Genomic DNA, 113,152 nt, shown 5'->3' on the forward strand with positions numbered 1-113,152 from the left:
AGCTCCGGCTCCTGCAGCCCCAGCTGCCCCAGCCGCACCTGCGGCGCCTGCAGCTCCGGTCGCGAAGGCAACCCCTGGCGCTCCATTGCCAGGTGCAGCCCCGGCACCGAAGCCAGGTGCCAAGCCAGCTCCGAAGCCAGGCGCTCCACGCCCAGGCAACAGCCCGTTCTCTTCCCAGCAGGGTATGCGCGGCGCTGAGTCCGGCGAACGCCGTGGTGGCGGCAACCGCGAAGGCGGTCGTGCCCCACGTCCAGGCGCACCTCGTCCGGGCGGTCCACGCCCAGGCAACAACCCGTTCTCCTCGCAGCAGGGTATGCGCGGCGAAGGCGGCCAGGGCGGTCCTCGCCCACCACGCGACGGCCAGCGCGGTCCACGCCCAGCAGGTGCCGGCGGTCCACGTCCGGCTCGTGACGGCCAGGGCGGACCACGTCCGGCACGTGACGGCCAGCGCGGTCCACGTCCAGCAGGTGCCGGCGGTCCACGCCCAGCAGGCCAGGGCGCTCCACGCCCAGCCGGCGCAGGTGGCCCACGCCCAGCAGGTGCCGGCGGTCCACGCCCAGGTGCTGGCGCAGGTACCACTGCAACCCCGCGCATGATGCCTAACCGCACCGATCGTCCAGCGCCAGCAGGCGGCGGACGTCCAGGTGCAGGTGCCGGCGGCCGCGGTCGCCCAGGTGGCGGCAGCGGTGGCGGCAGCGGTACCGGTGGCGGCTTCCGCCCAGGTGCACCACGCGGTCGCGGTGGCGTTGGCGGTGCTTTCGGCAAGGGAGGCGCCGGTCGCGGCAAGCAGCGCAAGTCCAAGCGCGCAAAGCGCCAGGAATTGGAGCAGATGAGTGCTCCGTCATTGGGCGGCGTGAATGTTCCACGCGGCAACGGCGACACCGAGATCCGTCTGCGCCGCGGCGCGTCGATCACCGACTTCGCTGACAAGATTGGCGCGAACCCAGCAGCACTGGTGACCGTACTGTTCCACCTCGGTGAAATGGCTACCGCCACCCAGTCGCTGGATGAGGCAACCTTCGAGGTGCTCGGCGAAGAGCTGGGCTACAAGGTGCTTGTCGTCTCCCCTGAGGACGAAGACAAGGAACTGCTCGAAGGCTTCGGCCTGGACCTGGATGCCGAACTTGAGGCTGAAGGCGAAGACGTGCTTGAAGAGCGCGCCCCAGTCATCACCATCATGGGCCACGTCGACCACGGTAAGACCCGACTGCTGGATGCTATCCGCAAGTCGAACGTTATCGAGGGCGAGCATGGCGGCATCACCCAGCACATCGGTGCGTACCAGATCAACCACATCCATGAGGGCCGCGATCGCGCAATGACCTTCATCGATACCCCGGGCCACGAGGCGTTCACCGCCATGCGTGCCCGTGGTGCCGAGGTCACTGACGTGGCCGTGCTGGTTGTCGCCGCGGATGACGGCGTCATGCCGCAGACTGTGGAAGCACTGAACCACGCACAGGCTGCCGGCGTGCCGATCATCGTCGCTGTGAACAAGATCGATAAGGAAGGCGCCAACCCTGACAAGGTCATGGGCCAGCTGACCGAATACGGTTTGGTTCCAGAAGAATACGGTGGCGACACCATGTTCGTGAAGGTTTCGGCACTGCAGAAGCAGGGCATCGACGAGCTGCTGGACGCTGTCCTGCTGACCTCGGACGTGCTTGAGCTCAAGGCCAACCCGGACAAGTCCGCTCGTGGCGTGGCCATTGAAGCGAACCTGGATAAGGGCCGCGGTTCGGTTGTTACCGTCCTGGTCCAGTCCGGTACCCTCTGCGTTGGCGACACCATGGTGGTGGGCACCGCCCACGGCCGCGTGCGTGCAATGTTCAACGAGAACGGCGAAAACCTCGACGTGGCACTGCCATCGCGTCCGGTACAGGTCCTGGGCATGTCCTCGGTCCCGCGTGCTGGCGACGGCTTCCTGATCACCGAAGACGAGCGCACCGCCCGCCAGATCGCTGACAAGCGCGAAACCGCAGAGCGCAACGCAATGCTGGCCAAGCGCCGCAAGCGCATCACCTTGGAAGACTTCGACAAGGCTGTTGCCGATGGCAAGATCGATACCCTGAACCTGATCCTCAAGGGTGACGCTTCCGGTGCTGTTGAAGCACTGGAAGACTCGCTGATGAAGATCGAGGTCGGCGACGATGTGCAGCTGCGCGTGATCCACCGCGGTGTCGGTGCGATCACCCAGAACGACGTCAACTTGGCAACCGTGGACAACGCCATCATCATTGGCTTCAACGTCCGCCCAGCCGAGCGCGTGGCAGAACTGGCCGACAAGGAGGGCGTCGACATGCGCTTCTACTCGGTCATCTACTCCGCTATCGACGACATCGAGAATGCGCTCAAGGGCATGCTCAAGCCGGAGTTCGAAGAAGTGGCCCTCGGCACCGCCGAGATCCGCATGGTCTTCCGCTCCTCGAAGTTCGGCAACATTGCCGGTTCGATCATCCGCTCGGGCACCATCAAGCGCAACACCAAGGCTCGCCTGGTACGCGACGGCAACGTCGTGGGCGACAACCTGAACATCGATTCGCTGCGCCGCGAAAAGGACGATGTCACCGAGGTCCGCGAGGGCTTCGAATGCGGTATCGGCCTGGGGTCGTTCAACGACATCAAGGAAGGCGACATCATCGAGACCTTCGAGATGCGCGAAAAGCCACGCGACTAATTGCCGACAAGCAATTAGCAGTGTGACTCACTGATTCGTGGGCGTTTGACCGATAAGCTTTGGTCAAGCGCCCACGAGTTTTGAACCATTAGGAGAAAACCATGGCTGATTCAGCCCGCGCCGCACGCCTGGCTAAGCGCGTACAGGTCCTCATGGCCCAGTCGCTGCGCAACGTCATCAAGGACGAGCGCATTGACAACGTCACCGTGACCGACGCTCGCGTCACCAACGACCTGCAGCACGCTACGGTGTACTACACCGTCTTTGGCGATGACGAGATGAAGAAGGACATCGCCACCATGCTGGAAAAGCGTGGCGGTGCCCTGCGCAAGGAATTGGGCCGCAATCTGACCATCCGCCTGACCCCAACGCTGGCATTCGTCGCCGACGAAATCCCCGAGGGTGCCTCGCACCTGGAGGAATTGTTGGCCAAGGCCCGCGAGAAGGACGCCGAGGTTGCAGCTCTGCGCGAAGGCAAGGACTTCGCCGGAGACCAGGACCCGTACAAGAAGGACGAGGACGCCGAAGAAGCCTAAGGGCTTCTGGGCTTCATCCTGACTGGACCAACGCCCCGGCCAGCACGCATTGCGTGCTGGCCGGGGCGTTGTGCGTTGGCCTCGATTACCCTCACAGCGAAGCGCGAATCCCTGCCGAAGGCTGGTCGCCGGGAAGGTGGTGGGATAGCGTGATCAGAAACCGCCGGATCCGACCAAAGGTGCAGCACATGCCAGAATTCACCACAACATTGAGCGCAACCGGCGGGAACAACGTGGGCATCGTGGTTCCCGATGGCATCGTGCTCGGATTCGGCCGCGGCAAGCGCGTACCGGTCATCGTGTGCATTGACGGGGACTACACGTACCGGAACAGCATTTCCTCCATGCACGGGCAGTTCCTCATTTCCTTCAGCTCCGAGACCCGTGCTGCCACGGGCAAGGGTGCGGGCGATGAAATCAGCGTGAGACTCGAACTGGACGAGGAACCGCGCACCGTCGAAATCCCCGAACCGCTGGCCGTGCTGCTCTCCGCCGAGCCAGAGCTGCTGGACGCTTGGAACAAGCTGTCCTACAGCAAGCAGCGCGGCCACGTGGACCCCATCGTGGCTGCCCGCGGCGAGGACACCAGGACGCGCCGGGTCGAGAAGGTCATCAAGACGCTGCGCAGCCACTAGCCTGCCGGGGCCATGCCCGCTGAGCCAGCAGGCCAGCCAGCCCCGGTCGCAGTCGGCAGCAGCGTGAGCAACCCACCGGTGCCCCGGAGCTACTGCACGGTGAATTGCAGGCGCTGCCAGCCGCTGGCGCCATTGGGCACCGGGTTGGCTTTCTCGCTGGTCTGCAGCGTGCCCTGTGCATCATAGGCGCGGACGGTTGCCGAGTGCGTTCCGGGTGCTGCGTCCTTCCATACGAAGCGCCACTGCCGCCAGGTATCCAGCGAGGCTTCGGTCGCCAGTTGGGCATCTGCCCACGGTCCGTCGTCGATCTGCACCTGCACACGCGAAATGCCCCGGGTCTGCGCCCATGCAGTTCCGCCCAAGACGACTTCTCCGGCAGGCACCTGGGCGAACGGGCGAGGGGTATCGATGCGGGAAGACATCTTGATTGGACCGCGTTCGGACCAGCCGCGAGTAGTCCAGTAGGCCGCCTTGTCTTGGAACCGCGTCACTTCCAAATCGACCACCCATTTGGTGGCCGACACGTAGCCGTAGAGACCTGGAACCACCATGCGCACCGGGAAACCATGCTCGAAAGGCAGCGGCTCGCCGTTCATGCCGATGGCCAGCAAAGCCATCCGGTCGTCGGTGAGCGCTTGGAGCGGGGTGGAGGCACTGAAACCGTCGTGCGAAGTCGAAAGCACCATATCCGCGCCGGCCTGCGGAACCGCGCGCTCCAGCAGCTTACGCAGCGGGTAGCCCAGCCATTTCGCGTTGCCTACCAGATCGCCACCGACGGGATTCGACACGCAAGTGAGCGTCAGATAGGTTTCCACGAGTTCTTCGCCCAGCAGCTCGTCGAAGTTCACGGTGAATTCCTTCTCCACCATGCCGTGCACGCGCAGCGACCACTGGTTCGGGTCGATCTGCGGCACCGAAAGCGCGGTATCGATGCGGTAGAAATCCTGGTTGGGAGTCACGAAGCGGGGCATGTCCGCTACTTCTACCTGCACACCTTCGGGCAGGGGTTCCGCCTTGGTCCGGGCCGCAGGCAGGCGCAAGGCCTTGCGTGCGGCGGCGGCCATATTCCGCGATGCCGACAGCGAGGTGGAAACACCGGTGGAGACGGCCGCGGCGGCCAGGGACAGGGCTGCGCCTATCAAGAACTTCCTGCGGCTTGGACCCGTCGCGTTGGCGCCCTCGTCCTGCCTTGGGGCCGCGGCCACAGCCAGCCGGGTCAGCCACTGCAGAAGCCCGATACCGGCGATCGCGCCCAGTACCGTCGGGATGATATCCAGCAGGCTGGTGGAAGCACGAGCGGCCACGGCACTGGAGAGCAGTACGGCCAAGCCGATGATGGCCGTGCAGGCCAGCGCAAAACTTCGCTTGGCGATCAGGCCGATCATCGCCGCCAGGACTGCGGCGGCTGCACCGATGGAAATGAATAACGCCAACTTGTCATTGGTCCCGAAGGTCGCGATGGCGAAGTCCTTGAGCCATGGGGGAGTCAGGTCGATAATGGCTGAACCCAGCGCGAAAAACGGCGAGGATGCATTGTTGAAAAATGCCGAGGCGAATTGGGCCACGGCAAACATGATTGCGGCCGAGCAAATTCCAGCCACCGCGTGGAATACGAGTTTACTGCTGCTGCGCTTCTGCCAAATGCCCACTGCCACTCACCTCATGCGTTGCGGTCCATGTTCCCCTGCAGAATGCAGGGGAACAACTTCTCACAGTGTTTTCGGAACGGGCAGCATTGCGGATTGGAACAGGCTACAAGAACTTCCGCACGCTCACAGCGATTGGACCATGATGGGGTCTGTTGTAGGGGCAGGGGAGCCGGTGGCCGGCTCGACCGTGATCCCGAAGTGCGTGATGCCCTTCATTGGATCCGAAACCATGATCATGCCGTTGGCATCACCGCCGGTGAGCATTCCCGCAGGAACCGCCCCTTCTGCCGAGATCAGCCACAGCTCGTAGCCCTTGTCGCTGGACAGGGCTGGCATGCCCGAGGTGGACACCGCCATCAGGCCTTCGTCGGCAGAATAGGACAGCGTGATTCGCGCGCCGTCGTCCAGTGTCTGCGTTTTCGACTTGGCATCCGGGGCAGCCAGGATCCGGCTGAGCTCTTCTTGATGCGAGGCCATGGCGGCCATCTGGCTTTCCAGCTCGCGCTGCTGGGAATTCTGGTTGATGGCCAAGCCGCCCAGGGCCACCGCTGCCAGCAGCAGGACGCCGGCGGCCAAGGCGAAGAAGCGCTGCGGGCCGCGTTCTGCGCCAGGTTGCGGGGCCTGGTGCGTTGCAGTGGTTTCGGTTTCCCGTTCAGCAGGAGCAGCTGGTTCAGCAGGAGCTATTGGGTCCTGTGCCTGGACGCCGTCGTGATCGAGGGCCGTCTCCTGCACAGGTGCCAATTGCTCGGTAGTGCGGATAGCGGCCATGATGTTGTTCTTCAGCCGGGCCGGAGGATTGACCGGTTGCGCTGACAAGCCGAGCAGTCCAGCAGTTTCCTGCAGGGCATCCAGTTCCCGGCGTGCCAGGGCAGAGTCGGGACCCCCATGCTGGAGGGCTTCGCGTTCCTTGTCTTCCAGAGCATCCAGGGCGAAGCTGTCGGTCAGCTCGTTCTCGTGCTTGTCCATTACGCCGCTCCCATCAGTTCTCGAAGTTTGCCCATTCCATCGCGTATTCGCGTTTTCGCGGTTCCCACCGGTATTTTCAGCAGCTCTGCGACTTCCGTGTGGGTGTATCCGCCGAAGTAGGCCAGGTGTATCGCCTCGCGTTGCGGGGCGGTGAGCCGCTGCAGGGCTTGGGCTACGCGCATGGTCTCGTCGTGCAAGATGGCATTCTCTTCCACGTCGTCGTAGCTGTCCTGGAATTCCTTGATTCCAACGCGCAAATCCCGGTCCTGGCTCGCTTGGCTTGCTCGCACCCGGTCGACGGCCCGGCGGTGGGCAATAGTCAGCAGCCATGATGCTGCCGTGCCACGCGTCGGATCAAAGCGCCTTGCCTGTTGCCACGCTTCGACAAACACTTCCTGGGTGACTTCTTCGCTCTGTGCATTATCGCGAAGCACCCGCAGCACGAGTCCGAAGACCCGTGAAGCCATGGCATCATAGAGCGATTCGAAGGCAGATTCATCTCCCAGCGCGACCTGTTGCAGCAGGACGTCTGGCGTTTTCACGGAATCGTCTTCCATGGCATCGAGTCTATTGGAACTCATGAATCCTAGGGTCTCATGCATCTGTGGCTAAGCGGCTATCTGCTGTGGCGTGGCGTTTTGCGAAAAGATCCGTCCAAGGGAACCAGGTTCCCGTTGCACCGGCGAAGGTGATGCCTGGAAGGTATTCCATGCACCACCTTCATGCCAGCGGCCTTGATGATTCTGGCGATACTACTTCTTTGCCGGTGGCATCAGGACGGTGTCCACCAGGTACACGGTTGCGTTGGCGGTCTGCACGCCGCCGCAGATGACCGAAGCCCCGTTGACTTCCAGATCGTCGCCGCTACCGGTGACTTCCACCTCTTCGCCCTGGACCGTTGCGTGGGTTCCGGGAAGATCATCTGGTGCAATCTGGCCGGAAACGACGTGGTAGGTCAGGATGCTGGTCAGGGTGTCGGCATCCTTGGCAACTGCGGACAGGTCATCCTTCGGGATTGCCGCGAAGGCGTCGTCAACCGGTGCGAAGACGGTGAATTCGCCGCCATTGAGGGTATCGACGAGATCGACATCAGGATTCAGCTCACCGGAGACTGCAGAAGTCAGGGTGGTCAGCAGCGGGTTGTTCGAGGCAGCGACGGCCACTGGATCCTGGGCCATTCCGGCTACCGAGCCATCACCGGTCGGGACTGCTTCGGCGTAGGCCGCGCAACCCTTGCCCACAAGATTGCTTGCTGGATCCATTGCCGATTCGCTGGCCATGGGCGAGCTGCTTTCCGAGGCGGACGCCGTGGGCGATTCCATGGTTTCCGAACCGGTCGAGCAGGCGCTCAGTCCCATGGCGGCGACTGCGATGAGCCCGAATGCTCCAGCGACTTTGCTGTATGTGCGCTTCATGATTTTCTCCTTGCTTCGCCGCGACTGATGTCGTCGGTCCTTTTCCTGTCCGTGCGGATCAGGTTGTCAATGAGCATTCGGGGCAGGTTGCCCGACGGATTGGATTCTCTTGGAAATTTTTTTTGCGTCTTGCTGGCAGGCCGTGAAGCTGCCGGATCCGCGGGCTGGCGGGCCCGGTCCCGGAGCATTGCCGGCTCATGGAAATAGGCTGCAAGTGGGATCTGCCACGCTTGGAACCAGCGACAGCCTTATTCTCTGCACAAGCCATATACTGGAAGGCGTGAGTAAAGCCGGGCAGAACACGCAAGAGCAGGCCTCAGGCCTCGTATTAGTCGACAAAGAGCAGGGAATGACCTCCCATGATGTGGTCGGTCGCATCCGCAGACTTGCAGGGACTCGAAAAGTCGGCCACGCCGGCACCCTGGACCCCATGGCCACCGGCGTGCTGGTTATCGGCGTGAACAAGGCAACCCGGCTGCTGACCTACATCGTCGGCCACGACAAGACCTATACCGCCACCATCCGGCTGGGGCAGAACACCGTCACGGACGATGCCGAAGGCGAAATCATTTCCGAGCGCATCGCCGCAGCGGTCAGCGACGAAGACATCGAGCGCGAGATCGCCCAGCTGCGCGGAGACATCGAGCAGATCCCGAGCTCGGTCTCGGCCATCAAGGTCGATGGCAAGCGTTCCTACGCTCGCGTGCGCGCTGGCGAACAGGTAGAACTCAAGGCCCGCCCGGTCACCATTTCGCGGTTCGAGATCCATGAGGTGCGCCGCGAAAACGGCGGCAAGATCCTCGACGTCGACGTCACGGTATCGTGCTCTTCTGGAACCTACATCCGGGCGTTGGCCCGCGACCTGGGCGAAGCATTGAACGTTGGCGGGCACCTGACGGCGCTGCGCCGTACCGAGGTGGGCCCATACAAGATCGAGCTCACCCGCACCCTGGAGCAGCTGGCCGGGGAATTCGAGATTCTCCCAATCGAAAAGGCTGCTGCCGCGCTGTTCCCGAACCGCACGGTCAGCGTCGACGAAGCCGTGGAATTGTCTTTCGGCCGCACCATCCCCGCCTCGCATCTGGGCATGGACATTGCCGAAGGCCAGACCGTTGCGGCTTTCGCTCCCAATGGCGTGCTGGTCGCACTGCTGGAAGACAAGGGCGACAAGGCGCGTACGGCCTTGGTCTTCACCGCTAAGTAATCCCGAAAGGAACTGGCTTGATTGCCGTCAATGGATTCTTCATCGCCGGAGCGGTGGTCTGCGCACTGGCATTGCTGGTGGCAGTTATCGCAACCGCTATCCGCAAGCACCCGGATGACTGGGCGCTGATCGGTGCGTTGGCCACCGAGCTTTTCCTGATTGCCTACGGCATCGCGGCCGCGATCCGCCAGGTCGGGGGAAATGCGGTGCAAGGCGACCCGGTGGAATTCTGGGGCTACTTCATCACAGCGCTGATCATGCCGCCGGTGGCCTTCTTCTGGGCGATCAGCGAGAAGAGCCGTTGGTCCAACGCCGTGCTGGCCGCGTCGGCCGCCGTCACCTTCGTAATGGTGTTCCGCATGGAACAGATCTGGCAGTAGGAGTACTCACATGGGTGAAAAGCCGCGAAATTCGCGAATCATGCAGGCCGCTCAGGCGCGCAGCACCAATAAGGCCCCCAAGCCAAGCCGGTCCACCGGACTGGGCCGGGTGATCATTGCCGTGTACGGCATCCTCGCCCTGGCGGCGAGCGTGCGCGCGGTGTACCAGATCATGAGCAAATTCGACGAAGCGCCGATAGCCTACAGCCTGTCGCTGTTTTCTGGCCTGGTCTATATCCTTGCCACATTCTCGCTGTCTTCAGCCAAGCGTGGTGCCTGGCTGGTTTCGCTCTGGGCGGTAGCCGTTGAATTGGCAGGCGTGATCGTGGTCGGCATCTTGTCGCTGACCCACCCCGAAGACTTCGCCCATCCATCGGTGTGGAGCGGTTTCGGCGAAGGATACGGCTACGTTCCACTGGTGCTGCCGATTGTCGGCTTGTGGTGGCTGTACCGTAACCGTAATGAGCGTCACGCCTAAAGACGTGCAAGAATTACCACGGTGGGTTTTCCATCCACCGCAGCAGAATTTCTGAAGGAGCAAAGTGCACTATTGGAAGGGCTTGGATGCCGTCCCCGCGGATATGGCTCCCACTGTCGTGACCATTGGCAACTTTGATGGTGTCCACCTGGGCCATTGCGAGGTGCTGGATGCAGCTGTCGCGCAGGCCAAAGCACGCTCGGCTCAATCGGTAGCGATCACTTTCGACCCGCACCCGGCGCTGGTGCACCGTCCCGATGATGCTCCTGAATTGATCATGGGTCTGGCTGACCGCGTGGACACCTTGGCCAGCGTTGGCCTGGATGCCACGCTGATGATCCACTACACCCTGGAATTCGCGGACCAGAGCGCTGAAGAGTTCGTTCGCTCCATCATCGTAGAGAAGCTGAATGCCGTGGCCGTTGTGGTCGGGCATGATGTGCGTTTTGGCCGCGGCAATTCCGGGGACTTCAGCTACATGCAGGAACTGGGCACCAAATACGGTTTTGAAGTCATAGGTGTCGAAGACGTAGGGGACAAGCGCCGCTTGTCCTCGACCTGGGTCCGTGAAGAACTAGCCGCCGGCAATGTCGAAGCTGCCGCCGCGATCCTCGGCCGGCCGCATCGCATGCGCGGTGAAGTAGTCCATGGCCATGCCCGTGGGCGCGAGCTGGGATTTCCCACCGCGAATCTGGACACCGAAGCCACTGGCATCATCCCCGCCGATGGGGTCTATGCCGGCTGGGTGATCGACGAGGCCGAGGTGCGTTGGCCAGCAGCAATTTCCGTCGGGTCGAACCCCACCTTCGATGGCGTCTCCCGAGTGGTTGAAGCCCACGTGATTGACCGCCCCGAAGAAGGCGTGGAAGATTTCGATCTGTACGGACAGCAGATTGTCGTTGAGTTCATTTCCCACCTGCGTCCGATGGTTGCCTACCGCGGCATCGAAGCCCTCATTGAGCAGATGACCGAGGACGTTGACCAGGCCCGTGCGGTGCTGGCTATAGAACGCCACTAGGAATCATGGCTGAGATACCATCATTGCCGCAGCGGGCCTTCGTCGTGGGCGCCCAGCGCCGCGACGAATTAGCTTCCGCTTTCCAAGCCGACGCTGAAAGCTATGACAAGATCCGTCCTTCCTATCCGCAGGAAGCCTTGGAATTCACGCTGCAGCACCGACCGGTGAGTGCCATTGACATCGGTTGCGGTTCGGGGATCTTCACCGAACAGCTCATCGGTGCAGGCCTGGAAGTCAGGGCCGTAGACCCATCGGCAGAAATGCTCTCGGTCCTGTCCAAGCGGCTGCCAGCGGTCGAGGTAACCTGCGCCGCAGGTGAAGCGACCGGCTTGGAGGCCGATAGCGCTGGCCTGGTGACCTATGCCCAGGCATGGCACTGGGTGGACCACCCTCAAGCCAGTGCCGAAGCGGCCCGATTGCTCCATGATGGCGGTTGGCTCACCCTGCTGTGGAATCAGCTGGATGTCGCCATTCCCTGGGTTCACCGCTTGGCACGCATCATGCATGCCGGCGATGTGCACCGGCCCGAGCTGGAGCCGCCGTTGGGACCGCAGTTCCAGAAGGCGGAGCATGGCATCTGGCATTGGTCCATGGAACTGGATTTTCACGAGATCGTCGAGCTGACCAAATCCCGCAGCTACTACCGCAAGTCTTCAGAGACTACCCGCGCCAAGGTGGAAGCGAACTTGGCCTGGTATTGGCAGGAGCATCTGGGGCACGAGCAGGACGCAAAGGTGCAGGTGCCCTATCTCACCCATGCCTGGAGGTCCCGCCGGCGCACCCGTCGGTGATATGATTGACGATGGTTCTCGCTGCAGTCCGCGGTTGCGAGTTTCCGCCGTGAGCGTCTCGACGTTCGCACCGACTTATGAACGCGGTCCAACTCTAGGAGTTTGTTATGGCATTGGATGCCACTATCAAGAACGAAATCATCAAGGCTTACGCTACCCACGAGGGTGACACCGGTTCGCCTGAGGTTCAGATTGCCGTCATGTCCCGCCGTATTTCGGACCTGACCGAGCACCTGAAGATGCACAAGCATGATCACCACACCCGCCGTGGCCTGATGGCTCTGGTTGGTCGTCGTCGTCGTATGCTCGGCTACCTGAAGAACACCGACATCGAGCGTTACCGTTCGCTGATCGAGCGTCTGGGCCTGCGCAAGTAGTCCTCTGCTTCAGAGCAAGAAATTCCCCGTCTCCGCTTCAGGAGTCGGGGATTTTTCTTTGCCTCCGGACCTTGGCAACGCCGTTCATGTGTTCGCTATTTGCCGGCACGAATCAAGATCAGTAATCGACAGAGGCAAGAATCGGATGAATTCCTGCTCTCCCAAGCTCATCCCGCAGGCAAGCACATGACGGAACAGGCGTCGGAGCGACCTTGGACGCACTCGCTAAGGTTTCCCCGGATTAAATTCCGCCCCGAATATCTCGGTATCTGACCTTCCTGTGGAGCCACGTACCGTTGGGCTAAGGCTAATGAGCCATCCCGCGACATTTTCCGAAACCTGAAGGTCACTTTGACCTCAGGTTTCTTCTCGTTTCTCCAGTTTTCCATGCCCTTTCCGAGGCGCCGCCGAAGTGGTTGCATGGCTACCAAGCACGGAAAAAGCGCGAAATAGAGGGGAACAGGGATGAATAATTTCAAACGGTTGAACTTTCGTAGCATGGGCACGGCGGCGGGGCTGACGGCAGCAGCGTTCTTTTTAGCCTCATGCACTGCGTCAGCTCACGGCACGGATCTTGAGAACCCTGACGGCACAATAACCGTCCGCTACGAAGGAAGCGCCAATACCGTGATCCTTCCGGAGCTGGCTGAAGACCTGGGCTACCTTGACGGTGTGTCCTTGGAATGGGTTGGCAACAACTCCAGCGGGCCCTCGGCGATCCAGAACACGGCCACCGGTGCCACCGAGATCGGCAGCGCGTTCTCCGGAGCAGTGGTGAAGCTGCAGGAAGCTGGATCGCCTGTCACCGCGGTGGTCTCATCCTATGGTTCCAATGCAGACTACTTTGTCGGGTTCTACACGAGCGAAGACAGCGGCATCGAAGAACCGAGGGACCTCATTGGCAAGACAATTGCAGTCAATACTTTGGGCGCTCATTCTGAAGCGGTCGTTAGCAGCTATCTGAAATCCGAAGGCCTGACGCCGCAAGAGATCGAGCAGGTGCAGCTGGTCGTTTTGCCACCTACCGACACCGCACAAGCTGTTCGCACCCATCAGGTCGACGTTGGCGCTCTTTCCGGGGCTTCCCAAGTGCATGCAGTGAAGCAAGGCGGCTTGCGAGAAGTTTTCAGGGACACGGAAGTCTTCAGCAACTTTGATGCCGGAGAGTACGTCCTTCGGGATGATTTCATCGCTCAATACCCTGAAGCAGCGCATTCCCTGGCCACTGGCATTGCCAAAGCAGCGGACTGGGCTTCGACGCATCCGCGCGAAGAGGTCATCAAGAGATTCACCGCAATCGTTGAATCCAGGGATCGCGGAGACGACGTTGAAGCCCTGCAGTACTTCAACGGCTATGGCTTGGGCGAACACGCAGCCATCGAAGACGAGGACTTCAGCAGATGGGCGCAATGGCTCAACGATGCGGGGATTATCGAAGGAGAAATCACCCCCAGCGAGTACTACACCAACGAATTCAACGACGTCGCAAACGAAGGGCAGTAATCGCGCATGTCTACCATTGAGATCAAGAACTTGGGCAAGAAATTCCTCCGCTCCGGATCGAGTGAAGATACTGCCGTCACGGCCATTGAATCACTGGATCTCCGGATCCAGGACGGAGAATTCTTCACCCTTGTCGGCCCCAGCGGATGCGGCAAATCCACTCTTCTGGATATCTTGGCCGGGTTGGCCGCGCCAACTTCGGGCGAAGTTCTCGTTGATGGCGAGCCGGTTTCCGGTCCCAGCCTGGAACGTTCAGTAGTCTTCCAGCAATACGCGCTCTTCCCATGGCTCACGGCAGTGGCCAATGTCGAGGTGGGGCTGGAGAGCCAGGCCCGTCGCGGTCGGGGACTGGACAAATCGGGAAGGCGGATCCGCGCTAACGAATATCTGCGACTCGTTGGCCTGCAGGGTGTGGAAGACAAGTACCCCCATGAACTATCCGGCGGCATGCGTCAACGCGTGGCCATAGCCCGTGCCTTGGCCCATGAACCCAAGGTGCTGCTGATGGATGAGCCGTTCGCCGCCCTGGATGCCCAAACACGCGAACAACTCCAGGACTTGCTGCTAGATATCTGGAGTCGCACCCGAACCACGATTGTCTTCATTACGCACGGCATCGAAGAAGCCGTGTACCTGGGGCAGCGGGTAGCGGTGATGTCCTCCAAACCCGGACGAATCAAGGAGATCATCAACATTGAACTCGACGGGCGCCACAGTGTTGATGACATCCGCTCGGCTCCCCAATTCAGCGATTACCGCCATCGCATCTGGACGCTGCTTCACGAGTCCGCTCCCAGTGCCGGCAAATCGCCGGTGAGCCACAAGTCGCTCGTTTCTCCAGGAGTACCAGCATGAGCACCTTAGCCGTACCGGACCAGCGCCTGCAGGGCTCCACCGGGGAGTCAAATCGGCCTTCTCCTTTCCTGCGTTTGGCCGGAAGACTGCGGTCAACGCTGTACCGTTCGGGTGCGATCATCGGTTTTCTCCTGGTGTGGGAGCTTGTCCCGCAATTCGTCCTGGAACCATCATCCCGGGTCTTTCTTCCTCCCTTGCATGAAGTACTGCAGGCACTGGGGAAGATGATTGCCTCAGGGGATCTGGGCACGCACATCCTGGCAAGCCTGGGCCGGGCGGCCGTAGGATTCACGCTCGCTGTCCTCATCGGCGTGCCCGTCGGATTGGTCGTCGCGTGGTTCTCGAAAGTCGGCGATTTCCTCAACCCGTTGCTGGAGGTATTCCGAAATACCGCGGCCTTGGCGTTGCTTCCGGTCTTCACGCTCCTTCTCGGTATTGGCGAAGTATCCAAGGTATCGATTGTCGTCTACGCGGCGTTCTTCCCGGTGCTTCTCAACACGATCCTTGGAGCACGCAGCGTAGATCCCTTGCTGATCAGGGCGGCAAAAACCTTGGGGCTCACCAGCTACGAGATCTTCGCGAAAGTTGTCCTGCCCTCGTCCGTACCCATCATCTTTACCGGCGTCCGGATGGCAGGAACGTCGTCCGTGCTGGTGCTCATCGCCGCCGAAATGATCGGCGCCAAGGCTGGACTGGGCTTCCTGATCACCAATTCGCAAGCCAGTTTCCTGATCCCGAAAATGTACGCAGCCATACTCACTGTCGCCATCCTAGGGTTCACGGTCAACGCAGCACTTGTAGCGCTGGAGCGCCACTTCTCGCGCTGGGCTCGCGCCTAGACAATCTTCCTACCGAAGGGACTACAACCATGACACGAACTTTGACTCTCAACGCGTTCTTGATGACTACCGGGCATCATGAATCCTCGTGGCGCCTGCCGCTGAGCGACCCTCTTGCCGGAACGGACATCGGCCACTACATCCGTTTGGCGCAGCTGGCCGAGAAAGCGAAGCTCGACGCGATCTTCTTCGCAGACGGCCCAGTGCTTCAAGGGCCGGTCGCCCAACGACCTGCAGGAATCCTCGACCCTGTGACAGTGCTTTCTGCCATCGCCCCGTTGACCCGGCACATTGGGCTGATAGCGACCGCATCAACCAGCTACAACGACCCCTATAATCTTGCCCGCCGCTTTGCAAGCCTGGATGTGATCAGCAATGGGCGTGCGGGCTGGAACGTCGTCACCACAGCAGGCGATGCAGCGGCGAGGAATTTCTCCCAATCCGCCCAATTAGACAGCTCGCAACGATACCGTCGCGCCGAGGAATTCCTGGAGGTGGTGAAGAAGCTCTGGGACTCCTGGGAGCCGGATGCAGTCGTTGCTGACAAGGGAAGCGGGATCTGGGCGGATCCGGGCAAGATACACTCCGCGGCCCACATCGGGGAGCACTTCCAGGTTGCTGGAGCGCTCAATGTCCCGCGGTCGCCCCAGGGGCATCCGGTGATCGTCCAGGCGGGAGCTTCGGCCGCCGGCAAGGAATTCGCCGGGCGATGGGCTGAAGCCATTTTCACCGCTCACCAATCATTTGAGTCTGCCAGGGACTTCTACCAGGAAATCAAGGACAAGGCAGCAGGTAACGGCCGAGCAGCGCATTCGGTCAAAGTCCTTCCAGGAATTGTTCCCATCCTTGGTTCCACGGAAGCCGAAGCCAATGAATTGGCGGATTCCCTGGATGAGCTCATTCTGCCGGAATACGCCAGGAATACGTTGGCCCAGCAGTTGCATGTGGAGCCGGCAATCCTTGAACTGGACCGAGAACTTCCCGCCGAGCTGGAGAATACCGTGGCCAAGGAGAAATCCACCTCCCGAAGGGATCTCATCTTGGATTTGGGTTACCGAAGGAAGCTCACAGTTCGCCAGATCATCCGGGAGCTAGGTCCTGGCCGGGGACACCAGACGTTCTCGGGTACGCCGGAGCAGCTGGCGGACCGGATCGAGTACTGGTTCAAAGCCGGAGCGGCCGATGGATTTAATATCATGGCTCCGGTCTTGCCGGCAGGTCTCGAAGTATTCACGGAGCAGGTAGTCCCGATTTTGCAGCAGCGCAAGCTTTTCCGTACCGAATACGAGCAGAGTACGCTTCGCGGAAACTACGGGTTGCCAGTACCGGCAAATAATCGCTTGGACTTGGCATTCTAGAGCCTGATAGTCGTGTACCGAAGGACGAGAGCCATTGCTCTCGTCCTTCGGTTGCCGGTGGGATCAGGCCCCGGCGGATACCGGTTGCTGGTTCAGCTGCGTCCTCCGGGAATGCCTTGGGCGATCAGCATGGAGAAACCGCAAGGAAAGTACTGGCGAGGGGAGCCGCACGAAGTTGATTCGACAGGGCTCCCACCACGGGCAGCAGCTGGTGAAAAGCAAATCGAAGTAGCGCGATTACTACCCGGCATCGCGCAAGAGCAATAAGAGCTTCATCAGCGCCAAGACCCTGGCCAAAACCAAGGCTGTCACCCGTGGCAAGAAGGGCAACGGCGTTTGGGCGCTTTCCAGGAACAAAGCAAAATCATTAGCTGCAGCTACTAAGGACGGCAAGGCGCCAGTTGGACCCGAAATCAGTGGAGGAGGCAAGAAGGGTACATGTGGCACTTCCACCCCAACAAGCGGACCCCTGACGTTCATCTCTTCTGCGGAAGCTCGACCTGGGAAAGAACTTGCACGAAGCATTGGTGCCGCAAGCTACTGTTGGCGGTACCAATAGTGCTTGAATTGGGGAACTATGACTGACTACCAAGAACTCTTGCAGGCTGCTCGTGCACACTACGGGGTTGGCGCTGCTCCACGCGTGTCGGAAGCTGCAGCACTTCTCACCTCGTTGGGTGGCAAGACCTTCGACTACTCCAGGTTCGCCGGCAACCTCATCGATGAATATGTAGACTCGGCACGTGTAGTTGCAGCCTACGATATTTCCGACCCAGAGCTCCTTGCTTCCCGGTCCTTGCCGGTTGAACGCGAAATGATGGAATGGCCTCCCGAAGAAGATGAAGACAGCTACGACGTTGTGTTCACTAAGGATGAAGAGCTGTGGAACGTCATTCAGGACGAGCTCGGTGGGATGAGGCGAGCAATTGTCTTGCTTGAGCATGCTGAAGGGGATGCAGGCGCTGTAGGCAACTTCCGTGTAGCTGGATTCGCACAGTGGCTAAGGGAGACGCTCTGGGCTGCTACCGGTGTCGTTCCGCGAGATCCAGGCTGGCCGGATGAGAGCGCCATTCTGTATGAGAAGGCTTTTGCGATGCAGGGACGGCCAGGTTGCGAACCAGACCCAATCGATTGACGAGTATTGTCGGGTCAATCCGAGACACTTTCCAAGCTGCTTGCATCACCAGCCACGCTTTCGGCAAGGGGTGCATGGCGTTGCATGGAGTACGGAATGCGTCATACAAAGTCCAGTAGAAGTCGAAAACGCTTGGATCCGCGAAGCTACACGGATCCAAGCGTTTTTTATGAGATTTCGGGCTGGGTTACGACTTAGCTCATTGTGCCTCGGCCTCGGACTCGGCGGCTGCGGCTTCAGCGGCCTTCTCCTGGTGGATCACTTCGGCCAAGAGCTTTTCCATTTCCTTGGCGACACCTGCGGCGGAAGCTGGGTTCTGTCCGGTGACCAGGCGTTCGGAGACTTGTACATTCTCTTCGAAGTTATCGGCGGCGATATGCGTGGCGCCTTGCTCGGTGAGCTTGTCGGCCAGGAAGAACGGAATGATCTTATCCTTGCCTACGGCCACTTCTTCATCGTTGGTGAATGCTGCAACGGTTTTGCCACTTAAGAGTTTCAAACCATGATGCAGCTCGACATCGAGCAGACCGGCCGGGCCGTGGCAGACTGCACCGACAACGCCGCCCTTGTTGTAGATAGCGCCGACCAGCTTTTGCAGGCCCTCATTATTGGGGAAGTCCCACATGGTGCCGTGGCCTCCCACGAGGTACACGGCGTCGTACTGTTCGGGGTCGACGACTTCAACCCTTGCGGTGTTGTACAAGCCGGCACGGGTCGTTTCGTCCTGGGTGAACTGGACCTGGACCGGGTCGTCCTGGTCCACTGTGTCGCGCGGGGGCTGTCCGCCTTTAATGGAAGCGAAGTCGACGAAGTGCCCGGAATCCCGGAACACCTTCCATGGATGTGCGGCCTCGGCGACGTTGTATCCGGTAGGTTCCTTGTCATTACCGATTTCGGAAACGCTGGTCAGGACCATGAGGATTTTCTTCAAGGTGTGCTCCTTTCGCATTCGTCCTTCCACCCTTGTACAACAGGCAGGCTGTCGCAAGGGCGATGCGCAAGTTGCCAGTTTGCTTTCCGGAATCGTGCTCCGGAGGGAGAACAAGTGGGACGTGGCTCCTGTTTCTAGCCCCGGAGCGAGTTTGGCGTGCGTTGCCAACTAAGCATGCGCTTAAAGCCAACGCCCTTGGGGCGGACTTTGCGAGAATGAATGCACCGGCCGGGATATGCCGTGCATCACTTCTTGAACCTTGGAGAGCCATCCCGGATTGGTATCTTTCGAAAGGATTGCACTCGTGAACACCGCCCCTAGCCTTCTCTTGGTCAACGGCACCATCCATACGCTGGATCCGCATGAACGCATAGTCAATGCGATGGCCGTCCGCGCAGGAAAGATTGTCGCGCTCGGAGAGGATGCGCTGGCGCTGCGTGGGCCGGAAATGGAAATTATCGATCTGGACGGGGCCACGATCATGCCCGGGCTGATGGACGTGCACAATCATCACATGCTTGCCGGGCAGATGGACCTGTTCGAGCTCAACGTTCCGCCAACTCTCAACCTGGACGAGTTCCTGGAGGCAGTCGCGGTCTGGTCGGATAAGCTGGCTGCGGACCAGTGGGTCATCGGTGGCAGCTGGGGTTCGGGCCTGTTGAGCGAGATCAATACGCCCCAGGCACTGGCGCGGCTGGATCAGGCCACCGGCGGCCGGCCGGCCTTGCTCAAGGATGATGCTAAGCACAACCGATGGGTGAACAGCCATGCCTTGGAGCTTGCGGGCATCACCGGCGCGACCCCTCACCCCGAAGGCGGGGAAATCATGCGGGATGCCGAAGGCCGAGCCACCGGCGTGCTGCTGGAAGCCGGCGGGGTCATTGTCGAACAGGTCCGCGAATCACTGAGCCCCACGCCGACTTGGCAGTTGGCCGAAGCGGCATCGCGGGGCATGGAAATACTGCATTCTTACGGCATCACCGGTTTCCAGGATGCTGCCGCCTCCTTGCAACTCATGCAGGCCCTGAAAGAACTCGATGAATCCGGGAATCTGCACGCCTGGGTGGTTTCCAGCATGCAGGCCAATGACTTCATTTTCGGGACCCATCCGCTGGGCGAGGGGATCATTGCCGAGCGCGAGCAAACCAGGTCAACTCATCACCGCCCGGATTTCATCAAGATCTTCCTTGATGGCGTTCCGCCGGCAGGGACCGGAGCCTTCATCGAACCGTATCTGGAGGGTGCGGGATTCCCTGAATGCCATTGCGGCAACACCACAATGCCTCCAGAAGAACTCGAGGGCTGGCTGATGAGCACGGCGCGGCGGGGCATTTCCGCGAAGATCCACTGCACCGGCGATGCTTCGGTGCGCCTGGTCCTGGACACAGTCCAAAAGGTGCGCGATGCAGGTCTGGGCGACCCGAAATACCATATCGCCCACGGCCAGTTCATTCACCCGGATGACCTGCCGCGCTTTGCAGAACTGGGAGTCACCGCGGATATCTCGCCGTCACTGTGGTTCCCCGGGGTGATTACCGAAGCCATGAAACTCGTCCTTCCCGCCGACCGGGCATCCAAGATGCACCCGAACAAGACCTTGCTGGCCATCGGGGCGCTAGTTGCCGGCGGCTCGGACTGGCCGGTGAGCGTTTCCCCGAACGCATGGGAAGGAATCTACGGTCTGGTCACCCGCAAGGATCCTACCGGAGCTTTCCCCGGAACGCTCTGGGAGGAAGAAGCCGTGACCTTGGCGGATGCCTTGCGCATCTACACGATCAATTGCGCCAAAGCGATGGGACTGGATGACCTGACCGGGTCGCTGGAAATCGGTAAGTCCGCTGACTTCATCATGCTCTCGGCAGACCCGTTTGAGGTGCAACTCGAAGAGCTGCCGCAGATCACTGCACAGCAGACCTGGTTCAGCGGGCAAAAGGTCTACGACCGACTCGGATCCTCGAGCGTGCCGGTGCGCTAATCGCCTGCCCAGCACGTTGTTCTCAGCCGGCCAGGGTATCGGCCGGAGCATCATCATTTACCCGCGGCAACTCGCCGCTGTCTCGAAGGAAAGCCATGGACTCGATACTGGCTGGCGCGCGCACAAAAACAGGCGGCGACCGCGGAACCTACATCTACATCGGTGCCTACAGCGCGGTGCTGTACATGGTGCTGCTGACCGCACCGGTGATCGCCTCCAAGCTGGTGGCGCAATTCGGCCTGACGGCTACCCAAGTAGGCGGGCTGCTGTCCATGGAGCTCGGGGCCTTCAGCTTGGCGACTATCCCCGCCTATCTGTGGCTCAAGCGCGTCAACCTCGTGACGGCAACTCGTGTCTTCACGCTGGTTGCCGTGGCCGGAAATGTGGTCTCGGGCTTTGCGGACAACTACGCGCTCTTGGCGGTGTGCCGCATTGTGACGTCCCTGGCTGCTGGCTCGATCACCGTGGTGATCCTGAGCTTGAGCGGCAGGAGCGCGAACCCAGGACGGGCCTATGGGTTATTCGTTGCGGCCCAGCTGGTCATGGGCGCCGTGATTCTGGCGCTCTTCCCGGTGCTCTTCGCGGATTCCGCGGTGTCTGCGATCTACTGGACCATGGCTGGGCTAGCCCTGTGCTGCATGGCGGTTGCGCACCGCATCGATGGCAACGTGCTGTTGGGAAGCACCGCTGACCCGGCTGCCGATAGTGCCAACTACGGGCACCGGCCGGCCCCGAGATCCAAGGCGTTTCTGGCCCTGGCGGCGGTAATGCTTTTCTACGTAGCGTTGAGCGGGGTGTGGTCGTTCATGGGGCAATTCGCGGCGTCCGCGCAGATCAATTTGAGTACGACGAGCCTGATTCTCGCTGTTGCGACAGTCCCGGGAATTGCTTCCTCCTTGCTGGCCACATTCCTGGGCGACCATCCGCGCCGCCCGCTGTTCCTCATTCTCGGTTATCTGGCGATGCTGCTGTCCATCGGCTTGCTGTTCGGGTTGAGCGGAGCCGTGCAGTTCGCGGCCGCGGCGATCATCTTCAAATTCTCCTGGACCTTCATCCTGCCCTACTTGCTGGCCACGGTCTCCGACCTGGACTCCAGCGGCCACCTGATGAATTCCACGAACTTGATGATCGGCACCGGGTTCGCGCTTGGACCAGTTCTGGGCGGCATGCTCATCGAGGCTGCCAGCGGCTTTGGCGTGCTTCTCGTCGCCTGCAGTGTCGGAGTGCTGCTGTCCATGACCTGCGTGGTTCTCGTCCAGGGCCGCCATCAGCACGGCTTGCCCCAGCGCGTCGCTCCAATGGGAATTCCTGAATAGCAGTGCACGGTCCACCACCGGCACATGCCAACCAGTGGAAAACAACGACTTTCCAGGACCTGCGCCGCTGGTAAAGGTGCCGAGGCATGTTCAGGGACCACAACGATTCGCCCAGAGCGCCATGAAGCCCCAGCCGGTGTCCTCGATCCTGTAAGGTTCACGGACACCCGCTGGGGCCCAGGCGCGCTTTTCCGATTGGCGAGGCGCTAGACTGCCAGCTTGCGGCGGATGAATCCGGACGCCTGGTCAACGACGATGATCAGAATCAGCACGATGATGATGTGCGTAAGCATCGTATCGAACTGGAACGACTTGATCGCCTGGTTGATGAGCAAGCCGATGCCGCCAGCACCGACCAGGCCCAGGACCAGTGACGATCGGACGTTGACGTCGAAGCGGTACAAGAGCAAGCCAACGAACTGCGGGATCACCAGCGGCAGTGCGCCATGGGTAAGCTGCTGAACCCGTGATGCGCCGGTGGTGGACAGCGCTTCCTGCGGGCCCTGATCGGTTTCTTCCAGGGACTCGGCCCAGAGCTTTCCCATCACTCCCGTGTTGTGGCAGATCAGCGCCAGCACACCTGCGAAGGGACCCAAGCCCACGGCGGTGACGAAGATGAGCGCAAAGACGATATCCGGTACCGCGCGGAAGAAGGACAAGATGCTGCGTGCTGCTTGGTAGGCCAGCGGATGCGGCGTCGTGGTGCGGCATGCGAGCACAGCGAGCACCAAGGCCGTAGGAATGGAGAAGGTCGTACCCAGCAAGCCGATCCACAAGGTGACCAGCGTTGCCTCCAAGCCAGGAAGTATGACTTTGTCCCAGCTCAGATCCGGCGGGAATGCGTCGCTGATGAATCGTGCCATCCCGCGCCAGCCTTCCACGAGCAGCGCCGGATCAAAATCAGTTCCCGCGATGGCCAGCAGATGAAGGGCGGCAATCACTGCAACTGCGGTAATCCAAAGGGTACGCCGGGCGGCCTTGTGCGGGTCCCTGGGCAGTGCTGGGGCGGATTTTCCAGCGATCATTTGCGAAGTGCTTTCCACTGCCTGCTCCTTGATGCGAGTCCGGGTATGGAGGCTCATGCTGCAATCCTCTCGGGAGAGTAGAGAACGTCCAAGAAGTCGTCGCCGAGATTCTGGACCGGACCGTTGAAGGCGATACGTCCATGCAGCAACCCGATCGCCCGGTCTGCGTAGCGTTGTGCAAGCTCTGGCTGGTGCAGAACCGCGGCGACTGCAAGGTTTTCGTCGTGCGCCAAGGTAGCGAGCAATTCCATGATGTTCTCGGCCGCATGCGGGTCCAGAGCAGAAACCGGCTCATCGGCAAGCAGCACCGACGCGCGCTGGCACAGGGCCCTGGCGACGGCTACGCGCTGCTGCTGTCCGCCAGAAAGGCGCCCGACCTTGTCCAGGGCGCGGTCGGCCATGCCAACCCGGTCCAGGCAGGCCATTGCTTCTTCCCGCAGTTCGCGGGAGAAGAAAGCGGGGGAGAATGAGGCCAAGCCGGTGACACGGGCCAGGGCGCCTGCGCAGACATTGTCCAGTGCTGTGCGGCGGGGCACCAGATGGATCTTCTGGAACACCATGGCTGCCCGGGATCGCGCACGGGCTAGATCGCGGCCATGGAGATCGGCCAGGTGGATGCCATCCAATTCGATGCTTCCCGAATCCGGCGTGGCCAATCCCGCGACGCACTTGAGGGTGGTGGATTTTCCGGAGCCGTTGGCACCCAGAAAGGCCACGAGCTCGCCGCGGTTGACGGTGAAATCGACGTCATCAAGCACGCGGCGCTGGTTGAAGGACTTGGCCAGGGACTTCACCGAGAGGGCCGGACGGGGCAATTGCGTGGTGTCCATGGTTAGATATCGTCCTCGGTGAGGCCCATTTCGGAAGCCAGGTCGAACAGCGGGCCGTAGGTTTCCTTGGTGACTTCCAGCAATGGGCCCGGAGGGGTCACATCCAGGAAAGCTCCTACCTGGGCGATATCTTCCTCCGGCAGGTTCAGCAGCGCGTGCTTAACGGCTTTCTTCAGTTCCGGGTCGGCATCGGCGCTGATGGTGATCGGGTCATTCGGGATGGGTTCCGAGGTCCAGATCTGGCGGTAGTCTTCCGGGTTGAAGGTACCTTCTTCTTCGGCAACCGCCTGGGTCTGCGAGTTGAGCTGGGCGGCGTCGACAGTTCCGTTGGCCAAGGCCAGCAGTGATTCAGGATGCCCTCCTGCGTAGTTCAAGTTGACTTCGGACTCGGCAATGCCGGCAGTCTTCAGCGCGTAGCGCGGCAGGACATCTCCGGAGGTTGAGCCCACGCCGCCAAGTGCGAAGTCCTTTCCGCGCAGGTCTTCGAGGGTCTTGATTTCTGAATCCTTCGCAACCCAGATGCCACCGGTGTAGGTGCTGAGCTCGCCTTGGGCGGTCCCGAAGGACACGAGCGGTTCAGCGCCGGCCTGCTGGCTGGCGAACACGTATCCCACGGGACCGAACTGGCCAAGATCCAGTTTTCCATTGCGCATTGCCAGTACCTCTGCGGCGTAGTCCTCGACAACTTGGACCTCGACTTCGCATCCGAGCTCGCGCTCCAATGCGTCGGCGAGCACGCCGTACGCCGGTTCGAGCTTGGCTGGTGCTTCGTAGGGCTCGATGCCGAAATTGATGGGCCCATCGGCGCAGAACGCGGGGGCAGCGGAGTCGGCCTGCTCATCCGCCTGGGCGGACCCGCAAGCGGTGAGGGCCAGCAGGCCCAGCGAGACGGCAGAGAATTTAAATGCCTGAGAGATCTTCATGGTTTGCTCCAATGCGTGGTGTAGCTAAGCTAGGCGGTGATCGACGAAGCCATGGCCGGCTTGGCGAGGTTTTTGATGTTCTTGTCGGCCAGGCCGAAGGACAGGGTCATTCCGACTCCGGCGGTCACGGAGACGACGGTAATGGCGTCGGCGGCATTGCGGATGAGCAAGGGGCCGATAGCGCTGGAGGCATAGATTCCTTGCCAGCGTTCAATGACTTTCAGCTCGGTGCCACTCATGTAGCCCCCGATGGCCGAGAACAATGTTTGCGAGGTCGCTTCCTTGAGGAAGGGAGCTTGGGTTGCGGCGTAGCTGTGCGAATCTCCCATGAGCAGGGTGCCGTCGGGCCTTTGGGTGAACATGACATTCGCCTGGATATCCAGCAGCTCCGGGTGCTCGGCGAGAACTTCAGCCTGCAGGGCCTTGGCTGCTGGCACTTCGGTGAAGGCCTCGTAGCGCAGCATGGAGGTGGCGGTGAGGACGGCCGGCTTCAATTCCAGGTCTTCGGAAGCTTCTGCGCGGAGCATCTGCAGCGCGCACCGGGTGATCTGGTGCTCCTGCGCGATCTGCGGGAAGAGGTAGTCCACGTCGTGGCCGACGCAAACGAAAACCTGGTCGGCTTCGAAGGCGCCGCGATTAGTTTGCACGCTGGCCCGGCGATGCCGGCCGGCACCGAATCCCAAGGCGCTGGTGCTGAACTGGACGTTGCCAGCAACATGGGCGTTGACCCACTGGGCCAGCTTGGCCACCGTGGTGCGCGGGTCGACGCGCAGGTCATCACGCAGGAACGCGCCGCCGAGGAATCCTTCGGTGCTTTCGCGTCCGAGCTGTTCTGCGATGTCCTGCGCGTTGAGCATCTCGACCTGCCCGGTTTCGCGGCGTGCGGACAGTTCGCGCAGGACCTGCAATTCCGTTTCTGTCGAGGCCACCACGACAGCTCCCGATTCAACGGCCCAGAAGCCAGCGCGTTCAGCGTAGTCAAGCCACAAGGGACGTCCTGACTGCGCCAGGTCGTAGAGTTCGCCGGACTGCGCGGTGATGCAGCAGTGGCCGAAGTTGCGGACCGATGCGCCGATGGCCTCATGGTCACGTTCAATGACGATTACCGAGAGGCCGGCGTCCAGGGCTCGAGCGGCATGGGCCAGGCCGACAATGCCGGCGCCGATCACCAGCACATCTGCGTGGTTGGCGACTGGCCGGGTCTGCGGGAAATTTTTTTCGTTGCTCACGACAGTGATCATCCATGCCCGGGATGAGCGGATTCAACCCAAAATGGCACTTGTTTGAACAAGTTTGCCTAGAGTTCAGAATGGGGTCCGTCTATTCACTTTCCGTTCACTGGAATGTCTTGTGAATCGCTGATTTCACAATAAAACCACTTGTATGATCAAGAGGTGATGGAGAACAAGAAGCAACCCAAGTACCAAGCCCTCACCACCTGGTTGCGGCAGGAAATAGCGGCTGGCACATGGCACGAAGGAGATGTCCTGCCCAGCGAGGCAGAACTCTGTGCCCGCGCCAATGCCTCGCGTGGCACGGTCCGGCATGCGCTCGCCCAGTTGCGTTCGGAGGGCCTCATTGCGGGGGGACAAGGCAAGCCGCCAATCGTGGCGCAACAGGTGCAATCCCAATCGTTTACCACCTTCATGTCCTTTACTGATTGGGCGCGCTCCATCGGATTGGAGGCTGGACAGGAAACGCGGGAATTGGCGCAGCGCCCGGCCGATGCCCTCGTGGCCGAGCAGCTCGAACTCGAAGAAGGTGCCAAGGTGGTGCAGATCCTGCGCCTGCGCTTGCTCGATGGGAGCCCGGCGATGCTGGAGCGGACTAGCTTTACCCAAGAAGTCGGTCGGCTGCTCTTCGAATTCGATGCGGATGACGGTTCGATTTTCGAGTACCTGCGGGAGCAAGGCGTAGACCTCTACCGAGGCAAGCACACCATCGACGCGGTGGCGGCCGATGAACTGGACGCGCAGCTGCTGGGTGTCCGGCTCGGCGCCCCGCTCCTGCGCGAACGGCGCGTGACTTCCTCCAAATCGGGGCAGAAACTTGAGTACTCCGATGATCGGTATTTGCCGGATCTGGCCAACTTCACCATTGAAAACACCAGCGAGCATCGCGCCTCATTGAGCCGTGTGCGAAGCATTGCTATCTGAACAGGAAAACACGATGAAACGAGAAGACATGTTTGAACTCATTGCCTGCGATATGGCTGGAACGACCATTGACGAGCATGCCGATGTGTACCGGGCTCTGGAGAATGCGGTGTGCGAATTCGGTGTTGAGGTCAAGGAGGAGGATCTGCAGCATTGGATGGGCGCCGAGAAGAAGGAAGCGATCAAAGCGCTGATTGAACTTGGCGGAGCTGTTGCCAGCGATGAGCAGGTGCAAGTGCAGTTTGGCCGTTTCCGCGATCTGCTGCTGGGATATTACCGGGAGAATCCGCCCGTCGCATTGCCAGGTGTCGTGCAAGCGCTGGAACGCTTGGCTGCCAGCGGCAAGAAGATCGCATTGACAACGGGGTTCTCGCGCGATGTTGCCGATATCATCCTCGATGGCTTGGAGTGGAAGGTCGGTCCTGGCGAACTCCTCGACGCAGTGGTTGCCGGCGATGAAGCAGCAGCGGGACGCCCTGCGCCGTACATGATTCATCGAGCGATGGAGCTGACGGGAATTCGCGATGTAGCCAAGGTTGTTGCCGCAGGCGACACCGCCAACGACCTGCTGGCCGCGCATCACGCGGGGGTGCACGGGATCGGTGTGCTGACCGGGAAGCTGGGCCGCGAAGAGCTGGACCGGTTCCCGCATGCCGCCATCCTCGAATCCGTGGCGGAGCTGCCGGATTATCTCGAGGCGATCGAGCCCGCGGCCGTGTAGTTCGACCCGAGTAATTTTGCAATGCGGAAGATATGTTTCGTTTCGGATTGGGATGCGGGATATGCTGAGCTCTAGTTGGAACATCCCATTGAGATGAAAGAGAGTCGTCATGAGCAAGACTGTTCTTCAGCGCCACCTGTTCGGACCGGGTCCATGCAACCCGTATCCCGAGGCAACGGCAGCGCTCGGCCTTCCGCTGCTGGGCCATCTGGATCCGGAGTTCATTGCACGCATGGATCGCGTTGCTGATGGTTTGCGTACTCTCTGGGGAACCGGAAACTCCCGTACCTTGCCTTTGAGCGCCACGGGCTCAGCTGGCATGGAAGCCGCTTTCGTCAACACCATCAACCCAGGCGACGTAGCGGTCATCGCGATCAACGGCTTATTCGGCGAGCGCATGTGCGAAGTTGCTGCGCGCGCTGGCGCTGAAGTAGTCCGCGTCGAGCATGAATACGGCACGCCGATCGATGCCGAACGCGTTGCCGCGGCGCACCCGAACCCAACCGTCATTGCCGGCGTGCATGCTGAAACCAGTACCGGAGTTGTTTCCGATATAGCCGCGCTGGGCGCAATCAAGGGCGATGCACTGCTGATCACCGATGCAGTGACCTCCATTGGCGGCATGCCGGTGCTGGCTGATGAATGGGGGATTGACGTTGGCTATGCCGGCACGCAGAAATGCCTCGGCGTGGCTCCGGGATTGGCACCATTTACCATTTCAGACCGTGCTTTCGAGCGCCGCGTCCAGAAGCCCCAATCCTGGTATCTGGATCTGGGCTTGCTCGGCGGCTACGCCACAGGTTCCACCGGGGGCCAACGCACCTACCACCACACCGCACCGGTCTCGATGGTCGCATCGCTGGAAGCCGGCATCGACCGCATCCTGGCCGAGGGCCTGGACGCGGTCACCGCCCGCCATCAGGAAGCGGGAGGCTTGCTGCAAGATGGCTTGCAGGAAATGGGCCTGGAGCTATTCGCCCAGGAGGGGTACCGCCTGCCGCAGCTGACGACGGTCTACGTTCCTGAAGGCGTTGATTCGGCGAAGGTCCGTGGATACCTGCTCGACCGCTTCAATATTGAAATCGGCGGCGGTGTCGGCAAGTACGCGAGCACCGTATGGCGCGTCGGCATGATGGGCCCCAACGCTAATCCGGGTTCGGTGGCGCTGCTGCTGGCTGCGCTGAAGGAAGCGATCGACAAGGCCTAAGCCCGTGAGGGCCGTGGCCTACTGAGCGCAAAGCAAGGCGGGGCCAACCAGGAGATGGAATGGTCCCGCTTTTTGCCGTGGCCCTTGGGCTAGCCCAGCTGGTCTTGTGAATGCGCAAAGTGCAGCTGCACCGAATCGTCACCGGTCGAAAGCCTGGCGTAGCCGCCAATCGGCAAGGTGAACATCGGGGAAGTGTGGCCGAAATCGAGGTTGGCCACAACCGGGATGCGCTGCAGGATCGGGTGCTTTGCGATGACTTGCTCCAGCAGGCTACGGGTGATGCCGGATTGCCGCTGGAAACGCCCAATGGCCAGCCCGGTCAGGCCAGCGGCGCTAGGGGACTGCAGGAAAGAGGCGAGCTTCCGGGCGATTTCGTGGATGTCTTCGGAGGAGTCTTCCTCGATGAAGAGCATCGCCCCGTGCAAGGATGGCATGAATTCGCCGCCCTGCAACAAATGCAGCGTGCCCAGATTCCCTCCAATCACCGTGCCCGTGGTCGCTCCTTGATTCAGGATCCACGGTCCGCCGGATGCCTGGACGGACCTGTTGTCTTGATCCATGAACCACAAATCGTCGGTGAATTCGCTGGCGTGCTCGATGGTCCACGCGTGCTCGTGGGTTGCGGTCCGGAACCACTGTCCGGTTGGTTCAAAATGATCACGCATGCCGAAGCTGGACCAATGCGCGCCGACATAGGTAACGAGGCCGGTCTTGGCATGCACGGCGTTTGCCAGCGCGGTGAAATCCGAATAGCCGCAGAAGACCTTGGGATTGGCGGCAATGAGATCCCAATCGAGGTAGGGGAGCAGCTCGTTTGAATTGAAGCCGCCAATGACCGAGATGATTCCGGCGACAGAAGGATCGGCAAATGCGGCGTGCAGATCGGCCACGCGCGACGGGATCGGCGAGCTGTCGAAGTCATCGTTCTCGTCTACGTGATCTCCGAATTCCTGCTTGAGCCCCATGGCCTCGAAGCGTTCAGTGATCCACTTCGTATTGTCGAATTCCATCACGAAGGCGCGGGAGCACGATGGCGCGATGGCCCTGATGGTGTCTCCGGATTGCAATCGGGCTGGGACGATGGTCGGCTTCTCATGGCTTGTCATGCAATCAGTCTAGGGTCTGGCTTGGCAGGGGATAATAACCCGCACGCAGTCGCAGGCGACTAGTTGGCGAAATTTTCGCAACAAATGAAGATATTCCGCTCCAGCTACTGGGAGAATACTGCGAAATTCGATAACGTGGGCGGGACAGCGCAATTTCTCTAAAGAAAGAAGCAAATAAGGTGAAGTCCCTCTTCGACTTGGAATTCAAACAATTCATCACGCCATCGATCATCAAGATCGTTTACATCCTGATCATGGTCCTGTTGGCGATCGGCTACCTCGGAATCGTGATTTCCGGGTTCATGGCTGATGCAATGCTCGGCTTCCTCATGCTCCTGATCGTGGGTCCTTTGGTGTCCCTGGTCTATTTGGTCCTGGTCCGTGCAGGACTCGAATCCTTGCTGGCACAGATCCGCACGGCAGAGAACACCACTGAACTCGTTCGTCTGGCCGGTGGCATCCCGCCGGCAGAAGGCGGCTACCGCCCGCACCCGGGTAATCCTCCTGCTCCCCAGCAGCCGCAGGATCCAACCGCCAATGGCGGCGGCACTCCGCCAGCCAACCCTTACCAGAAGTAAGTCCAACGGCCAATGGCCCGCACCCGTGGTGCGGGCCATTGGCCGTTGTTGAGCGAACAGCGTGCAGAACTACCAGTCGCTGGACGCTTTGAGCGACAGCACTGGGCAGGAAGCCTGGAGCAGAATCCGTTGCGCGTTGCTTCCCATGAGGAACTTGCCCATTGCCGTCCGCTTGCGCAGGCCGATCACGATCAGCTCGGCTCGTTGGGCCTGGGCTACATGCAGGATCTGGTCTGCCGCATCGGCACCCTGGGTGTGGCGCTCAATCCAGAAATCGATGCCGGCATCAGAAAGGCGGGCTTCCAGCTCGTGGTACTGCTTCGCGTCAATGAGCCTGTCGTCAACGAGCTGATCGCCCTTCGAAGAGTTCACTACGATCAATCGCACCTCGCTGCGCCTGGCTTCGAGAATGGCTCGTTCCAAGGCGGCTTCGCCTTCTGGCGAGGGAATATAGCCCACTACGATCGTCATGATTCATTCCTTTCAGCATCCTTGCTATTCTCATTTCCGTGGCCAGGCTTCGCCTGTTCCGGCTCGGGGCCGCCAGCTGCATCGTCGCCCAGCAGGGCCTCGGCGGCGGCAGACGCTGTCCCGCGTTTGCGCCGAATAGCGGAGATCAGCACTGGCAGCAGGAGCAGGACGGCGATGAGCACGTAGATGCCCACGGCCAGCGGCTCGCTCCAGAGACCTGAGACTTCACCAGCAGAAAGCTGGAAGGTCTTGCGCAGCTGTTCCTCGGCCATGGGGCCGATGATGACACCAAGGATCAGCGGAAGCACTGGCAGGCCGAAGCGGCGCAAGGCAAAGCCCAGCAAACCGATCAGCAGCAGCAGCCAGAGATCAGCTACCTGCATGTTCACCGAGAAGGCGCCCAGCGTTGCGAAGAACAAGATGCCTGCGTACAGGTAGGGGCGCGGGATCTTCAGCAGCTTCGCCCACAGCGGCGCTAATGGCAGGTTGATCAGCAGCAGCAACGTGTTGCCAATGAACAAGCTGGCAATCAGGGCCCACACCAGGTCTGGTTCATTCTCGAAGAGCAGCGGACCGGGCTGGATGCCTTTCATGGTCAAAAACGCCAGCATCACCGCAGCGGTGGCATTGGTGGGCAAGCCCAAGGCGAGCATCGGAGTCAGGGTGCCAGCGGCAGAGGCATTGTTCGCGGCCTCCGGGCCGGCAACGCCCTCAATGGCGCCGTGGCCGAACTCCTCAGGATGCTTGGACAGCTTCTTTTCGGTGACGTAGGACAGGAAGGTCGGAACTTCGGCACCGCCGGCAGGCAGCGCGCCGAAGGGGAACCCAAAGGCGGTACCGCGAAGCCAGGGCTTCCACGAACGCTTCCAATCTTCCTTGCCCATCCACGGGGCACCCACCGGAATGGTGCGGGCCGGGCTGGTGCGCAAGTGCGCGGCAATCCACAGCGCCTCGCCAATGGCGAAGATCGCCACGGCGACCACCACGATGTCCATGCCGTCCACCAGGGGAGCGAAGCCGAAAGTCAGGCGCTGCTGCCCGGAGACCGGGTCCATGCCGACCAGGCCAATGGCCAAGCCCAAGCCCAGGGAAGCGAACCCGCGGATCTTGGAAGAGCCCAAGACTGCGGTGACAGTTACCAAAGCGAGGACCATGATGGCGAAGTAGCTCGGTGCGCCAAGGCCCACCGCGAACTTCACGACGATCGGGGCGACGGTCACCAGCAGCGCGGTACCGATGGTTCCTGCAACGAAGGATCCAATGGCCGCGGTGGCCAAGGCCTGTGCCGCACGGCCGGCCTTGGCCATCTTGTGGCCTTCGATGGCCGTGATGACTGTTGCCGATTCGCCCGGGGTATTGAGCAGGATCGAGGTGGTTGACCCGCCATACATCCCGCCGTAGTAGATGCCGGCGAACATGATCAGTGCGCTGGAAGTTTCCATGCCGAAGGTCAATGGCAGCAGCAGTGCCACAGCCATGGCCGGGCCGATGCCCGGGAGCACTCCTACAGCGGTTCCCAGGATGACACCGGCGAAAGCGAAGAGCAGGTTAATCGGGGTCAGCGCCGAGGCGAAGCCGCCCATCAATAAATCCAGAGTTTCCAATTAGAGCACCCCCGAGAGGATTCCGGCCGGAAGCTTGATGCCCAGACCCAGATAGAAGCCGTAGAACGAACCAAGCGCCAAGGCAAGCGAAATAACCAAGGTCAATACCCAGCGCCGTGCACCCAGGCAGGTGGCCGCGCCGAAGAACATGATGGTTCCCGAGATGACCCAGCCAGCCCAATTAACGATCAGCAGGTTCAGCACGAAGATGCCGATCAGCGGGAGCAGGACCTTCCAATCCGAAGGTTGGCTCAGGTCCACGTCTTCGCCTTCTTCGCCCGCTGCAAGGTTGCCACGCATGACGGTGATGGCCAAGGCAATGGACGAAAGAATGAGAATGCCCGAGACGACGTAAGGCAGGGCCTTGGGACCTACAACGTCTGCCTGGGAGTACGTCACATGAAGCTGCGACGCGTCAACAAACACGATGATTCCGACGATAAGAAGAAACGCGGCGAACAGGAGTTCGACGCGTTTCTTCTTTGCGGTGCCTACTTCGCTCACGCCAGGCCCAGGGTCTTCAGGACGCTGGCAACGCGCTCGTCCTGGTCGGTGAGGAAGGCGGAGAATTCGTCACCGGTCATGAAGGCGTCGCTCCAGCCGTTGGTCGCCAGGGCTTCCTTCCACTCGGCCGAATCATGCATTTCGGTGACCAGGTTGACCCACTTGGCCTTGTCCTCTTCGGAAATCTCAGGTGGAGCCACCAGGCCGCGCCAGTTGGAGAACGCCAGATCGATATCCGATTCCTTCAGGGTCGGGGCATCTACGCCTTCCAGGCGCTCTTCGCCGCTGGTGGCCAGTACGCGAACAGAGCCCTCTTCGATCTGCTGCATGTACTCGCCGGCACCGGAGGCAGCGAAGGCCAGCTTGTTGCCCAGGATGGCCGGCAGCAAGTCGCCGCCGCCATCGTACGATACGAAGTTCACGTCCTTGGGATCAATGCCCACGGCTTCGGCCAGCTGCATTGGCAGCAGATGGTCCGGGCCGCCAGGGGAGGAGCCGCCGCCGACCGAGAGCTTGCTTGGGTCGTCCTTCCAGGCCTTGACCAAGTCGTCAATGCTCTTGTACGGAGAATCCTTGGAAACCATGATCGCTCCGGGCTCTTCGATGAGCTTGGCAATCGGGGTGGTATCGGTCAGCTTGGAGTCCGTTTCGTTGGTGTAGCTTGCACCAACCACGCCCAGGCCCATGAGCATGGCCAGATCGCCATTGCCCTTCTCATTGACAATGCGGGCCAAGCCGACGGTGCCGCCGGCACCGGCAAGGTTGAAGACTTCCGGGTTGCTGGCCAGCGATGCGTCATCCATGACCTTGGCGGCAACACGGGCAGTGGTGTCGTAGCCGCCGCCTGGGGTGTTCGGCACCATGATGCGGAGGTTCGCGATGGGGCCCTTGGACTCTGCGGCGTCAGTGCTGGAAGACTCTGATGTCACGCCGCAGCCAGTGGCGGTCAGGGCCAGTGCAGCGGCAGCTGCCAGCGCGCTCAGCGCACGGAACGACTTGAAGGGTTTCATGGGGATTCAGCCTCTTTGCTTTCATCGGGGTTGCGAGTGATACCAACTTACGTGCCATCGTGAGCCGGGTCACTCTTGCGTACTCAAAGAAAATACTGTTCATTGTGTAACCGGAAATTGTGATCTGAACCATTCGAATCTTCGGTAAGGTAGCACAGTGCCCGGATGCAGGTGCCAGCAAGGACCTGCCGGGTGCAACGTGGATTTCAGGAATATTGGGGGCGAGGCAATGGGTGCCGTGCGTTTCTGGCTCGCTAATCTGTACACGCGCCGCAAGCTGACCCTTGCAGGGCAGTACCTGATACTGCAATTGCTCATTATCGCGGTGGTGCTGGCCGGGGTCATCACGGTATCGCTGACCCAGGCCACCAATAACTTCGAAAAAATCGAGGGGCGCCGCAGCCTCTCGGCCGCCGAATCGCTGGCTGCGAACCCCCTGCTGCGCGTGCTCCTGCCCGAGGCGGAGCCGGAAATGGGTTCGGCGTTGCCTGCCATGGGCGAATCGGTGCGCAGCACCTCGGGTCTCCAATTCGTGACCATTGCCGATCCCCGGGGAACGGTCGTCACCTCCAGCTACCCGGATGAAGTCGGAACCTCGATACTGCACCCTGAATCCGCCGTCACCGAAGGCCGCGGATGGACCGGGGAAATCTGGCGCAATGGCAACCACGTCTTGATTGCGCAGGTTCCGGTGCTGGACGACGAAGGGAAGATGGTCGGCATCGTCAGCGCCGGCCAAAGCTATCCCAGCACCGGCGAGATGATCCAGGAGATCGCTCCCAACGCCTTGTTCACCCTGGTCATTTCCCTGCTGCTGGGCACCGCCGGCTCAGTCTTGCTGGCCCGCCGGGTCAAGCACCAGACCCGTGGGCTTGAACCGCGGGAAATTGCAGAGCTTTTCGAGCATCGCGAAGCCCTGCTGCACGGAGTCAAAGAGGGAATCATCTCGGTGTCGCCGGATAGCCGGGTGATGCTGGCCAATGATGTCGCCATCGAGCTGCTCCAGCTGCCCAGCCACTGCGTGGGCAAGACCCTGGACGAATTGGATGTTGTTCCGCAGGTGCGCCATGCACTGACCGCCAGCCAAGAGCTGCCCGACCGGCAATTCCTTGTCGGCGAGCGGGTATTGGTCTTCAACCGGATGCCGGTCAAGACCGCCAGGCGGGATTTGGGATCGGTCACCACCTTCCGCGACAAGACCGAACTGACCCTGCTGGAACAAGAACTTGGGGACAGCAAGGCCACCGCCGACATGCTCAGGGCGCAGACCCACGAATTCGCCAACCAGCTGCACGCAATTTCCGGGTTGATCCAGCTCGGGGAATACGACGAGGTCGTGGGCTTCATCGATGGCGTGAGCTTCAGCCGGAGCAAGATCTTCGAGGACGTCTCCGCGTGCATCGCCGAACCCACGATTGCCGCGTTGCTGATTGCCAAGTCCAGCGTGGCCGCCGAGCGAGGGGTGCACCTGAAGATGGCGCCTAGCTCAACCTTGGGCAGGTGCGAGGACCAGCTGGCGCGAGATCTGACCACCGTGATCGGCAATCTCGTCGATAACGCGATGGACGCGGCCGCTGCGGCTGCCAATCCGGAAATCCAGGTCGGGATCGAGGAAACCAGCGAGCTGGTGCGAATCACCGTGAGGGACAATGGAGAAGGCATCGCGGAAGATGCCATGGACGAGATCTTCACCCAAGGTTTCTCCACCAAGGACAGCGCGGTTTCCGGCGGCAGGGGCTTCGGCCTTGCCATCAGCCGCCTGGTTTGCCGCCGCCGCGGTGGAGAGCTGGCCGCGGCCAATGTCCAAGGTGCCCGGTTTACCGCCACGCTCAGGAAGTAGGAAGCAAGAAGTGATCAAAGTACTGGTGATCGACGATGACTTCATGGTCGCCAAGGTGCACGCTGGATTCGTCAACAGCGAACCGGGGTTCACCGTGGTCGGCGTGGCGCACTCCGCCGGTGACGCGATCAAGGCCGCCGGCGCGCTCTCGCCGGATCTCATCTTGCTCGATATCCATTTGCCGGACATGAACGGCCTGGACCTCTTGCAGCGCCTGCGCGAAGTCCAGCCGGAGCTCGATATCCTGGTGATCAGCGCGGCGCGGGAAATGGATACCGTGCGCCGCGCGCTTCGTGGCGGCATCGTCCACTATCTGATGAAGCCTTTCTCGCGGGATGACCTGCGCGAACGGCTGGAGCACTACGCGAAGGCCTACCAGCCACTGGGCGAAGCAGCGGACCAGGAATTGCAGCAGGCCGATGTGAACATGCTCTTCGGGCTCGGCGGACAAAAGCGCCGGCCTCTTCCCAAAGGCTGCAGCGCCGAAACCATGGAACTGGTTGAGAGCATCGTCAAGGAAGCTGCCGAACCCATCTCGGCCACCGAAACCGCGCAGAAGCTGGGCACGTCCCGGGTGAGCGCTCGCCGGTATCTGGAATACCTGGCAGAGGAAAACCTGGCTCAGGTGAACCTGCGCTACGGGGGAGTCGGCAGGCCCGAACGCCGCTACTCATGGAGGAGCTAGCCCCGGAACCTGGGTTTTGCAGATCAGGAAGCACTGTGGCTGCGTCCAAAAGCACGCAGCCACAGTGCGCGGTTCCGCTCAGCGCTACTTTGACGTGGCCTTTTCAGTCGCGGCCAAGTCTTCCACGCTTTCGGACGGAATGGGAGCCATGTAGCGTTCCAAGCTGTCGTCCAATTCGCTGAGCCACGGCGTATGGTGCGTGGCTGCCATGGTACCGGTCATGACCGAAGGATAAACCTTGTCCCGGTAGGTCATGATGTTTTTCTTCTTGTCGTTCTTCCATGCCATGAAGGTACGGGTGACCTCATCCAGGTCGAACATGGGGTAATCGGTCTGCTCGATGAGATCGCGAATGTAGTCGGCCTGGAACTTCACTTCGTCTTCAGCAGTTTCAATGGCATTGAAACGCCTCAGCCACGCATCGATGCTCATCCGCTGGTCGCCCGCTGCGGGGATCGAGGCCTTCCCGGTAATCAGATCACGGACGTACCATGCTTGGGCATCGAACATGTTGAAGGTAAACCACTGGTCCTGGGCGCCCAGATAGTACAGCTTGTTGTTGTTCTCGGATGCGACACCACGGTACAAGGTATCCGGATAGACATTGTTCGGCGAGTCCAGAGCCAACCCGGAGGGCAAGAACGGGTAATGGTGGAGGTAGCCGGTGCACAGGATTACCGCATCGAACTTGCGTGATACGCCATTGCTGAAATGGGCCGTGGACCCTTCGAAGCGATCGATGAGCGGAAGCTCCTCAATGCCCTGGGGCCAGTCGAAGCCCATCGGAGCGGTGCGGTAGCTGTAGGTGACCGAGCGCGCACCCATCTTGAAGGACTGGACGCCGATGTCCTCGGCAGAGTAGCTGGCGCCGATGAGCAGGATGTCCTTGCCGGCGAAGCGCTCGGCTCCACGGAAATCGTGGGCATGCATGAGCTCGCCGGGGAAAGTGCCTATTCCTGCGAATTCAGGAACGTTAGGGAAACTGAAGTGGCCGGTTCCGACCACGACATGGGTGAAGTCGCTGGACGCAGTCTTGCCGGTTTTCAGATCTTCAGTGGTGACGGTGAAGAGCTCGGTGCTTTCGTTGTAATCTACCCAGCGGACCACGGTGGCAAAGCGCACGTACTTCTTTATATCGGATTTCTCTGCGCGGCCATTGATGTAATCCCAGAGCACGGCTCGTGGCGGATAAGACGAAATCGGCCCGCCGAAATGCTCATCGAAGGTGTACTCGGCGAATTCCAGGGCTTCCTTCGGGCCATTGGACCAGAGATTGCGGTACATGCTCGAGTGCACTGGTTCGCCGTATTTGTCGATCCCGGAGCGCCAGTTGTAGTTCCACTGGCCTCCCCAATCATCCTGCTTTTCGAAGCAGACGATTTCTGGGATATCTTGCCCGGTTTTCTTGGCAGAATCGAAAGCCCGCAGCTGGGCGATGCCGCTGGGTCCTGCTCCAATGATTGCGACGCGTTGAGTCAAGCGTTCCTCTCCGGCCTGTAAGCCTTGAAAATCTCGCGCAGGCCGCAGTACCGGAATCCGGGATATTTGGCCGCGCGTTACAACAAATGTGCTCTAAACCAGTTCTCTAGCCGTGCGGACGGGAGGTGCAGATTTCTATATGAAAACCTTCCATAGGCACAGGCTATAAATCCCCATTCTACCAGCCGTCAATTATATGGATCTTGAATGCAGAGGTCAGTGGGCATTTTCGGAATGAGTCAGCCGGAAGAATAGCGTGCAATCGAATGCCAAAGAGGGTGGTCAGGAGTTGGTACAGAGCAGAAGGGAACGCTGTGGTGCAGCCCCGATGGAACCCGGATCAGCTGCACAGCGGAATGCGGGTGCTGGAACTTTTGCGAGAGTCTGAAAATACAGGGGCGCAACGTTGAAAACCGCGCGTAATCATGTCGTTGAAAGGGGAGCTGTGGCTGGGCTGAAGGGTCCAGTAGCTTCGTCGCGGTGCCGGGACATGTCCGGAGGAATTAGCTCCAGGGATCAAACGAAGGACGCTACAGTATTCTGTCGGTGCTCGCTGGCCGGATAGGAGCCGAGGATCTTGATTTCCCAGGTGAAGAAGTCCAGCTCCTCCAGGGCTCGGCGTACCGGAAGATCGTCGGGGTGTCCTTCGATATCAACCATGAAAGTTGTGGCCGCGAAGCCGGAACCCACCATGTAGCTTTCCAAGCGGGTGAGGTTCACGCCGTTGGTAGCGAAACCACCCAGGGCCTTGTACAGCGCACTAGGAACGTTGCGAGCCTGGAAGACCAATGTGGTGATCACGGATTCTGGCATGGTGGAGCGACTCGGGAGATCCTGCCGGCGTGCAAGTACAACGAAACGAGTTGTATTGGTCTGGTCATCCTGCACCCCTGTAGCCAGCGCTTCCAAGCCATAGAGTTCTGCTGCCAGAGGTGGCGCCAAGGACAGCTTGGTGGGATCATTCCAATCGCGCACCTCGCGCGCGGAACCTGCGGTATCCCCAGCAATGATCGGAGTGAGCTGATGCTCGCGAATGATCTTGCGGCACTGGCCCAGCGCATGGATGTGGCTGTGCACTTCAGTAGCGCCCGAAATGGTGCTGCCTGGCAGCCCCAGCAGATCGAATCGGATTCGCAGGTAGTGCTCGGCCACGATCTGCAGCTGCGATTCGGGCAGCAGGACGTGGATATCGGCAACGCGTCCGGCCAGCGAATTCTCGATGGGGATCATGGCCAACTCAGCTTCGCCGTTTTCCACCAGGGCGAAAGCATCCTCGAAGCTGGCGCAGGGCACGGCTTCCATATCGGGAAAAAGTTCTGTGCAAGCCATATTGGAATTGGAACCGGCTTCGCCCTGATAGGAAATCTTGTTGCGCATTGAATCAACATAACCCAGTGCCCCTTTCCTGATGAAAAACTTGTGTCAAGGTTGCGGGGACGGGGCTTCTGGACGTCGAGGGCGCGACACCTGACGATGCTTGCGCCCCTTGCCGAACGGAGCTTGGAGTGCTGATGAATTACGGCAAGGTATGCGGATCGGCGACGAATTTTCACGCGAACATAGTTCCGTTCCTCTGCTCCTGGGCCAATTGCGGTCGTTATGCTGTAGACCACAGTGCAAAGGAGCATCAACCATGGCGAGCATATTGGTTCGGCAAGATGACGGGGCATGGTTTGAACCCCAAAAAATTGGGTATGCCTTGGAATCAGAATTACAGGAGATCCTTGAGAACCACCCGGAACTGATTCCAGGCGTGAGTTCCGAAGCGAAAGCCTGTCGCGAATTCCAGTCCGAGGTCGGCCCCGCAGATATTGTCGTGGTGGATGCCGGAGGGGAAGTCACCCTCGTCGAATGCAAGTTGGCGTCTAATCCGCAGATCAGGCGTGAAATCGTTGGCCAGATGTTCGACTATGCCTCGCGTCTATGGAAGATGGACGTCGACGAATTTGCGCAGCGCTGGAGAGACCGTTCTTCCACGCCGCTTTGGGATGAAAATACTGAGACGGCGACGACACTGAAAGAGTCCCTTGCGCTGAACCTGACGCAGGGAAATTTTCGAATCGTGCTAGCGGTCGATGCAATCAATGCCCAGTTGAGACTCATGGTTGAATACTTGAATATGATGGCCGGCCCAGGAACATCGATCGTTGCAGTCGAATATGCCCGGAGGCGGCATGGGGAGCTTGAACTCCTGTTGCCTCACGTATTCGGCGAAGAATTGGCCAATGCGAAATCAACACCGGAGAATCGCCAGACCACCCGGTGGGAAGCAAGCAGCATCCGCTCCTGGCTTCTTGAGAGTGACAGGCAAAGCCTGGAAGCGTTCGACGAACTGATTAATTCTGCGCTCAAGTCGGAATTGCCATTCCTAGGGTCGAGGTCAAAATACCCCGCGGGCACGATTCCCATTTTCGATTCAATGGGAACTCGGCTTGGCACCGTATCGATATTCTATTTCAGTGTGCAAGGGCTGTCCCTGGAATTCAATTTCAAGCCTCTTTCCCAGTTGCCACTCGAAGAAGCGCCTGAATCTGAGGCCAGAGAATTCTTCTTGAATGAGCTGATTGGAATCCCAGGACTGGAAGAGGTCGGAAGGAGCCTGCGGCGCAGCAGCTTTGCCAGTCGAAAGCCTAACGTTCCGCTCTCGCAGATTCCCCCGGATTCGGTGCAACGCGTCGTCAATGCGCTAAGGATTTTTACAAGCTTTGGATCGCAGCAATCCTATTGAGCTGGAGCTAATCCTCCGGAGGAAAAGCTTGCTCACCGCCGGTAGTGCTCCGCCAGCTTCTCCAGACCCTCGTCAATGCCTACCGCAGGTTTCCAGTCCAGGACTTCATGGGTTTCGCGCTGGTCGAACCAATGCGCGGTAGACAGCTGCTCGGCCAGGAAACGGGTCATCGGCGGCTCATCATGAACCAAGTTGCGCGAACCGGCTGCCAACCACAACTTCTCGATCACCGAACCGGCCGCACGGGCCAGCCAGCCCGGAACGTTGAGCTTCGGAGCCGGGGCGCCGCCCGCCTTGCAGATGCCGGCGATCAGCTCGCCCACCGGCCGAGGTTCGCCATTGGTGACCACCAGGGCTCGCCCGTGGGCGTGGTCCATGCGTTCCAGACCGCGGACAATCGCCGCAGCGGCATTGTCGATATAGGTGGTGTCGATCAGTGCTGCGCCCTGGTCCAGCAGGGGCAGCCGTCCGGCCTTGGCCCGCTGGATGACGCGTTCCACCAGCTGGGTATCGCCGGGTCCCCACACAACGTGCGGGCGGATGGCGGTGACGCGAAGTGCTGGCGAATCGGCGCCCAGGGCATTGAGCTCGGCCGCTGCCTTGGAGCGTGCATAGAATCCATGCGCCTTGGCCGGATCGGCCTCGCCCGCACCGGCGCCCGCCAGAGAATCGCCGAAGTGCGCCACGGAAGGGGAAGAGACGAACACGAAATCCTTGATTCCTGCGCGCTTGGACGCTTCGAGCAGATTGCTGGTTCCCGCGATATTGGTGGCGGCGAAGTCTTCCCATGCACCGGTGAAGGAGACCTTGGCTGCCAGGTGGATGACCGCGTCCATGGACTCCACGGCCGCGGCGACAGCCTGCGGATCCGTAAGCGAGCCGTGGACTTCATCGATGGCTGATGCCGAGCTGCCGCGCTGGAAGGTGCGCACATGGTGGCCCCTGTCGCGCAATAGCTGGGCTACAGCGCCACCCAGCATGCCACTGGCTCCGGTGACCAGAACGCGACGGGCAGCGTCTTCATTTTTCGATGGGCTCACGGATTGCGGATCCTTCCACCTGCGAGGGACGCGGCAGCCCAGTGGGCGAGCGCGGCCCGGTCAATCTTGGAGTTGTGCCGGATATCGGTGGGCAGGCTTGGGACTACCAGGACCGCTGCCACCTCGGTGCCGGTAGCCGCGACCGCGGCGCGAACCTGGCGGGCCAGATCGCTGGCGGCCGGACCGGATTTGCGAGCCGCGGGCACCGTTTCCATGACGACCACCGCGGCCTGGGTTCCGTCAGGTCCCACGCCGACCAGCGCGGCACGGCCAGCGCCAGCAACCGACTCGACAGCGTGCTCGGCGGCTACCGGGGTAATCGCGCCCTTGGCGGTGCGCAGTACGTGGCCAAGGCGTCCTTCGACCCACAGGCGTCCGGCCTCATCCAGGTGCCCGACATCGCCGGTGCGATGCCAGCCGGGGATGGAGACGCTGAGCTGTTCGGTGATCCACAGCCGGTCGTAGCGGTCCTTGACGTGCGGGGCGCGGACCAGGATTTCGCCGGTGGCATTCGGGGTGTATTCCGGCTTGTCTCCGGCCACGCCCAGGGCATCAATCGGTGCGATGGCAACGGTGGCTCCGGCGACAGCGGTGCCCACGCACACGCCATTGCCCGCTCCGGCAGCGCGGATGCCGGCCAAGTCGATATCGGTGACCGGCAAGGCCTCGGTCATGCCGTACGGGGTGTGGACCCGGGCATTGGGAACCAGATCCTGCACCTTGGCCAGCAGATGCTCGGGAATCGGGGCGCCGGCGGACAGCATCAGCGCGACGCCTTCCAAGGTTTCCCGCTGAGCCTGGTTCAGCGCATCCTGGGTTTCCAGGACATTAGCCAGCGCGGCGGGGGAGGCGAAGACGGTGGTTGCATCCACTGCGAGGGCGGCATCTGCCAACGCGGCGGCAGTCAAGGTCCGCGGTGCGGTGACGTCCATGTCCGGGGTGACCGAGGTGGCACCCAAAGCAGGGCCCAGCAGCGCGAACGGCGCGAAGCCTGCCACCAGCGCAGAGCCGGCCTTGAGGTTGTAGGTTTCACGCAGGGTATCGCGCATGGCGGCCAGTTCGCGATGCGTGTACACCACTCCCTTGGCCGGACCGGTGGAGCCGGAGGTGAACAGGACCGCCGCATCGGCATCCGGATCGGATGGCTCGAAAACCCGGGACCCGGAAGCGGCCTGGCTGCCGGCTTCATAGAGCTCGGGCAGGGTATGGGCTACCCCCAGCAGCTTGCGCTTCGCAGCAGGCAGGTCTCCAGCGGCAATCCTGGTTCCCGGCCAGCCGAACAGCCGCGCACCGGTGAGCGCACGGTCGATGCCAATCAGGTAGCTCGGGCCAGCGCCCTTGATGGCTCGTCCCATGCCCTTGGTGCCAAGGCCGGCATCGGCCACCACAATGACCGCCCCCAGACGCAGGCAGGCGTAGATCAGGGTGGTCAGTTCAATTCCCGGTGGAACCAGCAGGTTCACCCGGTCGCCAGCCTGCACTCCGATCTGGCGCAATCCTGCGGCCAGGGCATTCACGCGCTGGCCCAGTTCGGCCCAGGACAGCGATCGCGCAGGATTGATGTCCACCACCGCGGCCGATTGGTCCTCGGTGCGCGAATCGAGTTCGGCAAGCATCGGACGGTATTCGCCCAGGGATTGGGCACGCGAGGTGTTCTTGGAACTCTTCTCGCCGGCAAGCCACTGGAAGATCGGGGTGGCAATATCGTTGTCTTCGCCCACCAAATGGCTGGAGCCTTCAAAGCGGTGTACCTGGGCGTGGGGCAGTCGCGACATCAAATCGCGCAGGTAGCGGTCGGAGAAGACCGGGTCCTTGGGTCCCCAGAGCATCAGGGCCGGGACCTTCAAGGAGCGCACTGCTTCCGAGATCTCGTCCAAGGCCGGACGGCTTGGGTGGTCCTGGGAGAACGGGATATCGGCGACAAAGTTGGCTACGCCCTCACGCTTTTCAGCGTTGGTGTACGGGGCCATGAAGGCCTTGCGGATATCCGGGGCCAAGGCCGGCTGCGCCAGCGCGTGGGTTACCTGCAAGAAGGCAGGGGAAGTCTTGGTGCCCCAACCGTGCACCGCGGGATGGGACGCGAGTTTCAACGCGGCGGGAAGCTCGAAGCCTGCAGGGTGGATTGCGGTGTTGGTCAACACCACGTTCTCCAGCTGGTCCGGGTGGGAAACGGCCCAGCCCAGGGAGATGATGCCGCCCCAGTCATGGCCCACGGTGGTAATTTTGCCGGCCAGCCCCAGTGCGCCAGTCAGATCGTCGAGATCGTTGACGCGGTCGGCCAGGCGGCGGAACTTGCCGCTGCGCTCGGAGAAGCCCATGTCCAGCTGGTCCACTGCCACCACTCGCCACGGCAGCCCGTGCTCGGACACATGGTTCAGCAGGCTGCGCCAGAGGTAGGACCAGGTGGGGTTGCCGTGCACGCAGAGCAAGGTGCCGGCCGGCTCAATTCCGCGTTGCTTCAGTTCTTCGTTGTTATCCAGGACGTGCCACCGGTGCCTAGTGCCCGGGGAGTCCACCTGCGACGTGGACGGTACTTCCAGATACTTCGAATAAATGGCATCTACACCGGGGAAAAGCTCGGTCACCAGGCAATCTCCATCATCGCGGTGTTCAGGCCGGAACCCACACCCATGCACAGCACCCGGTCGCCCTTCTTCAGCGAGTCGGCTTCTTGGGACAGGGTCATGGGCAGGGAAGCCGGTCCGACGTTGCCCCACTTGGAGAAAGTGATTGGCACGCGGTCCTTGACCAGGCCGACGGCCTTGATAATGGCATTGGTGTAGGACTTGGAAACCTGATGGGTCACGTAGCGGTCCATGGACTTCCAGTTCCATCCGGATTGATGGGCTTCATCCCAGGCATCCACGACCAGTTCGAGGCCGTTATCCAGCAAGCCCTTCGTGTCCGTGTACATGCCCGAGGGTCCGCCGACACACAGCTCGTGGTGCTCGGTGCCGGCACGCGATACGCCGCCGACGATGCGATGCGCTTCCGGGTGCGCATCCGCTGGGCCAATGACCGCAGCGGCGGCGCCGGAGCCCAAGGTCAGCGTGGCGAATTCACGCATGTAGTCATCGCGCGTGGAAGTTTCAGCGTTCAGCCGCTGGAAAGTGGTTTCCTGCGTTGGCTTGGCGTCTTCGCCGGCAACAATCAGGGCGTACTTGATCTGGCCGGAGTCGATCATGTTCGCTGCCAGGCTCATGCCGTTGACGAAGCCGAGGCAGGCGTTGGCCACGTCGAAATTCATGGCGGAGGATGGCAAGCCCAAGCCGTTGTGCACCTTGGAAGCCACCGATGGCTCCAAGTTGCGGCGGGTGACCGAAGTGTTGATCAGCAGGCCGATTTCGCTGGCATCGACACCGGCCTGGGCCAGCGCCTTCTTGCCGGCAAGAATTGCAGCGTCGTCGAATTCAACGCCATCGGACCACCAGCGGCGTTCCTTGACCCCGGAAACTCGTTCCAGAAGCTTCTTGGACAGGCGAAGGCGTTTCAGGCTAGGAGCAAGTCGCTCGTCGAATTCTGCAGAGCTCACCACCTCGGGTGCGAGGACGCTGTTCACTGATAAAAGCGCAACGTTGTGGTGCTTAAAGGTGGCATTGCCGTTCAAAATGGTGCCTTCGTTTCTGCTGGACTATCTATGTGCTGCGTGCTGCATTGAAACGTCGTGGCCGATGGGTGTGCGCCATCGGTTGCGTATGTGTTCTCCCTAGGTTATTCCCTGCATGACGCCAAGACCTATTTGAGCGCGTGTTTTCAGCCGAAAGCTGGAATCAGTGCCTATGCAGACTATATCGATCCTACAGACTAGTCCTATGAGAATCATGGCAAGTGGGGGCGATCGTTCTGTGGGCCTGCTTCCATCTGCGCAGCCACAGGAAGCGCGCAGAAGCGCTCATCTGCGCGAAGTCTGAAACTCCGGACAATTAAAGCGATCCCCGTCACATTGCTGGGCCAGAGTCGCGTTGTATGGATAGCGCATCAAATCACGCTGATGCCCTCGCCCTCATCGACAAGGCGGTATCCAATGACAACTTCAAGCGTTGAAGCACAAAGCACTCTTCCGGTCGTTCTGCGATTCGTGATCTATAGCCTTATCGGTATCTTGTTCTTCTTCCTCCCCATCACCATCAACGGCAAGAGCACCATCCCGCTGGATCACTTGGTGACGTGGATTCAAACTGCCGCGGCACCGGTCGTTCCGTACATTATCTTGCTGATGCTCATCTGCGGGACAGTTATTCCCTTCGTCACCGGAGGATGGAAGGCATCCAAGGTACGTGGCATATTCGCATTCCTGAACATCTTCGGGCTGGCTGTCGGCTGTTCGCTGCTCTTCAACTTTGCCCCGGCGTGGCTCAGCGATCCGGACATGGGTCCTTTTCTGCTGGACAAATTGGTCATTCCCGTTGGCTTGATCGTTCCAGTAGGTGCCATCTTCTTGGCCTTGCTAGTTGGCTACGGGCTGATGGAGTTCCTTGGTGTCTTCTGCCAACCGGTCATGCGTCCAATTTGGCGCACCCCGGGACGTTCGGCCGTGGATGCCGTGGCTTCGTTCGTGGGAAGCTACTCGCTGGGTCTGCTGATCACCGACCGCATGTACCGTGGCGGCCGCTACACGGGTCGCGAAGCTGCCATCATCGCTACCGGTTTTTCCACGGTGTCAGCCAGCTTCATGGTTATTGTTGCCAAGGCGCTGGACCTGATGGACCACTGGAGCCTGTACTTCTGGCTGTCGCTGGTCGTCACCTTTGCGGTGACCGCCATTTCGGTGCGCATTCCGCCTTTGAGCCGGATTCCAGACACGACGTACCTGGGCATGGAACATGACAAGGAAAAACTGGTCACGGGCAATCGTGCACGCGTTGCCTGGAGCGAAGCCATGGGAGCCTCGCGGCGAGCGCCATCGCTGCTCAAGAATGTCGGCGCCAACGTATGGGATGGGCTGAAAATGGCCATGGCAATTTTGCCGTCCATTCTCTCTGTCGGATTGCTCGGACTGGTGGTTGCCCGCTTCACTCCAGTTTTCGACTGGCTAGGCTACCTGTTTGTCCCATTTGCCTGGATCGTCGGGCTGGATGACCCGTTGCTGGCTGGCAAGGCTTCGGCTACCGGCATTGCTGAAATGTTCCTTCCAGCAACCCTCATTGCGGGACACGAATCCATCGAGCTGCGCATGGTGATCGCCATCGTTTGCGTCTCTGCAATCATCTTCTTTTCAGCATTGGTGCCATGCGTCCTGGCGACGCAGATTCCGCTGAACATCCCGCAGATGGTAGCTATCTGGTTCGTGCGCGTTGTCCTGACCATCCTCATCGCGACACCAATCGTGCGCATGCTGCTATAGGTCGGCTGCGCTGGCGCACGGCAGCTTGCGAAACCAATGGGTTGAACCGAGTGATGCTTTCCGATTCGACGCGACCACGCCATGTCGCGGCACTGTTGCAGCTTTGCGATTCCTGAATGCCGTTGCAAGGCGGAGACGATCCGTCGTTGAATGGTCGAACCGATACGACGGAAAGCAGGTTCCAATGAATCACTTACACGAATCAGGTGCTCCGATGCAGGGTGATCCGAGTATTCCCGACCAGCCAGAACCGCCAGCGCAACCGCCGACACCAGATGCTCCGCCAAGCCCGGCGCAGCCGGACGTACCACCAAGCCCTTCGCATCCGGATGGGCCGATCCCGCCCCCGGGCCCGCAGGATCCCACGGAGCCGGCGCCGGGGCACCCAACTGACCCCACGACTCCGCCACCGCCTGCATTCGCCTAGGCGCAACGACCGAGGCTGGCGACAACCAATGCCCTGCAGGAACCTGGTTCCTGCAGGGCATTGGCCATAACTGCAAGAAGTTGGGTCAAACGCCTATCGAGATCAAGGAGATCTGCCTCCGCTCGGCGATGCCCGTGAGCGCTTGCAGCAAGCCGGGACAGCGACGAAGCCAACCGGGTGAGCTATTTACCGAAGTCGGGATCGCAGGTAGAAGCGGAACGGTTATCGTGACCGCATCAATGTCCTCGTTCGCTATTCCGGTCGACGACGCAAGGACGCAAATCAACCGTGGGAACGCTACCGGGGCCGCTCAGGTAGCTCTACTGTCGCCGCGCATCGTTACAGTGGATCCAAGCAGTATTACTCTGCATTGGCGACCACCCTGTGAAAGGCGCAAATGGCACATTCAGTACAGGTGAAAGATCGAATTCGTGGAGTCCTGACCGGGATGGCTGCCGGAGATGCCCTGGGCGCGGGCTACGAATTCAACGCACCGTTGCCCGAATCCGCCAAAATCTCGATGATTGGTGGCGGGTTGGGCGATTTTGCGCCCGGGGAGTGGACCGACGACACCTCAATGGCCATAGTCGTTGCCCAGGGCCTGCTGGATTCCAACGGCAAGCTTGATGGTGCCGCGAGCAACTACATGGTTCGGGAATGGGCCAAATGGGCCACGAACGCACCGGACGTCGGCAACCAGACGCGGGCAGTCCTTGCCCACGCCCAGCATGTTGCGTCTGCTGACGGAAGAGCCGAGCCGACCGCTGATGATGCGCTAGCTGGTTCTGAACAGATTCACCGGAGAACTGGCCGCTCCGGCGGGAACGGCAGTCTCATGCGCACAGCGCCCGTGGCGCTGGCTTATCTGTCTGAACCGCCTGCTGCCGCATTCGAAGCTGCGGCAGCTATCAGCAAGCTGACCCATTTTGATGATGAAGCCGCTGAGGCCTGCGGGCTTTGGACAGTAGCCATTCACCACGCTGTGCGCACCGGCGCACTAGATATTCGCAGTGGTCTTGCGATGCTTGAACCAGAACGCGCACAAGCATGGGAGCAGCGCATCCACCAGGCCGAAAACCATCGACCTCGGGACTTCACAAATAACGGTTGGGTCGTTGAAGCGTTCCAAGGTGCTTGGAGCGCGATCGCCACCGCCGAACCGGAAGACGGGAACGCTCGCTTGGTTCCGGTGCTGGAAGCGGCTGTTCGCGGAGGCGTGGATACCGACACTGTGGCAGCCATCGCCGGATCGCTCATTGGCGCAGCTTCAGGGTTCTCGAGTGTTCCGGCGCAGTGGGTGGATATGGTCCACGGTTGGCCCGGAATGAGGATGCAACAGCTTGTCGATATTTCGAGTGAGCTCGCGGGCTAAGTTCTCCTGCGGGATCTTGCTTCTAGTCCCGGGCTGGTCGTCGAGCTTCCAGCTTCTGTGGCAGCACGATGCTGACTTCGTGGCGCACCCCACGCGCACCGAGGCCAGTCAGATCAATCGCTAGAAACCAGGGTCCGGAATGGGGCACCTTGATTCGGTATGGAGCACGGCGTGCCAGTCCACCGTATGCTTCGAATTCTTCTCCGTCCTGGAATGCCGCGAAATTTTCCGGATCCATCAACCGCAGATGAGCCGGTCCACTGAGAGTCACTACCAAGATGCTTCCCCGCTCAATGAAATCCCAATAATGTTCAGCAAAATTAGGCTCCGCCAATGCCAGCCTCCTCGATCCCAGGTGATCCGCCGAGCAGCGGACCCAGACCCATTAACTCAAATTCAGGCCAGTGTCGCCAACGCACCCAAGGCAAGAGCACTGTACCGGTTCGGGCATTTGCAACGGCAAAGCTGCAGGAGTCTGGAGAACGAGGCCTTCTGGTCTTTGGGGTGCGTCGCGTTGCCACCTCAACCGATGCCAGATCCGCGATCGCAAGAGGGCTAGTGGCAATTACCATTCGAGCTGCCGGCAGGTGGCATGAGCCGATCGCTGCATTGGACGAGCCGGAAGCCATCGGCTATTGGGTCCCGGATACCGGGGCAAGGAAGCAATATGACGACTCGAACGATTCGATCTCAACCGGATTGACGTGCTAGGCGGCAATTAATCCGCTGCTCGCGATAGCGTACCTAAGTGGGATGAAGTAACGCACAACTTGGGTCATGGCGGCCCAGAGCAATGAGGCAAAGTTCATGGATTTACTGACGGGCATTGGCCTGGAACAACTGCGAATGTGGATTTGGATTCTGGTGATTGGTTTTGCCGTGGCGGCGGGGCTATGGCGGCGGCACCAGCTAGTGGCGGTCGCCCTGGCCTCGGTGCTCTTATTCGCCGCTGCCAGCGCCGGTGCCGGGATCTATATCCTGAAGCGGCCAGGTGATCCGCGATGGACCATGGGCGAGCCTCCGGTGAATGCCCCTGATCTTTCCGGAATACCAGTTGTGGGCAAGCAACTGGCTCCCGTGGAATCTGCATTGGAATCGATTGCCGGGGGAGTGAATTCCTTCTGGGAATTCAATCAGGCCCTGCCGGTGGCCCTCGACTTCTTTGAACGCAGCGGCTGGGCCCTGCTCGCGGCCATTCCGCTGATCATCGCCATGATGATCAAGACTTTCAGGGCTGCCAGCCGCCGCAGGCAGGAACTCAAGAACCTCAGTGGTGCCGTGGCGCAACTCCAATCCGAGCTTGCCGCGATCAAGGGGAATTTGTCTGAGCAGGGCACTGCGGCCGAGGCTCCAGAACAGGGCAGCCAACGGGAGAACGCAGGCACTCGTAGATCGCGCGGGGGCGAATGAACGTTAATTAGCCAGACGCGAAACGGCGCCGGATCTGTCCTGCACTGCTGGACAAGACCGGCACCGTTCTCTGCGACCCGAGTGAGCTGGGGTAACTAGGCCAACGTCGCGGTATCGATTACGAAGCGGTAGCGGACATCGGATGCCAGCACGCGCTCGTAAGCCTCATTGATCTGCGTGGCACCGATGACCTCGATCTCTGCGCCAATGCCATGCTGGGCACAGAAATCCAGCATCTCCTGGGTTTCCTCGATGCCGCCGATCTGCGAACCTGCGAAGGAACGGCGTCCCCCGATCAGTGCGAAGGCATTGACAGGCAACGGTTCTGCCGGAGCACCAACGTTGACCATGGTGCCGTTCACGCGCAGCAGTCCGAGGTAGGCACTGACGTCGATGGAAGCGCTGACGGTGTTGATGATCAGGTCGAACTTCTTCTGCAGATCCTTGAAGGTGTTCTCATCGCTGGTGGCCCGGTAGTCGGTTGCGCCCAGCTTCAGTCCATCATCCTTCTTCTTCAGCGACTGCGACAGAACGGTGACCTCAGCGCCCATGGCACTGGCGATCTTGACCGCCATGTGGCCCAGGCCGCCGAGTCCCACGACGGCAATCTTCTTGCCCGGCCCTGCACCCCAGTGCCTCAGCGGGGAGAAGGTGGTGATGCCGGCGCAAAGCAGGGGCGCGGCAACATCCAGATCGATGCCTTCAGGAATGTTCAGGGCGAAGTTCTCGGTAACCACGACATGCGTGGCGTAGCCACCTTGGGTCATGCTGCCATCACGGTCACGAGCCCCGTAGGTACCAACACTCTGCTCGCAGAATTGCTGGTCTCCGGCAAGGCAGTTCTCGCATTCCATGCAGGAATTGACCATGCAGCCCACGCCAACGCGGTCGCCCACCTTGTGCTTGGTTACCTCTGGCCCGACTTCGGCAACGATGCCGGCAATTTCGTGGCCCGGGACCAGCGGATAGTTCTGGTTTCCCCATTCTCCGCGCACCGTGTGGATGTCGGAGTGGCAGATGCCGGAGAACTTGATATCAATCAAGACATCGTGCGGACCTACTGCACGACGTTCAATCTGCGTCGGAATGAGTCCATCAGTCGCAGAGTGCGCTGCGTATGCATTGACCATAGTTGCCATCAGGTTTTTCCTTTGTCTTGCGGGTTGCGACTGGAAATGTTCTGGACTGCGGCGATTGCCGCGGTCCGTCAGGGCAAAGCCCATGGAGAACAACAATCGACAGGCTATGAATAATCCCGGCTGGAGAAAATTTCCTTCCGCAGGTTTCCCTGCCTAAATGAGGGTCAACGCGCACCGTGCTGATTGCGCCCGGGGATCGCCAGGGCAGCAGCGCCGCATGATCTTCGCTGGTTGCCCAGGTTGCAAGGCCGCTCTCAAACGATGAATGGCAGCGACGCAAGTGGCTGGCACGCGCCTATCGCCCAAGAACTGCGTCTTTTGCCAATTCCCGGTAGGCTAGTACCTGGGTCTGCATGTTCTATGCGGGCCCCAAAAGAAAATAACTCCCAGGGCTGACTGACCGTTGGTCCCGACCGCCAGTTTCGCGGTCCTCGGTAGTGACTTTCGCTAGGGCAAATATGCGCCTCAGCGCGGGTCTCGATCGAAGACCAGATCTGGGTAGGGCCACACGGTTCGCTCATCCACCACGTGGGAGCGATCGAAAGGAGCACCCCCTTAATGGAGGGTCCAGAAATCCAATTCGCCGAAGCACAGATCGACAACGGTCGCTACGGCACCCGCACCATTCGCTTCGAAACCGGCCGCATTGCCAAGCAGGCTGCAGGTTCGGCAATGGTCTACATCGATGACGAGACCGCACTGCTCTCGGCAACTACCGCTGGCAAGCACCCACGCGAAGGCTTCGACTTCTTCCCACTGACCGTGGACGTTGAAGAGCGCATGTACGCAGCCGGCCGCATCCCAGGCAGCTTCTTCCGCCGCGAAGGCCGCCCATCGACCGAAGCCATCCTGGCTTGCCGCCTGATGGACCGCCCACTGCGCCCAGCCTTCGTCAAGGGCCTGCGCAACGAGGTCCAGGTTGTCGTCACCGTGCTGTCCATCGAGCCAGATGAGCTGTACGACGTCGTAGCGATCAACGCTTCGTCGATGTCCACCCAGCTTTCGGGTCTGCCATTCTCCGGCCCAATCGGCGGCGTTCGCGTTGCACTGGTTGATGACGGAAACGGCGCACAGTGGGTTGCCTTCCCACGCCACTCCGAGCTGAAGAACGCTGTCTTCAACATGGTTGTTGCCGGCCGTATCGCTGGCGACGACGTTGCCATCATGATGGTGGAAGCTGAAGCTACCGACAACGCTTGGGAACTGATCAAGGAACGCGGCGTCCAGGCTCCAACCGAAGAGGTTGTCGCTGAGGGCCTTGAGGCTGCGAAGCCATTCATCAAGGTCCTGTGCGAGGCCCAGGCCGACCTGGCTGCTCGCGCTGCCAAGGAAACCGTTGAATTCCCAGTCTTCCGCGATTACGAAGAAGATGCCTTCGCCGCTGTCGAGGCTGCTGCTTCGACCCGCCTGACGGAGATCTACACCATCGCTGACAAGCAGGAGCGCGACAACGCTGCCAGCGCATACAAGGAAGAGATCGTTGCATCGCTGGCTGGCGAAGGCAACGCTTTCGCAGGCCGCGAGGGTGAAATCTCCAAGGCATTCGGCGCTGTTACCAAGCACATCGTGCGCCAGCGCATCCTGACCGACCAGATCCGCATCGACGGCCGCGGCCTTGCTGACATCCGCCAGCTCTCGGCCGAGGTCGAGGTTCTGCCTCGCGTTCACGGTTCGGCAATCTTCGAGCGTGGCGAAACCCAGATCATGGGCGTCACCACCTTGAACATGCTGAAGATGGAACAGCAGATCGACTCGCTGTCGCCGGTGAAGACCAAGCGCTACATGCACAACTACAACTTCCCTCCATACTCGACCGGTGAAACCGGCCGTGTTGGTTCGCCTAAGCGCCGCGAAATCGGCCATGGCGCACTTGCTGAGCGCGCACTGGTTCCAGTGCTGCCTAGCCGCGAGGAATTCCCATACGCAATCCGCCAGGTCTCCGAGGCATTGGGCTCCAACGGCTCCACCTCCATGGGCTCGGTTTGCGCATCGACCCTGTCGCTGCTGAACGCTGGCGTGCCACTGAAGGCTGCCGTTGCAGGCATCGCCATGGGCCTGGTTTCGGACACCGTAGACGGCGAAACCCGTTACGCTGCCCTGACCGATATCCTCGGTGCCGAAGATGCCATGGGCGACATGGACTTCAAGGTTGCAGGTACCTCCGAGTTCGTTACCGCGATCCAGCTGGACACCAAGCTGGATGGTATTCCGGCATCGGTTCTGGCCGCCGCGCTGACCCAGGCTCGCGAAGCACGCCTGCACATCCTGAACGTTCTGAACCAGGCTATCGACGCCCCGGATGAACTGAACGTCAACGCTCCACGAATCATCTCCGTGAAGATTCCAGTGGACAAGATCGGCGAGGTCATCGGCCCTAAGGGCAAGATGATCAACCAGATCCAGGAAGACACCGGCGCTGACATCTCGATCGAAGATGACGGCACCGTGCTGATCGGCGCAACCAACGGCGAGTCCGCTGAAGCTGCCCGCTCGGCCATCAACGCTATTGCCAACCCTCAGGTTCCTGAGGTCGGCGAGCGTTACCTGGGTACCGTCGTGAAGCTGACCACCTTCGGTGCGTTCGTTTCGCTGACCCCGGGCAAGGACGGCCTGCTGCACATCTCCGAGCTGCGCAAGATCAACGATGGCAAGCGTGTCGAGGACGTCGAAGACGTCGTCGGCGTTGGCCAGAAGCTGCAGGTGGAGATCACCAAGATTGATGACCGTGGCAAGCTGTCGCTGGCTCCAGTCGTCGAGGAAGAAGCTGAAGAAGCAGTTGCTGCTGAGTAGTCTTTAGATTCTTGCTGAAAACCCCGATTCGCTTGGCGAATCGGGGTTTTTGCTTATTCTTGCCCGGGAGCAGGTTCCTGCCAAAGTCTTTGGCGGTCCTGGATGGAGGCATGACCTGATGACGCAGCCAATTGAACTCTCATAGATCTTCTCCAAGTTCCAAAGCGGGTGCCGCTTGGCGGAGAGAACCTATCGCGGGGGCTCACGCTTCCAATTCAAGAAGCATCTGCAGTGCCTCGCGAGAAATTGTGCGCAAGGCATTTCCACTGCGCCACGCTGCCCTGGCTAGCTAAGGTGCTTGTCGTAGAACTCGCGCAGCTGGACGCTCTTCTGCTTGGCGATGTCATCCCATTCGTCGATCGACGCCGAATCATCCGCGTAATCGGAAGGGATCTTGAAGATCTGCAGCGGCACGTTGAAGCGCTGGCAAATGCTTGCGTAGGCGTAGCCCTCCATATCGACCAACGAGGCGCCCAAGGAGTTGATGTGGATACGCTGCTCGTCATTCGAGACGAACACATCGCCGGTAGCCATGGTGACCTGGAAATCAGGAAGCAGGATTGGACCGGTAGGTTCCACATCTGCCGAGGGCAGCGGGAAATCATGCTGGATCAGTTTGGTGATCTGGTAAATGGTGTCCAAGCTCGGACGGTCTTCGCCGGCATGGCCAACAACGCCAGCGGTGCCAAGCACGACGACGTTTTTGATGCTGCCTTCAGCAAGCGCGCCAGCCAAGGCTACCGACGCATTGACCTTGCCAACACCGGAAATCAGGTGCTCGACATCTGCAAAGGCTACGGCTTCGTCTGCATGCGCAAAGACGAGCAAGGACTTCTGGTCCGACATGAACTTCCCCTCTAAAGAAATCAGTTCGGGGATTGGTGCCCCGAACGTCCTAAGAAGTCTATCGGTTACCTCCCGCGTTATGCTCTCGATTCGCCAGACGGTGAGCAGATAGACTTTGCATATGAGTGATATTGAACTTGCTGAAGTTGAAAGCTTTGCACTGGACCACACCAAGGTCAAGGCGCCGTATGTGCGCAAGATCGGGGTTGAGCACGGTCCCAAGGGAGACGCCATCTCCAACTACGACATCCGATTAGTACAGCCAAACCACGGTGAGATTCCCACGGCAGGTTTGCACACCATCGAGCACACCATGGCTGGCCTGCTGCGTACCCGCATCGATGGCCTGATCGATTTCTCGCCATTTGGCTGCCGCACCGGCTTCCACATGATCTTGTGGGGCGAGCCAACCCCAGAGGTCGTCGCCGCAGCCATCAAGAGTTCGCTGGAAGATATCGCGCAGAAGGTTACCTGGGAAGACGTACCCGGAACCGAAGCCGTCAGCTGTGGCAACTACCGCGACCATTCCCTGCACTCGGCTCGCGAGTGGGCCAAGGTCGTCCTGGAGCAGGGCATCAGCCTTGATGCATTCGATCGTTCCAAGCTTGCCTAGGCTATAGCTTGAGATCTGAAAATCCCGCGTGTTCCATTTGGAACGTGCGGGATTTTCTTTCTTAGCCGTCCCTTCGCCAAGTGGAAACGCTGGCCGTCAAAACGCAGATTCGCAGCGTCTCGTCGGCAGCAAGGACGCTATGCGCAAAATTCGCTTCTTGGCCGCGGCACTAGACGCCAGGACACTAGCTATCAGCGGATGCGTGAATTTTGATGCAGAGAGCACTGTTTATCTTGCCGGCTCATCTAGCGACCCGGAGCTGCAGACCCCAGCGCGCGCTGACGCAGAGCAGCGCGGATATCTTGACGCAACGTAGTCCGCTGACCTAGCTGGAGCGTATTTGCGCAGGCCCGATCCGATCGCCTATTTTCCTAGAATGTGATGGCTCCGTCACCACTGGGCTATTGCTTTCAAACCGCGGTTCTATGGGAGAATGAAAGACAGTGTACTTAGCTTGAAATGGCTATTCTCGACGACTTAAGGACGTATATTCGTGGCCATGATTCCATTGCCGTTGCATTCGGTGGAGACCGCGCAGTTTTCTCCGATTGACCCGGCGGACCCGACGTTGGTCCACCGAGGCGAAGGCGGCTCTGAAGTCCGGCGCAGCATCCTGCCCGGTGGCGTACGAGTCCTGACAGAAGCGATGCCCGGACAGCGGTCCACCACAGTGGGCTTCTGGGTACCGGTCGGTTCCCGCGACGAGGAATCAGGGCACTTCGGCTCCACGCACTTCCTGGAGCACCTGCTGTTCAAGGGCACTGCCAAGCGCACTGCCTTGGAAATCGCCCAGTCCTTCGATGCCGTGGGCGGCGAATCAAACGCAGCCACCGCCAAGGAATCGACCTGCTATTACGCCCGCGTCCTGGACACGGAGCTGCCAATGGCCCTTGAGGTCATCGCCGACATGGTCACCTCGGCAGTTATCGACCCGCAGGAACTGGAGCAGGAACGCGGGGTGATCATCGAGGAGCTGGCCATGGATGCAGATGACGCGATGGATGTCGCCCACGAGCGGTTCGTTGCCAATGTCTTGGGCGATCACCCATTGGGGCGTCCCATTGGAGGAACTCCTGAAGAGATCATGGAGATCTCCCGCGAGGCAGTCATGGAGCACTATCGTGCGCACTACCGCCCAAGCGAGTTGATTGTTACTGCCGCCGGATCCCTGGAGCACGACAAGCTGTGCGAGCTGCTTCTCAAGGCGCTGACCGAAGCAGGCTGGGAACTGGACCCGATGGCTGTGCCAGAACCACGCCGCATGGGTGAACCAGCGCAGATCACTTCGAAGGCCGGGCTGGAAGTAATCAACCGTCCGGGCGAGCAAGCCAACATCATCATGGGATGCTCCGGCATCACCGGCCATGATGACCGCCGTCAGGTTCTCGCAGTGCTGAACGCTGTTCTCGGCGGCGGCATGAGCTCAAGGTTGTTCCAGGAAATTCGCGAGAAGCGTGGACTGGTGTACTCGACCTACTCCTTCTCCGCCGCCTACACCGATGCCGGCTACTTTGGCATGTACGCGGGCTGCGCCCCGGCTAAAGCCGCTCAGGTTATCGGGCTGCTGGGGGCCGAGCTTGATCGGTTGGCCAAGGACGGCATCACCGAAACTGAATTGGCGCAGGCCAAGGGCCAGCTATCTGGTGGAACGGTGCTGGCTCTGGAGGATCCAGGAAGCCGCATGTCCCGTTTGGGCCGGGCAGAAATGATTACCGGAGAATTCCAGGACATCGACGAAGCACTGTCTCGCGTCAATGCCGTCACGGCCCAGGAAGTTCAGGATCTGGCCCAGGAACTGGCCTCCAAGGATCGAGTGATCACCGTGGTGGGACCGTTTGAAAGTGAAGCCGACTTGGGCCTCTAGAGTTGGGTGCCGTGCCCCTGGAATCGAATCTGAGGATTTCGATTCCAGGGGCATGACCGTTTTCTCTGGGTCATGCCGCGGCATCTACTAGCGCGGCAAGCTCGGGCGCATGAGAGAAATTGAACCCATGCGCACCATGATGCATGACAGTGAGCTTGGCTTGCGGTGTTCTTGCGACCAGGCGAAGACCGAACTCCGGTGGAGACAGCGGATCCCGGGTGCCGCACACGACATCAATCGGGCACTGGACCGTACGAAGCAATTCAGCGGTGGAGTAGTCCAGCATCTGGGCGCAGCTTTTGGCCCACCATGGGATGCCGCAGCGCAGGTAATCGACGAGCAATATTGCCTTCACCGAGTTCAACTCGTGCGGGAAATCTTCAAAGAGCCGGCGGGCCTGCCTGAACAGCGTCGCTTCACGGTCGTTGACCGCAGGAGCTGCAATGACCAGGTGCTTGACCAGATCCGGCCACGCGCGAGCTAGCTCAATGGAAACCTGCGCGCCCATGGAATGCCCGAGGACGATAGCGTTCTCAACCTTCAGCTCGCGCAACGCCAATGCTACTTCGTGCGCGAAACGCGGTACGGTCACCGGGCGGCCATCATCCAGATTCTTGCCGTGGCCTGGAAGTTCGGGAACGATCACTCGATACTTCTTAGCCAAGATGTTGGCCAGCGGAGTGAAATAGCGGCTGGATGCTCCGAGCCCGTGAATCAGCACCACGTCAGGGCCATGGCCCGCGACACGAACCGAAAGCCTGGTCCTGAGGGATTCGGGCAATTGCCCAAAGTAATCGTGGCGCACGCCAGCCTTTCATCGTGCGAAAAGTGCGCACACACTATCGGTAGGGAAAATCGGCACGCTCACCTGAAATGGCGAGACAGGCAAAAAGGAATTAACCGCCCGCCCCGGTCGAATGCTGGGTAATAGCGGAACGAAGGTCTTCCGGGAAGAGCTCCTGCACGCCTTCCTCGTATTTGGAACCGTCATCTGGACGGCGCAGTTCCTGCCCGTCAATGCGGAACGGGAAGGCATCCGCCTGGGCAGCGGTGTCCGCCGAGTCCTGGCTATCGGGTGCGCAAGTAGCCCAGCCGTAGGTCGTGGAGTCCTCGATACGGAAAACCTCAACCTGGCAAGTCGGCGAATCGATGACCGTTCCCTGTTCTTGGACGACATCAGTAATAGTTGCTCGCTCGTCATCGGACAGGGTGATTGGTTCATCGCCTGAACCGCAGGAAGTGATTGCAAAGGTCGCGACAAGCGTTGCGCCGATGCCGAAACCAAAGCGCTTAATTTTCTGACCCATGGCCCTGCTTACTACTTGGAGACTCCTGACACATATTTTTCCCCTATTTGCTAGGCAAAACAAGTTGGGCTGGCCGTAGGGAACAAGCAGAATCAAATATCTGGGAAATCGCCTCAGGGTATTCGCTGCAAAACTCGCGTGAGATCACGTAATCGTTGGCAAGGCAGGTGCCTGCAGGGCGATAGGCTTAAGCCCATGAGTGCACAGATCAAGGTGGCCGTGCTCGGCGCGGCCGGACGAATGGGCTCGGAAGCGGTCAAGGCCGTAACTGAGGCTGCAGACATGGAATTGGTAGCAAGCTTGGGAAGAGGCGACGATTTGTCGCAGATCCTTGAAGCCGGCGCAACGCACATTGTTGACCTTTCTGTGCCGGCATCCACCGAGGCCAATGTGCGTTTTGCCGTCGAGAACGGGCTTCATGCAGTGGTTGGCACCACTGGCTGGGATGATGATCGCCGCGCGAATTTGGAAGGGCTGCTGGGCAAGCATCCGCAGGCAGGTGTGCTGATTGCGCCCAACTTCGCCCTGGGCTCGGTGCTCGCCAGCGCTTTCGCGGCTACGGCCGCCAAGTACTTCGAATCCGTAGAGATCATTGAGCTGCACCACCCGAACAAGGTGGACGCGCCTAGCGGCACCGCGGTGCGTACCGCTGAACTGATCGCGAAGTCGCGTGAAGCCGCTGGAGTCCCCGCGAGCCCGGACGCTACCGAGACCCAGCTCGATGGCGCCCGTGGCGCAGTCGTCGATGGAATCAACGTTCATTCGGTACGCCTGCGCGGCCTCGTAGCCCACCAGGAAGTGCTCTTTGGCGGCCCGGGGGAGCAGTTCACCTTGCGCCATGATTCCTTCGACCGTGCCTCGTTCATGCCAGGCGTCCTCCTGGGCCTGCGTACTGTTGGCTCCCGCCCGGGCCTGACCTATGGCCTTGATGGCTTCCTGGAGCTGGGCCAGTGAAAACGAAACTTTGGGTAGGCGGCATTCTGCTGCTGTTCGCGCTGTACATTGGAATGACCTTCACCCAGGCGATCCGTCTGCTGAAAACCGGGGAACTGGTCGCGCAGGTCATGGGCATTGCAATCCTGGTTATTCCTGCACTGTGCGTCTGGATCCTCATTCGCGAGGTGCTCTTCGGGCTGCGCACTGAGAAAATGGGCAAGTCCTTGGCCGCCTCAGGTGAGCTGCCAGAGGATCTTCCCCGCATGCCGTCGGGACGTTTCCTCCGTTCGGCCGCCGACGCTGATTTCCCTATCCATCAGCAGGATGTGGAAGAGAACCCGGAATCATGGAAATCCTGGTACCGTCTGGCACTGGCGTATGAAGCCTGCGGTGACAAGCCGCGCGCCCGCAAATCCATGCGTACTGCGATCGAATTCTGGCGAGCAGACCAGAAGGTCAGCCAGTAATTGCATAAAGCAGCATCATGTTGATGGCCCGGACTCACGAGAGTCCGGGCCATCGCTCTAGAATTTGCTCTTCGTCTCGGGGGTGCTGTCAGCTCCGCTAAACACCCGGACGCCATATTCCAAAGGGCCAGAGGCCTTGCTGAAGCCAAGCCAAATTCCGAAGACGGCCGTCGTTGCACAGAGAACCCACCAAATCACCATTGGGTCCAAGTGCTCTTTCAGCGCCGGCAGCAAGATAATGTGCCCTGCATACAGGGTCAGCGGGGCCCGGCCGGCGCCAGCCAGAATCCGGCCGAGCGCACCCAGCCGACCAATAATCAGCTGGAGCAGGCCGATGATAGCGACAGCGCAGGCGGCGTTGTGCAGCGTGGAGAGCGAAGAATTGCTGTGACCGGTCGGCAGCCAAAGATAGGCTGGATTGTCCAGGAACGGATCCAGGTTGGCGCCCGGCAAACGCCCGGTGGTGATCATTGTGGGAACGAGGGATAATTCCAGGCCCAGTTCACGGGCTATGAGCCCGGCATTGTGCATGCTCACCGAATGGCCCGCCCATTGGGTTGCCGCCGCGATAATCGAACCGCCCAATGCAAGCAGGCTCGCAGTCCTCGTGCTGTGCAGGTTGCATCTTGCGATGGCTATTCCAAGAAGGCCGAAACCGAACCAGACCATCAATGGGTAGTATCCGGTGACCGTTAGATCCTTGAGGAGCAGTTGCGGGGTGAGAATGTCGCCGAAGCTCGGATTATGGTCCAGCGAGTCCGCAATCCAGTTGCTGGCCAGCGGTCGCCAAAGAACCGGCATAAGCAGCAGCCAAAGGGCCGAGACTACCCAAATGGTTGTTCTCGACAGCTTCAGCGCCAGTGGAAGCAATAGAAACAGTAGCCCATAGTGGACAAGAATGACCGCGATGGCTTCATTTACTGACCCAATTGCCATTCCGAGCACGGCAATAATTAATGCTCTCAGCACAAGGACTGAGTAAACCTTAGGGTGGGAACAGCCCTTTCGAGCCAAGGATTTCGAGAGCAGGACCAAGGATAAACCCGCCAGCACCATGAACAGGACAGATGCTCGGCCGGAGGCGAAAGTCCCGGTAAATGTTGGGGAGTAGGCGGGTGCGCCGCTGGTTTCATAGAGCGCGAAAACGTGCGCGGCGAACATCCCGAGGATGGCGGCAAGCCGTGCCGCGTCCACGCCCAGCAACCGCTGGGAACTACCCAAATCGTTCATGGAATCATCGCACCACGAATTGCGCGGGGGATGCCATTGCAACATGCGCGAGTGTAGATTTAATGCCATGGCTACAAGTGCAATTGATAATCAGGCATACCCGTTCGGTACCGTGCTGACCGCTATGGTCACGCCCTTCGATGAAGCGGGTGAAGTTGATTACGCGATGGCTGCCAAACTGGCAACGAAGCTGGTTGATGATGGCTGCGACGGACTGGTCGTCACCGGCACCACCGGCGAGACCTCGACCCTGACCGATGAAGAGAACATCGAGATGTTCCGTACCGTCGCCGACGCGGTGGGGGACCGTGCCGCAGTGCTGGCCGGTTCCACTACCAACGACACCCGTCACTCCATCAAGCTCTCGCTGGCTGCCAAGGAAGCGGGCGTAGACGGTGTGCTGTTGACCACCCCCTACTACAACAAGCCAAGCCAGGCCGGCGTCATCGCCCACGTCAAGGCCATCGCCGAAGCCGTTGAGCTGCCCATCATGCTCTACGACATCCCGGGGCGCACCGGCATCGCGCTGGCGCCCGAGACCATCATTGAACTGTCCAGGATTCCTCAGGTCATTGCCCTGAAGGACGCCAAGGCGGATTACCAGTCCACCACCACCGTGCTGGCCACAACCGATCTGCACGTGTACTCCGGCGACGATGGGCTGACTTTGCCGCTGATGGCGGCAGGTGCTGTCGGCGTGGTTTCGGTCACCGCTCACGTTGCGGCCGCTAAGTACCGTACGCTTGTTAATGCAATGCATGCAGGAGATCTGGCGACTGCACGCACCACACACTTTGAGCTGGACGCGATCCAGCGCGGCATCATGGGCCACATTCAGGGCGCCGTGGCCGCAAAATATGGACTTCACTGGCAGGGTGTCCTGCCGAACACCGTCGTCCGACTGCCGCTGTTGGCACCGTCGGACGCAGAGCTCGATGCCATCCGCGCGGACCTACGTGAAGGTGGATGGGATCTGTAACGAAAGGGACTAACCACATATGACTGAGAGTTCAGTAGGCAAGGCTGACGCTGCGCGTATGCAGACTCCGGCGAAGCTGAAGAAGGGAACAATGCGAATTGTTCCCCTCGGCGGCTTGGGCGAGGTCGGCCGAAACATGACCGTTTTCGAACTCAACGGGAAACTGTTGATCATCGACTGCGGCGTGCTCTTCCCCGAGGAGCACCAGCCTGGCGTGGATCTGATCCTGCCAGACTTCTCCTACATCAAGGACCGCTTGGACGACGTGGTGGGCCTCGTGCTGACCCACGGCCACGAGGACCACATCGGTGCTGTTCCGTACCTGTTGCGCCTGCGCGAAGACATCCCTCTGTACGGGTCGAAGCTGACCCTGGCCTTCGTCGAAGCAAAGCTGGCAGAACACCGCATCAAGGCCAACACCAATATCGTGGTGGAGGGCGAGATCGCGCAGGTTGGCAACTTCGAATGCGAGTTCGTAGCTGTGAACCACTCGATCCCGGATGCCTTGGCAGTATTCCTGCGCACCGAAGCCGGTACGGTGCTGCACACCGGCGACTTCAAGATGGACCAGCTGCCACTTGACGGCCGCATCACCGACCTGCGCCACTTCGCGCGCCTGGGCGAGGAAGGCGTGGACTTGTTCCTGCCGGACTCCACCAACGCCGAAGTTCCGGGCTTCACCGTTGCCGAACGCGAAATCGGCCCGGTACTCGAGGCCAAGTTCGCGCGCGCCCGCCGCCGCATCATCGTCGCTTCGTTCTCCTCGCACGTCCACCGCGTGCAGCAGGTTCTGGACGCCGCAGCGGTGCACGGCCGCAAGGTGGCCTTCATCGGCCGCTCGATGGTGCGCAATATGGGCATCGCCGAACGCTTGGGCTACCTCGAAGTGCCACAGGGTGTCCTGGTCGACCTGAAGCAGATCGATTCGCTGCCAGACCACAAGGTCGTGCTGATGTCCACCGGTTCGCAGGGCGAGCCGATGGCTGCACTGTCCCGCATGGCCAACGGCGAGCACAAGGTCCAGATCAACCCGGGCGACACCGTCATCCTGGCCTCCAGCCTGATCCCGGGCAATGAGAACTCGGTCTTCCGCGTGATCAACGGCCTGATGCGCTTGGGTGCCGAGGTCATCCACAAGGGCATGGCCAAGGTCCACGTTTCCGGTCACGCATCGGCTGGCGAATTGCTCTACTGCTACAACATCCTGCGCCCGAAGAACGTGCTTCCGGTGCACGGCGAAACCCGCCACCTGATTGCCAACGGCCGCCTGGCCGCGCAGGCCGGTGTCCCGGAGGACAACGTGCTGCTGGCAGACGACGGCTCGGTCATCGATATGAAGGACGGCGTAGCAAAGCTCGTTGGCCAGGTCGAATGCGGCTACGTCTACGTTGACGGTTCCAAGGTCGGCACCATAACCGATGATGACCTGAAGGACCGCGTCACCCTGGGTGAAGAAGGCTTCATCTCGGTCATCACCGTCATCAACCGCCAGAACGGCACGATCATCTCCGGCCCGGACATCCACGCACGTGGTGTAGCCGAAGAGGACTCGGTCTTCAACGAGATCAAGCCGAAGATCGCAGCTGCGATTATGGAAGCGGTGGGCAACAACCCGAACCACTCCACGCACCAGCTGCAGCAGATCACGCGCCGCGTGATCGGCTCGTGGGTATCGCGCAAGCTGCGTCGCCGCCCAATGATCGTTCCTGTAGTGCTCGAAGCCTAGGCTTCCAAAAATATTGCCTCGAACCAATTAAGGTTCGAGGCAATATTTTTATGGGAAATCAAGCGCAAGGCATGCACCACAGCTCAAGCGTCAGCCAAAGAAGCCCAGGTATGCAGGACTTGGCGAGTCATCGAGCTCGATTGCCGGGGCGGGACTTTGCGGCAGGATTTGTCCTGTTTGCGCGTCTACTACGACGACCGAATCCCACTGGTCCATATCGATCTGCTCCAGCACCTCGCCGGTGCGGGCTTCCATGGACACTGAGCTGTCCCAATCACCGGATGGGGCGACGTCTTGCTGGCCAGCGAGTGCCGGTGATGAGAGTGCCAGGGCGCCAACGATTAAGGTTGCTGTCGCGATGCCAATTGAGCGTATGCGCAAGGTCTTCTCCAAATGCAGTAAAGATGATTTTCACTGACTCTACCGATGTTCCCGAAGGAAACCGGGAACCACCACGCAGCCTGAAACTGGCTATTTCCCGGACATCTGGTGCTGTCACAGCACTTTTAAGGCAGAATTGGGCTCAACGCCAGCTCAAGGAGACGGAATATGCCCGGGCATCACCCAATGGGTTGGATCGAAGCCGCTGTGGAGGAATGTGCATGATTGAGTTCGATAATGTTTCCAAGCACTATCCGGATGGCACCGTTGCCGTCAAGGATTTCAGCCTGCAAATTCCGGCCCACCGCACCACTGTCTTCGTCGGTTCCTCAGGCTGCGGCAAGACAACATTGCTGCGGATGATCAACCGCATGGTTGATCCGAGCAGCGGTACGCTCCGTATCGATGGCGAGGACATCGCCAGCAAGCCGGCGGTGGGCCTGCGCCGCAGCATCGGCTACGTGATGCAGAACTCCGGCCTGCTGCCTCATTTCACTGTCGCACAGAACATTGCGACCGTGCCGCGGCTCATGGGTGAAACGAGCAAGGCATCACGAGCGCGTGCCTTGGAACTGATGGGCACGGTTGGGCTTGCCGGCTCCATGGCCGACAGGTATCCGCATCAGCTCTCTGGAGGCCAGCAGCAACGCGTTGGCGTGGCACGCGGGCTGGCCGCCGATCCGAACATCCTGCTCATGGACGAGCCCTTCGGCGCCGTGGACCCTATCGTTCGCGCCGAGCTGCAAGAAGAATTGATTCGTCTCCAAAGAGAACTCGATAAGACCATTGTTTTTGTCACCCACGATATTGATGAAGCCTTCCTCCTGGGGGACCAGGTGGTAATTCTGGCGGCGGGCGCACAGAAGCTCCAGGTCGGCAGCCCGAGTGAGATCATTGAAAATCCGGCCAATGATTTTGTCGCCTCCTTCATTGGCGCGCAGCGTGGGGCACGGGCGCTGAGCTTGAAGCAGACCGAGCACGGAACCGTCCTGGTTGATGCGCAAGGCCGGACTCAAGGCAAGCTCGTCGAGGATGGGTCAGTCCAGTGAACTGGGTCCTGGAAAATCTCGGACTCATTGGTTCGCTATCGCTGGAGCACCTGCGCCAGTCCCTGATAGCAATCATTCTCGGATTCATTCTGTCGATTCCGCTGGGTTGGGTGGCCTGGCGCTACAAACTGGTGCGCGGACCGGTCGTGAGCATCACCGGATTGCTCTACACGATCCCTTCGCTGGCTCTGCTGATGATCCTGCCCGTACTCACCGGGATGAGCGCGATCAGCGAAGCCAATCTCATTCTCGCCTTGGCGATCTACGCGATAGCGATCATGGTGCGCAGCGTGGTCGATGGGCTGAACTCGGTGGACCCGGCAACCAGGTCGGCCGCAACTGCCATGGGCTACGGATCGGCACGCCGCTTCTTCGCTGTCGACCTTCCCTTGGCCGGTCCCGTAGTTCTGGCTGGTCTGCGAGTGACAGCGGTCAGCACCATCTCGCTGGCAACCGTCGGCATCCTGGTCGGGGTAACCAACTTGGGCTACCTGTTCACCAACGGTCTGCAGCGTCGCATCATTGAAGAAGTCCTGGCGGGGATCATCGCGGTGGCAGCGATCGCGTTGCTCGTTGACCTGTTGTTGCTCCTGGCCGGCCGTTGGCTGATGCCTTGGGCTGCAACGAGCACCAGGCAAAAACGAACTGCAGCGCAGCCATCCACGCAGAAGGTGTCCTCATGAATCTGATTTCCGATGCGCTGGCGTGGATCTTCGCTCCCGAGCAGTGGCAGGGCGATGGGGGACTGGCTAGCTTGCTGGGGCAGCACTTGCTGTTCACCGTGGCTGCTGTGCTGATTGCTAGCGCGATTGCCATCCCTGCCGGATGGGCCATTGGGCACACGGGGAAAGGAAGGGAATTGGCCGTCGGGCTGGCCGGCGTTGCGCGTGCGGTGCCATCCTTCGGCCTGCTGATTCTGCTGGTGCTGCTTCTGGGGGTACTGCATAAGCCAGAAGCGGCCATGCTGACCTTCGTCGTGCTGGCAATTCCATCATTGCTGGCCGGAGCCTATACCGGCTTCGAAGCAATTGACCGCAAGACCATCGATGCTGCCCGGGCCATGGGGATGACCGAATGGCAGATCCTCGTCAAAGTCGAGATCCCGCTGGGACTTGCGCTGCTCGTAGGCGGGATCCGCTCCGCAGTGCTTCAAGTGGTCGCCACCGTTACTGTTGCCGCCTACGTGAATCTCGGCGGCCTGGGATTGCCCATCATCACCGGTCTGAACCTGCGGCGCTTCGACATGGTCCTGGGCGGCGCCTTGATGGTTGCCGCGCTGGCCTTGGTGCTGGATTTGGCATTTGCCATCGCCCAGAAAGCGGCTGTACCCCACGGGCTGGGCGTGCCCTCGAAGAAGAAGAAAACTTACCAAGATACCGATGACTCAATCACCCGCGAAAGGGAAATGTCATGAGAACCAAGAAGATATTGTCCACGAGTGCTCTCGTGCTGGCCGGAAGCCTCGCACTCGCTGGATGCTCCGGTGCGGATCCGTTAGCCACCGAAAGCGATGCCACCCGGGAGGGTGGGGAAGCGATCGTTGTCGGTTCGCAGGCCTACTATTCCAATGAAATCGTTGCTGAGATCTATGCCCAGGCGCTCGAGGGAGCCGGCATGGAAGTGGAACGGAAATTCAGCATCGGGCAGCGCGATGCCTACATGCCCCAGCTGGAAGACGGCAGTATTGATGTCTTCCCTGAATACACCGGCAACCTGCTGCAGTTCTACAAGGAAGACACCGAAGCACGCTCCGCCGATGAGGTGTACAGCGAGCTGAAGGAATCCTTGCCGGATTCGCTGGCCGTGCTCGAAGCCGCGCCAGCTTCGGATCAGGACTCCTACACGGTGACCAAGGAATTCGCTGAAGCCAATAAGCTTGCGAGCATCGAGGATTTGGCCGGCATTTCCGAACCCTTGACCGTGGGCGGCCCGCCTGAATTGGCGCAACGCCCCTATGGACCCAAGGGCTTGGAGAGCGCATATGGCGTCAAGGCCGAATTCTCGGCAACTGGCGACACGACCGTTGAAGACCTGGCCGCTGGCACGGTGAATGTCGCCAACGTCTTTACCGCGGATCCGCGGATCCAGACGGAGGACTTGGTAGTCCTTGAAGACCCGAAGTCGCTATTCCTGGCATCGAATGTGGTGCCATTGGTGGCCGCTGATCAATCCGGGGAATTGGCAGAAGTCCTGAATCCGGTCAGCGAAAAACTGACAGCGCAGGTTCTGGTGGACCTCAACGTGCAGAGCACCGTGGACAAGAAGTCTGCCGCCGACATCGCTTCGGCATGGCTGACGTCCGAGGGGCTGTAGCCCGGCAACCCAGCACGAGAATATAGCTTCACAGCAGCCGCACCGCCCACGCAATGACGGGCAGTGCGGCTGCTTTTCCTTGTCCGGAAACGGCAGCGGCTTGGCTGAGTGGGTATTCCGTGGCTTGCTCGTTTTGACAATTGATAATGATTCTCATTAGTGTTTAGCTCTGTTGGCAGAGGAGCTCGCCGGATCTCGGCGGCCGAGGCCTGCCCGCCATGAATGGAGCACTGATAGATGAAAAAACTCAATCCCTGGAAGTTGGCCGTGCCGGTTGCCATCCTGGCCCTGGCCACCGGATGCGGCGTGCCAGCCGGATCTGCCAGCGGTGCACCGCAGGGCACCGGCGCCAAGAGCATTTCCCTGGACAGTTGCGGAAGGCAGGTCGTCTTCGACAAGGCGCCGGACAGCGTTCTTGCAGTCGGGTCGGAAGCCCCGGCCCTGCTGGCCGCCGCTGGAGCGGGAGACAAGCTCACGCACTACGCAGGCAGCTGGCAGGTGCCTTTCGACGAAGAAACCATGGCGGCAGTGCGCAACGCGGAGCGGATTACCGAGGACTCGCATGATGTCTCCTACGAAATGATCCTGGACTCGGGAGCAGACGTGGTGATCGGCACCGATATCGCTGCTGGAATCGATCTCGACTCGTTGGCTGAACGCCTGGAAAGCGCCGGAGTGAAGATGCTGACCGTCAGCGGATATTGCGCCGGATTCGAGGACCGATCCACCGGCGGGCTCAGCGGCTTCGACCAGATCTACAAGGATGTCCAGTCCTACGGCCAGCTCTTCGGCACCGAGCAGGCGGCCGAAGACTCCGTGCAGCAGATGCGAGCACGCGTCGAGCAAGCCGCGCGCAGCGTCAAGCAGGAAAGCCAGCAGCGCGGGATGCCGCTGTACGTGCCCACCGCAGGCACCTTGGGATCCTACGGCCATGAATCGCTGGTTGCCGAGCAGATGGAACTGCTTGGCCTTCAGAACGTCTTCAACGACGTGCCCAAGCGCTACTTCGAGCCCTCCACCGAAGAACTCGTGAACAGCGGCGCCGACAAGGTCTTCGCCATGTACCTGCCGACAGGCTCCTCGAACTTGGAAACCGACCAGCAGGTCATCGAGGCGCTGCGCGACCGCCCCGAATTGGCCGGATTGCCCGCCATCGAGCAGGACAGCGCCATCGTGCCGCTGAACTACTACTATTCCTCGCCCGGTCCGCTGGCAGTGGACGGGGTCGAGCTGATCGCCGACCGGCTGGCCCGTTGATGAGCCAGCCAGCGGCGCTGCGCCGGCAAGCGGCCTCATCGCGCCGCGTGGCCCGCCCGGGGCACGGACGCGGCCCCAACCGCGGCCTGGTCCGGGGCGCCACCCCCGTGGAATTCGTCAAGCTCAGTCCGGCATCGAATACCACCGTGCTGGTGACCAGCCGGCACCCGGCGGCGCACTACCGCAGCATCGCTGACCGGCTGCTGCGCGCCGAACATGTGCACGCCGAGCAAGTCGGGTTCATCCTGCCTCCCAGCTCGCCCCGGGCCCAGGCCCGGCTGCGCATGGCCGGTGGCGAATTCTGCGCCAATGCCGCGTTGTCGCTGGCCGCGCTGCAGGCCGCGCGCCGCGCCCGCAGCGGCCCGCTTGAGCTGCTGATCGAAGCCTCCGGCGCCGCGCAGCTGCTAGGCTGCCGGGTCGAGCCGGACGGTGCCGTCTACCGCTGCCAGCTGAAAATGCCCTGGCCGCTGCGCATCGACCCGTACCCGTTCCCGGGCGTCGCCGGCGCCGGGCTGGTGCGCTACGCCGATGCGGTGCATCTGGTCGCCGAATGCGACGGCTCGGATCCCCAGCTGCGCGGGCGTGCGCAGCAGCTGGCCCTGGATCTGGGCGCCAGCGAAGCGGTGTCCGTCGTGGGCATCATGCTCTACGATCCGGACCGCGGGCAGCTGGCCCCGCTGGTCAGCGTCCCGGCACTGGGCAGCCTCATCTGGGAGGGCAGCTGCGGCTCGGGAAGCGCCGCGCTGGGCGCCTTCCTGGCAGCGAAAGCCGGCGCTCCGGTCAATGCCAGCGTGAAACAGCCCGGAGGCACCGTGCAGGTGCACGCCGATGGCAGCCGCGCCAAGGCCACCGCGCTGCAGATCAGCACCGAAGTAAGCATCGTGGCCGAAGGGACTGCATATATCCATGACTGAAACACCACTGGCCCCTCAGGCCGCCGCCGGCCTGGCCGGCGTGCTGCACGGCTACCTCGGACGGTTCGCCGAAGCCGCCCGAGACTATGACGGATCGACGCGGCACGCGGCGGCGCTCGAAGAGCTGCTGGCCGGCTATGCGCAGCTGGTCACCGACCCGGCCAATGAACCGGGCTATGTCCAGATGGCCGCCACCGACCAGGGCACGGCGCTGGTGGCGGCGCTGCGCACCGAATCGGCGCGCTGCGTCGCAGTCATCGAGAAGTACCGGGCGCTGCGCCTGCTCGAAGGCCGCAGCGGAGCCGAGGGCTACTTCGCCAACATCGAATCGTGCATCGCCGGGGAATTCGGCGCCGTCGCCCCGGACTCCAGCTCCAAGGTGCTGCTGGTCGGTTCGGGTTCCTTCCCGATGACCCTGCTGAACCTGGCCTCGCGCACCGGGGCCAGCGCCGTGGGGATCGACATCGATCCCGAAGCGCTGGAGCTGGGCCGCCGGGTCGTGGCGCAGTTGGGGCAGGGCCTGGACATCGGCCTGCAGGGCGATCAAATCCACCAGCTGGACTTCCTGCCGCAGGCCACGCACATCGTCTTCAGCTCCACGGTGGCCGTGAAATACGAGCTGCTGCACCAGCTGCACGCGCGCACCCGGCAGGACGTGGTGGTCGCGATGCGCTTCGGCGACGGGCTGAAGTCGCTGTTCAACTACCCGATGCAACCAGTGGACCCCCGGCGGTGGCAGCTGGACGGAACGATCCGCCAGCCCGGGCAGGTCTTCGACATCGCGCTGTACACCAAGGCGCGCACGAGAACGGAAAGCAATTAGCCCATGGATGAACTGGGAAATATCCTCATTGCCGGAACCGGACCGGTTGCGGTGCAAAGCGCCGTGCTGCTCGGGGCGCTGCCCGGGGAACTGGGCATTGCCGGGCGCGCCTCGCAGCGCTGCGCCGCCTTCTTCGACGCGCTGGAGGCCAACGCCGGCACCGCCCGCGTCCAGGTGCAAAACCCCTCCCATGCCGCACTGGCCGGGCAGGTGCGCATCGAGCACCGCTACCGCGGCTACCAGCAGGTGCGCGGCGGCTGGGACACCCTGGTACTGGCGGCCACCGCCGACGCCTACCTGCCGGTGCTGCGCGAACTGCCACCGGGGGTGCTCGCATCGCTGGCGCGGATCGTGCTGCTCTCGCCCACGCTGGGCTCGGCGGCACTGGTGCGCGAATTCGCCCGCCGCAGCGGCGTCGACCCGGAAATCATCAGCTTCTCCAGCTATCTGGGGGACACCCGGCAGGTGGAGGGGACCGGCGGAGCGCTGGTGCTGACCGCCGGCGCCAAGGCCCGCATCTACGCCGGCTCCACTGGCGGGGCCACGCCCGCGCTGCAGCGGCTGCGTGCGGTGCATGCCGCGGCCGGCACCGAAGTGCAGCTGGCGGGATCGCCGGTTGAAGCCGAGGCGCGGAACATGTCGCTGTACGTGCATCCGGCCCTGTTCTTCAACGAGCTGGCGCTGCGCGCGGTCTTCGCCCCCGCCCCGCCCGTCCAGTACGTCTACAAGCTCTATCCCGAAGGCCCGGTCACCCCGGCGCTGATCCACTCCATGGCCGAGGCCTGGCGGGAACTGTCGGCCATCACCGCCGCACTGGGCGGCCAGCCGGTCAACCTGCTGGCCTTCATGCTCGATGACGGGTATCCGGTGCACCCCCAGAGCATCGACCCGGGGAAAGCGGCCAGCTTCGAGCAGCTGCCGGCCATCGAGCAGGAGTACCTGCTCTACGTGCGCTACGCCTCGCTGCTCATCGACCCCTTCTCGCAGCCCGACGCGCAGGGCCGCTACTTCGACTTCTCGGCCATCGCCTTCCGCCCGGTCTTCCGCGATGACCAGGGCCAGTGGGATGTGCCGCGGATGCCCAAGGAAGACTACTACCGCACCAGGATCATCGCCGGTCTGGCCCGGGAACTGGCCGTGGCCTGCCCGATGATCGACGCGCTGCTCGCCGCCTACGAAGACGCCCTGGTGCAAGCGGCCTCGGCCCGGGAGGGCCAGGGCTGCTCGCCGGCCTTCGCGGTGCAGGATTTCGCCGAGGACCTGGCCATGATCAGCGCCGGAATCGGGAGTGCGGCATGAGCCAGCCAGAAGTCGAAACAGCGCAGCAGCTGCCCAGCGAACGGCGCATCATCGCCGAGATCTGGCCGGCGCTGCTGGCCTCGGCGCTGGGCCTTTTGCCCTTCACGGTGCTGAGCACCTTCCTGGTGCCCATCGCCGACTGGGCCGGGGCCGGCTATGCCGAAACCGGCACCCTGCGCGGGCTGGCCGGCGTCGGCGCGGTGCTCGCCGGGGTTGCGCTGGCCCCGCTGATCGGGCGCATCGCCCCGGGCACCGTGGCCGCCGCGGCGCTGGGGCTGATGGGCGCCGCCGCCATCGCGGGGACCTTCTCGGGCCTGGCGGCACTGGCAGTTTTCTGCCTGGCCACCGGGGTGTCCAACGCGCTGCTCTACCCGGCGCTGTCCACCGCGGCCGCGGACCGCTTCGGCACCACCCCGGCCGCGGGCCGGGCAGCCACCTTGGTGATGACGGCCCAGACCCTGGCCTCCACGATCGGCGCGCCGCTGCTGGTGCTGCCGGCGATGTTCTGGGGCTGGCAGGGAAACCTGGTCGCCATCGCCGCCATCAGCATCGCCCTGATCCCGGCGATGCTGCGCTACGGCCGCCGCGGTGCCGGGCACTGCGCCGCAGACCCGGCTCCGGCTCCAGCCCGGCTGGGCTACCTGGCTGCCTTCCGCACCCTGGCTGGCGTGCCCGGAGCCCTGGCGCTGCTGCTGGTCTCCTTCGGCCGCGCCGGCGCCTTCATGGGGCACCTGGCCTTCCTTGCCCCGCTGTACGCGGAGAAGTTCGCGCTGACCGCCAGCTGGTTCGCGTTCATCTGGTCGGTCAGCGGCGGGGCCTTCTTCCTGGGGCACCTGCTGGCCGGGCGGATGCTCAACGCCGGGGATTCGCAGCGGCGCACCCGTGCGGTGATGGTTTTCAGCCTGGGCATTTCGCTGGTGGCGCTGTTCGGCGTCTACCTCTCACCGGTGCTGCCGCTGGCGGTGGCCGGCACGGCGCTGCTTTCGGCTAGCCACGCGGTGGTCGCGGCCGCCGTGATGAGCCTGCTGGTGAGCCGTTGCACGCAGGTGCGCGGCACCGCGCTGAGCCTGAACGCGGCTGGCATGTCCCTGGGCCTGTTCCTGGGCACAGCAGCCTCCGGAGCGGCGCTGGCCGCCGCCGGATACCTGGCCGCCGCTGCCGTGCTTGGCGCATTGACCCTGATTGCGCTGGGTGCCGCACTGGGCCTGCGCACCGATTCCATTGGCGAAACCCCCGAAAGGCAGCCATGACCCCGTTGGAACCTATCGTGCGAGAACCCCGGGAACCGCTGGCCTGCGCCGGCGATGACCTGGACCATGACCGGCGGGCCCGGCACACCTGGCTGTGGATCGCCGGGCTGCTGGCTGTACTCGTGGCCACCTTGCCGGTGGCCGTAGGGCTCGGCCCGGTGTCCATCGAGCCGGGCACCGTGCTGCAGATCCTCAAGGCGCACCTTTCCGGGATGCCCGCACCTGGTGCATTCAGCGCCTCGGACCAGTCCATCGTCCTGCTGCTGCGCGTGCCGCGGGTGCTGCTGGGTGCCGCCGTTGGGGCCGGGCTGGCCCTGGCCGGGGTGGCGCTGCAGGCGCTGACCCGCAACATCCTGGCCGAGCCCTACCTGCTGGGCGTGACCTCCGGGGCCTCCACGCTCTCGGCGGCCGCGATCCTCTTCGGCGCCACGGCCGGCATCGGCACGGCCTCGCTGGCCACCAGCGCCTTTGCCGGTGCGCTGGCCGCCGGGATCTTCGTCTACCTGCTGGCGCGGGTCGGTTCGGAGATGACGTCCACCCGGCTGGTGCTGGCCGGGGTGTCCGTGGGCTATGTGCTGCACGCGCTCACCTCGCTGCTGATCTTCGCTTCGGATGATCCCAATGCGGGCCGTTCGGTGCTTTTCTGGACGCTGGGTTCACTGGCGCAGGCGACCGGGCAATCGGCAATGATCACCTGGATCGTGGTGCTCGGGACCGCCACGCTGCTGGCCTATTGGTCGCGGCCGCTGGACGCGCTGGCCATCGGCGATGGCACCGCGCAAGCGCTGGGAATATCTCCGGCGAAGCTGCGTGCGGCCGTCATGGTGGTGACCGCGGTGTGCGTGGGCGCGCTGGTCGCGTCCTCCGGCGGCATCGGATTCGTCGGGCTGGTGATTCCGCACGTAGCCCGGCTGTGCGTCGGTGCCACGCACCGCACCCTGATTCCGGTAGCCGCCCTGCTCGGCGCGATCTTCCTGGTCTGGGCCGATGTGCTGGCCCGGACGGCCATGGCACCGCAGGAATTGCCGCTGGGAATCGTCACCGCATTGCTCGGCGCCCCGCTGCTGTTCGCGCTGGTTCGCAAGCTCAATGCGGCCCAATAGGAACCAAGGACCTGGAAGAAGGCAAGAACCATGATTACTGCTACAGATATTTCGGTGGGCTATGGCGGAAAGCTGGTCATTGAATCGGCGGGGCTGCAGGCAGGCCCCGGGGAAGTGGTGGGGCTGATCGGCCCCAACGGCAGCGGCAAGTCCACCCTGCTGCGCACGCTCTATGCGGCGCTGCGGCCCACGGCAGGGCTGGTGCTCGTGGACGAGCGCCCGGTCAGCGGACTGCGCGGCAACGAACTGGCCCGCAGGATTGCCGTCGTGGCCCAGGAAACGCCGAGCGAACTGCCGGTCAGTGTCGCCGAAATGGTGCTCCTGGGCAGGGTTGCGCACCGCAAGGCGCTGGCCGCCTTTGCCCGCGAGGACCACCAGGCGGTTGCTTCGGCACTGTCCCGGGTCGGCGCCCGGCATTTGGCCGACCGCCGCTACTCGACCCTGTCCGGCGGCGAGAAGCAGCGCGTGCTGGTTGCCCGGACACTGGCCCAGCAGGCCGAGCACCTGCTTCTGGACGAACCCACCAACCACCTGGATATCCGCTACCAGCATGAGCTGCTGCGCATGGTCGGGGAACTGGGAACCACCACGGTGGTGGTGCTGCACGATTTGAATCTGGCCGCCCGCTACTGCAGCAAGCTGGTCATGCTGGCCAACGGCGGGGTCATCGCTGCGGGCACGCCCCAGGAGGTGCTGGACCCTGGGCTTCTGCTGCAGGTCTACGGGGTCCACGCGGAGCAGGTGCTGGTCAACGGCATCGTGCAACTGGTCTTCAGCCTGGCCGATGAGCCCAAGGTGCAACATAGTGGCACTCCAGTGCCCGGATGATAGCCTGCCCGGTAGGCAAGCATTGGCCAAGCGCCTGCCTGCCGGGCCCCAGCATTGACCGTGAAAGGTATCCCTGCCATGACGAATTCCGCCGCATTCGAGGCTGATAAGCACTACGATCTGATCATCCTCGGCACCGGTTCGGGCAACTCCATCCCCGGTCCAGAATTCGATGGAAAATCCATTGCCATCATCGAGAAGGGCGCTTTCGGCGGTACCTGCCTGAACGTCGGCTGCATCCCGACCAAGATGTATGTCTACGCCGCAGACGTGGCTTTGGAAACCAGGCAAGCGGCACGGCTGGGAATCGAGGCGCAGGTCAATTCGGTGGACTGGCCAGGCATCGTCAGCCGGGTCTTCGGCAAGCGCATCGATCCCATTGCCCAGGGCGGCGAGGACTACCGCCGTGGCGCGCAGACGCCGAATATCGATGTCTACGACCAGCACGCGCGGTTTGTCGGCGAGCGCACGCTGCGTACCGGGCAGGGAACAGAAGCCAGGACCATCAGCGCGGACCAGATTGTCCTGGCCGCCGGGTCGCGCCCGTTTATTCCGCAGGAAATCATCGATTCCGGCGTAGCCTTCCACACCAACGAGGACATCATGCGCTTGGCCCGCCAGCCCAAGTCCATCGTGATCATCGGTGGCGGCTACATTGCCATGGAGTTCGCCCACGTCTTCGAGGCACTGGGCACCAAGGTCACCATCCTGGCCCGTTCCGAGCTCATGCGCCAGCTGGATGCCGATCTGCGCGGTCCATTCAACCAGATGGCCGCAGAACGCTATGACGTGCGCCAGGGCAGGAGCATGGTCAGCGCCGTGCAAGAGCCCGACGGGGTGAAGCTGACCCTGGATGACGGTTCCACCGCCAGTGCGGAGGTGCTGCTTGTGGCCACGGGGCGCATCCCCAACGGCGACCAGCTGGATCTGGACCGTGCCGGCATCGACTCCGAGGACGGCCGGGTCAGCGTGGATGAGTACGGCCGTTCGACATCTGCCGAGGGCATCTGGGCGCTGGGCGATATTTCCTCGCCCTTCCTGCTCAAGCATGTGGCCAACGCGGAAATGCGCGCGGTACGCCATAACTTGCTGAACCCACAGGACATGAAGCAGATGCCCCATGAGCACGTGCCAGCGGCGGTCTTCACCCACCCGCAGATCGCCTACGTCGGCATGACCGAGGACGAAGCCCGCGAGGCAGGCCATGACATTACCGCCAAGGTGCAGAAGTACGGGGATGTGGCCTACGGCTGGGCCATGGAAGACAGCACCGGTATCGCCAAGCTCATCGCTGACCGGGAAACCGGCAAGCTGCTGGGCGCGCACTACATGGGACCGCAGGCGTCAACGCTGATCCAGCAGATGATTACGGTGATGGCCTTCGGGCTGGATGTGCGCGAGGTGGCCGCCAAGCAGTACTGGATCCACCCTGCACTTCCCGAGGTGACCGAGAACGCCCTGCTCGGCCTGGACTTCTCCTAGCGGCGGCCCGGCCTCCCGGCAGCGAACCGAGGCCACCTGGCAGCTGAACCCGCTGGCAGTAGCAAATATTGCCTAGTCGTCCTAGGCTGTAGCCATGAATGGGAAAACTTCAAGGACCGTGGCCTCGATGACCCGAAGCATGTTCGCGATCGCTGCAGGGGTGGGCATGGCGCTCGGTGCGCTGGCGGTGCTCTGGATGTTCTGGCCGATCCGCGGGGACGGCTATGGCAGCGGCCTGGGTGATCTCGGCCTGCCCTTGGCCTACGGCGCGCTCGCAGGAGTGGTGGTGGGCCTGATCTGCTGCAGCGGTGCGTATGCGGCCATTGAAATCCAGGCCATGGGGAACCATCCGGTCTCAGCAGCCAGGCAATCGGCCGCTGCTGGGATCGGCGCGGGCATCGCTGCACTGCTTCCGGCGTCGGCAGTGGCCGCGCTGGGCTGGGGCGAAATCGATCCGGCCCCGTTCCTGGGCACAGCCCTGGGGCTGCTGGCGGTGTGCTTCGCCACAGGATTCGCCATCCGGGCTGGGCTCAACCGCTGCGCGGCCCGCGGCTGAGTCCATTCGGGCTGCGCAGCCAGGCGCTGGCTGGATCTTGGCTGGACGCCGCTGGCAGTGCAGGGCCGTGCTGTGGCACCTTGGGAAGCGGGCGCTTGGCCCAAGCGCCCGGCACGAAAGCAGACCAGGAGTGGAAATGAAGTTCAAGAGCCATCTCGCCGCAGGCGCGGCGGCAGGAATGCTGGCCGGGGCGGTGGGGCTGGCCGGAATCCCGGGGGCCCACGCCAGCGGCACGACCTACACCCAAGAGGTCTCAAGCTCCGGTACCTGCGCCATGATGGAAACCGCCACGGTGGATGCCTTCAAGGCGTCCGGGTACGAAGTCGGCAGCCACGCCTGCCTGGAAGGCAATGGCCGCTACACCTTGGTGATCGAGTACTCGCAATAGTTCCCGGGCGCCACGTGACGATTATCTAGCTGCTGGCGCACCCCGTGCAGACGTGTAAATTCGGGGCGCATCCAGCCGGGGGCGATACCCTTGGAGTATGGCCCCACGTACCCAGTCTCAGGGGACGAAGAAGACCGCGGCGCGCAAACCCAAGGCGCCTGGCTCCTCGTCCTCCAAGAAAACGCCCGAGAACCCGGATGCGGAACTCGCCCTGCCGCTGCGCGCAATACGCAGCGTGTGGATGGGCATTGCCCGGATCTTCGGCGGCGCATTCCGCCGCATCGGCGGAACCGTCAAGCCTGACTACGAGCTGCGCCGCGACGGCACCGGACTGTTCCTCGCGCTGATCTCGATGATCGTCGCGATCATCGAATGGTGGGGCCTGCGCGATGCGGGCTGGTTCGGTACCGGCGTGCACGCGGTCGCCGGCGGCACCCTGGGCTTCATGGCCGTGCTGCTGCCGGTGATCTTGTTCATCGGCGCCTTCCGGCTCTTCCGCTACCCGGAGGCGGTCACCGCGAACAACCGCATCGGCATCGGCCTGCTGATCATGACGCTCTCCGGCTCGTCCATCGCCTCGCTGGCCAACGGCTCGCCAGCGGTCTCCGACGATTTCCAGGCCCTCTGGAATGCCGGCGGCATGGCCGGTTCCATCCTGGGCACCCCGCTGGGCCTGCTGATCTCGGTCCCGGGCGCCATGGCCGTGTTCATCTTCCTGGTGGTCATGTCCATCCTGATCGTCACCGCCACGCCATTTACGCAGATCCCTTCGCGCGTGCGTTCGGGCTACAACCGCCTGCTCGGCCAGGACCCGGACGCACCCCGTGCCGCCCGCCCCACGGCCGCAGTGGAACTTGATCCAGCCGGCGAGGACCATGACCAGTCCTACCTCTACCCGCAGGACGAGGCTCCGGCCCCCGCTGCCAGGAAGAAGAAGCCCGGCTTCTTCGAACGCCGGGCCGCGGCCGCCCGCAAGGTCACCGAGGTCTACGACGTGGACGGCGGCGAGCACGCTGAACGCCCCGGCGATGTCGCCTACGACAAGGCGGTCATCGGCCAGGATGATCCTGCCGAGCAGTCCACTGGCGCGATGCCTGCCGTCAACCGCAACTCCGGCAAGATCTTCGACGCCGACGAGGCCGCCACCCAGGCCATCGCCCGCCCGGACTTCGAGTCCGCCGCCGCCCCGGCCCAGGAAGACACCGCCACGGTGGCCATCCCGAAGCCCTCCGGTCCTCCGCCCGGGGTCAAGCGCCCGACCAAGGCCGAATCCGAGATGGCCGAGATCATGGCCAATATCGGGCTGAAGGCCGAGCCCGAGGCCACCACCTCCGCGATGGGCCAGGTCTCCTCGCGCGCCGCCGGGCTCGCCGCATCCCCGCAGGCGCCGATCCCCGCGCGCAGCGAGCAGCTGCAGCTGTCCGGGGATGTCACCTACACCCTGCCCGAGGAGCACTACCTTCCTGCCGGCCCGCCGGCCAAGGAAGCCTCCGAGGCCAACCAGGTGGTGGTCGATGCGCTGACCAACACCCTGCAGCAGTTCAAGGTCGACGCGAAGGTCACCGGGTTCTCCCGCGGGCCCACGGTGACCCGCTACGAGATCGAGCTGGCTCCGGGCACCAAGGTGGAGAAGGTCACCGCGCTGTCCAAGAACATCTCCTATGCGGTGGCTTCCTCGGATGTGCGCATCCTCTCGCCGATTCCGGGCAAGTCAGCCATCGGCATCGAGATCCCGAACACCGACAAGGAAGTCGTGGCGCTGGGCGATGTGCTGCGCAGCTCCAATGCCCGCAAGACCGAGCACCCGATGGTGATGGGCGTGGGCAAGGACGTGGAAGGCGGCTTCGTCGTGGCCAACCTGGCCAAGATGCCGCACCTGCTGGTGGCAGGCGCCACCGGCGCGGGCAAGTCCTCGTTCGTGAACTCGATGATCACCTCGATCCTGATGCGCTCCACCCCGGACGAGGTGCGCATGGTCATGGTCGACCCCAAGCGCGTGGAGCTGACCGCCTACGAAGGCGTGCCGCACCTGATCACCCCGATCATCACCAACCCGAAGAAGGCCGCCGAGGCACTGGGCTGGGTGGTCCGCGAAATGGACACCCGCTACGACGATCTGGCCAACTTCGGTTTCAAGCACATCGACGACTTCAACAAGGCGGTCAAGGCCGGCAAGGTGCACCCTCCGGAGGGTTCCAAGCGCGTGCTCAAGCCCTACCCGTACCTGCTGGTGATCGTCGATGAGCTCGCCGACTTGATGATGGTCGCCCCACGCGATGTCGAAGAGTCCATCGTGCGCATCACCCAGCTGGCGCGTGCCGCCGGCATCCACTTGGTGCTGGCCACCCAGCGCCCCTCGGTGGATGTGGTCACCGGCTTGATCAAGGCCAACGTGCCCTCGCGCATGGCCTTCGCGACCTCCTCGGTCACCGACTCCCGTGTGGTCCTGGACCAGCCCGGGGCCGAGAAGCTGCTGGGCCAGGGCGACGCCCTGTTCCTGCCGATGGGCACCTCCAAGCCGATGCGCGTGCAGGGCGCCTGGGTGACCGAATCCGAAATCCACCGCGTGGTCGAGCACGTCAAGAGCCAGCTGAAGCCCGAGTACCGGGAAGACGTGATCCCGGCTGCCGAGAAGAAGAGGCAGATCGATGAGGACATCGGAGACGATCTGGATCTGCTGCTGCAGGCTACCGAGCTCGTGGTCACCAGCCAGTTCGGCTCCACCTCGATGCTGCAGCGCAAGCTGCGCGTGGGCTTCGCCAAGGCCGGACGCCTGATGGACCTGATGGAATCGCGGGGCGTTGTCGGCCCTTCCGAGGGCTCCAAGGCCCGCGATGTGCTGATCCAGCCCGATGACCTGCCCATGGTCCTGGCCGCGATGCGCGGCGATGACCCGGCGACCAGCACCCCGTCGGCCACCGAGGCCGCGCTGGTGGCCGAAGCCAACGTGAACCACGCCGAGCCGGTCACCGACTATGCCGAGGACCTGGTTGCCAAGGATCTGGAAGATCGCCCGCAAGCCGTCGACTACTTCGATGGCTCCGACGAACCTGGCGAAGACGCCTGGGACCTGACAGGAAGAAACTGAAACCCATGAGCGAGCAAGCTGGCCGCAGTGCCCAGCCACCGGTACCGACGCTGAATATCGCCAACGTGCTCACTACCATCCGCATCATCATGGTGCCTTTCTTCGTCTGGGCCCTGATGGCCGATAACCGCGAGCAAGGCCTGTGGCGCTGGGTCGCGCTGGGACTTTTCGTGGTGGCCATGTACACCGACAAGCTCGACGGGGACCTGGCGCGCAGCCGCGGGCTGGTCACCAACTTCGGCAAGATCGCGGACCCGATCGCCGACAAGCTGCTCACCGGTTCGGCGCTGGTTTGCTTCTCGATCCTGGCCGAGCTGCCTTGGTGGGTCACCATCGTGATCCTGGTGCGCGAATGGGGCATCACCTTGCTGCGCGTGGTGGTCATCCGCTACGGCGTGATTGCCGCGAATATGGGCGGCAAGATCAAGACCGTGTTGCAGGCCATCGTGATCGGCCTGTACCTGTTGCCCTACACCCACACCATTGACTGGCTGGGCACCGTGGCGTGGTACCTGATGCTGCTGACCCTGGCCGTCACCGTGGTCACCGGACTGGAATACCTGGTCAAGGCCGGCCAGCTGGCAGCCGCGGCCAAGAAGCAGAAGTAGGGCCGGCACCATGAAGCCCCAGGCACCCGAGGTGATCGCCAAGGCCATTGAAGGCGATGTGCAGCTGGCTACGGCCGAATCGTTGACCGCTGGCATGATTGCCGCGCGCCTGGCCGAGGTGCCCGGCGCCTCGGCGGTGCTGCGCGGGGGAGTTGTCAGCTATTCCTCGGCGGTGAAGTCATCGCTGCTGGGCGTCGATGAGTCGCTGCTTGCCTCCAAGGGATCGGTGGATCCCGAGGTTGCCCGGCAGATGGCCGTGGGGGCGCAGCGTGCCTGCGGTGCAGACGCCGCGATTTCTGCAACCGGGGTCGCTGGACCGGACCCGCACGATGGCAAGGCGGTGGGAACCGTGTATATTGGGTGGGCCATGGGCGCTGACTCGGGATCCGAAGTCCACCACTTCGTGGGAGACCGGGCACAGATCCGCGAGCAGAGCACCCTGGCGGCACTTCACCAGTTCGCTGCCATCTTGGATAAAGCTTCTTCACAGTAAGACGCGAAATACTCTTCTTCCCGAGATGTTACGCAAAAATCACGGCAAATGTGGCGTAGGTCGCATTTAAGTGATTAGGGTGAATGTACGGGAACAAAATCGTATGACCTGTCGTTGTACGAATTGCAGGGCCGCAAGGATGGCCCCCGTATTTGATCAGATCTTCGAGATGGACCTAGGAGCAGAGGCTAAATTCATGGTCAAGCAACCCGTAACTGTCAATGGTGTCGTCCGTTGGCGCGATATGGGAGAAGCCCATATGGTCCAGCCCGAGAAGGAGGAGCACAAAATGGTAGTACTCCGTCATGAAATCGGCGATGTTCTGCGCGACGTCCGTCAGCGCCAGGGACGTACCCTTCGCGAGGTTTCGCATAGCGCACGTGTTTCCCTTGGCTACCTGTCCGAGGTTGAGCGTGGCCAGAAGGAGGCCTCTTCGGAGCTGCTCTCCTCGATCTGCGTGGCGCTGGAAATCCCATTGTCCCTGATGCTCCGTGAAGTATCCGAGCGCGTTGCCCTGGCAGAGGGCATTGCTATCCCGGATACCGTCCCTACGGATATGGCCGACGAGTTTGCGGCCAAGAGTGGCAACAAGCCATTGGCCTCGGTCTAGAACCAAATTTTTTTAGGGCTACCGCTACTCAGTAATCGAGACTGCCGGCAGCCGTGCAAGGAGCCTGCGCGAAATGCGTGGGCTCCTTGCCTATGCGTGGGAGAATAATTAGGTGAAAATCAGCGATTTCTGGCGCAACATGGAAAACGAGTTCGGCGCGCGGTACTCCCACGTGCTAGCCGATTCCATGGCCCTTACCGAACTTGGCAGCCTTACCGCCGCGCAGGCGCTGGACAAGGGCATCAAGCCCAAGCAGATTTGGGAAGCCCTGTGCAAGGCGCAAGACATTCCGGCCGAACGCTGGCTTGGCGTGGATATCGAGCCGAAGGAATCGTAGCGACTCCGTTCGAAAGTCCCGGCACTGGATCTTCGAACATGCCGTGTTGAATTTCGAACACCTGTTCGGATAGGGTTATCCTAGAAGCAACGCAGGAAACTGCACCAAGAACTTAAGCACTGAGACTGTCCACACTTGAGGGCTATCGGAGTCCAAAGTGTCGGTGGGCAAGCATACTGTCTATTGCAGGACAAAATTCATGAGCAAGTACGTAGCAGGCTTGCAAGAGCAAAGGTGAACCATGGCAGCAAAAAATGATCGGGAAAAGGCGCTAGAGGCTGTCCTGGGCCAAATCGACAAGGCCTACGGCAAGGGCTCGGTCATGCGCCTGGGCGATGAAACCCGTGCACCTATTGAAGTAATTCCTACCGGTTCGGTTGCCTTGGATGTCGCCCTTGGCATTGGCGGCCTGCCACGCGGCCGCGTGGTGGAAATCTACGGCCCTGAGTCCTCGGGTAAAACCACGGTTGCCCTGCATGCAGTCGCCAGCGCGCAGAAAGCCGGCGGCGTTGCGGCATTCATCGATGCTGAGCACGCGCTTGATCCGGAATACGCCAAGAAGCTGGGCGTCGACACCGACGCACTGCTGGTCTCCCAGCCGGATACCGGCGAGCAGGCTCTGGAAATCATGGATATGCTCGTGGGCTCCGGCGCGCTGGATATCATCGTCATCGACTCCGTGGCAGCACTGGTTCCACGTGCCGAAATCGAAGGCGAAATGGGTGACAGCCATGTCGGCCTGCAGGCCCGCTTGATGTCCCAGGCTCTGCGCAAGATCACCGGCCGCCTCTCGGCCTCGAAGACTACCGCAATCTTCATTAACCAGCTGCGTGAAAAGATTGGCGTCTTCTTCGGCAGCCCGGAAACCACCACTGGCGGCAAGGCGCTGAAGTTCTACGCTTCGGTCCGCATCGACATCCGCCGCATTGAGACCCTGAAAGAGGGCACCAATGCGGTCGGCAACCGCACCCGCTGCAAGGTCGTCAAGAACAAGATGGCGCCTCCTTTCAAGCAGGCTGAATTCGACATCCTGTACGGCCACGGCATCTCCCGCGAAGGTTCGCTCATCGACATGGGTGTCGAGCACAACCTGGTCAAGAAGTCCGGTGCCTGGTTCACCTACGACGGGGACCAGCTGGGCCAGGGCAAGGAAAACGCCCGCCGCTTCCTGCGCGACAACCCGGATCTGGCCGACGAACTCGAGCGCCAGATCTTGCAGAAGCTCGGCGTTCTGCCACAGGAAGAAGTTGAAGAAGACGAGACCGAACTGCGAGTCGTCGAGGGCGATAAGTAGTGGCCCCAGGCTTCCAGCGACGTAGCGTCCGACCCGGAAAGAATTCCGGGTCGGACGCTACGTCCGTTTCCAAAGAGTTCCAGGGGGATCCCGAGGACATGCCGGACTGGGCAAAACCCAGCCCGGAAGAAGTGGAAGCACAAGCGGCTGAGGAATCAGCTAGGCGGGAACGCGCCGCCCGGCGCGCCGCAACCCCAGCCATGCCAGCGGGCAGCACCTCCCGCACCATTGCCAGCTTCCCGGAGGAATCCAGGAAACCGGGCAGTGTTGAAGAGCTGCGTGCGGCGATGGAACAGATTGTTGCCGCGCCCGCACCGGCCAAACCCTCGAAGCAGGAACGCCGCGAAGCACGCGAAGCGAGAAAAGCGGCGCGCGAAGCGGGGGAGCCCGAAGAGCTCAGCGATGACCACTGGCGGGAAAAGGCGCGTGGCATTTTGCTGCGCCAGCTCACAGCCAGCGACAAGACCGCGAAACAGCTCAAGGACAAGCTTCTTGACAACCAATGCCCTGAGGATATCGCTGATGAAGTCATCGACCGGTATGCCGAGATCAATCTCGTTGATGATGAACGCTTTGCGAAGTCGTGGGTAGTTGCCCGCGCGCGCTCGCGCGGTTTGGCCCGTGGGGCGATCAAGCGCGAGCTGCGCACCAAGGGCGTAGACGATGAACTGGCCGCTGAAGCGCTTGAGCAAATTGATGATGAGGCCGAGGAGCAGCGGGCCCGTGAACTGGTTCGCGCGAAACTTCGCCCGGAATCCATGGGCGCAGATCGGGATAGGGCATTACGCCGACTAGTAGGGATGCTGGGGCGTAAAGGCTACAACGGCGGCTTGGCCTTCAAGGTCGCGCGCGAAGAATGGGAAGAGCGCTTCGGTAGCCGCTACTGATTGCGCTTCGGATCCTGGGCAGGTGCTTTGCTGCGGCGTCCAAGCCAATCGTCGATGCCCTGGTATGCCCACAGGATCAAGGCGGCGATCCCGGCAAGCACCGAGCCAACACCGATATTGAACAGCAGGTCATCGGTCTCGTGGTCCATCGGCGGGAGGAGGCCGATGGCGATCGGGATGGCGAAAAGGAAAAGTGCGGATATTCCGGCCATCCAGATATGGAAGACCTTCATGCCGCGTGACAAGCGCAATGGGCGGGATTTCTCGGGTTCCGGTTGTGGGCGGGGTGAATGGTTTTCCACGGAAATCTCTCTCATAGGCCGAATTGGCTAGTTGATAGTCTAATTCAATCCTAACCCTTCCGAGGGAAGCGGTGAATTCGGCGATTAGCGGGCACGCGCTGCGAACAGCACGCAGGAGCGCGTCCTATGGTCACCTGTATTTCAGCAGTACCCAATCTTCGGTAATCTTGAAGAGTGACTGAGCAACATACCTTGAGCAACATCGGCAGTGGAGAACTACCCCGTACCTATGAAGTACGTACCTTCGGCTGCCAAATGAACGTGCACGATTCCGAGCGGCTCTCCGGTCTCCTGGAAGATGCGGGCCTAAGCCGCAAATCCGAAGAGCTGGCCGAAGAAGCAGCCGACGTCGTCGTCTTCAATACCTGCGCAGTGCGTGAGAACGCAGACAACAAGCTCTATGGGCATCTGGGCCTGCTGAAGAACCTGAAGGCCGAACGCCCCAATATGCAAATTGCCGTCGGCGGGTGCCTTGCCCAGAAGGACCGGGACACCATCGTCAAGAAAGCCCCATGGGTAGACGTGGTGTTCGGCACGCACAATATCGGTTCGTTGCCTACGCTGCTGGCCCGCTCGCGCCACAACCAGGAGGCGCAACTGGAGATCCTGGAATCACTGGATGTCTTCCCATCCACCTTGCCGACTCGACGCGAATCCGTGTACGCAGGCTGGGTCTCCATTTCCGTGGGTTGCAACAATACCTGCACCTTCTGCATCGTCCCATCCTTGCGCGGCAAGGAGCGCGATCGCCGCCCGGGCGAGATCCTCGCCGAAATCCAGGCCCTGGTCGATGATGGGGCCATCGAAGTGACCCTGCTGGGCCAGAACGTGAATTCCTACGGCGTGGAATTCGGAGACCGCTTGGCCTTCGGCAAGTTGCTGCGCGCTTGCGGCGAAATAGAAGGACTCGAACGCGTGCGCTTCACCAGCCCGCACCCAGCGGCCTTCACCGATGACGTCATCGATGCCATGGCCGAGACCCCGAACGTGATGCCGCAGCTGCATATGCCGCTGCAGTCCGGCTCGGACAGGGTGCTCAAGGAAATGCGCCGCTCCTACCGGTCCAAGAAATTCCTGGGCATCCTGGAAAAGGTTCGCGAACGCATCCCGCATGCCGCAATCACCACCGACATCATCGTTGGCTTCCCGGGCGAAACCGAAGAGGACTTCCAAGCCACCCTCGACGTGGTTGAAGCGTCGCGATTCTCCTCGGCATTCACCTTCCAGTATTCCAAGCGGCCGGGAACACCGGCAGCCGACCTGGAAGACCAGCTGCCCAAGGCGGTGGTCCAGGAACGCTACGAGCGCCTGACCGCGCTCCAGGACCGCATTGCCAAGGAAGAGAATGCGAAGCAGCTGGGCCGTACCGTAGAAGTGATGGCCACCGAGCAGTCCGGACGCAAGTCCGGGGAAACCCGGCGCCTGTCCGGACGCTCGCAGGACCAGCGCCTGGTGCACTTCTCTGTGCCTGACGGAGCCCAAGCCCCGCGCCCAGGCGATCTGGTCACCCTGCCTATTACCGAAGTGGCATCATTCCACCTGATTTCCGATCCCACCGCTGACCAGTACTCCCTGCGCTGTTCGCGTGCCGGGGATGCCTGGGGCCGTGCCCAAGCCGAAAGCTGCGGGGTACCTTCCCCAGCTGCGAACGGTTCCATCGGCCGCACGAGCTTGGGCATGCCAACCTTGAAAGTGCGTAGCTAAGTACATGACCAATTCGAACCTGCCGGTCATCGCCATCGTCGGCCCCACCGGCACCGGCAAGTCAGATTTGGCTATTGCCCTGGCCCGGGAACTGGGCGGGGAAATCGTCAATTCAGATGCCCTGCAGTTCTACCGCGGCATGGATATCGGCACCGCGAAGCTGCCGGTGGATGAACGTGGCGGCATCGAGCATCATTTGCTCGACACCATGGCCATCACCGAGGAAGCGTCCGTCGCGGCCTTCCAAGCCCAAGCCCGCGACCACTTCGCCCGAATCCGGGCCCGCGGCAAGATTCCGGTGATGGTCGGCGGCTCTGGACTGTATGTGCGCGCAGCACTTGACGTCATCGATTTCCCGCCGACAGATCCCGGGGTCAGGAAACGGCTGGAGGCTGAGGTCGAGGCCGAAGGCGACGTACCCCTGCGCCGCCGATTGGCCGAGGTGGACCCGGTGTCCGCTGGGCGCAACCTGGATTTGCGCCGCGCGATCCGGGCCCTTGAAGTCTACGAGATTTCCGGGCGGGCCTTCAGCTCCTTCATGCCGCAACGCGAGTATGCCGCACCGGCAATCCAGATCGGTTTGAACTATGACCGGCATGCATTGCACGAAGCCCTGGAAGCCCGCGTGCACAAGATGGATGCCATGGGATTAGCCGAAGAAGTCGCAGGACTTCTTGAACAAGGATTACGCGAAGGCAAGACCGCTTCGCGTGCCATCGGGTACCAGCAGTACATTGACTACTTGGATGGGCAGATCACCCGAGCCGAAGCCATTGACCAGACGATCATCGCCACGCGCAAGTTCGCGCGACGGCAGATCACCTGGTTCAATGCAGACCAGCGGGTCAACTGGCTGAACCCGATCGAACCGGGACTGCTGGAAAAAACGCTGAAGATCATTGGCTAGCCAACATACGCAGGAAAACTCTAGGAGCATAGATGTACCGCACCGAACTAGGACAGCTGGCTGGACAACATTTTGCCAAGGGCCACGCTACCGGCAACGACTTCGTACTGGTTGCAGACCCTGAAGCAAAGCTCGACATCACCCCCGAACAGGTAGCGGCCCTGTGCCATCGCCGATTCGGCATTGGCGGCGACGGGCTCATCCGTGCCGTGCCAACCTCCAAGGTTCCGGGATACGAAGAGCAGTTCCTGGAGAACCCCAAGGCCTACTGGTTCATGGATTACCGGAACAACGACGGTTCCATCGCCGAAATGTGCGGCAATGGCGTGCGTGCCTTCGCGCACTACTTGATTGCCGAGGGGCTGGTGAGCCTCCAGGTGGGGCAAAGCTTCCAGATCGGCAGCCGTGCAGGGGTCAAGGAAATTACCCGCCTGGTCGATGGCTACGCAGTGAACCTGGGTCCTTGGGGCCTGATCTTCGAGCAGGACGCGGCCGAAAAATCCGTGGACTCCATGGTCAAGCCGCGTGGCTGGGAACAGGCCCTGCCTGCCTTGAGTATCACCATGGGCAATCCGCACACCGTTGTGGCGTTGCCCGATGCCCGAATGCTCGAAGCATTGGACCTGTTCCAGGCACCAGAGGTATCTCCCGTTCCTGCCCACGGCACCAACGTGGAATTCGTGGTTCCATCCGAACCGCTGATTGAAGAAGACGGAGTTGCCCAGGTCCAGATGCGCGTCCATGAACGCGGGGTAGGAGAGACCCTCTCTTGCGGTACCGGTGCCTGCGCGGCTGCAGCTGCCGTGCGGTACTGGGCGCGCAGCACCGCGCTGATCAACCAGTGGGCTGTTGCGGTGCCAGGCGGCGTGGTCGGCGTTGAATTCCGCGGCAATGCAAGCGGCCGAGAAGATACGATCCTCAGTGGCCCCGCGGATCTGGTGGCACGCGGGATCCTCGGTGCGCAGTAGAACTGATCCGGTTCTTCGCAGAACCGCAGATTGGCTCGGCTAGCCGATCTGCGGTTTGCCTTCGGTCCTCTAGGCCGGGCGCGCTACCTTCAGCACGCGGAAGGCCTTGGCGGTCGCTTCGCGGGTGATCTTCCACTCCGAGGGAAGCTGCTCAACCAGCCACTTCTGCAACGAGTCACTGCCAAGGTTCTTCTGCACCACCATCCAGGCCTCGCCGCCCGGCGCCAAACGCGGCAACCACAGCATCAGCAGCTCATGCAGGGCATCCTTGCCGATGCGAATGGGCGGGTTGGACCAGATGGTGTCGAATTCCAAGTTCGGATCCACGGATTCAGGAGTGCCGACAACAACGTTGGACAAGCCCAACGCAGTGGCGTTCAAGCGGGCCAGATCGATGGAACGCTCATTGACGTCGACGCCGTAGACCTCGGACTGCGGGGACTGCTCGGCAGCGGCCAAGGTGATGGGCCCCCAGCCGCACCCGATATCCAGGATGCGTCCGCGAGGGGCCGGCACGTACTGCAGTAATACCGCTGTGCCCTTATCCAGCCCGGCAGGGGAGAAAATGCCGGAGGCCGTCTGCACTTTGCGCAGCGAGCCATTGAGCTCGACTTCGATGGTGCGACGTTCGTCTGCCGAGGCCGGGCTGGCGGTGAAGTAGTGATCCGAGGTCATAGGCAAAGTTTATCGCCCAGTACGGTTACCCCAAAGAACGGGGTCGCCAACGTGAGCAAAGCGATATAGGCACGACACGATATCACTGATAGAGTTTTCCCTATGACTTTCATTTTCGTCTAATACGTAATCCTCTTGGTTACCCGCGATTCCACGAGCTGGCCGTGCACTTCTTGCGCGCCCACCTGCATGAATCAGCAGACAGCAAAGTCATTTCCCCTTCTTGGCAGTTCTTCTTTTTGGAACCCCGCATTCGCCTTTGCTCACCGGTAACCATGCATTCACCTGTCTGCTCATAGACCTTTACTCCTTGCAAAGGACCACGAATGTTTGATGAACCAACCGAAACTGAACGCGCCACGTCGCAAAGTGGGGCCCACCCGCACTATTCTGGAAAGCGAAGTACTTCTAAGGAGACCATGACTAACTCCGAGTCACACGAGCACGATTCGGCATCTATGGATGATGCCCAGATCCAGGCCGCCATCGATCGAATCCTCGCAGCCGACGATGCGCAGAGCCCGCAGGTCCAGCACTTCGGCGAAGAAGAGAGTTCCATCTTCGCCGGGCAAGCCTCTGCACTGAACCGTTTTTCCTCCGGCCTCACCCATTTCGACGGGGACCAGGAAGATTTGGACGACCGCCGTGCGCTGCGCCGCGTCGCAGGCCTGTCCACGGAACTGGAAGACGTCACCGAAGTCGAGTACCGCCAGCTGCGCCTGGAACGCGTCGTGCTGGCTGGCATCTGGAGCGACGGCACCGTCACCGACGCCGAGAATTCCCTGCGTGAGCTCGCCGCTTTGGCAGAGACCGCCGGCTCGGAGGTCCTGGACGGGCTGGTGCAGCGTCGCAGCAAGCCGGACCCATCGACTTTCCTCGGCTCGGGCAAGGCTGAAGAGCTGCGCGGAATTGTTGCTTCCACTGGCGCCGATACCGTGGTTGTCGATGCAGAGCTGGCTCCTTCGCAGCGTCGCGCCTTGGAGGATATCGTCAAGGTCAAGGTGATCGACCGCACCAGCCTGATCCTGGATATCTTTGCGCAGCATGCCCAGTCGCGAGAGGGCAAGGCGCAGGTTGAACTGGCCCAGCTCGAATACCTGCTGCCGCGCCTTCGCGGTTGGGGAGAATCGATGTCCCGCCAGGCCGGTGGCCGCGTGGGTGCCGCCGGTGGCGGTATCGGTTCGCGTGGACCGGGTGAAACCAAGATTGAAATGGACCGCCGCCGCATTCGCGACCGCATGGCGAAGCTGCGCCGCGAGATCAAGGCCATGAAGCCTGCGCGCGAAGCCAAGCGTGCCAACCGCAAGCGCAATGAGGTTCCGGCCGTAGCCATTGCCGGCTACACCAACGCTGGCAAGTCATCGCTGCTTAACCGACTGACCAACGCCGGTGTGCTGGTGGAGAACGCGCTGTTCGCTACCCTGGACCCGACCGTTCGCCAGTCGGCGACCGAAGACGGGCTGACCTACACCCTGGCCGATACCGTGGGATTCGTTTCCAACCTTCCGACCCAGCTGGTGGAAGCCTTCCGTTCCACTTTGGAGGAAATCGCCGATTCGGATCTCATCCTGCACGTCGTTGACGGGTCCCATCCGGATCCCGAAGGGCAGATCCAGGCCGTGCGCACCGTGCTCGGCGAAGTCGACGCGTTGAACATCCCAGAGATCATCGTGGTGAATAAGGCTGATGTGGCTGATCCGTTCGTTATCGAACGCATCCGCAACAAGGAATCCAACACTGTGGTTGTCTCTGCGCATACCGGTGAAGGCATCCAGGAGCTGCTGGAAAAGATCAGTTCCTCGATTCCACGCCCCGGAGTCCAGGTTGAGGTACTCATTCCCTACAACCGGGGGGATTTGATCGCCAAGCTGCACCAGAGCGAATCCGAGATCCTGGAAAGCGAACACCTGGAGGAGGGCACCCGGCTGATCGTCAAGGTGCGCGATTCCTTTGCCGCAGAGTTGGAGACCTTCAACCTTCATGGATAAGCAAGAGCAGGCCCTGGGGCTCCTGGAGGCCGCGGTCACTTCCATGGGCGGCGCCATGCGCACCGGCCAGCAGGAAATGGTCAAGCACGTGGTCAGCGCGTTGGAAGACGAAAAGCATTTGCTGGTGCAGGCCGGTACCGGAACGGGCAAGTCCATGGGCTACCTGATTCCGGCACTGGCCCACGCGCAAACCAGCGCCAAGCCAGTGATCGTCTCCACCGCGACATTGGCGCTGCAATCGCAGATTGTCGGCCGTGACGTACCGCGATTACTCGACTCGCTCAAGGGCAAGCTCTCGCGCCCGATGGATGTCGCGCTGCTCAAGGGGCGCTCGAACTACCTGTGCCAGTACAAGCTCGGCGGCGGATACCCGGATGACGAAGGCACTCTTTTTTCCATGGACGAGCCGGCGATACCTGCCGGCACCACTTACTCGCCGCTGGCTAGCGAAGTAATGAAACTGCGTGAATGGGCCGAAGAGACCGACACGGGTGACCGCGATGAACTGGTGCCCGGGGTTAGTGACAAGGCTTGGAAGCAGGTCTCGGTTTCGGCCATGGAGTGCCTCGGCTCGCAGAAGTGCCCGATGGCGGACGAATGCTTCTCGGAAATGGCGCGTGCCCGTGCCGCCGAGTCCGACGTGGTCATTACGAACCATGCGTTGCTGGCGGTTTCGGCCTTCGAGGGGCTTTCGGTTCTCCCGGACTTCGAAGTCGCGATCATCGATGAGGCCCACGAACTGCAAGATCGCGTGACCAGCTCGGTTTCGGGCGCGCTCTCCTCGCGCATGGTGCTTACCGCCGCTGGCGGTGCCAAGCGCCATTGCGGTATCAATGCGGATGAGATGGTCAAGGCCGCAAACCGCCTGGAAAAGTCGTTGACCGGGTTGCCGACAGGCTTGCTGGAACATGGTCTGCGCGAAGACATGGGCATTGCCCTGAACGACATCGTGGAGCAGGCCCGGCTGGCTCTGGCGCTGTCCAAGCCCGAAGCCAATGCACCGGCCGATGGCGGCCGCCAGACTGCCCGCTCCCAGCTGCAGGCCGTGATGGATGATGCGATTCGCATGCTCGAATCCGAAGAACGCCGCGAGGTCCTGTACACCACCCGTCCGCGGGAGTTTGTCGAAGGCCGGGGCTACGTCGAGGCCGATGAGAGCCAGCCTGCAACCTTGAACGTGGCACCGTTGTCGGTGGCCGGCAAGTTGCGCGAGGGCCTCTTCGACGGGCGCACGGTCGTATTGACCAGCGCCACCTTGGCCATTGGCTCGCAGTTCGACTCGGTAGCAGGCTCCTTGGGCCTGATGGGCGCCGGCGCTCCATCATGGACCGGCGTAGATGTTGGCAGCCCTTTCGATTACCCCAAGCAGGGCATCCTCTACGTGGCCAAGCACCTGCCCAAGCCAGGACGCCAACTGGCGGCGGAGACGCTGGATGAGATCGAAGATCTCATCAAGGCCTCCGGTGGCGGCGCCTTGGCGCTGTTCACTTCCAAGCGTTCCGCCGAGGAAGCGGCAAGCATCTTGCGCGAGCGCCTGGACGTGGAAATCTTGTGCCAGGGTGAAGCCAGCATGAAGTCGCTGGTCGAACAGTTCAGCAGCGAACGCGACACCTGCCTGTTTGGAACCATGACCTTGTGGCAGGGCGTGGACGTGCCAGGCGATTCTTGCCGGCTGGTCATCATCGACAAGATTCCTTTCCCGCGCCCGGATGATCCTATCTCCAAGGCCCGTTCCGAGGACGTGGCCAAGCATGGCGGAAATGGCTTCATGCAGGTTGCCGCCACCCATGCGGCGATTCGCCTGGCCCAGGGTGCTGGGCGCTTGATTCGTTCGGTCGGGGATAAGGGCGTTGTGGCGATCCTTGATTCGCGCATGGCCACGGCGCGGTATGGCAGCTTCTTGAAAGCTACCCTGCCTCCGATGTGGCCGACTGTCGATAAGAAGGTCATTACTGGTGTTCTCAAGCGATTGAACCCGGGCGGGAAATAGCCGCAACCAGAATATGAACTTGAGCTGTCCTTCGGGACAGCTCGTGTTCTTTAACCGGTACCAGCATGATGCTTCCAGATGCACTAAGGTCTGTGACAAGAACTGATGAAGCTCGAATCGGAAGGCACCATGGAGTCCATGCAGGAATTGGCGCACCAAGCCGCGATCGACACCCACCAGCGGTTCGGGCATCGCCTCATGGGGTTGCCCGGAACGTGGATTGGACAGAGCTACAGCAAAGCGCATCGGTTGCGCGACGGAAGCATGCTCAGCAATCTCAATGGTTTCGCGCACCCGCTTGCGGAGTGGAACTATTGGTGGCAGGCGCACTATCTGGATGCCATCATCGATGAGGGCCGATCGTACTGGGACGAAGGCAACGAACACCGGGCGCGCGAAGCGCTTGCCCGGGCCAACGGCCTATTGCGCGGCATTCGAATTCGAAACTTCGGGATCTTGCCCAACTACTTCTTCGACGACATGGCTTGGCTTGCCCTGGCCAGCGGCCGCCTGTCAAAGTTCACGCAGCTGGTGACGGGGCACAGGAGCCGTCCTGCCGAGGCGGCAGTTCGGACGCTGGGACGGCAGCTCCATGCCGGCATGGATGGGGTGCTGGACGGCGGCCTGTACTGGTCCAGAAAGCGGGATTTCAAGAACACGCCAGCCAACGCGCCGGCGGCACTGTTCTTTGCCCGTACCGGGGAGAAAGAGACCGCGCGAGAGCTTCTCCAGTGGCTGGAAAAGAATCTGTTCAGCGTGGAGCGAGGACTGTATCTGGACGGACTTCGGTTGACCACGCAGGGACACGCCGTGGAACCAGCGGTCTACACCTATAACCAGGGCCTGGTGCTCGGGGCATTGCTTGAGCTTGGCGAGCCTGCTGATCTGGCTCACGCTCAAGTACTGATCGATGCCACCACGAAATCGCTGTCAACTGCTGCCGGGGTCCTCTCGTTCAACAGCGGGGGAGACGGCAACCTGTTCGCGGGGATACTCTGCCGATATCTGGCCCTCGCCGGTAATGATGTCCGCTTGGAAGCCCGGAGCCGGGAGCAGGCCAGGAGGCTGGTCATGGCAACGGCGCGCCATCTGGCTGACCAGGAGCCACGCCGGCTTTCGGCGGCAATCCAACGCTGGATGATCTTCTCGGCGGCCGCTCAATTCGAGTTGAACGCCGGCCAATAGCGGGTTAAACGAGAATTGCGCTGGTGCCAAGCACCAGCGCAATGACCGTACGTATTCTAGAGCGAGCGCATCACCGAGACGACGCGTCCCATGATCGTTGCGGCATCACCCAAAATTGGTTCGTAGCGCGAGTTCTGCGGAAGCAGCCAGGTGTGCCCGTCACGCTGCCGGAAAGTCTTTACCGTGGCTTCTTCATCGAGCAGGGCAGCTACGATGTCGCCGTTGTCCGCCGTCTGCTGGCGGCGGACAACTACCCAGTCGCCATCGCAAATCGCAGCGTCAACCATTGAATCGCCGGAAACCTTGAGCATGAACAGTTCGCCGTGGCCTACGAGCTGACGAGGCAACGAGAAAACATCTTCGACGGACTGTTCGGCAAGGATCGGACCGCCGGCAGCGATACGGCCAACCAGGGGAACCATGGTGGTGTCAGCGGAAGTGCTCAATTCAATGATCTTGGCGTCTTCGCTGGCATCTGGCTCGACCGGCTTCGAAACTTCGGCCTTCTCGGCGTCTTCGGCCAGCTGCAGAGGCAGCAGGATTTCCATTGCGCGCGGACGGCGTGGATCTCGACGGATATAGCCGAGCTTTTCCAGCTGGCTCAGCTGGTGGGTGACGCTCGAAAGGCTCTTGAGCCCCACTGCGTCACCAATCTCACGCATCGATGGTGGATAACCGTTCTTGCCGATTGACCGCTGGATCGTCTCCAGGATCTTCTTTTGGCGAATCGTCAGCGAACGTGCATTCGATCGGGGAGTGCGTTGTGAAGCTGACATGAGATTTTGCCTTCCCTAGCAATCATTCGAAAGTTCGTAAGTCCAAACTGTCGGCGCTAGATGGTGAGATGTTTTCATTGCTCGTCTACTTCGAAATCTTAGTAGATAAGCGAGCTTCTTTCAAAGATTTGTTCGAAAACTTCTGGACAAGTTCCGCAAACCTCTGTTAGAACAGATATACGAGGTTCGAACAAGTTTTCGAATCTACGCTTTCGAATACAAATTCGCATCACTTGAATTTCTTGAGGAGACAAAGTCATGGCAACCGTCGCACTTGACTCAAATCAGACCCAGGCACCACTGAAGATCCGCATCAACCGTCGCGGATGGGCCGTGCTTGTGGGTATGCCCATTTTCGCACTCACCATCGCCGCAGCTTTCTTCATCTCCATGTTTGCCTCTGACGCGCATGCCGCAGCCGATACTCCTGTTGGAGTCGGAACCGTTGATGTCACCGTTATTCCAGGGGATACGCTGTGGAGCCTGGCCCGGGATTACGCCACCGGTTACGACGTGACCTCGGCAGTGGGCCACATCGCCGAACTCAATGCCCTGACCGGCAGCGAAATCCAGGTCGGCGAAACCCTCTCGATTCCGGTCCTTGCCGGCTAGCTTCCCCAGCTTGCTTCGAGTTTGTTACCTGTGGCCGTAGCGGATTCACCGGCAGGCGCGCTGCGCACGTAGACTTGATGCGTGAATGACCGCAGTGAACTTTTGAGTCAGCTGCCCTTGCGTGAGAATCTCCGCGGGCTATCCCCTTATGGCGCACCACAAATTGACGTGCCCATCCAGCTGAACGTCAACGAGAACACCCATCCGTTGCCACCGACAGTCGTCGATGCCATTGCACAAGAGGTGGCCAAGGCGGCGGCAACGTTGAACCGGTATCCGGACCGCGAGTTCACCGAGCTTCGCGAACTCCTAGCCGATTACCTCGGCCACTCGCTCACAAAGGACAATATCTGGGCCGCTAACGGTTCCAATGAAATCCTGCAGCAAATCCTGCAAGCCTTTGGCGGCCCCGGCCGTGCCGTGATGAGCTTCGGCCCTACCTACTCCATGTACCCGCTGCTTGCCAGTGGTACTGACACGAAATATATCGCCGGTGAACGCGCCGCAGATTTCACGTTGTCCGCCGATTCCGCAGCCGCACAGGTTCGCGAGCACAAGCCGAACATCGTTTTTCTCTGCTCTCCGAATAACCCCACCGGCACGGCCCTTGGCCTGGACGTCATCACCGCGGTATATGAAGCCATGAGCGAGCATAACGGCATGGTGATCGTGGATGAGGCGTACGCCGAGTTCTCCTTGGCCAGCACCACCTCGGCGCTGAGCCTGCTCGAAGGCCGCCAGCGGCTGATTGTCTCGCGCACCATGTCCAAGGCTTTCGGCCTGGCCGGTGCGCGCGTAGGCTACCTGGCCGCTGCGCCAGAAGTCACCGATGCCATCCGCTTGGTGCGACTGCCATACCACCTGTCGGCAGTGACCCAGGCAACCGCCATCGCGGCCTTGAAGAACATCGAGTTGCTGTTGGCCCAGGTCGAGGACATCAAGTCCCAGCGGGACCGCATCGTCGCGCGCCTGAAGGAACTTGGCCTCAAGCCATCGGTCTCCGACTCCAACTTCGTCTTCTTCGGTGGCGTCGAAGACCCCCGCAAGATTTGGGAAGGCCTGTTGGAAGCCGGCATCATCATCCGCGACAATGGAATCCCGGGAACCTTGCGTGTTACGGCAGGAACCGAATCGGAAACCACAGCCTTCTTGGAACGACTTGCCGAACTGCTCGGCTCGCAGAAGTAATCAAAGACAAGCGAAGGAAGACATGTCTGCCGAATTGATTGGCGCACGTCGCGCCCGCATGGAACGCGTGACCAGCGAATCGTCCGTATTCGTTGAACTGGACCTCGATGGCACCGGTGTCTCTGAGATCAGCACCTCGGTGCCGTTCTACGACCACATGCTGACTGCGCTATCCAAGCATTCGCTCATCGATCTCACCGTGCGTGCAACCGGCGATACCCACATCGACGTTCACCACACCGTCGAGGACACCGCGATCACCATTGGCGAAGTACTGCGCGTGGCACTGGGCAACAAGGCCGGCATCCGCCGCTTCGGCACCTCCTACGCTCCACTGGACGAAGCCCTGTCCCGTTCGGTAGTCGATGTGTCGGGCCGGCCATACCTCGTGCACTCCGGCGAGCCTGCGGGCCAGGAATACCACCTGATCGGTGGTCACTTCACCGGTTCGATGACCCGTCACGTCTTCGAAGCCATCACTTTCCACGCACAGATCTGTGCTCACATCGAGGTGCTCTCGGGTCGCGACCCGCACCACATCGTTGAAGCGCAGTTCAAGTCCTTCGCGCGCGCATTGCGCGAAGCGGTAGAGCGCGATGAGCGCATGGGCGACAAGATCCCATCCACGAAGGGTGCACTGTAAGTGGAAAAGAAAACAGTAGTTGTCCTGGATTATGGTTCCGGCAACGTCCGCTCCGCTGTGCGCGCTTTGGAAGCCGCCGGCGCCGAAGTGGAACTGACCGCAGATCCGAAGAAGATCGTGGCCGCCGACGGCCTGGTAGTCCCCGGTGTTGGCGCCTACGCCTCGGTCATGGAGCAGCTGGCCAAAACCGGTTCCCTGCGCTGGATCGGTCGCCGCATTGCCGGGGGCCTGCCGGTTTTGGGTATCTGCGTGGGACACCAGGTCTTCTTTGAAGAAGGCGTGGAACACGGTGTGAAAACCGAAGGCATTGGCGAATGGCCGGGCAAGGTTGAACGCCTGCAGTCGGATGTCATCCCGCACATGGGCTGGAACACGGTACGCCCGCCGGAAGGATCCAAGCTGTTCGCCGGCATCGAGGGTGAACGATTCTACTTCGTGCACTCCTACGCTGTTCAGAAGTGGGAATTCGACGTAACGCAGCCAGCGATGACCCCGCCACAGGTGACCTGGTCGACGCACGGAACGCCCTTCGTGGCCGCCGTCGAGAACGGCCCGCTATCGGCAGTGCAGTTTCACCCGGAGAAGTCCGGGGACGCTGGCGCGCAGCTGCTTCGCAACTGGTTGGGGACGCTCTAGGCATGTGGACCCTCATTCTGGGCGTTGTCGGGGCCTTCCTGATTGGCGGAGCCATTTCGCTGAAGAGCCAGAAGGCCCATATCTCATGGATCATCGCGCTGTGGGTACTTGCAGGCCTGAGCCTGATCGCAGCCTGGTCATTGACTTACTAATCACATTACTTCTTCACTAAGGACATCATGAGCGAGCAACCAATCCTCGAACTTTTGCCTGCAGTAGATATCGCTGGCGGACAGGCAGTGCGCCTGGTCCAGGGCGAAGCCGGTTCCGAGACCGGATACGGCGACCCGCTGGAAGCTGCGCTCTCCTGGCAGAATGCCGGCGCTGAATGGCTGCACCTGGTCGACCTGGACGCAGCCTTTGACCGTGGCAGCAATGTTGAGATTGTCCAGCGCATTGCCAAGGAACTGGATATCAAGGTCGAGCTCTCCGGCGGTATCCGCGATGACGCTTCACTTGACCGGGCCCTGGAATTCGGTGCTACCCGCGTCAACCTCGGAACCGCCGCGCTGGAGAACCCGGAATGGACCAAGCAGGCCATTGCCCGCCACGGTGACAAGATCGCCGTGGGCATGGACGTGCGCGGAACCACCTTGTCCGGCCACGGCTGGACCAAGGACGGAGGCGACCTGTGGGATGTTCTGGCCCGCCTCGAAGATGCCGGATGCGCCCGTTACGTCGTCACCGACGTGACCAAGGACGGCACCCTGCGCGGACCGAACGTTGAACTATTGCGCGAAATCGCTGCCAAGACCAGCAAGCCGATTGTCGCCTCGGGCGGCATCTCCTCGCTCGAAGACCTCCGGGTCTTGCGCGAGCTGGTTCCAGAAGGCATCGAAGGAGCCATCATGGGCAAGGCGCTGTACTCGGGCCAATTCACCTTGCAAGAAGCGCTCGATGTAGCAGGTCGCCGCTAGGCCCCATGCTGCAGCAGGGAAAGACGATTCAGAAGCTCGTGCTTTTGAATCGTCTTTTTTTATTCGTGAAAGCGGATCCCGGTCTTTCCCTCCTCGGGCCCGCGACTGCGCGCAGGTGCTGGGAAAGAAATCTGAAATCATCGGATAGGGGTGTCCAAGCTCATGACTGCAGTTTTGAAACTTCCCTCCAACAACCCCGAAACCACCGATAGCATGGAGCTATGAGTACCGAGCAACCTGAATCTGCACCCAAACGCCACCTGCCGGGACATATTGTCGCTGCACTGGCGCAGGCAGGCTCTAGCACCGACTCTGCCGGTCAGGACTGGGAAGGCCGGGACCTGAGCGGTGAAGGCAACCCCCTGCATAATTTCGACAAGGACGACGGCAAGGCCGACGCCAACGTCGTTGCCGCACTGGCGGCCTTGCGCGATGGCAGCGCAGGGGAGGGCGAGGTGCATAAATCCTTGTCCGAGGCACGCGTTTTCGTTGCGGTGGTAGCCCAGCTCGGCGAAGAAGCCATGACGGAACACGGCTTCGCATCCGACAAGGAAGCCGATATGGCGCTGGTGAAAATCAAGGCTCCAGATGGCCGCATGGCCCTGCCGATCTTCACGACCGTCGAACGATTGCAAGCTTGGCACAAGGAAGCTCGACCAGTGGCGGTTTACGCCCCGCGGGCGGCCCTCTCGGCAGTCAGCGAGGAATGCCAGCTGCTGGTACTCGATCCCGGAAGCGAATTCACCTTCGTACTTCGACGACCGGGGGTCTGGAACCTGGCGAAGCAGATCGACTGGATTCCGAGTTATCAGAACCAGCAGATCGCCAACCTGGTGCAGGATGCAACCGAAGGCTTTGGCCAGTTGCAGACCGTCAAGGTTGCCCCGGGCAGGGGAGTCGGCTCACGCAGCAAGGACGGGCAAGTGGTCCTTGGCGGAGGTCCCGGACCGGAACTGAACTTGCAGTTTGTTTTTGCTCCCGGAACGAGCGAGAACGACGCTCGCGAGACGACTCGCGCAATCCACGGACGTTTGTCCCAAAACACCGAATTCGCTGAAGCAGTGGATTCCCTCGAACTCAGTTTGCACAGCGCGCCGAACTAAACCGGCGGGCTCCTTTCGACCAGACAAGGAACTTTCCGGGCATGAAAAGCTATTGGCAGATTTTGCGTCAACCGCAGATCTCACTTCTGTTGCTGATTGGCATGATTGCCCGACTTCCGCACTCTGCATTGAGCATGCTGCTGCTCCTGCACCTGGTGAACAACCTCGGCCAATCCTGGGTTTCGGCCGGTCTGGTCACGGCCGTCATGACCTTGGGCATCGCCATTGGCGCCCCGTGGCGCGGTGCCCGCGTTGATGTCTGGGGACTGCGCCGCGCGATGATCCCATCGGTGATCGTCGAAACACTCGTCTGGTGCACGGTGCCGCATGTTCCACTGGTCTGGGTGTACCCGCTGGCCTTCATCGGCGGACTCTTCGCGCTACCGGTCTTCTCAGTGGTGCGTACCGCGCTGGGCATCATGACCACCGGCGAACAACGCCGTACCGCCTTCGCCTTGGATGCCACCGCCACCGAACTGGTGTTCATCGTCGGACCTGCAAGCGCCGGCATTGTCGCCACCCAGATCAGCAGCGTCATTGGATTGAGCGTCATCGGCGTGACCTCGACGGTTGCCGGGTTGGCGCTGATGATCCTGAATCCGCCAACGCGCAGCGATGATCCCAAGGCGATCGCCTCGCGGGCCAACGTGCACGAGGAACGCTTGGGGGCGGAGGCCAGCTTCATTGCGGCCGCGCCGATGGGTGTACCCGAAGTCGAGGGCGAGCTGATCGCAGCCGGCATGAAGTCTGCCCGCGCCCGCATCAAGCAGCGTGGCCGCAACTTCAAGAACCGTTTCAACTGGGTCAGTGCTTCGGTCCTGGCAGTATTCATTGCCGCGGCCGGAGCAGGCATGCTGCTCACCGGCACAGAAGTGGCCATCGTGGCCGAATTGGACGCGTCGGCGCAGAGCCACCAGCTGGGTCTGGTGTTCTTCTTCTGGTGCGGAGCCTCGCTGGTCGGCGGCCTGATCTACGGGTCGATGAAGCGGGTTATTTCTCCACTGGTGCTGCTGCTGAGCATGGCCGTGCTGACGATCCCCATGTACTTCGCGTGGGATACCTGGTCATTGGCGCTGTTCTCCGCACTTCCCGGCTTCCTGTGCGCGCCGACGCTGTCGGCGGCCTCTGAGTGGCTCACCGACTTGGTGGCCGAAAAGCGTCGCGGCGAAGCCATGGGCTGGTATGGCTCTGCGATGACCGCTGGCACCGCGTTGGGATCGCCGATCACCGGCATATTCGTCGACAACCTCGGACCCGCCCCGGCCTTCCTTGGCATCGGCGCCATGGCTGCAGTGGTCGTGGTGATTGCCTTGATTGCGCAGCAGATCCGCCGCCGCGTTCGCCGCGCCCGCCGCCGTCGCCTGGAAACGATCGCCTAGGCTCGTGGAGCTGCCCTGAGCCGCGAGTACATGTACATGTCCCTGCGTGCGGTGCCCACCTGTTCCCAGCTGCGCAGCAAGCCTTCACGCTGGAAGCCGCACGCTTCAGCGGCCCGCCACGACCCCTCGTTCCACGGCTCCACGTAGAGCTCGATCCGGTCGATTCCCGGATGCTCCAATGCCCAGGCGCCGAGCGCTGCCAACGCGTGCTTGGCAATGCCGCGCCTGCGGTGCTCCGGTGCGATCCAGTACCCGATGCTGGCCCTGCCGTGGTCGGCATTGCGCAGCCACAAGCCGATTTGCCCGACGGCACGATCCGTGGCCGTTTCGGCTATGGCAAATGAATACCCGCTGCCCTCGGCCACCCGGCGGTGCTGGCGCTCGATGAATGCCGCATAGCCGGCTTCAGTTCCTTGCGCCGGGACCGTGGTGATTTGCGTAATGTAGGGGTCCGTGGAGGCCTGCCTCACGGCAGGAATGTCGCTGGGCTGGAAGGGGCGGAGCCGGAAAGCGCCGGCGACGATCACTGGTTGTTCGAGCATCTGCATGATTCCAACCTAGCGTGGTGATCCAGACAACAATGGACCCGTTTCCCTGGGGAAACGAGTCCATGATGTTAATCTCTTAAAATTCAGCCAATATTACCTAGTTGACCGGTCCGGTGAACTTCTCGCCCGGGCCCTTGCCTGGTGCATCCGGGATGATCGAAGCTTCGCGGAAGGCCAGCTGCAGGCTGCGCAGGCCGTCACGCAAAGGCGCTGCGTGCTGCGAGCCGATCTCAGGCGCACCGGCGGTGACTAGGCCTGCCAGTGCGGTGATCAGCTTGCGGGCCTCATCGAGATCCTTCAGCTCATTGGCATCTTCGCCCTCTGCAAGTCCGCACTTGACTGCTGCTGCACTCATCAGGTGGACGGCGGCCGTGGTGATGATTTCAACGGCTGCAACTTCTGCGATATCGCGCACCTGCTGGTCGACAGCGTGCTGGTGCGAGTTGGTGTCTTCGTTAGTCATACTGCTAAGCTTGTCACAGACCGACTCGATGCCGGTACTTCTCGCAGTTCTCCAGCTAGCACTGGATGAGGGATTCGTACTAGTATTGAGCCATGCAAGTGGAGGCCAACTCCCACCCGCTGTCGCCGTTTCCAGGCTTCCGGGTATTTCGGCAGGATTGCAGCAATGCATTCCCCAAGCGCTTACGCAGGAGCAATCCCGTGTTCGGCTTTGTCGTTCTTTTTGGCCTTCGCCTGCAATCGCAGACGGGGGCCTTCTTTGTTTGCGGTCATGGATTACGAATTTCAGGAGTGACACATCAGCGATCCACGCATTAATGAGCGCATTCGCGTGCCAGAGGTACGTCTCGTCGGCCCTAATGGCGAGCAGGTAGGCATCGTCCGTATCGAGGACGCGCTTCGTCTTGCTCTCGAGTCCGATCTGGACTTGGTCGAGGTGGCACCCAGCGCCAAGCCTCCAGTGTGCAAATTGATGGATTTCGGCAAGTACAAGTACGAAGCCGCTGTCAAGGCTCGCGAAGCTCGTAAGAACCAGACCAACACGGTCTTGAAGGAAGTCCGCTTCCGCCTGAAGATCGACACCCACGACTACGAGACCAAGGTTGGCCACGCACTGCGCTTCCTGGGCGCCGGCGACAAGGTCAAGGCCATGATCCAGTTCCGTGGTCGTGAGCAGCAGCGTCCAGAGATGGGCATTCGCTTGCTTGAAAAGTTTGCAGCAGACGTCGCCGAAGTTGGAATCATTGAATCCAGCCCGCGCATCGATGGCCGAAACATGGTCATGGTTGTTGGTCCGCTGAAGAACAAGGCAGAGGCTCGCCGCGAACAGCAGCAGAAGTCGGGTGGCCGCAGCGCGGCCAAGCGCAAGATCCGCACCGACGCGCCGGCTGAGACCGAGGGCCAGAATGTCGCAGCTTCCATGGATGATGAAGCCCGCGCCAAGTTGGAGCAGGCACGTCAGGCAGCTGAAGGCGACGCCTAGCCAAGCCTGTTGGGCTTTCGAGCCCGTCACCGTTCACGGTGAAGGATCTTCTTCCGGGAAGGTCCAACTACAAGAGAACAACAGCGGTCACCTTTATCGGGGCCCGCTTCGGATGATCCCCACCCGGTGCTTTACCGGGTGGAGCACGTAAGGAGAACGGCAGCTATGCCGAAGTTCAAGACTCACAGTGGCGCCAAGAAGCGCTTCAAGCTCACCGGTAGCGGTAAGCTCGCTCGCCAGCAGGCCAACCGTCGCCACTACCTGGAGCACAAGTCCTCGCGCGTTACCCGTCGCCTGGCTTCTGACCAGATCGTCGCTAAGGCCGATGTAAAGACCATCAAGCGGATGCTGGGCCTCTAAGCTCTCCCTTTCGCAATACGGGGAAGCAATACCCCACCACCCATAGATTTCACCCATCCCGCAAAATCGCGGGCACTGGGGAACTGACTTGAAGGAGTACACACGTGGCACGTGTGAAGCGGGCAGTAAACGCCCACAAGAAGCGTCGCGTCGTTCTGGAACGCGCAAAGGGTTACCGCGGTCAGCGTTCGCGCCTGTACCGTAAGGCCAAGGAGCAGCTGCTCCACTCGTTCGTTTACAGCTTCAACGACCGCCGTAAGCGCAAGGGCGACTTCCGCCGCCTGTGGATCCAGCGCATCAACGCTGCATCCCGCGCCAACGGCATGACCTACAACCGTCTGATCCAGGGCCTGAAGGCTGCTCAGATCGAGGTTGACCGTCGTATGCTCGCAGAGCTGGCTGTTTCGGACTCGAACGCTTTCGCTACCCTGGTAAAGCTTGCCAAGGATGCACTTCCAGCTGACGTCAACGCCCCAAAGGCTGCCGCTGCTGAGGTTGCTGCACCTAAGGCTGCCAAGGCTCCAAAGGCTGCTGCCAAGTCCGTCGAGGGCGAAGGCGTAGTCAAGGCCGTTGAAGGCGAAGACGCACCTGAGGGCTTCATCATCAAGGGCAACGCTGGCTCGAACAAGTACCACGTTCCAGGCTCGACCTGGTACGACCAGACCGAAGCCGAGTTCTGGTTCAACTCCATCGAAGCTGCCAAGGCTGCAGGCTTCGAACCAGCTGGCGGCGAATCCCGTCAGCAGATGAAGTAAATCTCTTCTCCCTTTGAGCTGAGGCTCAGGTAGGACAGATCACACCGAAGGGTGGGTCCCGCGCACAGCGCGGACCCGCCCTTTGCATGTTTCTACCGGTATTCTCGAGACATGAGCAGTTTTCCTCCAGAAGTGATGTCCAATCCACGCGCCGAACGAGTCAAGGCCATCGCGCGTCTGGCCAAGAGCAAGGGGCGCGAAGCCACCGGCGAATACCTCGTTGAGGGCCCGCAGGCGGTACGCGAAGCACTCAAGGCCCATCTGGAGGACGACAACCTGGTCCAGGGCGTCTACGTTGTCGGCGGCTTTCTGGAGAGCCACGAAGAATTCGTGCAGCTGCTCGATAGCGCCAAGGTTCCAACCCGCATCGTCACCGGCGAAGTGCTGCACGCCATGGCTGACACCCAGACCCCGCAGGGCATTCTTGCCGTGGTCGCCATGTCCCAGCCGCAGCTGAGCGAGGTGCTGGACACCAAGCCGAAGCTGATCGCCGTGCTCTGCCGCATCCAGGACCCGGGCAATGCCGGCACCATCCTGCGTGCCGCCGATGCCGCCGGAGCCGATGCGGTGATCCTGACCAAGGGCAGCGTGGATATCTACAACCCGAAGGCCGTGCGCTCCACCGCCGGCTCGCTGTTCCACGTACCGGTGCTGAACAACATCGAATTCGACCACCTGGTCGCCGCCGCGAAGACCACCGGAAGCCAGATCCTGGCCGCCGACGGCTATGCGGCGCACAACCTGGACACCCTGCAGGATGCCGCCGTGCTGCGTGCAAGCCAGCCAGGCACCGAAGCGCCAGAAGCACAGCCGGTGCTGGAAGCGCCAACCCTGTGGCTGTTCGGCAATGAAGGCCAGGGGCTGGAGGAGCACGAGAAGGACGCCGCCGACTACCGCGTGGCCGTGCCGCTCTACGGTGTTGCCGAATCCCTGAACGTGGGTACCGCATCCACCGTCTGCCTGTACGCTTCGGCCCGCGCCCAGCGCTCAGCGAATCGGAGCGCACTGGACTCCCATGGCAGCTGAACTCAAGCAAATTGTTGCCGTGGCCATCGTCGATGACCTGGCCCGGCCCACCAAGCTCCTGGCCGCGCGCCGCAACCGCCCTCAAGCCCTTGCCGGGCTCTGGGAATTCCCCGGTGGAAAAGTCGAACCCGGCGAGAGCGAAGTCCAGGCCGTGCACCGCGAGCTGCGCGAGGAACTCGGGGTGCAGATGCGTCTTGGCGCGCCCATCCCAGGCCCGCATCCCCAAGGGTGGCAGCTGAACGAGAAGGCCGCCATGCGCATGTGGTTCGCCCAGATCACCGAGGGCGAGCCAGCGACCCTGGACGGGCATGACCAGCTGGCCTGGCTGGAACTCGATGACTCGCTGTCCGCCGTCGTCCCGTGGATTCCAGCCGATGCGCCGATCGTGGCGGCATGCCTGGCCCAGGCACGTGCCGGGGCGCAGCACTAAACACCCGTAAGCTTGTTACCGCGCCAACTTCTGGCACTGTGGCTATAGCCGATATTTTGAGGAGCACTTTTCGTGAAGCGATTTATGAGCGTTATCGCTCTGGCCTTCGCCGCCGTCCTAGCCCTTTCTGGTTGCGTCAACATGAACGCAGAAGTCGACGTCTTGGGCAAAGACAAGGTCGCCGGGGCCATGCAGCTGACCCTGCACAAGTCGACGCTCAATGGCGTCAGCTTTGAAGAAGTCCTCGAGAGCCAGATCGACATCGAAATGATGGAACAGCAGCTGGGGGACCAGTGGAGCTACAGCAACATCGATGATGGCGAAAACGTCGGCCTGCGCTTTGAAACCACCAGCCCGATGACCTACGTCCAGCTGGCTGACGCATTCCGCGTCTTCGGCTTCGAAATCAACCTGGGCGATGACGGGAAGGAATACTCCTTCTCGATGCCGGGCGACAAAGCCACCGTGGATTCTTCCTTCACCGAAGCGAACCTGCACGTCACCTTCCCCGGCGCAGTCACCTCGCACACCCCGGGTACCGTCGAGCACCACACCGTCACCTTCGACATGATCAAGGGCGCCGCCGCCTACCAGGCCACCGCCAAGGTCGACCACACCATGTTCTACTCCGCAGTATTCGGCGGGGCGCTGCTGGTTTTGACCTTCGTCTTCGTTGCCGCTTTCGCGCCAAAGGGTGCCAAGGAATCGCATTAATGAGCAGCAATCCTGCTTCAAGGTAAGAAGCTTCACGCCAAGGGCCCGTCATCGGTGAAACGATCACGGGCCCTTAGCCATAGAATGGAAGCAAAGTGTTCTACGCGTAAGTACAAGATAAGAGTAAGGATCGATCGATCCCATGTCTGATCAGACAACTGAACAAGCTCCTGTCGGGGAGTCCAATGTTCCGCACCCAACCGATGAAGCCGGCATCCAGGGCGCGGTCGACGCCGCCCTGGCAGCCATCCAGGCCGCTGGCGACCTGAACGAGCTGAAGGAAGCGCGCCTGGCCCACACCGGCGAGAAGTCCGCGCTGTCCCTGGCCAACCGCCAGATCGGCAAGCTGGACAAGACCCAGAAGGCTGTTGCCGGCAAGCTGGTCGGCGGTGCCCGCGGACGGGTCAACAAGGCCCTGGCTGCCCGCACCACCGTGCTCGAAGAAGCCGAAGCCGCCCGCATCCTGGTCGAAGAAACCGTGGATGTCACCGCGGCCGCCCGCCGCCGCAGCGTTGGCGCCCGCCACCCGCTCTCGGTCCTGCAGGACCGTGTATCCGACATCTTCGTCGGCATGGGCTGGGAAATCGCCGAGGGCCCGGAAGTCGAATCCGAATGGTTCAACTTCGACGCGCTGAACTTCAAGCCGGACCATCCTGCCCGCGAAATGCAGGACACCTTCTTCGTGGAGCCTGCCGACGCGCACCTGGTGCTGCGTACCCACACCTCCCCGGTGCAGGTCCGCTCGATGCTCGAGCGCGATGTGCCGGTCTACGTGCTGTGCCCTGGGCGCACCTTCCGCACCGATGAGCTCGATGCCACCCACACCCCGGTTTTCCACCAGTTCGAAGGCCTGGCCGTGGACAAGGGACTGACCATGGCCGACCTGCGCGGCACCCTGGAGCACTTCGCCCGGCAGATGTTCGGTGCCGAAGCGCAGATCCGTCTGCGCCCTGCCTACTTCCCGTTCACCGAGCCATCGGCAGAGCTGGACATCTGGCACCCAGGTGCCAAGGGCGGACCGCGCTGGATCGAGTGGGGTGGCTGCGGCATGATCAACCCGAACGTGCTGCGCGCAGCTGGCATTGATCCCGAAGAGTACTCCGGCTTCGCCTTCGGCATGGGCATCGAGCGCACGCTCATGTTCCGCAACGATGTCCCAGACATGCACGACATGATCGAGGGCGACATCCGTTTCAGCCAGCACTTCGGGATGGAGATCTAAGCAATGCGTATTCCACTATCTTGGCTGCGCGAGTACGCGCAGGTACCAGCCGACGCATCGGCTGAAGACGTCATGGCAGACCTGGTCAAGGTCGGCCTCGAAGAAGAAGACGTCCACCGTCCAAGCGATGAGCTCTCGGGCCCCATCGTGGTCGGCCAGGTGATTTCCCTGGAAAAGGAAGTTGCCTCCAATGGCAAGACCATCAACTGGTGCCAGGTTCGCGTGGTTCCAGAAGGCGCCGAGCAGACCCTGACCGGCAAGGGCATCGACCCCTCGGGCGTGCAGGGGATCGTGTGCGGTGCGCACAACTTCGTCGAAGGCGACAAGGTCGTTGTCACCCTGCCCGGCGCCGTGCTGCCAGGGGACTTCAAGATCTCGCCGCGCAAGACCTACGGCCACACTTCGGCGGGCATGATCGCTTCCTCCCGCGAGCTGGGCATCGGCGAAGACCACGACGGCATCATGGTCCTGTCCAAGCTGGGCCTGGACCCGGAACTGGGCACCGACGTCTTCGAGCTCTTCGGCCTGGATGACCAGGCGGCGGAGATCAACGTGACCCCGGACCGCGGCTACTGCTTCTCGATCCGCGGCGTAGCGCGCGAATACGCGCTGGCCACCGGCACCTCCTTCACCGATCCCGCATCGATCGTGACCGTTTCGGAAACCACCGAAGCCGGCCATGAAGTAGTGCTCCGCGACGAAGCGCCGATCTACGGCGTACCGGGCTGCACCCGCTTCGTGACCCGCGAGGTCACCGGCATCAACCCGAGCCTCCCGACCCCGCGCTGGATGGCTTCGCGCCTGCAGCTGGCCGGCATGCGCTCGATCTCGCTGGTAGTCGATATCTCCAACTACGTCATGCTGGAACTCGGCGCGCCACTGCACTTCTACGATGCTGACAAGCTTGCCGGTGCGATTACCGTGCGCCGCGCCAACGCCGGCGAAAAGCTGGTGACCTTGGATGCCAAGGAACGCGAGCTGTCGGTCGAGGACCTGCTGATCACCGATGAGTCCGGCGCCATTGGCATTGCCGGCGTCATGGGCGGCGCGGCCACCGAGGTCTCGGATTCGACCAGCCGCGTGCTGGTCGAAGCCGCGCACTTCGACACCGTGTCCATCGGCCGTTCGCGCCGTCGCCACAAGCTGCCTTCCGAAGCCTCCAAGCGCTTCGAGCGTGGCGTGGACCCACGCATCATGCAAATCGCGGCCCAGCGTGCCGTGGACCTGCTGGTGCAGCTGGCCGGCGGCACCGAAACCACCAAGGCCACCGACGCGGGCCAGATTCCTTCCGACACCCAGATCCAGCTGCCGGCAGGTTTCGCTGGAGCCCTGATCGGCGTGGACTACACCGATGAGCAGACCATCACCGCGCTGGAAGGCATCGGCGCGAGCGTTGAGCAGAACGCCGAGGGCTTCCTGGTCACCGCACCAAGCTGGCGCCCGGATTTGGACATCAAGGAAGACCTGGTCGAGGAAGTAGCCCGTGTAGTCGGCTATGACAAGATCCCGGCGACCTTGCCTGTGGCCCCTCCGGGCCGTGGCCTGACCCGCGCCCAGTCCCAGCGCCGCCGCCTGCTGCAGGGCTTGGCAGATGCAGGGCTGACCGAGGTCTTGAACTACCCATTCGTTTCCGAAGCGCAGAACAGCACCTTTGGTGCTGCGCAAGCCGGTACCGAGGTCAAGGCCATTTCGCTGGCCAACCCGATTTCCAAGGAATTCCGCTTCCTGCGCACCTCGCTGCTGCCGGGCTTGCTGGAAACCGCTCGCCGCAACATCGGCCGTGGCTTCCGCGACCTGGCACTGTATGAAGGCGGCCTCGTCTTCCTGCCAGGTACGCAGCTGGGTTCCTCGGTTCTGCCTCCGCTAGGTGAAAAGCCAAGCGATGAGGTCCTGGCCGAACTGTTCAACGGCGTCCCTGACCAGCCATGGCACCTGGCCGCGGTTCTCACCGGCCGCGAAGCATCGGCTGCGGCCGGCTTCGCACCGCGTGCCTGGGACTGGGCCGACGCGCTGGATGCGGCGCACTGCGCAGCAGATGTCCTCGGCGTTGAGCTTGAGGTTGCCCAGGGCAGCCACCAGGCCTTCCACCCGGGCCGTGTTGCAGTACTGAAGGTTTCCGGGCAGGTCGTTGGCTACGCCGGTGAACTGCACCCGCAGCTGCTCAAGGACCAGGACCTGCCAGCACGTACCGTGGCCATGGAACTGAATGCTGCCGCACTGATGGCTGCTGCACCTGCAGTGGTTGTTGCCCAGCAGCACCTGTCCGCCCAGCCGCTGGCTACCCAGGACGTGGCCTTGGTTGTCGACCAGGACGTCGTGGCTGGAGATGTGCTTGCCGCCCTTCGCGAAGGCGCCGGTGAACTGCTCGAAGACATCGCGCTGTTCGACGTGTACCAGGGCCAGGGCATCGAAGACGGCAAGAAGTCGTTGGCCTTCGGCCTGAGGTTCCGTGCCGCCGACCGCACCCTGACCGCCGACGAGGCCTCCGAGGCTCGTGCCGCCGCGGTGGCTGCGGCTACCGAGAAGTTCGGCGCTTCCCAGCGCTAGGCTTTCGGCCTGCCAGATGCCCTGCTGCTCTCCCGATGATCGGGAAGCGGCAGGGCATTTTGCTTTGTCGCCATGCCCGGGTTGGCCAGGTTGAGGACTACACTTGATCTGGGATATCCCGACAATGCGACTAGATGAGGGAAGAGGCTTGAAGTGAAGGGATTGCGTTCATGCGGTACTGTGCTGCTGGTGTTCTTCCTCGGGATCCTGGCCGTTGCCGTCCTCATCGCGGCAGGCTGGGCAGCGGTGCTGTTTATCCAGCGTGGCGCCGGAACCCACCTCGAAGAACCGGCGACCCCGAGCGCTACGGTAGAGGAAGAAGCACCCGATAGGCTCCGCCCATCGGAAACCTACACGCCCTAGCTGGCAGGTGGCACCGGTACAGTGGGAAGAACCCGTGTCAACGTTATGAGCCCAGGGCCTTCCTTCGCCTGCGCGATGAACCCGTAACGGGCAAGCACTTTCAGCGAGGCGATATTCGAGGCATCGGCACGAGCGATAAATGCGCTTCGACCGGTTTCCTGCAATTGCGCGAGCCCCTCGCTGACTATTTCCTTCGCCAAGCCTTGGCCCCAGCATTCCGGGGCGATCCAATAGCCGATTTCGGTGGCATGCCTGCGTTCGGTAGCGGTGAAAAGTCCAACCGGAGAATTCTGGCGGCGCGCGATAAACCAGGAGATCTCCGGACTGCTCAGGGCATGATCCACGCGTTGCGCGGTGTACTCCAGGCTCCATGTGCTTCCGTCGCCGATATGGGCCATGACGCGTTCGTCTGCAGCCAGGCGCGCAACGAAATCTGCATCCGCCTCGGTCATTGGCGTTAGCAGCAGTGAAGGACCCATGGGTTCAGCCTATGCGGGAACGAAGCGCGCGCAAACTTGTTTCATTGGCCGTAGTTCTTCTACGAGTCCTTCGGGATGGAAGCCGACTTCACCGGGGACTTTCCGCAATGCCCCGGATTCAGCCTGGACTTGCGCCCGCGGCAGTAGCTTCGAAACAAAAGCAGGGAACGGCGAAAGTTCGCCGTTCCCTGCTGAAATTCAAATACTTTACTTGGCTGCGCCAGCGGTAACTGGTGGCAGATCCGACCATGGGAAGGTAATCCACTTGTCGGTGCGGCGCCATTCGTAATCCGGGACCATGATGGTGCGCGGCTTGGTGTACAGGCAGACGGTCTTGACCTCGGCGCCCCAGGCAGACACCAGATCGACAACCTTTTCAAGGGTGCGGCCGGAGTCGGAGACATCGTCAACGATCAGGATCTTCTTGTCGCGCAGGTGGCCATCGTCCAGCATTGGAGGAAGAACCACTGGCTCCGGCAGGACGGTGCCGATGCCGGTGTAGAACTCCACGTTCAGCGCACCGCAGGCCTTGACGCCCAGAGCGTAGGAAATCGAGCCGGCCAGCAGCAGGCCGCCTCGTGCTACTGCCAGAACGATGTCCGGCTCGAAGCCGTCGTCGACAATGGTCTGTGCCAGTTCGCGGGAAGCTTCACCGAAGGTGTCCCAAGTGAGGATCTCGCGCTCTGGTTCTGAAAGGACGGATGCCCCGGAATCGTCAATGCTAGTCATTCTGCAATTTTAGCCCCGAATTTGGTGCGGTGCTGTCCAGTTCAAACCAATCGATCATTTTTTCCTCCCATGCCCGGAGGATTCCCATCCGTTGATCAGGCATGAATAGGCATGCAATGCACCTGCTTGAGGAATCCATCACTTTTCGGCGAATCCCGGTTGGAACAAGCGCGTTGCGGCCCCAATGCGCCGAAAGCCGTCTTAAGG

The 113,152-nt window shown here is 61.4% G+C and carries 110 protein-coding genes (1 of these 110 cut by a window edge); 77 read left to right on the forward strand and 33 right to left on the reverse strand.

Annotated features, from left to right (window positions below):
* The 3 genes from infB to ACIP6G_RS12495 all read left to right on the forward strand — a co-directional run.
* A protein-coding gene (gene infB, locus ACIP6G_RS12485; RefSeq protein ID WP_133832994.1) for a translation initiation factor IF-2 crosses the window boundary here: on the forward strand, positions 1-2,677 show its 3' portion. Its footprint begins 299 nt before the window's first position; 2,677 of the gene's 2,976 nt are visible here — the last part of the coding sequence; the start codon falls outside the window, past its left edge; the stop codon is at positions 2,675-2,677.
* Positions 2,678-2,778: 101 nt separating this feature from the next.
* A complete protein-coding gene (rbfA, locus tag ACIP6G_RS12490) occupies positions 2,779-3,213 on the forward strand; it encodes a 30S ribosome-binding factor RbfA (protein ID WP_105657282.1) in 435 nt (144 codons plus the stop codon).
* A gap of 188 nt (positions 3,214-3,401) precedes the next feature.
* On the forward strand, positions 3,402-3,848 hold the full coding sequence (locus ACIP6G_RS12495; RefSeq protein ID WP_400290382.1) for a YdeI/OmpD-associated family protein: 447 nt from the start codon (positions 3,402-3,404) through the stop codon (positions 3,846-3,848).
* An 89-nt stretch (positions 3,849-3,937) separates the two neighbouring features.
* Here ACIP6G_RS12495 and ACIP6G_RS12500 read toward each other — a convergent pair whose 3' ends face one another.
* The 4 genes from ACIP6G_RS12500 to ACIP6G_RS12515 form a co-directional block, all read right to left on the reverse strand.
* Positions 3,938-5,422: a molybdopterin-dependent oxidoreductase gene (locus tag ACIP6G_RS12500; RefSeq protein WP_400290574.1), complete on the reverse strand. Its 1,485-nt coding sequence runs from the start codon at positions 5,420-5,422 to the stop codon at positions 3,938-3,940.
* Between the two features lie 198 nt (positions 5,423-5,620).
* Positions 5,621-6,463, reverse strand: coding sequence for an anti-sigma factor domain-containing protein (locus ACIP6G_RS12505; protein ID WP_400290384.1), 843 nt, complete (start codon positions 6,461-6,463; stop codon positions 5,621-5,623).
* On the reverse strand, positions 6,463-7,044 hold the full coding sequence (sigK, locus tag ACIP6G_RS12510; RefSeq protein WP_286172043.1) for an ECF RNA polymerase sigma factor SigK: 582 nt from the start codon (positions 7,042-7,044) through the stop codon (positions 6,463-6,465). The genes ACIP6G_RS12505 and sigK overlap by 1 nt, the downstream gene beginning before the upstream one ends.
* A gap of 171 nt (positions 7,045-7,215) precedes the next feature.
* The gene (locus ACIP6G_RS12515; protein ID WP_105657286.1) at positions 7,216-7,878 is read right to left on the reverse strand and encodes a fasciclin domain-containing protein; all 663 of its coding nucleotides are present in this window, start codon (positions 7,876-7,878) and stop codon (positions 7,216-7,218) included.
* Positions 7,879-8,158: 280 nt separating this feature from the next.
* Here ACIP6G_RS12515 and truB point away from each other — a divergent pair, with 280 nt between their 5' ends.
* The 11 genes from truB to ACIP6G_RS12570 all read left to right on the forward strand — a co-directional run bounded on the left by truB (position 8,159) and on the right by ACIP6G_RS12570 (position 17,816).
* On the forward strand, positions 8,159-9,082 hold the full coding sequence (gene truB / locus ACIP6G_RS12520) for a tRNA pseudouridine(55) synthase TruB (protein WP_105661834.1): 924 nt from the start codon (positions 8,159-8,161) through the stop codon (positions 9,080-9,082).
* 17 nt (positions 9,083-9,099) lie between these two features.
* The gene (locus tag ACIP6G_RS12525; protein WP_400290386.1) at positions 9,100-9,462 is read left to right on the forward strand and encodes a hypothetical protein; all 363 of its coding nucleotides are present in this window, start codon (positions 9,100-9,102) and stop codon (positions 9,460-9,462) included.
* Positions 9,463-9,472: 10 nt separating this feature from the next.
* Positions 9,473-9,940 carry a hypothetical protein gene (locus ACIP6G_RS12530; RefSeq protein WP_181148828.1) on the forward strand — a complete coding sequence of 156 codons (468 nt, stop codon included), beginning with the start codon at positions 9,473-9,475 and terminating at the stop codon, positions 9,938-9,940.
* A gap of 64 nt (positions 9,941-10,004) precedes the next feature.
* Entirely contained in the window at positions 10,005-10,958 is a 954-nt protein-coding gene (locus tag ACIP6G_RS12535) for a bifunctional riboflavin kinase/FAD synthetase (protein ID WP_105657289.1), read from the forward strand.
* A 5-nt stretch (positions 10,959-10,963) separates the two neighbouring features.
* On the forward strand, positions 10,964-11,749 hold the full coding sequence (locus ACIP6G_RS12540) for a class I SAM-dependent methyltransferase (protein WP_400290388.1): 786 nt from the start codon (positions 10,964-10,966) through the stop codon (positions 11,747-11,749).
* Positions 11,750-11,856: 107 nt separating this feature from the next.
* The gene (gene rpsO, locus ACIP6G_RS12545) at positions 11,857-12,126 is read left to right on the forward strand and encodes a 30S ribosomal protein S15 (protein ID WP_013348393.1); all 270 of its coding nucleotides are present in this window, start codon (positions 11,857-11,859) and stop codon (positions 12,124-12,126) included.
* Between the two features lie 627 nt (positions 12,127-12,753).
* Complete coding sequence (locus ACIP6G_RS12550; RefSeq protein WP_400290389.1) at positions 12,754-13,629, forward strand: ABC transporter substrate-binding protein; 876 nt, start codon at positions 12,754-12,756, stop codon at positions 13,627-13,629.
* Between the two features lie 6 nt (positions 13,630-13,635).
* A complete protein-coding gene (locus tag ACIP6G_RS12555) occupies positions 13,636-14,484 on the forward strand; it encodes an ABC transporter ATP-binding protein (RefSeq protein ID WP_105658237.1) in 849 nt (282 codons plus the stop codon).
* Entirely contained in the window at positions 14,481-15,323 is an 843-nt protein-coding gene (locus ACIP6G_RS12560) for an ABC transporter permease (RefSeq protein ID WP_105658236.1), read from the forward strand. The genes ACIP6G_RS12555 and ACIP6G_RS12560 overlap by 4 nt, the downstream gene beginning before the upstream one ends.
* A gap of 29 nt (positions 15,324-15,352) precedes the next feature.
* Positions 15,353-16,681, forward strand: coding sequence for an LLM class flavin-dependent oxidoreductase (locus ACIP6G_RS12565; protein ID WP_400290393.1), 1,329 nt, complete (start codon positions 15,353-15,355; stop codon positions 16,679-16,681).
* Between the two features lie 577 nt (positions 16,682-17,258).
* Positions 17,259-17,816, forward strand: a complete 558-nt coding sequence (locus tag ACIP6G_RS12570; RefSeq protein WP_400290395.1) for a hypothetical protein — start codon at positions 17,259-17,261, stop codon at positions 17,814-17,816.
* A 199-nt stretch (positions 17,817-18,015) separates the two neighbouring features.
* Here the strand turns inward: ACIP6G_RS12570 and ACIP6G_RS12575 are convergent, their stop codons facing one another.
* Positions 18,016-18,747, reverse strand: coding sequence for a type 1 glutamine amidotransferase domain-containing protein (locus ACIP6G_RS12575; protein WP_133832988.1), 732 nt, complete (start codon positions 18,745-18,747; stop codon positions 18,016-18,018).
* A 304-nt stretch (positions 18,748-19,051) separates the two neighbouring features.
* Here ACIP6G_RS12575 and ACIP6G_RS12580 point away from each other — a divergent pair, with 304 nt between their 5' ends.
* A complete protein-coding gene (locus ACIP6G_RS12580) occupies positions 19,052-20,722 on the forward strand; it encodes an amidohydrolase (RefSeq protein WP_400290397.1) in 1,671 nt (556 codons plus the stop codon).
* 95 nt (positions 20,723-20,817) lie between these two features.
* Positions 20,818-22,038 (forward strand): MFS transporter, encoded by a 1,221-nt coding sequence (locus tag ACIP6G_RS12585; protein ID WP_400290399.1) that lies wholly within the window; start codon positions 20,818-20,820, stop codon positions 22,036-22,038.
* 206 nt (positions 22,039-22,244) lie between these two features.
* Here ACIP6G_RS12585 and phnE read toward each other — a convergent pair whose 3' ends face one another.
* The 4 genes from phnE to ACIP6G_RS12605 are packed head-to-tail and all read right to left on the reverse strand — an operon-like array spanning position 22,245 to position 26,045.
* Positions 22,245-23,120 carry a phosphonate ABC transporter, permease protein PhnE gene (gene phnE / locus ACIP6G_RS12590; RefSeq protein WP_400290401.1) on the reverse strand — a complete coding sequence of 292 codons (876 nt, stop codon included), beginning with the start codon at positions 23,118-23,120 and terminating at the stop codon, positions 22,245-22,247.
* Entirely contained in the window at positions 23,117-23,893 is a 777-nt protein-coding gene (locus tag ACIP6G_RS12595) for a phosphonate ABC transporter ATP-binding protein (protein WP_400290402.1), read from the reverse strand. The genes phnE and ACIP6G_RS12595 overlap by 4 nt, the downstream gene beginning before the upstream one ends.
* Positions 23,894-23,895: 2 nt before the next feature.
* Positions 23,896-24,816 (reverse strand): phosphate/phosphite/phosphonate ABC transporter substrate-binding protein, encoded by a 921-nt coding sequence (locus ACIP6G_RS12600; RefSeq protein ID WP_105658230.1) that lies wholly within the window; start codon positions 24,814-24,816, stop codon positions 23,896-23,898.
* Between the two features lie 29 nt (positions 24,817-24,845).
* Positions 24,846-26,045, reverse strand: a complete 1,200-nt coding sequence (locus ACIP6G_RS12605) for a TIGR03364 family FAD-dependent oxidoreductase (RefSeq protein WP_400290405.1) — start codon at positions 26,043-26,045, stop codon at positions 24,846-24,848.
* Positions 26,046-26,213: 168 nt separating this feature from the next.
* On the opposite strand from ACIP6G_RS12605, the gene ACIP6G_RS12610 reads away from it, so the two are divergent.
* The 3 genes from ACIP6G_RS12610 (at position 26,214) to ACIP6G_RS12620 (ending at position 28,900) form a co-directional block, all read left to right on the forward strand.
* Positions 26,214-26,972, forward strand: coding sequence for a GntR family transcriptional regulator (locus ACIP6G_RS12610; protein WP_400290576.1), 759 nt, complete (start codon positions 26,214-26,216; stop codon positions 26,970-26,972).
* A 13-nt stretch (positions 26,973-26,985) separates the two neighbouring features.
* Positions 26,986-27,693, forward strand: coding sequence for a phosphonatase-like hydrolase (locus tag ACIP6G_RS12615; RefSeq protein ID WP_400290407.1), 708 nt, complete (start codon positions 26,986-26,988; stop codon positions 27,691-27,693).
* Positions 27,694-27,802: 109 nt separating this feature from the next.
* Positions 27,803-28,900, forward strand: coding sequence for an alanine--glyoxylate aminotransferase family protein (locus tag ACIP6G_RS12620; protein ID WP_332730822.1), 1,098 nt, complete (start codon positions 27,803-27,805; stop codon positions 28,898-28,900).
* Positions 28,901-28,989: 89 nt separating this feature from the next.
* Here the strand turns inward: ACIP6G_RS12620 and ACIP6G_RS12625 are convergent, their stop codons facing one another.
* Complete coding sequence (locus ACIP6G_RS12625) at positions 28,990-30,006, reverse strand: S66 peptidase family protein (RefSeq protein ID WP_400290409.1); 1,017 nt, start codon at positions 30,004-30,006, stop codon at positions 28,990-28,992.
* A 179-nt stretch (positions 30,007-30,185) separates the two neighbouring features.
* Here ACIP6G_RS12625 and ACIP6G_RS12630 point away from each other — a divergent pair, with 179 nt between their 5' ends.
* A complete protein-coding gene (locus ACIP6G_RS12630; protein WP_105661845.1) occupies positions 30,186-30,584 on the forward strand; it encodes a DUF4282 domain-containing protein in 399 nt (132 codons plus the stop codon).
* Between the two features lie 69 nt (positions 30,585-30,653).
* Here ACIP6G_RS12630 and ACIP6G_RS12635 read toward each other — a convergent pair whose 3' ends face one another.
* The 4 genes from ACIP6G_RS12635 to ACIP6G_RS12650 are packed head-to-tail and all read right to left on the reverse strand — an operon-like array spanning position 30,654 to position 34,173.
* Positions 30,654-31,055 (reverse strand): universal stress protein, encoded by a 402-nt coding sequence (locus tag ACIP6G_RS12635; protein WP_332727091.1) that lies wholly within the window; start codon positions 31,053-31,055, stop codon positions 30,654-30,656.
* On the reverse strand, positions 31,052-32,638 hold the full coding sequence (locus tag ACIP6G_RS12640) for a tripartite tricarboxylate transporter permease (RefSeq protein WP_400290578.1): 1,587 nt from the start codon (positions 32,636-32,638) through the stop codon (positions 31,052-31,054). Before ACIP6G_RS12640 ends, ACIP6G_RS12635 begins: the two co-directional genes overlap by 4 nt.
* 21 nt (positions 32,639-32,659) lie before the next feature.
* Entirely contained in the window at positions 32,660-33,163 is a 504-nt protein-coding gene (locus ACIP6G_RS12645) for a tripartite tricarboxylate transporter TctB family protein (protein ID WP_332594928.1), read from the reverse strand.
* Positions 33,160-34,173, reverse strand: coding sequence for a Bug family tripartite tricarboxylate transporter substrate binding protein (locus ACIP6G_RS12650; RefSeq protein ID WP_400290412.1), 1,014 nt, complete (start codon positions 34,171-34,173; stop codon positions 33,160-33,162). Before ACIP6G_RS12650 ends, ACIP6G_RS12645 begins: the two co-directional genes overlap by 4 nt.
* Positions 34,174-34,402: 229 nt before the next feature.
* Here ACIP6G_RS12650 and ACIP6G_RS12655 point away from each other — a divergent pair, with 229 nt between their 5' ends.
* Complete coding sequence (locus ACIP6G_RS12655; RefSeq protein WP_400290580.1) at positions 34,403-36,013, forward strand: ATP-binding protein; 1,611 nt, start codon at positions 34,403-34,405, stop codon at positions 36,011-36,013.
* Between the two features lie 10 nt (positions 36,014-36,023).
* Complete coding sequence (locus ACIP6G_RS12660; protein WP_400290415.1) at positions 36,024-36,698, forward strand: response regulator; 675 nt, start codon at positions 36,024-36,026, stop codon at positions 36,696-36,698.
* A gap of 84 nt (positions 36,699-36,782) precedes the next feature.
* On the opposite strand, the gene ACIP6G_RS12665 is transcribed toward ACIP6G_RS12660, so the two are convergent.
* On the reverse strand, positions 36,783-38,177 hold the full coding sequence (locus tag ACIP6G_RS12665; protein ID WP_400290418.1) for an NAD(P)-binding domain-containing protein: 1,395 nt from the start codon (positions 38,175-38,177) through the stop codon (positions 36,783-36,785).
* 516 nt (positions 38,178-38,693) lie between these two features.
* Positions 38,694-39,554, reverse strand: a complete 861-nt coding sequence (locus ACIP6G_RS12670; protein ID WP_400290421.1) for a prephenate dehydratase — start codon at positions 39,552-39,554, stop codon at positions 38,694-38,696.
* A 256-nt stretch (positions 39,555-39,810) separates the two neighbouring features.
* Here ACIP6G_RS12670 and ACIP6G_RS12675 point away from each other — a divergent pair, with 256 nt between their 5' ends.
* A complete protein-coding gene (locus ACIP6G_RS12675; protein ID WP_400290423.1) occupies positions 39,811-40,905 on the forward strand; it encodes a hypothetical protein in 1,095 nt (364 codons plus the stop codon).
* A gap of 32 nt (positions 40,906-40,937) precedes the next feature.
* On the opposite strand, the gene ACIP6G_RS12680 is transcribed toward ACIP6G_RS12675, so the two are convergent.
* From ACIP6G_RS12680 to ACIP6G_RS12690, 3 genes are read right to left on the reverse strand one after another with little or no spacing between them, the layout of a single operon-like run.
* A complete protein-coding gene (locus ACIP6G_RS12680; RefSeq protein WP_400290425.1) occupies positions 40,938-41,945 on the reverse strand; it encodes an NAD-dependent epimerase/dehydratase family protein in 1,008 nt (335 codons plus the stop codon).
* Complete coding sequence (locus ACIP6G_RS12685; RefSeq protein WP_400290582.1) at positions 41,942-44,533, reverse strand: alpha/beta fold hydrolase; 2,592 nt, start codon at positions 44,531-44,533, stop codon at positions 41,942-41,944. Before ACIP6G_RS12685 ends, ACIP6G_RS12680 begins: the two co-directional genes overlap by 4 nt.
* On the reverse strand, positions 44,527-45,552 hold the full coding sequence (locus ACIP6G_RS12690) for a 3-oxoacyl-ACP synthase III (protein ID WP_013348415.1): 1,026 nt from the start codon (positions 45,550-45,552) through the stop codon (positions 44,527-44,529). Before ACIP6G_RS12690 ends, ACIP6G_RS12685 begins: the two co-directional genes overlap by 7 nt.
* A 417-nt stretch (positions 45,553-45,969) precedes the next feature.
* Between ACIP6G_RS12690 and ACIP6G_RS12695 the strand changes: the two genes are divergently transcribed.
* Positions 45,970-47,289, forward strand: coding sequence for a YjiH family protein (locus ACIP6G_RS12695; RefSeq protein ID WP_400290428.1), 1,320 nt, complete (start codon positions 45,970-45,972; stop codon positions 47,287-47,289).
* Positions 47,290-48,113: 824 nt separating this feature from the next.
* Complete coding sequence (locus tag ACIP6G_RS12700) at positions 48,114-49,088, forward strand: ADP-ribosylglycohydrolase family protein (protein ID WP_388023932.1); 975 nt, start codon at positions 48,114-48,116, stop codon at positions 49,086-49,088.
* 22 nt (positions 49,089-49,110) lie between these two features.
* On the opposite strand, the gene ACIP6G_RS12705 is transcribed toward ACIP6G_RS12700, so the two are convergent.
* Positions 49,111-49,422 carry a DUF1883 domain-containing protein gene (locus tag ACIP6G_RS12705; protein WP_166650648.1) on the reverse strand — a complete coding sequence of 104 codons (312 nt, stop codon included), beginning with the start codon at positions 49,420-49,422 and terminating at the stop codon, positions 49,111-49,113.
* Between the two features lie 473 nt (positions 49,423-49,895).
* Here ACIP6G_RS12705 and ACIP6G_RS12710 point away from each other — a divergent pair, with 473 nt between their 5' ends.
* Entirely contained in the window at positions 49,896-50,498 is a 603-nt protein-coding gene (locus ACIP6G_RS12710) for a hypothetical protein (RefSeq protein ID WP_400290432.1), read from the forward strand.
* 95 nt (positions 50,499-50,593) lie between these two features.
* Here ACIP6G_RS12710 and ACIP6G_RS12715 read toward each other — a convergent pair whose 3' ends face one another.
* Positions 50,594-51,637, reverse strand: coding sequence for an NAD(P)-dependent alcohol dehydrogenase (locus ACIP6G_RS12715; protein WP_133832979.1), 1,044 nt, complete (start codon positions 51,635-51,637; stop codon positions 50,594-50,596).
* 558 nt (positions 51,638-52,195) lie between these two features.
* Here ACIP6G_RS12715 and ACIP6G_RS12720 point away from each other — a divergent pair.
* Positions 52,196-54,427: a polyribonucleotide nucleotidyltransferase gene (locus ACIP6G_RS12720; protein ID WP_332731277.1), complete on the forward strand. Its 2,232-nt coding sequence runs from the start codon at positions 52,196-52,198 to the stop codon at positions 54,425-54,427.
* Positions 54,428-54,712: 285 nt separating this feature from the next.
* Here the strand turns inward: ACIP6G_RS12720 and ACIP6G_RS12725 are convergent, their stop codons facing one another.
* Positions 54,713-55,273 carry a purine-nucleoside phosphorylase gene (locus tag ACIP6G_RS12725; protein WP_400290434.1) on the reverse strand — a complete coding sequence of 187 codons (561 nt, stop codon included), beginning with the start codon at positions 55,271-55,273 and terminating at the stop codon, positions 54,713-54,715.
* Between the two features lie 121 nt (positions 55,274-55,394).
* Between ACIP6G_RS12725 and ACIP6G_RS12730 the strand changes: the two genes are divergently transcribed.
* Complete coding sequence (locus tag ACIP6G_RS12730) at positions 55,395-55,886, forward strand: S-ribosylhomocysteine lyase (protein ID WP_105658194.1); 492 nt, start codon at positions 55,395-55,397, stop codon at positions 55,884-55,886.
* A gap of 493 nt (positions 55,887-56,379) precedes the next feature.
* The gene (locus ACIP6G_RS12735; RefSeq protein WP_286134282.1) at positions 56,380-57,750 is read left to right on the forward strand and encodes a pitrilysin family protein; all 1,371 of its coding nucleotides are present in this window, start codon (positions 56,380-56,382) and stop codon (positions 57,748-57,750) included.
* 70 nt (positions 57,751-57,820) lie between these two features.
* Here ACIP6G_RS12735 and ACIP6G_RS12740 read toward each other — a convergent pair whose 3' ends face one another.
* Both ACIP6G_RS12740 and ACIP6G_RS12745 read right to left on the reverse strand, forming a co-directional pair.
* Positions 57,821-58,555, reverse strand: a complete 735-nt coding sequence (locus ACIP6G_RS12740) for an alpha/beta fold hydrolase (RefSeq protein ID WP_400290437.1) — start codon at positions 58,553-58,555, stop codon at positions 57,821-57,823.
* A gap of 91 nt (positions 58,556-58,646) precedes the next feature.
* On the reverse strand, positions 58,647-59,057 hold the full coding sequence (locus ACIP6G_RS12745) for a hypothetical protein (RefSeq protein ID WP_105658192.1): 411 nt from the start codon (positions 59,055-59,057) through the stop codon (positions 58,647-58,649).
* A 195-nt stretch (positions 59,058-59,252) separates the two neighbouring features.
* Between ACIP6G_RS12745 and dapB the strand changes: the two genes are divergently transcribed.
* Entirely contained in the window at positions 59,253-60,011 is a 759-nt protein-coding gene (gene dapB / locus ACIP6G_RS12750; RefSeq protein ID WP_332727695.1) for a 4-hydroxy-tetrahydrodipicolinate reductase, read from the forward strand.
* A complete protein-coding gene (locus tag ACIP6G_RS12755) occupies positions 60,008-60,460 on the forward strand; it encodes a tetratricopeptide repeat protein (protein ID WP_133832973.1) in 453 nt (150 codons plus the stop codon). Before dapB ends, ACIP6G_RS12755 begins: the two co-directional genes overlap by 4 nt.
* Positions 60,461-60,517: 57 nt before the next feature.
* On the opposite strand, the gene ACIP6G_RS12760 is transcribed toward ACIP6G_RS12755, so the two are convergent.
* A complete protein-coding gene (locus ACIP6G_RS12760) occupies positions 60,518-61,690 on the reverse strand; it encodes a heparan-alpha-glucosaminide N-acetyltransferase domain-containing protein (protein ID WP_400290441.1) in 1,173 nt (390 codons plus the stop codon).
* Between the two features lie 67 nt (positions 61,691-61,757).
* Between ACIP6G_RS12760 and dapA the strand changes: the two genes are divergently transcribed.
* Positions 61,758-62,669 carry a 4-hydroxy-tetrahydrodipicolinate synthase gene (gene dapA, locus ACIP6G_RS12765; RefSeq protein WP_400290442.1) on the forward strand — a complete coding sequence of 304 codons (912 nt, stop codon included), beginning with the start codon at positions 61,758-61,760 and terminating at the stop codon, positions 62,667-62,669.
* Positions 62,670-62,688: 19 nt separating this feature from the next.
* Entirely contained in the window at positions 62,689-64,395 is a 1,707-nt protein-coding gene (locus ACIP6G_RS12770) for a ribonuclease J (protein WP_105658187.1), read from the forward strand.
* 90 nt (positions 64,396-64,485) lie between these two features.
* Here the strand turns inward: ACIP6G_RS12770 and ACIP6G_RS12775 are convergent, their stop codons facing one another.
* Positions 64,486-64,776, reverse strand: coding sequence for a hypothetical protein (locus tag ACIP6G_RS12775; RefSeq protein ID WP_146112310.1), 291 nt, complete (start codon positions 64,774-64,776; stop codon positions 64,486-64,488).
* Positions 64,777-64,997: 221 nt separating this feature from the next.
* Between ACIP6G_RS12775 and ACIP6G_RS12780 the strand changes: the two genes are divergently transcribed.
* The 21 genes from ACIP6G_RS12780 (at position 64,998) to ACIP6G_RS12880 (ending at position 85,355) form a co-directional block, all read left to right on the forward strand.
* Complete coding sequence (locus ACIP6G_RS12780) at positions 64,998-65,825, forward strand: ABC transporter ATP-binding protein (RefSeq protein WP_400290445.1); 828 nt, start codon at positions 64,998-65,000, stop codon at positions 65,823-65,825.
* The gene (locus tag ACIP6G_RS12785; protein WP_332731422.1) at positions 65,822-66,508 is read left to right on the forward strand and encodes an ABC transporter permease subunit; all 687 of its coding nucleotides are present in this window, start codon (positions 65,822-65,824) and stop codon (positions 66,506-66,508) included. The genes ACIP6G_RS12780 and ACIP6G_RS12785 overlap by 4 nt, the downstream gene beginning before the upstream one ends.
* A complete protein-coding gene (locus ACIP6G_RS12790) occupies positions 66,505-67,239 on the forward strand; it encodes an ABC transporter permease (RefSeq protein ID WP_400290447.1) in 735 nt (244 codons plus the stop codon). The genes ACIP6G_RS12785 and ACIP6G_RS12790 overlap by 4 nt, the downstream gene beginning before the upstream one ends.
* Complete coding sequence (locus ACIP6G_RS12795; protein ID WP_400290449.1) at positions 67,236-68,138, forward strand: ABC transporter substrate-binding protein; 903 nt, start codon at positions 67,236-67,238, stop codon at positions 68,136-68,138. The genes ACIP6G_RS12790 and ACIP6G_RS12795 overlap by 4 nt, the downstream gene beginning before the upstream one ends.
* 237 nt (positions 68,139-68,375) lie before the next feature.
* Positions 68,376-69,395, forward strand: a complete 1,020-nt coding sequence (locus tag ACIP6G_RS12800) for an ABC transporter substrate-binding protein (RefSeq protein WP_400290451.1) — start codon at positions 68,376-68,378, stop codon at positions 69,393-69,395.
* Positions 69,395-70,309: a hypothetical protein gene (locus ACIP6G_RS12805; protein ID WP_400290453.1), complete on the forward strand. Its 915-nt coding sequence runs from the start codon at positions 69,395-69,397 to the stop codon at positions 70,307-70,309. Before ACIP6G_RS12800 ends, ACIP6G_RS12805 begins: the two co-directional genes overlap by 1 nt.
* Complete coding sequence (locus tag ACIP6G_RS12810; RefSeq protein ID WP_400290455.1) at positions 70,302-71,132, forward strand: class I SAM-dependent methyltransferase; 831 nt, start codon at positions 70,302-70,304, stop codon at positions 71,130-71,132. Before ACIP6G_RS12805 ends, ACIP6G_RS12810 begins: the two co-directional genes overlap by 8 nt.
* 3 nt (positions 71,133-71,135) lie before the next feature.
* Positions 71,136-72,431: an opine metallophore biosynthesis dehydrogenase gene (locus ACIP6G_RS12815; RefSeq protein ID WP_400290457.1), complete on the forward strand. Its 1,296-nt coding sequence runs from the start codon at positions 71,136-71,138 to the stop codon at positions 72,429-72,431.
* Positions 72,428-73,681, forward strand: a complete 1,254-nt coding sequence (locus tag ACIP6G_RS12820; protein WP_400290459.1) for an MFS transporter — start codon at positions 72,428-72,430, stop codon at positions 73,679-73,681. The genes ACIP6G_RS12815 and ACIP6G_RS12820 overlap by 4 nt, the downstream gene beginning before the upstream one ends.
* Complete coding sequence (locus ACIP6G_RS12825) at positions 73,678-74,784, forward strand: iron ABC transporter permease (protein WP_332728300.1); 1,107 nt, start codon at positions 73,678-73,680, stop codon at positions 74,782-74,784. Before ACIP6G_RS12820 ends, ACIP6G_RS12825 begins: the two co-directional genes overlap by 4 nt.
* A 30-nt stretch (positions 74,785-74,814) precedes the next feature.
* Positions 74,815-75,612, forward strand: coding sequence for an ABC transporter ATP-binding protein (locus ACIP6G_RS12830; protein ID WP_400290461.1), 798 nt, complete (start codon positions 74,815-74,817; stop codon positions 75,610-75,612).
* Positions 75,613-75,690: 78 nt separating this feature from the next.
* Positions 75,691-77,094, forward strand: a complete 1,404-nt coding sequence (mtr, locus tag ACIP6G_RS12835) for a mycothione reductase (protein WP_400290463.1) — start codon at positions 75,691-75,693, stop codon at positions 77,092-77,094.
* 94 nt (positions 77,095-77,188) lie between these two features.
* Positions 77,189-77,650: a hypothetical protein gene (locus ACIP6G_RS12840; protein ID WP_400290465.1), complete on the forward strand. Its 462-nt coding sequence runs from the start codon at positions 77,189-77,191 to the stop codon at positions 77,648-77,650.
* 136 nt (positions 77,651-77,786) lie between these two features.
* Positions 77,787-78,038 carry a hypothetical protein gene (locus tag ACIP6G_RS12845; RefSeq protein WP_400290466.1) on the forward strand — a complete coding sequence of 84 codons (252 nt, stop codon included), beginning with the start codon at positions 77,787-77,789 and terminating at the stop codon, positions 78,036-78,038.
* Between the two features lie 97 nt (positions 78,039-78,135).
* The gene (locus ACIP6G_RS12850; protein WP_400290469.1) at positions 78,136-81,126 is read left to right on the forward strand and encodes a DNA translocase FtsK 4TM domain-containing protein; all 2,991 of its coding nucleotides are present in this window, start codon (positions 78,136-78,138) and stop codon (positions 81,124-81,126) included.
* Positions 81,127-81,131: 5 nt separating this feature from the next.
* Positions 81,132-81,734 carry a CDP-diacylglycerol--glycerol-3-phosphate 3-phosphatidyltransferase gene (gene pgsA, locus ACIP6G_RS12855; protein WP_400290471.1) on the forward strand — a complete coding sequence of 201 codons (603 nt, stop codon included), beginning with the start codon at positions 81,132-81,134 and terminating at the stop codon, positions 81,732-81,734.
* Positions 81,735-81,744: 10 nt separating this feature from the next.
* Positions 81,745-82,227: a CinA family protein gene (locus tag ACIP6G_RS12860; protein ID WP_400290473.1), complete on the forward strand. Its 483-nt coding sequence runs from the start codon at positions 81,745-81,747 to the stop codon at positions 82,225-82,227.
* Positions 82,228-82,423: 196 nt separating this feature from the next.
* Positions 82,424-82,837: a helix-turn-helix domain-containing protein gene (locus tag ACIP6G_RS12865; protein ID WP_400290474.1), complete on the forward strand. Its 414-nt coding sequence runs from the start codon at positions 82,424-82,426 to the stop codon at positions 82,835-82,837.
* Positions 82,838-82,949: 112 nt separating this feature from the next.
* Positions 82,950-83,174 carry a DUF3046 domain-containing protein gene (locus ACIP6G_RS12870; RefSeq protein ID WP_105658168.1) on the forward strand — a complete coding sequence of 75 codons (225 nt, stop codon included), beginning with the start codon at positions 82,950-82,952 and terminating at the stop codon, positions 83,172-83,174.
* Positions 83,175-83,415: 241 nt separating this feature from the next.
* On the forward strand, positions 83,416-84,468 hold the full coding sequence (recA, locus tag ACIP6G_RS12875) for a recombinase RecA (RefSeq protein WP_105658167.1): 1,053 nt from the start codon (positions 83,416-83,418) through the stop codon (positions 84,466-84,468).
* Between the two features lie 98 nt (positions 84,469-84,566).
* Positions 84,567-85,355 (forward strand): regulatory protein RecX, encoded by a 789-nt coding sequence (locus tag ACIP6G_RS12880; protein ID WP_400290478.1) that lies wholly within the window; start codon positions 84,567-84,569, stop codon positions 85,353-85,355.
* Here the strand turns inward: ACIP6G_RS12880 and ACIP6G_RS12885 are convergent.
* Positions 85,349-85,657 (reverse strand): hypothetical protein, encoded by a 309-nt coding sequence (locus tag ACIP6G_RS12885; RefSeq protein WP_133832956.1) that lies wholly within the window; start codon positions 85,655-85,657, stop codon positions 85,349-85,351. The genes ACIP6G_RS12880 and ACIP6G_RS12885 overlap by 7 nt on opposite strands.
* Positions 85,658-85,831: 174 nt before the next feature.
* On the opposite strand from ACIP6G_RS12885, the gene miaB reads away from it, so the two are divergent.
* Genes miaB through dapF form a run of 3 tightly spaced genes read left to right on the forward strand, consistent with a single transcriptional unit; the run spans position 85,832 to position 89,236 of the window.
* Positions 85,832-87,361, forward strand: a complete 1,530-nt coding sequence (miaB, locus tag ACIP6G_RS12890; protein ID WP_400290480.1) for a tRNA (N6-isopentenyl adenosine(37)-C2)-methylthiotransferase MiaB — start codon at positions 85,832-85,834, stop codon at positions 87,359-87,361.
* A gap of 4 nt (positions 87,362-87,365) precedes the next feature.
* Positions 87,366-88,268, forward strand: a complete 903-nt coding sequence (gene miaA, locus ACIP6G_RS12895; RefSeq protein ID WP_400290483.1) for a tRNA (adenosine(37)-N6)-dimethylallyltransferase MiaA — start codon at positions 87,366-87,368, stop codon at positions 88,266-88,268.
* Positions 88,269-88,300: 32 nt separating this feature from the next.
* Positions 88,301-89,236 (forward strand): diaminopimelate epimerase, encoded by a 936-nt coding sequence (dapF, locus tag ACIP6G_RS12900; protein ID WP_400290486.1) that lies wholly within the window; start codon positions 88,301-88,303, stop codon positions 89,234-89,236.
* A 69-nt stretch (positions 89,237-89,305) separates the two neighbouring features.
* On the opposite strand, the gene ACIP6G_RS12905 is transcribed toward dapF, so the two are convergent.
* Entirely contained in the window at positions 89,306-89,911 is a 606-nt protein-coding gene (locus tag ACIP6G_RS12905) for a class I SAM-dependent methyltransferase (RefSeq protein WP_105658161.1), read from the reverse strand.
* A gap of 326 nt (positions 89,912-90,237) precedes the next feature.
* Between ACIP6G_RS12905 and hflX the strand changes: the two genes are divergently transcribed.
* The 3 genes from hflX (at position 90,238) to ACIP6G_RS12920 (ending at position 95,074) form a co-directional block, all read left to right on the forward strand.
* A complete protein-coding gene (gene hflX / locus ACIP6G_RS12910) occupies positions 90,238-91,899 on the forward strand; it encodes a GTPase HflX (RefSeq protein ID WP_400290489.1) in 1,662 nt (553 codons plus the stop codon).
* Positions 91,892-93,889, forward strand: coding sequence for an ATP-dependent DNA helicase (locus ACIP6G_RS12915; protein WP_105658159.1), 1,998 nt, complete (start codon positions 91,892-91,894; stop codon positions 93,887-93,889). The genes hflX and ACIP6G_RS12915 overlap by 8 nt, the downstream gene beginning before the upstream one ends.
* Before the next feature lie 105 nt (positions 93,890-93,994).
* Positions 93,995-95,074, forward strand: a complete 1,080-nt coding sequence (locus ACIP6G_RS12920) for a glycoside hydrolase family 76 protein (protein ID WP_400290492.1) — start codon at positions 93,995-93,997, stop codon at positions 95,072-95,074.
* A gap of 56 nt (positions 95,075-95,130) precedes the next feature.
* Here ACIP6G_RS12920 and lexA read toward each other — a convergent pair whose 3' ends face one another.
* The gene (gene lexA / locus ACIP6G_RS12925; protein ID WP_105658157.1) at positions 95,131-95,850 is read right to left on the reverse strand and encodes a transcriptional repressor LexA; all 720 of its coding nucleotides are present in this window, start codon (positions 95,848-95,850) and stop codon (positions 95,131-95,133) included.
* 258 nt (positions 95,851-96,108) lie between these two features.
* Between lexA and ACIP6G_RS12930 the strand changes: the two genes are divergently transcribed.
* The 8 genes from ACIP6G_RS12930 (at position 96,109) to ACIP6G_RS12965 (ending at position 102,328) form a co-directional block, all read left to right on the forward strand.
* Positions 96,109-96,462, forward strand: a complete 354-nt coding sequence (locus ACIP6G_RS12930) for a LysM peptidoglycan-binding domain-containing protein (protein ID WP_105658156.1) — start codon at positions 96,109-96,111, stop codon at positions 96,460-96,462.
* A gap of 81 nt (positions 96,463-96,543) precedes the next feature.
* Positions 96,544-97,650 (forward strand): histidinol-phosphate transaminase, encoded by a 1,107-nt coding sequence (locus tag ACIP6G_RS12935; RefSeq protein ID WP_400290496.1) that lies wholly within the window; start codon positions 96,544-96,546, stop codon positions 97,648-97,650.
* Positions 97,651-97,672: 22 nt separating this feature from the next.
* A complete protein-coding gene (gene hisB / locus ACIP6G_RS12940; RefSeq protein ID WP_013348471.1) occupies positions 97,673-98,293 on the forward strand; it encodes an imidazoleglycerol-phosphate dehydratase HisB in 621 nt (206 codons plus the stop codon).
* On the forward strand, positions 98,294-98,929 hold the full coding sequence (gene hisH / locus ACIP6G_RS12945) for an imidazole glycerol phosphate synthase subunit HisH (RefSeq protein WP_105658154.1): 636 nt from the start codon (positions 98,294-98,296) through the stop codon (positions 98,927-98,929).
* A gap of 2 nt (positions 98,930-98,931) precedes the next feature.
* A complete protein-coding gene (locus tag ACIP6G_RS12950) occupies positions 98,932-99,081 on the forward strand; it encodes a hypothetical protein (RefSeq protein WP_166650645.1) in 150 nt (49 codons plus the stop codon).
* A 27-nt stretch (positions 99,082-99,108) separates the two neighbouring features.
* Positions 99,109-99,846: a bifunctional 1-(5-phosphoribosyl)-5-((5-phosphoribosylamino)methylideneamino)imidazole-4-carboxamide isomerase/phosphoribosylanthranilate isomerase PriA gene (gene priA, locus ACIP6G_RS12955; protein ID WP_105658153.1), complete on the forward strand. Its 738-nt coding sequence runs from the start codon at positions 99,109-99,111 to the stop codon at positions 99,844-99,846.
* A gap of 221 nt (positions 99,847-100,067) precedes the next feature.
* Positions 100,068-100,949 carry an SseB family protein gene (locus tag ACIP6G_RS12960; RefSeq protein WP_105658152.1) on the forward strand — a complete coding sequence of 294 codons (882 nt, stop codon included), beginning with the start codon at positions 100,068-100,070 and terminating at the stop codon, positions 100,947-100,949.
* A 41-nt stretch (positions 100,950-100,990) separates the two neighbouring features.
* On the forward strand, positions 100,991-102,328 hold the full coding sequence (locus tag ACIP6G_RS12965) for an MFS transporter (RefSeq protein WP_105658151.1): 1,338 nt from the start codon (positions 100,991-100,993) through the stop codon (positions 102,326-102,328).
* Here the strand turns inward: ACIP6G_RS12965 and ACIP6G_RS12970 are convergent.
* On the reverse strand, positions 102,325-102,870 hold the full coding sequence (locus ACIP6G_RS12970) for a GNAT family N-acetyltransferase (RefSeq protein ID WP_400290501.1): 546 nt from the start codon (positions 102,868-102,870) through the stop codon (positions 102,325-102,327). The genes ACIP6G_RS12965 and ACIP6G_RS12970 overlap by 4 nt on opposite strands.
* Positions 102,871-102,973: 103 nt before the next feature.
* Positions 102,974-103,339, reverse strand: coding sequence for a DUF1844 domain-containing protein (locus tag ACIP6G_RS12975; protein WP_013348478.1), 366 nt, complete (start codon positions 103,337-103,339; stop codon positions 102,974-102,976).
* 330 nt (positions 103,340-103,669) lie between these two features.
* Between ACIP6G_RS12975 and infC the strand changes: the two genes are divergently transcribed.
* From infC to ACIP6G_RS13020, 9 genes are all read left to right on the forward strand, one after another.
* Positions 103,670-104,320 (forward strand): translation initiation factor IF-3, encoded by a 651-nt coding sequence (gene infC / locus ACIP6G_RS12980; protein ID WP_388023856.1) that lies wholly within the window; start codon positions 103,670-103,672, stop codon positions 104,318-104,320.
* A gap of 165 nt (positions 104,321-104,485) precedes the next feature.
* The gene (rpmI, locus tag ACIP6G_RS12985) at positions 104,486-104,680 is read left to right on the forward strand and encodes a 50S ribosomal protein L35 (protein ID WP_013348480.1); all 195 of its coding nucleotides are present in this window, start codon (positions 104,486-104,488) and stop codon (positions 104,678-104,680) included.
* Between the two features lie 104 nt (positions 104,681-104,784).
* A complete protein-coding gene (rplT, locus tag ACIP6G_RS12990; RefSeq protein ID WP_105658148.1) occupies positions 104,785-105,435 on the forward strand; it encodes a 50S ribosomal protein L20 in 651 nt (216 codons plus the stop codon).
* A 111-nt stretch (positions 105,436-105,546) separates the two neighbouring features.
* Positions 105,547-106,461: an RNA methyltransferase gene (locus tag ACIP6G_RS12995; RefSeq protein ID WP_105658147.1), complete on the forward strand. Its 915-nt coding sequence runs from the start codon at positions 105,547-105,549 to the stop codon at positions 106,459-106,461.
* On the forward strand, positions 106,451-106,891 hold the full coding sequence (locus ACIP6G_RS13000) for a (deoxy)nucleoside triphosphate pyrophosphohydrolase (RefSeq protein WP_400290507.1): 441 nt from the start codon (positions 106,451-106,453) through the stop codon (positions 106,889-106,891). The genes ACIP6G_RS12995 and ACIP6G_RS13000 overlap by 11 nt, the downstream gene beginning before the upstream one ends.
* Positions 106,892-106,963: 72 nt before the next feature.
* Positions 106,964-107,605: an LppM family (lipo)protein gene (locus ACIP6G_RS13005; RefSeq protein WP_388023849.1), complete on the forward strand. Its 642-nt coding sequence runs from the start codon at positions 106,964-106,966 to the stop codon at positions 107,603-107,605.
* A 142-nt stretch (positions 107,606-107,747) separates the two neighbouring features.
* Positions 107,748-108,827 (forward strand): phenylalanine--tRNA ligase subunit alpha, encoded by a 1,080-nt coding sequence (pheS, locus tag ACIP6G_RS13010; protein WP_105661889.1) that lies wholly within the window; start codon positions 107,748-107,750, stop codon positions 108,825-108,827.
* A 3-nt stretch (positions 108,828-108,830) separates the two neighbouring features.
* Entirely contained in the window at positions 108,831-111,374 is a 2,544-nt protein-coding gene (gene pheT, locus ACIP6G_RS13015) for a phenylalanine--tRNA ligase subunit beta (protein WP_400290511.1), read from the forward strand.
* A 153-nt stretch (positions 111,375-111,527) separates the two neighbouring features.
* Positions 111,528-111,737 carry a hypothetical protein gene (locus ACIP6G_RS13020; protein WP_400290513.1) on the forward strand — a complete coding sequence of 70 codons (210 nt, stop codon included), beginning with the start codon at positions 111,528-111,530 and terminating at the stop codon, positions 111,735-111,737.
* Here the strand turns inward: ACIP6G_RS13020 and ACIP6G_RS13025 are convergent.
* Both ACIP6G_RS13025 and ACIP6G_RS13030 read right to left on the reverse strand, forming a co-directional pair.
* Positions 111,734-112,216 carry a GNAT family N-acetyltransferase gene (locus ACIP6G_RS13025; RefSeq protein ID WP_400290516.1) on the reverse strand — a complete coding sequence of 161 codons (483 nt, stop codon included), beginning with the start codon at positions 112,214-112,216 and terminating at the stop codon, positions 111,734-111,736. The two genes, ACIP6G_RS13020 and ACIP6G_RS13025, sit on opposite strands and share 4 nt — an antisense overlap.
* 207 nt (positions 112,217-112,423) lie before the next feature.
* Positions 112,424-112,945 (reverse strand): phosphoribosyltransferase, encoded by a 522-nt coding sequence (locus ACIP6G_RS13030; protein WP_105658140.1) that lies wholly within the window; start codon positions 112,943-112,945, stop codon positions 112,424-112,426.
* Between the last annotated feature and the right edge of the window lie 207 nt (positions 112,946-113,152).

The organism is Glutamicibacter sp. NPDC088483 (assembly GCF_044753145.1).
Taxonomy (GTDB): domain Bacteria; phylum Actinomycetota; class Actinomycetes; order Actinomycetales; family Micrococcaceae; genus Glutamicibacter.

What these genes read in the sequence shown, in the direction of transcription:
- ACIP6G_RS12675 (WP_400290423.1), top strand. Translation starts at nt 39,811, where the DNA reads ATGGCGAGCATATTGGTTCGGCAAGATGACGGGGCATGGTTTGAACCC.
- ACIP6G_RS12860 (WP_400290473.1), top strand. Translation starts at nt 81,745, where the DNA reads ATGAAGCCCCAGGCACCCGAGGTGATCGCCAAGGCCATTGAAGGCGAT.
- ACIP6G_RS12865 (WP_400290474.1), top strand. Translation starts at nt 82,424, where the DNA reads ATGGTCAAGCAACCCGTAACTGTCAATGGTGTCGTCCGTTGGCGCGAT.
- ACIP6G_RS12595 (WP_400290402.1), bottom strand. Translation starts at nt 23,893, where the DNA reads ATGGACACCACGCAATTGCCCCGTCCGGCCCTCTCGGTGAAGTCCCTG.
- ACIP6G_RS12495 (WP_400290382.1), top strand. Translation starts at nt 3,402, where the DNA reads ATGCCAGAATTCACCACAACATTGAGCGCAACCGGCGGGAACAACGTG.
- priA (WP_105658153.1), top strand. Translation starts at nt 99,109, where the DNA reads ATGAGCGAGCAACCAATCCTCGAACTTTTGCCTGCAGTAGATATCGCT.
- ACIP6G_RS12825 (WP_332728300.1), top strand. Translation starts at nt 73,678, where the DNA reads ATGACCCCGTTGGAACCTATCGTGCGAGAACCCCGGGAACCGCTGGCC.
- pheS (WP_105661889.1), top strand. Translation starts at nt 107,748, where the DNA reads ATGTCTGATCAGACAACTGAACAAGCTCCTGTCGGGGAGTCCAATGTT.
- ACIP6G_RS12790 (WP_400290447.1), top strand. Translation starts at nt 66,505, where the DNA reads ATGAATCTGATTTCCGATGCGCTGGCGTGGATCTTCGCTCCCGAGCAG.
- dapF (WP_400290486.1), top strand. Translation starts at nt 88,301, where the DNA reads ATGTACCGCACCGAACTAGGACAGCTGGCTGGACAACATTTTGCCAAG.
- rpmI (WP_013348480.1), top strand. Translation starts at nt 104,486, where the DNA reads ATGCCGAAGTTCAAGACTCACAGTGGCGCCAAGAAGCGCTTCAAGCTC.
- ACIP6G_RS12700 (WP_388023932.1), top strand. Translation starts at nt 48,114, where the DNA reads ATGGCACATTCAGTACAGGTGAAAGATCGAATTCGTGGAGTCCTGACC.
- ACIP6G_RS12540 (WP_400290388.1), top strand. Translation starts at nt 10,964, where the DNA reads ATGGCTGAGATACCATCATTGCCGCAGCGGGCCTTCGTCGTGGGCGCC.
- ACIP6G_RS12970 (WP_400290501.1), bottom strand. Translation starts at nt 102,870, where the DNA reads ATGCTCGAACAACCAGTGATCGTCGCCGGCGCTTTCCGGCTCCGCCCC.
- ACIP6G_RS12810 (WP_400290455.1), top strand. Translation starts at nt 70,302, where the DNA reads ATGACTGAAACACCACTGGCCCCTCAGGCCGCCGCCGGCCTGGCCGGC.
- ACIP6G_RS12555 (WP_105658237.1), top strand. Translation starts at nt 13,636, where the DNA reads ATGTCTACCATTGAGATCAAGAACTTGGGCAAGAAATTCCTCCGCTCC.
- ACIP6G_RS12625 (WP_400290409.1), bottom strand. Translation starts at nt 30,006, where the DNA reads ATGACAAGCCATGAGAAGCCGACCATCGTCCCAGCCCGATTGCAATCC.
- ACIP6G_RS12635 (WP_332727091.1), bottom strand. Translation starts at nt 31,055, where the DNA reads ATGACGATCGTAGTGGGCTATATTCCCTCGCCAGAAGGCGAAGCCGCC.
- ACIP6G_RS12880 (WP_400290478.1), top strand. Translation starts at nt 84,567, where the DNA reads ATGCCGGACTGGGCAAAACCCAGCCCGGAAGAAGTGGAAGCACAAGCG.
- ACIP6G_RS12730 (WP_105658194.1), top strand. Translation starts at nt 55,395, where the DNA reads ATGAGTGATATTGAACTTGCTGAAGTTGAAAGCTTTGCACTGGACCAC.
- ACIP6G_RS12615 (WP_400290407.1), top strand. Translation starts at nt 26,986, where the DNA reads ATGAAACGAGAAGACATGTTTGAACTCATTGCCTGCGATATGGCTGGA.
- mtr (WP_400290463.1), top strand. Translation starts at nt 75,691, where the DNA reads ATGACGAATTCCGCCGCATTCGAGGCTGATAAGCACTACGATCTGATC.
- ACIP6G_RS12650 (WP_400290412.1), bottom strand. Translation starts at nt 34,173, where the DNA reads ATGAAACCCTTCAAGTCGTTCCGTGCGCTGAGCGCGCTGGCAGCTGCC.
- ACIP6G_RS12670 (WP_400290421.1), bottom strand. Translation starts at nt 39,554, where the DNA reads ATGCGCAACAAGATTTCCTATCAGGGCGAAGCCGGTTCCAATTCCAAT.
- ACIP6G_RS12585 (WP_400290399.1), top strand. Translation starts at nt 20,818, where the DNA reads ATGGACTCGATACTGGCTGGCGCGCGCACAAAAACAGGCGGCGACCGC.
- ACIP6G_RS12500 (WP_400290574.1), bottom strand. Translation starts at nt 5,422, where the DNA reads ATGTTTGCCGTGGCCCAATTCGCCTCGGCATTTTTCAACAATGCATCC.
- ACIP6G_RS12950 (WP_166650645.1), top strand. Translation starts at nt 98,932, where the DNA reads ATGTGGACCCTCATTCTGGGCGTTGTCGGGGCCTTCCTGATTGGCGGA.
- ACIP6G_RS12965 (WP_105658151.1), top strand. Translation starts at nt 100,991, where the DNA reads ATGAAAAGCTATTGGCAGATTTTGCGTCAACCGCAGATCTCACTTCTG.
- hflX (WP_400290489.1), top strand. Translation starts at nt 90,238, where the DNA reads ATGTTTGATGAACCAACCGAAACTGAACGCGCCACGTCGCAAAGTGGG.
- rpsO (WP_013348393.1), top strand. Translation starts at nt 11,857, where the DNA reads ATGGCATTGGATGCCACTATCAAGAACGAAATCATCAAGGCTTACGCT.
- ACIP6G_RS12850 (WP_400290469.1), top strand. Translation starts at nt 78,136, where the DNA reads ATGGCCCCACGTACCCAGTCTCAGGGGACGAAGAAGACCGCGGCGCGC.
- ACIP6G_RS12505 (WP_400290384.1), bottom strand. Translation starts at nt 6,463, where the DNA reads ATGGACAAGCACGAGAACGAGCTGACCGACAGCTTCGCCCTGGATGCT.
- ACIP6G_RS12745 (WP_105658192.1), bottom strand. Translation starts at nt 59,057, where the DNA reads ATGGGTCAGAAAATTAAGCGCTTTGGTTTCGGCATCGGCGCAACGCTT.
- pheT (WP_400290511.1), top strand. Translation starts at nt 108,831, where the DNA reads ATGCGTATTCCACTATCTTGGCTGCGCGAGTACGCGCAGGTACCAGCC.
- ACIP6G_RS12815 (WP_400290457.1), top strand. Translation starts at nt 71,136, where the DNA reads ATGGATGAACTGGGAAATATCCTCATTGCCGGAACCGGACCGGTTGCG.
- ACIP6G_RS12640 (WP_400290578.1), bottom strand. Translation starts at nt 32,638, where the DNA reads ATGGGCGGCTTCGCCTCGGCGCTGACCCCGATTAACCTGCTCTTCGCT.
- ACIP6G_RS12600 (WP_105658230.1), bottom strand. Translation starts at nt 24,816, where the DNA reads ATGAAGATCTCTCAGGCATTTAAATTCTCTGCCGTCTCGCTGGGCCTG.
- ACIP6G_RS12695 (WP_400290428.1), top strand. Translation starts at nt 45,970, where the DNA reads ATGACAACTTCAAGCGTTGAAGCACAAAGCACTCTTCCGGTCGTTCTG.
- ACIP6G_RS12710 (WP_400290432.1), top strand. Translation starts at nt 49,896, where the DNA reads ATGGATTTACTGACGGGCATTGGCCTGGAACAACTGCGAATGTGGATT.
- ACIP6G_RS12795 (WP_400290449.1), top strand. Translation starts at nt 67,236, where the DNA reads ATGAGAACCAAGAAGATATTGTCCACGAGTGCTCTCGTGCTGGCCGGA.
- ACIP6G_RS12845 (WP_400290466.1), top strand. Translation starts at nt 77,787, where the DNA reads ATGAAGTTCAAGAGCCATCTCGCCGCAGGCGCGGCGGCAGGAATGCTG.
- ACIP6G_RS12610 (WP_400290576.1), top strand. Translation starts at nt 26,214, where the DNA reads ATGGAGAACAAGAAGCAACCCAAGTACCAAGCCCTCACCACCTGGTTG.
- dapA (WP_400290442.1), top strand. Translation starts at nt 61,758, where the DNA reads ATGGCTACAAGTGCAATTGATAATCAGGCATACCCGTTCGGTACCGTG.
- phnE (WP_400290401.1), bottom strand. Translation starts at nt 23,120, where the DNA reads ATGAGCCTCCATACCCGGACTCGCATCAAGGAGCAGGCAGTGGAAAGC.
- ACIP6G_RS12840 (WP_400290465.1), top strand. Translation starts at nt 77,189, where the DNA reads ATGAATGGGAAAACTTCAAGGACCGTGGCCTCGATGACCCGAAGCATG.
- ACIP6G_RS12565 (WP_400290393.1), top strand. Translation starts at nt 15,353, where the DNA reads ATGACACGAACTTTGACTCTCAACGCGTTCTTGATGACTACCGGGCAT.
- ACIP6G_RS12725 (WP_400290434.1), bottom strand. Translation starts at nt 55,273, where the DNA reads ATGTCGGACCAGAAGTCCTTGCTCGTCTTTGCGCATGCAGACGAAGCC.
- ACIP6G_RS12515 (WP_105657286.1), bottom strand. Translation starts at nt 7,878, where the DNA reads ATGAAGCGCACATACAGCAAAGTCGCTGGAGCATTCGGGCTCATCGCA.
- ACIP6G_RS13030 (WP_105658140.1), bottom strand. Translation starts at nt 112,945, where the DNA reads ATGACTAGCATTGACGATTCCGGGGCATCCGTCCTTTCAGAACCAGAG.
- ACIP6G_RS12930 (WP_105658156.1), top strand. Translation starts at nt 96,109, where the DNA reads ATGGCAACCGTCGCACTTGACTCAAATCAGACCCAGGCACCACTGAAG.
- ACIP6G_RS12570 (WP_400290395.1), top strand. Translation starts at nt 17,259, where the DNA reads ATGACTGACTACCAAGAACTCTTGCAGGCTGCTCGTGCACACTACGGG.
- rbfA (WP_105657282.1), top strand. Translation starts at nt 2,779, where the DNA reads ATGGCTGATTCAGCCCGCGCCGCACGCCTGGCTAAGCGCGTACAGGTC.
- hisB (WP_013348471.1), top strand. Translation starts at nt 97,673, where the DNA reads ATGTCTGCCGAATTGATTGGCGCACGTCGCGCCCGCATGGAACGCGTG.
- ACIP6G_RS12530 (WP_181148828.1), top strand. Translation starts at nt 9,473, where the DNA reads ATGGGTGAAAAGCCGCGAAATTCGCGAATCATGCAGGCCGCTCAGGCG.
- ACIP6G_RS12720 (WP_332731277.1), top strand. Translation starts at nt 52,196, where the DNA reads ATGGAGGGTCCAGAAATCCAATTCGCCGAAGCACAGATCGACAACGGT.
- ACIP6G_RS12780 (WP_400290445.1), top strand. Translation starts at nt 64,998, where the DNA reads ATGATTGAGTTCGATAATGTTTCCAAGCACTATCCGGATGGCACCGTT.
- ACIP6G_RS12905 (WP_105658161.1), bottom strand. Translation starts at nt 89,911, where the DNA reads ATGACCTCGGATCACTACTTCACCGCCAGCCCGGCCTCGGCAGACGAA.
- ACIP6G_RS12560 (WP_105658236.1), top strand. Translation starts at nt 14,481, where the DNA reads ATGAGCACCTTAGCCGTACCGGACCAGCGCCTGCAGGGCTCCACCGGG.
- ACIP6G_RS12975 (WP_013348478.1), bottom strand. Translation starts at nt 103,339, where the DNA reads ATGACTAACGAAGACACCAACTCGCACCAGCACGCTGTCGACCAGCAG.
- ACIP6G_RS12820 (WP_400290459.1), top strand. Translation starts at nt 72,428, where the DNA reads ATGAGCCAGCCAGAAGTCGAAACAGCGCAGCAGCTGCCCAGCGAACGG.
- ACIP6G_RS12770 (WP_105658187.1), top strand. Translation starts at nt 62,689, where the DNA reads ATGACTGAGAGTTCAGTAGGCAAGGCTGACGCTGCGCGTATGCAGACT.
- ACIP6G_RS12915 (WP_105658159.1), top strand. Translation starts at nt 91,892, where the DNA reads ATGGATAAGCAAGAGCAGGCCCTGGGGCTCCTGGAGGCCGCGGTCACT.
- pgsA (WP_400290471.1), top strand. Translation starts at nt 81,132, where the DNA reads ATGAGCGAGCAAGCTGGCCGCAGTGCCCAGCCACCGGTACCGACGCTG.
- ACIP6G_RS13000 (WP_400290507.1), top strand. Translation starts at nt 106,451, where the DNA reads ATGGCAGCTGAACTCAAGCAAATTGTTGCCGTGGCCATCGTCGATGAC.
- ACIP6G_RS12800 (WP_400290451.1), top strand. Translation starts at nt 68,376, where the DNA reads ATGAAAAAACTCAATCCCTGGAAGTTGGCCGTGCCGGTTGCCATCCTG.
- miaA (WP_400290483.1), top strand. Translation starts at nt 87,366, where the DNA reads ATGACCAATTCGAACCTGCCGGTCATCGCCATCGTCGGCCCCACCGGC.
- ACIP6G_RS12620 (WP_332730822.1), top strand. Translation starts at nt 27,803, where the DNA reads ATGAGCAAGACTGTTCTTCAGCGCCACCTGTTCGGACCGGGTCCATGC.
- ACIP6G_RS12920 (WP_400290492.1), top strand. Translation starts at nt 93,995, where the DNA reads ATGAAGCTCGAATCGGAAGGCACCATGGAGTCCATGCAGGAATTGGCG.
- dapB (WP_332727695.1), top strand. Translation starts at nt 59,253, where the DNA reads ATGAGTGCACAGATCAAGGTGGCCGTGCTCGGCGCGGCCGGACGAATG.
- ACIP6G_RS12760 (WP_400290441.1), bottom strand. Translation starts at nt 61,690, where the DNA reads ATGAACGATTTGGGTAGTTCCCAGCGGTTGCTGGGCGTGGACGCGGCA.
- ACIP6G_RS12655 (WP_400290580.1), top strand. Translation starts at nt 34,403, where the DNA reads ATGGGTGCCGTGCGTTTCTGGCTCGCTAATCTGTACACGCGCCGCAAG.
- ACIP6G_RS13025 (WP_400290516.1), bottom strand. Translation starts at nt 112,216, where the DNA reads ATGGGTCCTTCACTGCTGCTAACGCCAATGACCGAGGCGGATGCAGAT.
- recA (WP_105658167.1), top strand. Translation starts at nt 83,416, where the DNA reads ATGGCAGCAAAAAATGATCGGGAAAAGGCGCTAGAGGCTGTCCTGGGC.
- ACIP6G_RS12960 (WP_105658152.1), top strand. Translation starts at nt 100,068, where the DNA reads ATGAGTACCGAGCAACCTGAATCTGCACCCAAACGCCACCTGCCGGGA.
- ACIP6G_RS12805 (WP_400290453.1), top strand. Translation starts at nt 69,395, where the DNA reads ATGAGCCAGCCAGCGGCGCTGCGCCGGCAAGCGGCCTCATCGCGCCGC.
- ACIP6G_RS12995 (WP_105658147.1), top strand. Translation starts at nt 105,547, where the DNA reads ATGAGCAGTTTTCCTCCAGAAGTGATGTCCAATCCACGCGCCGAACGA.
- sigK (WP_286172043.1), bottom strand. Translation starts at nt 7,044, where the DNA reads ATGAGTTCCAATAGACTCGATGCCATGGAAGACGATTCCGTGAAAACG.
- lexA (WP_105658157.1), bottom strand. Translation starts at nt 95,850, where the DNA reads ATGTCAGCTTCACAACGCACTCCCCGATCGAATGCACGTTCGCTGACG.
- ACIP6G_RS12715 (WP_133832979.1), bottom strand. Translation starts at nt 51,637, where the DNA reads ATGGCAACTATGGTCAATGCATACGCAGCGCACTCTGCGACTGATGGA.
- ACIP6G_RS12830 (WP_400290461.1), top strand. Translation starts at nt 74,815, where the DNA reads ATGATTACTGCTACAGATATTTCGGTGGGCTATGGCGGAAAGCTGGTC.